We start from the raw sequence: 109725 nt of genomic DNA on the forward strand, positions 1-109725 counted from the left end.
CCCGCCACTCGGCGAGTGGCGGGCAGGTTTGCGCCACTCGCGGTGGGGTGGAGTGCGGGTCAGGCGGCGACGATGCTGGTGACGGGGAGGCTCGAGTCGACCGGCAGGTCGAGCGACGAGGGCGCGATCCCCCGACGCACGACCTCGGCACCGAGGGCCGCCACCATGGCGCCGTTGTCGGTGCACAGCGAGGGCGGCGGGATGCGGACCTCGACGCCGGCCTTCTCGGCACGCTCCAGCACGAAGTGACGCAGCCGGCCGTTCGCCGCCACGCCGCCGCCGAGGATCAGGCGGGGCACGTCGTGCTCGACGCAGGCCTTGATCGCCTTGCGGCTCAGCACGTCGCACACCGCGTCCTGGAAGGAGGCGGCAACATCGGCGACCGCGATCGCGCGGCCCATCCCCTGCTCGCGCTGGACGTGCCGCGCCACCGCGCTCTTGAGGCCCGAGAACGAGAAGTCCCAGCGGTAGCGGTCGAGGTCGCGACCGGTGGTGAGCCCACGCGGGAACGCGATCGCGGTCGGGTCGCCGTCGCGCGCCGCGCGGTCGATCTCGGGCCCACCGGGGTACGGCAGGCCGAGGAGCCGGGCCACCTTGTCGAAGGCCTCGCCGGCGGCGTCGTCGATCGTCCCCCCGAGCAGCGTGATGTCGGTGGCGATGTCGTTGACCAGCAGCAGCTCGGTGTGGCCGCCGCTGACCAGCAGCGCGACCGCCGGCTCGGTGTACCGGCCGCGCTCCAACTGGTCGACCGCGACGTGCGCGGCCAGGTGGTTGACGCCGTAGAGCGGCTTGTCGTGCGCGACGGCGAGCGCCTTGGCGGCGGCGACGCCGACCAGCAGGGCACCGGACAGGCCCGGACCGCTGGTGACGGCGATCGCGTCGACCTCGCGGACGTCGAAGCCGGCCTGTTCGTACGCCTGCTCGAGCGTCGGCACCATGGCCTCGAGGTGGGCCCGGCTGGCGACCTCGGGCACGACGCCGCCGAAGCGGACGTGCTCCTCGACGCTGGACGCGACCGCATGGGCCAGCAGCGTGGTGCCGCGGACGATGCCGACACCGGTCTCGTCGCACGAGGACTCGATGCCCAGGACCAGCGGTTCGCTCACCGGTCCATTGTGCCGTGGGCCCGGTCAGCGGACGTCGCGGCCCACGGGACAGGGCCGGACGTCAGCCCCGCTGCGCGCGCTTGGCGTCGCGGACGGCCTTCTCCTCGAGGTCGAGGCGGCGGGCCTCGTCGGGGGTGGGTGCGGTGCCGCCGTAGCGGGCGGGCGCCCACCACTGGCCCTCGGGCGGGACCGGGTACTCGCGGATGGCCTTGTCGAGCAGGCCGGTGAGCGCCTCGTGCAGCAGCGCGGTCTCGGCCACCGGGTCCTCGCCCGTGACCGGGATCGGCTCGCCGACGTGCAGCCCGATCGTCTTGCCGCGGCCGTAGAGGTCGGCCTCGTGGTCCTTGGTCTTCAGCAGCTGCGTGCCCCAGACGACCATCGGGATGAGCGGCACGCCCGCCTCGGCGGCCGCGCGGACGGCGCCGGTCTTGATCTCCTTGACCTCCATCGAGCGGCTGATCGTGGCTTCGGGGAAGATTCCGACGATCTCGCCCCGGCGCGCATAGTCGGCCGCGGCGTGCAGCGAGCCCTCGCCCTGGGCGCGATCGACCGGGATGTGGTGCATCGACCGCATGAGGGGGCCGGACACCTTGTGGTCGAACGCCTCCTTCTTCGCCATGAAGCGCACGAGGCGCCCGGCGGGCTGGGCCGCCAGGCCGTTGAAGATGAAGTCGACGTAGCTGACGTGGTTGGACGCGAGGATGGCGCCACCCTCACGCGGGATGTGCTCGGTACCGGAGGTCTGGAAGGAGATGCCCAGCACCCGGAACAGCGTCTTCGCCGTGCCGATGACCGCCGGGTACGTCAGGTCGCGCATGGCTGCACCCTAGTGCACGCGCGTTCACCGACGTGGGGTCTCGTCACTCCTCCTCGACGACGTGGACGGCAGCCTCCTCGGCGCTGGCGGCGGCACCGTCGATGCCCACGTCGTCGCCCACCAACTGGGACACGTGGTCCTCGCCGACGCCGCCGTCGGGGTCGACCAGCCGGCCGGACCGGCGCACGCCGACCTCGCCGTCGTCGAGGTCCTCCTCGCTCCACTCGGACTCGGGGTCGACGTCGGGCTCCTCCTGCTGGAGGCGCTGCTCGAACGACTCTCCCTGGACCTGCTCCTCGGCGGTCGTGCCGAAGCCCTCGCCGGCGGACCAGCGCTCGGGAGCGGTGAGGCCCTCGTCCAGCGGATCGTGGGTCTCACGACCGAGCAGGGTGTCCTGATCCTGTTCCTGGCTCAGGTACTGGGAAGGGGCCGGGGGCTGGTTGCGCGGATCGCTCATGCCTCCACCTTGCCACGCGCCGGGGGCACTCGCAGGGGGCCCGAAGTCAGTCCTGCTCGGGGTCCGGAGCGGGTCCCGGCTCGCGGATCGAGCGTCCCAGCAGCACCGCCACCACCACCACGACGGCGAGCAGGAAGAACCACGCGGCCCGCTCCGAGCCGCCGGAGAAGACCGCGAGGAAGGCGCTCATCCCGATCGTCGACCAGACCGTCGCCCAGATGACGGCGCCGGGCAGCAGGCCGGTCAGGTAGCGCGGGAACGTCATCCGTGCCAGACCAGCCGCGAGGTTCACCGCGGTCTGCGCGCCGACCGTGAAGAAGCTCACGGTGACGGCCGGCGGACCCCAGCGGGCGACCTGCGCCATCGCCGCGCGGACGCGGGCGCCGGGCTCGCGATCGCGCACCAGGCCGGCGGCGAGGGCGCGGCCGATCCCGTAGGTTCCACCGGCACGCAGCAGCACGACGACGAAGAACGTGAGCCACGCCCAGGCCCAGGGCCACGAGCGGACCGAGTCCAGCACGTCGCTCATCCGAGTGGGCGCTCCATGAGCACCGCGTCGGCACCCGAGCGGTAGTAGGAGCGCCGGCGGCCGGCCTCGCGGTACCCGGCGCGACGGTAGAGCGCGAGCGCGGCCGCGTTGTCGTCGGCGACCTCCAGCAGGAGCCGGTCGGCGCCCTTGCCGCGCGCCGCGTCCTCGGCCGCCTGCAACAGGCGCGAGCCCACCCCCTCGCGGCGCGACCCCAGCCCCACGGCGATCCGCATCAGCTCGGAGTCGGGGGCGAACAGCCGCACCGAGGCGTAGCCGCGCACACCGAACTCGTCGACGAGCACCAGCACGATCCGGTCGCCGACGAGCTCGTCCCGCACCTGCGCCGCGCTCCAGGCGTCCAGTCCGAAGCTGGCGTTCTCGATCGACTCCAGGGTGTCGAGGTCGCGCAGGCCCGCCGCGCGGATCATGCCGGCTTCGAGGCGACCTGGGGTGTCGCGTCCGGTCGGCGCAGGTAGAGGGGCTCGAGCGGCAGCTCGACCGCCCGGCCGCCGGCGACGAGCGCGGCGAGCGCGGCTGCCGACGGGTCGAGCGGCGTCGCCTCCACGCGGGCGAAGCGATCGGCGAAGAGGTGCCCGCCGCGACCGACGACCGGCAGACCGAGCGCCGCGACGGTCTCGGGGAAGTCGACGTCGGGACCGGCCACGCGGACGCCCGCGGCGGTGAAGCGGCCCCAGTAGACCTCCTTGCGCCGGGCGTCGGTGGCGACGACGAAGTCCTCGTCGAACTGCGCCGAGGCCTCGGCGGCGAGGATGTCGAGCGAGCACACGCCGTGGGTGGCGAGGCCGAGGGTCTGGCCCAGGGTCAGCGCCGTGACCACGCCGACCCGCAACCCGGTGAAGGGTCCGGGACCCACGCCGACGGCGACGTCGGTCAGGTCGGCGGGCGTGGCGCCGGCGTGCTGGAGCGCCTCGCGGATCGCCGGTGCCAGGAGCTCGCCATGGGCCATCGACCCCGCCCCCGTGGCCTCGCCGACGACGGAGGTGCCGTCGTGGACGGCCACGGAGATCGCCGGCGTGGCGGTGTCGAACGCGAGGAGGAGCACGGCCCCAGCCTAGTTCCGCCCCCTCCGCACTTTTGGAACCGGATCCACGCTCAACGGGCCGCGCGACGTGAATCCAGTTCCAAAAGTGGAGTGGGGCGCGTGGATGTGGCTGTCGGTCAGGCCAGCAGGGTGCTGCGCAGCGGGACCTCGAGCCACCGGGGGCCGTAGGGCCGGATGGTGACGACGCGCATGTCCTCGGACAGGACGCCCGAGGCCGTGCCGACCGGGTCGACCGGGCCGGCGGCGCGCGTCTCGATCGCGATCGAGAGCCAGCTGTCCGAGAGCTGCTCCGCCATGCCGGCGCCCCACTCAACGACGGTGACCGACTCGTCGGTGGTGGCGTCCAAGTCGATGTCGTCGATCTCGGCGGCGCTGCCGAGCCGGTACGCGTCGACGTGGACGAGCGACGGGCCGCCGACCAGGCTCGGGTGGGTGCGCGCGATGACGAACGTCGGCGACGTCACGGGCCCGCGGATCCCGAGGGCCTCCCCCAGCCCCTGGGTGAACGTGGTCTTGCCGGCCCCGAGGTCGCCGGTGAGCACGAGCAGGTCGCCGGCCCGGACGAGACCCGCGACGCGCGCGGCGAGGTCGCGCATCGCATCGGCGTCGGGCACTTCCCGGGCGAGCCACAGCGTCTTGCCCATCTCGATCGTGGTGCCTTCGCGACGAACGGGCCGGTACTTGCGGTGACTCCAGAAGCGCACGTTCTCGGGCAGCTCCTCGCGGACGTGGAGCCAGATGCCGTCCATGCCGGCCTCCTCCGCGACGTCCTCGGCGACGCCGACCATGGCCGAGGCGACGCCGCGGTCACGGCCGAGCGGGTCGACGCTGACGCGACGCAGGCCCATCAGCCCAGGACGCGAGCGGTCGAACAAGATGGCGCCGAGCGGCAGCCCGCGACGCATCGCGATCAGTCCCCCGTGATCCTCGAGCGCGGCGGCGACGGACTCGACGGTCTCGTCGCCGGCCGTGGCGGGCGGGTCGAGCGCCGGGCGCGCGGCGAAGGCACGATGGATGACGTCGACGACCTCCTGGGCCCGGTCGGGACCGGCCAGGTCGACGTCGAGCTCACGGCTCATGCGATGTCCTTGAGGACGCGCTCGATCGCCTCCGTCACCTGCTCGTGCTCCTCGAGCATGACCATGTGGCCCGCGTCGTTGACGGGCACGAGCTCGGCGCCGGTGATGTGACGGGCCAGCCAGCGGCTGTGGCCGAACGGGGTCATGACGTCCTTCGTGCCGCACACGACCGCGGTGCGGCACCGGGAGATGGCATCGAGCCCGGCGCCGAGGTCGAGCTCGACGAAGTTGTCGTAGAAGTTCAGGACGACGGTGGTGGGAGCACGCAGGATCATCTCGTCGGCCATGTCGACCCGCGAGGACTGCGCGTGCGGGCCGAAGGCCCAGCGGCGGATGACCGAGTAGCTGTTGAACTCGCGGCCCCAGTCGAGCAGGGGCGTCGCCGCCTTGACCAGCGGCACGATGAACCGCAGCGCCGGGCTGCGGCGCATGAGCTTGCCGGCACTCGTGCTGACCAGGACGACGCCCGCGATCCGGTCGTCGAACAGCTCGGGCGCCAGCTGGGCCAGCTGCATCGCGGCCATGCCGCCCATCGAGTGCCCCACGAGCACGACCGGCCCGTCGGGCGCGTGGGCGTCGATCACGCGGCGGACGTCGTCGGCCATGTCGTGCAGGGAGGAGTTGCGCGGACCGCTGCGCCCCGAGCGCCCGTGCGACCGGTGCTCCATGAAGACCAGCCGGGCGTGGTCGCGCAGCGCGAGCCGCTGGAAGTGCCAGGTGTCGAGGTCGCACATCCAGCCGTGCAGGAAGACGATCGTGGGGCCGGGACCCTCGTCGACCTCGACGTGAATCGGCACGTCGTCGGCGGCCGACACGTAGTACGAGTCGCCGCGGACCGACCCGAAGGGCACGTCCTCACCGCGCGAGAGGCGGCGCTGCTCGGCCTTGCGGTTCCGGAGGATCGTCGCGGCCGTGCCGGCGACACCGGCCGCCGCGAAGGCACCGGCGGTGGCCGCCACTCGTCCTGCCAACGACGTCATCGCTCTCCTCGGTAGGTGCGGGACCAGCGCCCTGCCAGACGCGTCACGATCTCGTAGGCGATCGTCCCGGCGGCATCGGCCCAGTCCTGGGCCGTCGGCTCGCCGTCGTCGCCGGGGCCGAACAGCGTGACCCGGTCGCCGATGCGGGCCGTCCGGTCGCCCAAGTCGACGACCAGCTGGTCCATGCAGATCGTCCCACGGACCGGGGCCCGGCTCCCCGCGAACCCCACCTCGGCCCGGTTCGAGGCCGTGCGGTGGATCCCCTCGCCGTACCCGACGGGAACGAGCCCCAGGGTCGTCTCGCGGTCGGCCGACCAGCGCCAGCCGTAGGAGACCGACGCGCCCGCCGGAACCCGCTTGACGTTCGCCAGCACGGTGCGCGCGGTCAGCACGGGGCGCACCTCGGGGACGGGCACGGCGGGGTCGGGATCGATGCCGTACGAGGCGATGCCGATCCGGACGAGGTCGAAGTGCGAGGACGGCCGGGTCACGGCAGCGGCGGAGTTGGCCAGGTGCCGCACGCCGGGATCGACCCCGGCCGACGCCAGCTGGTCGACCGCCGCACGGAACACGGACTCCTGGTGGTCGTTGGCCGGATGGTCCGGCTCGTCGGCGCTCGCGAAGTGCGACCAGACGCCGGTGACCTCGATGGTGCCGGCCTCCTGGAGCCGCGCGGCCGCGGCGACGAGCGCGTCCCACTGCGGTCCGAAGGCTCCGTTGCGCGACAGGCCGGTGTCGACCTTCAGCTGCACCCGGGGTCGCTCGCCGGCCGCGGCGATGGCGTGCAGCTGGTCGACGCCCGAGGCGGTGACGTCGACGTCGGCATCGACCAGCTCGGCGAAGGGCGCGCCGGGGATCGCGAGCCAGCACAGCAGCGGCCCCCGGTCGCCCGAGGCGCGCAGGTCGAGCGCCTCCTGCGGCGTGGCGACACCCAACCAGTCGACGCCAGCGCCGCGCGCCGCGCGTGCGATCGGCACCGTGCCGTGCCCGTAGGCGTTCGCCTTCACCACGGCCATCTGCAGGGCGTCGGGCGCGTACGCCCGCAGCGCGGCGAGGTTGGCTCGGTACTGGTCAAGGTCGACGACGAGCTCGGCGTTGCTCATGGGCGGCCCTCCTCTCGACGTCGGTGGATCTCGTCCTCCGCACCCCTCATGAGCCGGGACCCGTCGCAGAAATCGCGGAGGGTGCCCGGCAGGGCGCGGGCGATGTCGGAGGCGACGAAGGGTCCGCCGACCCGTTCGGCGGCGAGGCCGTGCAGCAGCGCCGCGACCGACCCGGCGTCGAACGCGTCGAGCCCGCGGGCGAGCAGCGACCCGGCGAACCCGGCCAGGACGTCTCCGGCGCCCGCGGTGCCGAGCCACGGGGTGCCCGACGTGTTGACCCGCACGCGGCCGTCGGTCGAGACCACGAGCGTGCGCGGCCCCTTGAGCAGCACGGTGGCGGACCAGCGCTCGGCGGCGCGACGGGCATGGGCCAGCGGGTCCGCCTCGACCTCGGCACGCTCGGTACCGAGCATCGCGGCGAGCTCGCCGGCGTGCGGTGTCAGCAGGGCGTCGACCTCGAACCGGTCGGGCAGGTGGCCCAACGCGGTGGCGTCGACCACCACGGGCACGCCGTCGGCGAGCGCGGCGTCGAGGGGCTCGGCGGAGTCCTCGCCGCCGGGCCCGACGACCCACGCCTGCACACGGCCGGCGCCGGCCACGACCTCGGGGGCCCGGTCGACGACGCGGTGCGACAGGTCGGGGGCGCCGACGAAGCGGACCATGCCGGCCGGGCCGGCCTGGGCCCCGGCGACGCAGAGGTGGGCGGCGCCGGCGTACTCCGGTGAGCCCGCGCGGACGCCGACGACGCCGCGGCTGTACTTGTGGTCGGCGGCCGACGGGACCATGCGGTCGCGGAACCGGTGGCCGTCGGCGAGCTCGAGCGACTCCACCGCCCGCTGCTCCGCGAGGTCCAGGCCGATGTCGACCACGGTGACGCGCCCGGCGAGCGGCGCGGCCGGCCCCAGCAGCAGCCCGGGCTTCATCGTGCCGAAGGTGATCGTGTGGTCGGCCCGGACGGCGGGTCCGTCGAGCCGGCCGTCGTCGACGCCGATCCCCGACGGCACGTCCACCGCCACGACGCACGGCCGCTCGCGCTCGATCCACGCGGCCCACTCCGCCGCCACTCCCGTCAGACCGGGGCGGGCGCCGATGCCGAAGAGCGCGTCGACCGCGACGCGGTGCCCTTCGGGACGATCGACGACCTGCGCGCCCGCGCCCGTGGCCGCCGCGAGGCCGGCGGGGTGGGCCTTCGACGCATCGAGCAGGCACAGGTTGACGCGGCGGCCGCGCTCCAGCAACCGGGCGGCCGCGAACAGCGCGTCACCGCCGTTGTTGCCCGGCCCGACCAGCACCACCACGGTCTCGTCGGCCGGGACCAGCTCGAGAAGGTGGCCGACCAAAGCCCCGGCCGCGCGCTGCATGAGCCCGTCCCAGCCCTGCTCGACCGCTGCGACCTCCTCCGCCGCACGGACCTGCGCGACGGTGTGGGCGGTCAGCATCGCGTCACTCGACCGTGACGGACTTCGCCAGGTTGCGCGGCTGGTCGACGTCGTGGCCGAGCAGCTCGGCCAGCTCGCAGGCGAAGATCTGCAGCGGCACCGTGGCCACCAGCGGCTGCAGCAGCGTGGGCACCTTCGGCAGCCGGATCACGACGTCGGCGAACGGCACCACGGAGTCGTCGCCGTCCTCGACCAGGACGATCGTGTAGGCGCCGCGGGCCCGCACCTCCTGGATGTTGCTGAGGATCTTCTCCTGCAACTGGTCGCGGGCGCGGGGCGGCACGACGACGAACATCGGCAGGCCCTTCTCGACCAGCGCGATGGGACCGTGCTTCAGCTCGCCGGCCGCGAAGCCCTCGGCGTGCACGTAGGCCAGCTCCTTGAGCTTCAGCGCGCCCTCGAGCGCCACCGGGAAGCCCACGTGGCGGCCCAGGAACAGGAACGAGCGGCGGTCGACGAGCTCGGCAGCGAGCTTGCGCACCTGGTCGCCCTCGTCGATCATCCGCTGGATGCCGGCGGGCACCTGGTGCAGCTCGTCGATGATCGAGCTGATCTCGTCGCCGTACTTCACGCCCTTGGCCTGCGCCAGGTAGAGGCCGAGCAGGTAGCAGGCCACGACCTGGGACAGGAAGCCCTTCGTGGACGCCACGGCGACCTCGGGGCCGGCGTGGGTGTAGATCACCGCGTCGGACTCGCGCGGGATGGTGGAGCCGTTGGTGTTGCAGATCGAGAGAACCCGGGCGCGCTGCTGGCGGGCGTACCGGATGGCCATGAGCGTGTCCATGGTCTCGCCGGACTGGCTGATCGCCACCACGAGCGTGGAGCGGTCGATGATCGGGTCGCGGTAGCGGAACTCCGAGGCCAGCTCGACCTCGCAAGGGATGCGGGTCCAGTGCTCGATGGCGTACTTGGCCACGAGTCCCGCGTAGGAGGCGGTGCCGCACGCGATGACGATGATCTTGTCGATCTCGCGCAGCTCGTCGTCGGTGAGCCGCATCTCGTCGAGCTGCAGGTGGCCGTCCTGGTCGAGGCGACCGAGGAGGGTGTCGGCGACCGCCTTGGGCTGCTCCTCGATCTCCTTGGTCATGAACCACTCGTAGCCGCCCTTCTCGGCGGCGGTGACGTCCCAGTCGACCGTGTAGGCGGTGGTCTCGGCCGGGTTGCCGTGGAAGTCGGTGACGTCGATCGCGTCGGCGGTGATCGTGACGACCTGGTCCTGGCCGAGCTCGATCGCCTCGGCCGTGTAGTCGATGAACGCCGCGACGTCGGAGCCGAGGAAGTTCTCGCCCTCGCCGCGGCCCACCACGAGGGGCGAGTTGCGCCGGGCGCCGACGACCACACCGGGGTTCAGCGCGTCGGCGAAGACGAGCGTGAACGCACCCTCCAGGCGGCGGCACACCGCGCGCACGGCCTCGGACAGGTCGTCCTGCTGCTGCAGCTCACGGTGCAGCAGGTGCACCACGACCTCGGTGTCGGTCTCGGAGAGGAACTCGTACCCCGCGGCCTCGAGCTCGGCGCGCAGGACCATGAAGTTCTCGATGATGCCGTTATGCACCACCGCGACCCGGTCGGCGGCGTCGAGGTGGGGGTGGGCGTTGGCGTCCGTGGGCGCGCCGTGGGTGGCCCAGCGGGTGTGCCCGATCCCGGTCGTGGACGCGGGCAGGGCATTGCCCTCGAGGACGGCGTCGAGGTTCGCGAGCTTGCCGGCCTTCTTGGCCCAGGCGATGCGGTCGCCGTCGACCAGACCGACGCCCGTGGAGTCGTATCCGCGGTATTCGAGTCGTCGCAGACCGCCCATCACGACATCCAGCGCCTGACGATGGCCCACGTATCCGACGATTCCACACATGGGTTCAGGGTACCGACTGCTCACTCGAGTGACGCGCTGGTGACAATGGTGCGTATGTCACGGGACCCCTCCCCCTACGTGGAGCTGGAACGCTCGGCGTGGGCCGAGCTGGCGCACGACGCCGTCCAGCCGATGTCTCCCGAGGAGGTCGAGCGCGTCCGCGGCTTGGGCGAGGAGCTCGACCTCGACGAGGTGCAGCAGGTCTACGTGCCGCTGACCCAGCTGATCAGCCTGCGGGTGCGGCTGGCCGAGGCGCTGTACCGGGCGACCGAGCGGTTCCTGGGCGACCCCCAGCCCGACCGCGTGCCCTTCATCATCGGTCTGGCCGGGTCGGTCGCGGTGGGCAAGTCCACGACGGCGCGCCTGCTGCGTGACCTGCTGGCCCAGCACGACGACCACCCGAACGTCGCCCTCATCACCACCGACGGCTTCCTGCTGCCCAACGCCGAGCTCGAGCGCCGCGGCATCATGCACCGCAAGGGCTTCCCCGAGTCGTACGACCGCAAGGCGCTGCTGCGGTTCATCATGCAGGCCAAGAGCGGGGCCGAGCACATCGAGGCGCCGGTCTACGACCACCTCACCTACGACCGCACCGACGAGTCCGTCTCACTCAAGCGGCCGGACATCCTCATCGTCGAGGGCCTCAACGTGCTGGCTCCCCCACGGACGCGCGGCGACGGCTCGCCGGGCCTGGCGATCAGCGACTTCTTCGACTTCTCGATCTACGTCGATGCCAACAGCCGCGACATCCGGCGCTGGTACATCAGCCGGTTCCTGCGCCTGCGCGAGACGGCCTTCGCCGATCCGGCCTCGTACTTCCACCGGTACAGCACCTACACGGACGCCGAGGCCCAGTCCCGCGCGGAGGAGCTGTGGGACACGATCAACTGGCCGAACCTGCGCGAGAACGTCGCCACCACGCGCGGCCGGGCCGACCTGGTGCTGCGCAAGTCGGCCGACCACAGCGTCCAGTGGGTGCGGCTGCGCAAGCTCTGATCCCCCGCTCGGGTCAGGTGAGGTGCTTGACCCACTGGTCGGCCCAGGCGGTGGCGCGGTAGCCGAGCGCCTCGTTGACGGCGATCATGTGCTCGTTCTGGGCGTCGTTCCACGTGATGACGCGGCGGCGGCCGTCCAGCAGGTCGGCGGCCTCGAGCATCGCCCGGCGCTTGAGCGCGAGACCCAGCCCGTGGCCTCGGTGCTCGGGCAGGACGAGCGTGTCCCACTGGTAGACCTCGGCCGACTCGTGCGGGAAGAGCAGCTGCGTGTGCCCCGCCAGCCGGCCGTCGGGCGCCACCGCCACGACGGTCTGGCCCGTTCGGCGCTGGCGGCGCCACTGGTCGACCTCGTGCAGCAGCCGGTCGGGATCCCAGTACTCGTTGTCCAGCTGGGTCTCGCCCGACGGGGCCTCCTGGTTGAGCAGGGCGCGCAGGCGGGCGTACTCCTCGCGCCACTGCGGCGGCGGCGCGGCACGCCACCCCACCAGCCGGTATCCGTCGGCCACGTCGGCCTCGGGGAGGTCGGCCGGGAGGTCGAGCTGCCGTTGGACCAAGGTCGTGTCGGGACCGTATCCGCAGGCCAGCATGAAGTCGCGTCCTGAGGCCGTCCGGTCGTCGATCGGGCGCAGCGTCTCGGTGAGCACCTGCGCGCGCCCGTCCTCCGCCACGCGCGACTCGAGACGCTCCAGCAGCGCGCGGCCGTAACCCCGGCGGCGCAGCTCGGGGGGCACCCAGACCTCCGCGTAGGCGGTCTGGACGTTGTCGCGCTCGGGGAGCTCGGCCAGGGCCACGCCGACCACGACGTCGCCGTCGCGAGCCACCAGCGAGTCGTTGCGCAGGTACTCGTCGCCCACGAGCAGCACCTGCAGACCGTCGGCCGACCACGGTTGGTCGATGTCGCGCTCGTTGGCCCGCCGGTAGACGTCGTGGAACTCGACGAAGCTGCCGTGGTCGGTGGGGTCGAGCGCCTCGATCGTCACTGCCATGGGGGCAGTCTCGCACCGATGCGGCCCCGGGCGGGAGGTCAGATCTCGCGGGTGAGGAACACGCTGTGCGGGTCGAGGACGTAGTCGGCGAACGGTTCGCACGGCACGAACCCGTGCCGCAGGTACAGGCGGCGGGCGGGCGCGAAGTACGACTCGGTGCCCGTCTCGAGGCTCAGCCGGCCGAAGCCGCGCGCGCGAGCGACGCCGAGCAGGTGCCCGAGCACCGCCGTGGCGACACCGCGCCCGCGAGCAGCGGACGTGGTGCGCATGGACTTGACCTCACCGTGACCGTCGCCGAGATCCTTCAGCGCACCGCACCCGAGCAGCCGGCCGTCCTCGCGAGCGCTCCAGAACTCGATGGCGGGATCGCGCAGCGCGTCGAGGTCGAGCGCATGGACGCTCTCGGCCGGGCTCGTCGCGAACATATCGGAGAGGTGCTCGGCCAGCAGCGCCCGGACGTCGTCGCGGTCGAGCCTGCCGGGCTCGAAGTCCACCACCGGTCAGAGGGCGAGCGACGTGCGGACGACGCCGGCCAGGTGATCGGCGATCTCCTGGGCCTGGTCGGCCGTCGGCGCCTCGACCATGACGCGGACGAGCGGCTCGGTGCCGGACGGGCGCAGCAGCACGCGACCGGTGTCGCCGAGCTTGGCCTCGGCGGCCGCCACCTCGGCCAGGACGGTCTCGTGGTGCTTCGCGCCGTCGCGGTCGACGCCGCCGACGTTGACGAGCACCTGCGGGAGGCGCTCCATGACGGCGGCGAGCTCGGCCATGGTGCGGCCCGAGGATGCCATCTCGGCCGCGAGGTGCAGCGCGGTCAGCGTGCCGTCGCCGGTGGTGGCGTGCCGGCTCATGATGACGTGTCCCGACTGCTCGCCACCGAGCATGTGGCCGCCGTTGCGCATGGCCTCCAGCACGTAGCGGTCGCCGACGGAGGTGTGCACGACGGTGATGCCGGCAGCCTCCATCGCGTGCGTGAAGCCGAGATTGCTCATGACGGTGGCTACCACGGTGTCGTTGTCCAGCAGTCCCTCGCGCTTGCCGCGCAGGGCCAGGATGGCGAGGATCTGGTCGCCGTCGACGACCTCGCCGAACTGGTCGACCGCGAGGCACCGGTCGGCGTCGCCGTCGAAGGCGAAGCCCACGTCGGCCCCGCGCTCGACGACGACGCGGCGGAGGTCGTCGAGGTGCGTGGACCCGCAGTTCTCGTTGATGTTGAGGCCGTCGGGATCGGCGTGGATCGTGATCACGTCGGCACCGGCGCGGATGAACGCGTCGGGGGCGGCCTCGTGCGTGGCGCCGTTGGCGCAGTCCAGGACCACGCGCAGGCCGTCGAGCCGGTTGGGCAGCGTGTCGAGGAGGTGCCGGACGTAGGCGCCGAGGCCGGCGTGGCTGTCGCCGACGCGACCGACGCCCGCACCGGTCGGGCGGTCCCACGGCTCCTGGAGGCGCTGCTCGATCGCAGCCTCGATCTCGTCGTCGAGCTTGACGCCGCCGCGCGCCAGGAACTTGATGCCGTTGTCGGGCATCGGGTTGTGGCTGGCGGAGATCATCACGCCCATGTCGGCCTCGAGGAAGGCCGTCAGGTACGCCGCGCCGGGCGTGGGCACCACGCCGAGGCGGTGCACGTCGACCCCCGCAGACGCCAGACCCGCGACCACCGCGGCTTCGAGGAACTCCCCCGAAGCGCGGGTGTCGCGGGCGACGACTGCCGTGGGTCGCTGGTCGGCGAAGGCACCGGCCTCGCCCAGCACGTGGGCGGCGGCCACGGAGAGGTCGACGGCGAGCTCCGCGGTCAGGTCCCGATTGGCCAGACCGCGAACGCCGTCGGTGCCGAAGATCCGACCCATGCGCGCCGGCAGATCAGCGCTTGCTGTACTGCGGCGCCTTGCGGGCCTTCTTCAGACCAGCCTTCTTGCGCTCCTTGATGCGCGAGTCGCGCGTCAACAGGCCGGCCTTCTTCAGGGTCGGACGGTTGACCTCGACGTCGATCGCGTTGAGGGAGCGGGCCACGCCGAGGCGCAGCGCGCCGGCCTGGCCGGTCATGCCGCCGCCGCTGACGCGAGCGATCACGTCGAAGGAGTCGAGCAGGCCCGTGGCCGCCAGCGCCTCCTTGGCGATCTGCTGGTGCAGCTTGTTCGGCAGGTGCTCCTCGAGCGGCTTGCCGTTGACGGTCCAGACGCCGGTGCCGGGGACGATGCGCACACGCGCAACAGCCTCCTTGCGGCGACCGGTGGCGGAACCGGGGGCGATGATCGACTTGATCTCGCCCTGCGCTGCGGCGCCGGAGGACTCCGACGTGTAGGCGACACCCTCCGCGTTGGGGGTGAACTCGGCCTCTTCGGTGGTGGTCTCAGCCACGATGAACCTACTCTTCGCTTACTGGGAGATCTGCGTGATCTCGAACGGCTGGGGCTTCTGGGCGGCGTGCGGGTGATCCGGGCCGGTGTAGACCTTCAGCTTGGTGATGAGCTGACGGCCGAGGCGGTTCTTGGGCAGCATGCCGCGGACCGACTTCTCGATGGCCTTGCGGGCATCCTTCTCGAGCAGGTCGCCGTAGGCGATCTGCTTGAGTCCACCGGGGTAACCGCTGTGGCGGTAGACCGGCTTGTCGGTGCGCTTGTTGCCGGACAGGGCGACCTTCTCCGCGTTGACGATGATGACGAAGTCGCCACCGTCCACATGGGGCGCGAACGTCGGCTTGTGCTTGCCGCGCAGCAGGGTCGCCGCGACGACGGAGAGGCGGCCGAGGACGACGTCCTGGGCATCGATGACGTGCCACTGACGGGTGATGTCAGCAGGCTTCGGGCTGTACGTACGCACGGCGTGACCTTCTCGTTGAAAATCGAAAACTGTGTGATCGGGAATCTCGCGTCGCAAAGGCGCGGATGACCGCGTCGCAACACAACGACTATTCAGATTACCCGGCCACCCCCGTGAAGGTCAAAACGGGTCTCGCGAACGTGACCCTCCTCTCGCGCCGCGGGCGAGGGGACACTAAGTTGGAGTGGGTCGCTCACCCCCGCGACCGTTACTTCTCTGACGTCACAGGAGACCCGATCGTGACCGACAAGCAGACGCTGACCATTCGTGACAACCGCTCCGGCGAGGAGTACGAGGTCGAGATCACCGACGGCAGCATCCGTGCCGCGGACCTGGGAAAGATCGGCAAGTCCGACGACGACCCGGGTCTGTCCGTCTACGATCCCGGGTTCACGAACACCGCCTCCACGCGCAGCGCCGTCACCTACATCGACGGCGAGAAGGGCATCCTCGAGTACCGCGGGTACCCCATCGAGCAGCTGGCGGAGTCCTCCACCTACCTCGAGGTCGCCTACCTGCTCATCCACGGCGAGCTGCCCACCAAGGAGCAGCACGACCAGTGGGTGCACGAGATCACGTTCCACACGTTCGTGCACGAGAACCTCAAGAGCCAGCTGCAGGGCTTCCGCTACGACGCGCACCCCATGGGCATGCTGCTGTCGAGCGTCGGCGCGCTGTCGACGTTCTACCCCGAGGCCAACAAGATCAAGGACCCGCAGGTCCGCCACGACCAGATCGTGCGCATGATCGCCAAGATGCCGACCCTCGGCGCCTGGGCCTTCCGCCACGCGCAGGGCAAGCCGTACGTCTACCCCGACAACGACCTGTCCTACACCGAGAACTTCCTCTCGATGCTGTTCCGCATGAGCGAGCCGAAGTACGACCCGGACCCGCGCCTGGCCAAGGCCCTCGAGGTGCTGTTCATCCTGCACGCCGACCACGAGCAGAACGCGTCGACGAACGCGGTGCGCTCGGTCGGCTCCAGCCAGGTCGACCCGTACTCGGCCGTCACGGCCGGCATCGCGGCGCTCTACGGCCCGCTGCACGGTGGCGCCAACGAGGCCGTCCTGAAGATGCTCAAGCGCATCAAGACGAAGGACAACGTCCCGGCGTTCATCGAGGGCGTCAAGAACGGCGAAGAGCGCCTCATGGGCTTCGGCCACCGGGTCTACAAGAACTACGACCCGCGCGCCACGATCATCAAGAAGGCCTGCGACGACGTCTTCGAGGTCACCGGCGTCAACCCGCTGCTCGAGGTCGCGCAGGAGCTGGAGAAGATCGCGCTCGAGGACGAGTACTTCGTCAAGCGCAAGCTCTACCCCAACGTCGACTTCTACAGCGGCCTGATCTACGAGGCGCTGCAGTTCCCGCCGGAGATGTTCACGGTCCTGTTCGCCATCCCGCGCACGTCGGGCTGGCTGGCCCAGTGGCTCGAGCTCGTCGACGACCCGGAGCAGAAGATCGCGCGTCCGAAGCAGATCTACACCGGCGCGCGCCAGCTCGACTTCGTGCCGTCCAGCGAGCGCTGGAAGTGAGCTGACGCAGCATCGGCGAAGGCCGCGAGCCCCTCGGGGTTCGCGGCCTTCGTGGTTCCTGCGGGCGGGTGCCGCCGGCCGGGCCGCGTCCGTCGCCCCCGGCGCAACTTTTGGAACTCGTTTCCCCTCGCGAGTGCGATTTCACGTGAAACGAGTTCCAAAAGTGGGGAGGGGGCCGGGACGGCGAAGCCCGCCACCCTCTCGCTGAGTGGCGGGCCTCTTCCCCAAGTGTGGGTCAGAGACCAACTGCGGAGAACGTCGAGTCCTCGTCTGCCACCGGCACGAGCCGGCGTCGGAGCACCGCCGGCGTCTCACCGAACGCCCCGGTCCGTCGCGGCACCTAGGATGCCCGAGTGAGCATCCGTGGCTACTCCCCCGCCGAGCCGTCCGGGCCCGGCGCGACGAACGCCCTCGCCCGCGGGTTCGGGGTGCTCGGGGACGAGTGGACCCTCTTCCTATTGCGGTTCGCGCTGCTGGGCTGCCGGCGGTACACCGAGTTCTCCACCCGCATGCCGATCTCGCACGCCGTCCTCAGCGGCCGCCTCGACGTCCTGGTCCGGGCCGGGTTGATGGCCCGTCACGAGTACCAGCAGCGCCCGCCGCGGGCCGAGTACGTGCTCACCGACTCCGGGCGCGCCACGTGGCCGATCCTCGCCGCGATCTGGGGATGGGAGCGCGCGTGGGTGGACGAGCACTCCTACGAGACGCCGCCCATGCGCCACATCACGTGCGGTGAGGAGATCACCCCGGTCCTGGCCTGCCGCGCGTGCCACCAGCCGGTGTCCGTGCAGGACCTCGACACCGAGTGGGGTCCGTCCGGCGGATGGCGCAGCTCGGTGCCCGAGACCACGACGCGCCGCCGCTCCTCCACCCGCGGCGCCGCCGTGGGCCACACCTTCTACCCCGACACGATGGCCATCTTCGGCAACCGCTGGTCGTGGGCGCTGATGGGCGCCGCCCTGCTGGGCGTGCGCCGCTTCAGCGAGTTCGAGGCGGCCCTCGGCCTGCCCCCGTCGCTGCTGTCGGGCCGGCTCAGCACCCTGCGCGAGCACGGCATCCTCGAGCAGGTCACGGGCGACTCCACCACCGAGCGCTCCGAGTACCGGCTCACGGAGAAGGGCCTGGCGTTCTTCCCCGTCATCGCGATGACGATCGGCTGGGCCGAGCGGTGGTTCGACACCGGCGAGGGGCCTGCGCTCATCCAGACCCACCGGGCCTGCGGCGAACGCTTCGTCGGCGAACTCACGTGCGACCGGTGCGGCGAGCCGCTGCGCGGCACCAGCATCGACCTGGCCGAGCTCGACCCGACCAGTTGACGCTCAGCGCGTCAGCGTGAAGGAGTCCAGGGTGGAGCCGACCCTCGCGGCCGGCGTCGCACCCCGCCCGCGGTGCCCGACCAACGCCCGCACGCTCAGCGTCGTCGGCGTCACGGTCACCACCTGGTAGGTCGACGTTCGGTACGCCGCCTTCATCCGGGTGGCTCCCACGCGACGTCGCCCACGCGCCCCCTCACGGCCCCAGTACCGTGGGAGGCGTGCGCATGCGGATCGATCTGGCCTACGACGGGACCGAGTTCAGGGGCTGGGCGACCCAGCCGGGGCTCCGCACCGTGCAGGGAGAGCTGGAGACCGCCCTCGGCACGATCCTGCGGCTGCCCGAGCCGCCCCGGCTGACCGTCGCCGGCCGCACCGACGCCGGCGTCCACGCCCGCGCCCAGGTGGCCCACGTCGACGTCGACAGCCACCCGGGCGTCCTCGAGCGCCGGCTGCGACGCATCGTCCCGGGCGACATCCGGATCCTGCGGGTCACCGAGGCCCCCGAGCACTTCGACGCGCGGTTCGGCGCGATCGAGCGCCGCTACGTCTACCGGATGACGGACCACCCCGCCGGTCCCGACCCGATGCAGCGCCGCATGGTGGCCGCGATCTCGCGTCCGCTCGACGTCGACCTGATGAACGAGGCGGCCCAGCACCTGCTCGGCGAGCACGACTTCGCCGCCTTCTGCAAGCAGCGCGAGGGTGCCACGACGATCCGCCACCTGATCGCCCTGCGCACGGTCCGCGGTGGCGAGACGATCGCCACCACCGTGCGCGCCGACGCGTTCTGCCACTCGATGGTCCGGTCGTTGATGGGCTGCCTCGTCGCCGTCGGCGAGCGTCGGTACGAGCCGCAGTTCGCGGCGGAGATCCTCGCCGGCGAGGTCCGCGACCCCCGGGTGAAGGTCATGCCGGCCCACGGACTGGTGCTCGAGGAGGTCGTCTACCCCGCGGACGACCAGCTGGCCGCCCGGGTCGAGCAGGCCCGCCGTCGCCGGGACGAGTGATGGCACGCCTGCTCAGCGCGGGCGTGCTGCTGCACCGGGTGCGCGACGGCCGGCGCGAGGTGCTCCTGGGGCACCTCGGCGGTCCGTTCTGGAGCAAGCGCCGTGAGCACGCGTGGTCGATCCCGAAGGGCGTGCTCGAGGAGGGCGAGGAGCCGCGTGACGCCGCTCGGCGCGAGTTCGTCGAGGAGCTCGGGGTGCCGGTGCCGGAGGGTCCGTGGGTCGACCTCGGCTCGGTGCGTCAGTCGAAGAAGGACGTGCAGGTCTGGGCCGTCGAGGCCGACCTCGACCCGGAGTCCGTCGTGCCGGGCACGTTCGACCTCGAGTGGCCTCCCGGCTCGGGCACGATGCAGGCCTTCCCCGAGCTCGATCGCGTCGCCTGGTTCACGCTCGAGGACGCGGTCGAGGCGATCGTCAAGGCGCAGGCGGACTTCCTGCGCCGCCTTCCCGCCGTGCCAGACTGAGGCCATGGGCACGGCCATGACCTGGGACGACGTCGAGGCGTTCCTGCTGCGGTTCCCCGACACCGAGAAGAGCACCTCGTGGGGCATGCCCGGCGTCAAGACCGGCGGCACGCTCGTCGCCTGGTGGCGCGACCGCGACGACTCCCCCGGCTGCCTGGCGTTCAAGGTGGATCGCGCCGAGCTCGAGGCTCTCGTCGAGGACCCGGACACCCCGTACTTCACGATCGAGCACTTCCGGAAGTTCGACTCGAACGCCGTGCTCGTGCGTCCCGAGGACGTCGATCCCGCCGAGCTGCGCGAGCAACTGACCGAGGCCTGGATCGTCACCGCCAAGGTGAAGGTGCGCAAGGCCTGGCTCGCCGAGAACGGCCGGGACGCGTGAGTCACTACTTCGATCCGACCCCGCAGACTGAGGACGAGCGGCGCACCGTCACGGTCGAGATCTGGGGGCGCCGGCGCGAGTACACGACCTCGACCGGCGTCTTCTCCGGCGGTGGGCTCGACAAGGCCACCGCGATCCTGCTGGCCGAGAGCACTCCTCCCCCGCCCGGCACGGTGGTGCTCGACCTCGGCTGCGGCTGGGGCCCGATCGCCTGCTCGCTCGCCGCGGAGGGTGCCACCGTGTGGGCCGTCGACGTCAACGAGCGGGCGCTCGAGCTGACCGCCCAGAACGCGCAGGGGCTCGACGTGCACACCGCCCTGCCCGACCAGGTGCCGCCGGACGTCCGCTTCGATGCGATCTGGTCGAATCCGCCGATCCGGATCGGCAAGGAGGCGCTGCACGAGCTGCTGCTCACGTGGCTGCCTCGGTTGCGTCCCGGGGGCGAGGCACGCCTCGTCGTCGGCAGGAACCTCGGCGCCGACTCGCTCCAGCGCTGGTTCATCGACCGGGGGCATCCCACCGAGCGCGTCGCCAGCAGCAAGGGCTTCCGCATCCTGTCCGTCCGCGCGACGTGACGGTAGCGTGACTCCCGTCAATCCTGAATTCAGATTCAGAGGAGTCCCCGTGAAGGTCCTGATCGCCAACCGCGGCGAGATCGCCGCCCGGATCGCCCGAGCCGTCGAGGCACTGGACTGGACGGTGCAGCGCGTCCACACCGCGCGCGAGGCGCCGACCGACGAGGACAGCTGGCTGCTCCCCCGCGACGGCTTGGCCGGCTACCTCGACGTCGAGGGCATCGTGGCCGCCGCCGTGCTGAGCGGCTCGGACCTCGTCCACCCCGGGTACGGATTCCTCAGCGAGAGCGCCGAGCTCGCCACCGCCTGCGCCGAGGCCGGGCTGACCTTCGTCGGCCCCGACCCCACGACCCTCGAGCTCTTCGGAGACAAGGGCAGCGCCCGCGAGCACGCGCTCGCCCACGGGGTTCCGGTGCTGGACGCGACGGGCCGCGACGCCTCGCTCGCCGAGGTGGCGGCCCTCCTGGAGCGGCACCCCGCCGGGATCATGATCAAGGCCGTCTCCGGTGGCGGCGGGCGCGGCATGCGCCCCGTCACCGACGCCGCCGACGTCGCCGAGGCCTACGACCGCTGCCGGTCCGAGGCCGAGCGCGCCTTCGGCAACGCCTCCGTCTACGCCGAGCGACTGCTCGCCAGCGCCAAGCACATCGAGGTGCAGGTGCTCGGTGACGGCACGGGCGTCGTCACGCTCGGCGAGCGCGAGTGCTCGGTGCAGCGTCGCCACCAGAAGGTCATCGAGGTCGCGCCGAGCCCGTCCCTGACGGATGCCCACCGCGAGCGCCTCACGACGTGGGCCAAGGACCTCACCGCTCCCCTCGGCTACCGCGGCCTCGCCACGGTCGAGTTCCTCGTCAACGCCGACCTGCTGCGCCGGGGTGGTCCGCTCGACGCCGTGTTCATCGAGGTCAACCCACGGCTGCAGGTCGAGCACACCGTGACCGAGGAGGTCACCGGCACCGACCTCGTGCGCGCCCAGCTGCTCGTGGCGGCCGGGCAGAGCCTCGCCGAGGCCGGCGTGCCGACCGACGCCGGTCCGCGCCCCGGCGTCGTGGCGATCCAGTCGCGCGTCAACGCCGAGGAGGTGGTCGGCAGCGCGGTCGTCTCCACCACCGGCACCGTGACCGACTTCGCGACGCCCGAGGGCGTCCGCGTCGACAGCGGCATCACCGTGGGCACCGTCGTCGACGGCACGTTCGACTCCCTGCTCGCGAAGGTCGTCACCGTCACCGAGGGCGATCACGCGGCCGCCTGCGCGGACGCCGACGCCGCCGTCACCGCGCTGCGGATCGAGGGCGTGCGGACCAACGTCCCACTGCTGCGCGAACTCCTGGCGCACGAGGTCGTCCGCAGCGGCGAGGTCACCACCGCGTGGCTCGACCGACTGCTGGCCGACCGCGCCGACGCCGAGCGCACCACCGACGAGTCCGGCACGATCGCCTCGGTCATGAACGGCACCGTGCTGGCCGTGTCGGTCAAGCCCGGCGACACCGTCGGCCCGCGGACTCCGCTGGCCACGCTCGAGTCGATGAAGATGGAGCACCCCGTCACCGCCGGCTTCGCCGGAACCGTCACCGAGGTCCTGGTCGCCGCCGGCGACCAGGTCGCGGTGGGCCAGACCGTCGCTGTGGTCTCCCCCGACGACACCGTCCACCACCAGCACGCCGAGGACGCCGACGTCGACCTCGACCACGTCCGCCCCGACCTGGCCGAGCTGCAGGACCGGATCGCTCGCACCCGCGACGCCGCGCGGACCGAGGCCGTCGCCAAGCGGCACGCCCGCGGGCACCTCACCGCGCGCGAGTGGGTCGACCTGCTCGTCGACGAGGGCACCTTCACCGAGTACGGCTCGCTGACCGTGGCGGCCCAGCGGCAGCGCCGCAGCCTCGAGGACCTCATGGCCAACACGCCCGCCGACGGGATCATCACGGGCCTGGGCACGATCAACGGCGACGACTCGGGCGACGCCCGCCGCTGCGCCGTCCTGGCCTACGACTACACGGTGCTGGCCGGCACGCAGGGCTACTTCAACCACAAGAAGACCGACCGGCTGCTGGAGCTCGCACGCGACCGGAAGCTGCCGGTCGTCCTGTTCGCCGAGGGCGGCGGCGGCCGCCCGGGCGACACCGACACCGCCGACCTCCTGGCCGCGGGCTTGAACGTGCGCACCTTCGCCACGATGGGCTCGCTGAGCGGCGTGGTGCCGACGGTCGGCATCCTCACCGGTCGCTGCTTCGCCGGCAACGCGGCCCTGCTCGGCTGCTGCGACGTCATCATCGGCACCGAGGACGCGAACCTCGGCATGGCCGGGCCCGCCATGATCGAGGGCGGCGGCCTGGGGATCTTCACGCCCGAGCAGATCGGCCCGATGTCGGTGCAGGGCCCGAACGGCGTGGTGGACATCGTCGTCGGCGACGACGCCGAGGCGATCTCGGTCGCACAGCGCTACCTCTCCTACTTCCAGGGCGGACGCACCGCGTGGGACGCCGTCGACCAGCGCCGCCTGCGCCACGCCATCGGCGAGAACCGCAAGCAGGTCTACGACATCCGCACGGTGATCGACGCCCTCGCCGACACCGACAGCGTGCTTGAGCTGCGCCGCGAGTTCGGCACCGGCGCGATCACCGCGCTGGTCCGGATCGAGGGCCGCCCGTACGGCCTGGTCGCGAACAACCCAGCGCATCTGGGCGGCGCGATCGACGCCGACGCCGCCGACAAGATGGCCCGGTTCCTGCAGCTGTGCGACGCGCACGGCCTGCCGGTGGTGTCCCTGTGCGACACCCCCGGCTTCATGGTCGGGCCCGAGAGCGAGCAGACCGCCACCGTGCGCCACTTCAGCCGGCTGTTCGTGATCGCCTCGCACCTGACGGTGCCGATGACCACGATCGTCCTGCGCAAGGCCTACGGGCTGGGCGCCCAGGCGATGGCGGCCGGCGGCTTCACCCAGACCACCGCCACCGTCTCGTGGCCGACCGGCGAGATCGGCGGCATGGGCCTCGAGGGCGCCGTCCGGCTCGGCTTCTCCAAGGAGCTGGCCGCGATCGAGGACGAGCAGGCCCGCGCCGAGCGCTACGAGGAGCTCGTCGCCCAGCACTACGAGGCCGGCAAGGCGATCAACGGCGCGATGAAGCTGGAGCTCGACGAGGTCATCGACCCCGCCGACACCCGCCGCTGGATCGTCGCCACCCTCGGCGACTGGGCCGGCGAGGGCTCGCACCGGTATGTCGACACCTGGTGAGCGGCGCGACGTGACCTCGCTGCACGCCTCGTCCGGCTACCCGTCCTTCAGTCTTCGTCCGTGAGGATCTCCAGCGCCGTCTGGGCGTCGATACGGCGCTGACCCGTCACCACGGTCCAGGCGACGTCCTCGGGAGCGAGTCGGCCGCGCAGCATCAGGAGTCGGGAACGGTCGGAGCCGGTGAAGCTCTCGCGCTCAGCGAACGGATCGTCGAGGCAGGCAAGCAGCGCCACCGCGTCGCGCAGGTGGCGCTCGGGGTCGCGGGAGTCGGTCGTGTAGGCGGCGGCCTTCAGGACGAGAGCCCCGAACACGCTCGGCACCGAGACCGTGGTGATGGTTCCGGGGTTGACCTCCAGGCGGGCGTTGATGGTGCGTCGAAGCGCCTGTGTCCCGCCCTCGATGCGGACCATGTCGCGTCCGGCGAGCCGTTCGGTGACCCTCGGAGCGTGGTGGTCAGAGATCAGGACGTCGACGATCTCTTCGGCGTCGTCGTCGAGCCGAGCGCCGACCAGATCGATCCTGCTGGCACCTCTCACGAAGCGGTGAGCCGTGCTGTTGCGGGGATCGACGGCAGGGCGAAGCTCGTAGCCGAGGGAGCGCAGGGCGGCGGAAGTCTGGGAGGCAACCCCGCGGGAGGTCTCGACGTGAAGCACGATGTCGACGTCGTTCGTCGGGCGCACGACCCCCAGACCGTGGTGGATGGCGTGCAACTGGGTCATGAGCCCACCGACCAGCGTCCACCTGTCGGTCGGCAGCACGTCTGCGATCTCCGCGACGTTCGGCCAGGGGTCCGGCCAGCCCCCGGCGCCGGCGGTGACGTCGATGGTGGGGCGCTCGCCCGGATGATTCTCAACGTCGGGCATTTTCGCGGAACAACTCCAGTCTCCGAACCAAGGCCCGCTCTCCCACGCCTCGTTCGCGCGGGTCGAGGGAGGTCGCGGCGTCGATGGCGGCGAGCGTGCTGTTGAGCGTCGCCAAGCGGTGGACGAAGTCGAGGTCCATCGACGTGTGGCGCAGCGTGATGGATCCCGTCATGTCCTCGCGCAACCGGTGACGGCGCACGAGGTCCGCGATCCGACTGGTATGGAGGTAGCCGTCGACGATGGCGGCGTCCTCGACGAGCCCGAGCCGCCGGCGTCCGGGGATGACGAGTTCCTCTCGGACGCGGTCGCCGGCCGAGCGGTGACCGGACCAGGTCGTGACGGTCGCGCGATCACGCAACCGGATGGCCAGCTCGCTCGGGTCGGTGATGTCGAGCAAGCTGGCGCGCAATCGGTACTGCTGGGTGTCGCCTAGGTCCAACGGTGCCGCGCCCGCCAGTAGCGCGACAGCTCCCCACGCAGTGTGCTCTGCCCACGTCCGAGTCCGGCCGGTGCCGCGCTCAGCGCGGTGGCGCTCCACCGATGTGCGGTCGAAGACGCCGCGCGCGACACGGACGATGTCCCCGGCCTCGGCGAGAACGCGCACCTGGCGCGCTTTGACGCCCAGGAGGTCAGATGCCTCTTGGGTGGTCAGGAAGTCGCCACGGAAGATCATCACAGAATATTGCCACTTCCGGTGGTTATCTGTAAAGGACCAAGCATCTAGGCGACGGCATCAGAGCGACCGCTCGATCGTCGTCACCACGCTCGTCACCGAGGGCCTCGCGGGCGTGCTCGAGAAGCCGAAGCGGCACGGCGGATCGACGGGGCGAAGGTCCCCGAGGTCGGTCCCTCTCCACGCCCCGGTGATCTCGTCGACGGAGACGACCGAGGTCGCGCCGTACCACTCGCGACGGTCGTTGCCGGCCGTCCCTCGCGTCCGCACGCCCCGCATCACGACCCGCGCGACGGGGTCGATCGCCGAGCACCAGGCAGGCGCGGTCGCCACCGATTTCGGGACGATTCCGAGCAGCGCGCCCAGCGGCGTGCGCCCGCCCACGACCAACCGCAGTGACAGCGACGGCGTCTCGACCTGCCACCCGTCGGCAGTGTCCGTCACGGAGACGGGCTCGATGACGTGCTCGTCGAACGAGTACGTCGCGGTGACGAACTCCCGCACCTGCTCGGTCGGCGCCAGCAGCACGCGGTGGCCGCCGGCGTCCTCTATCATCACGTCTGCGAACGCGCCCCATGGCGAGGCGTCCCAACGGCCGACGACCACGCGCACCCCGCTCGCACTGCCGACACCGGCGATCCGGCCGGCGAAGCGCTCCCTGACCCGATCTGCCTTCACATGCCCATCCTGCCCGTCGGGCCCAGCGGCTGTCGGTGACGAGCGGCAGGATGGACGCATGCTGCTCGCCGAGCTCGTCGCCACCTCCGTCGAGGTCGCCGCCACGCGCTCGCGCAAGGCGAAGGTCGCACTACTGGCCCAACTGCTCGGCCGCGCCGAGCCGGACGAGCTCGAGATCGTCGTGTCCTACCTCGGCGGTGCACTGCGCCAGCGACGCACGGGACTGGGCTGGAAGGGCGTCAGCGATCCGGTGGCACCGGCCGATGAGCCGACGCTGGGCGTCCTCGAGGTCGACGAGGCGTTCGAGGTGATCTCGCGGTTGTCCGGGCCCGGCTCGCAGGCCACGCGCAAGCAGGCCGTCGCCGAGGTGTTCGGCCGCGCCACCGCCGCCGAGCAGGACTGGCTGCGCGCGATCGTCACCGGCAACCTCCGCCAAGGTGCGCTCGACGCCGTCACGCAGGAAGCCGTCGCGCTGGTCGCCGAGGTGCCGCCGGCGGCGGTCCGCAGAGCGGCGATGCTTGCCGGCAGCACGGTCGCCGCGGCCCACGCCGCCTTCGAGGGCGAGGAGGCCTTGGCCGCGATCGGGCTCCAGGTCGGCCGGCCCGTCCTGCCGATGCTGGCCTCGAGCGCGCCCGACGTGGCCGGCGCCATGGCCGGCCTCTCCCCCGACGGCACCACCGAGGTCGCCGTCGATGCCAAGCTCGACGGGATCCGCATCCAGGTGCACCGTGACGGCGACGCCGTGCTCGTCGTCACCCGCAGTCTCGACGACATCACCGCGCGACTGCCCGAGGTGGTCGAGATCGCCCGGTCGCTGCCCGCCACCCGCTTCGTGCTCGACGGCGAGGCGCTCGCACTGGCCGACGACGGCCGCCCACTGGCCTTCCAGGACACCGCCAGCCGCACCGCGCAAGCCGCAGGAGTCGCGATCACCCCGCACTTCTTCGACGTCCTGCACGTCGACGGGCGCGACCTGCTCGATGCGCCGGGTCACGAGCGCCTCGCCGCCCTCGACGCCCTCGTGCCCGAGGCTCATCGCGTCCGCCGCCTCGTCACCTCCGACCCCGCCGCAGCGGATGCGTTCGCCGCCGAGACCGTCGCCGCCGGCCACGAGGGCGTCGTCCTCAAGGACCTCTCCGCCCCCTATGCGGCCGGCCGTCGCGGCGCGGCCTGGGTCAAGGTCAAGCCGGTCCACACCCTCGACCTCGTCGTCCTCGCCGTCGAGTGGGGCTCCGGCCGCCGCCGCGGCTGGTTGTCGAACATCCACCTCGGCGCCCGAGACGAGTCGTCGCCCACCGGGTTCGTGATGCTCGGCAAGACCTTCAAGGGGATGACCGACGAGATCCTCGCCTGGCAGACCGAGCGCTTTCTCGCGCTCGAGACGCACCGCGAGGGGCACGTCGTCCACGTCCGCCCCGAGCAGGTCGTCGAGATCGCCTTCGACGGACTCCAGCGCTCGACGCGCTACGCCGGTGGCCTCGCCCTGCGCTTCGCCCGCGTCATCCGCTACCGCGACGACAAGGGCCCGGCCGACGCCGACACGATCGAGACCATCCGCTCACTCGTCCCCTGACACGACAGCAGCCCCGCCGGGGAGGAATTCCGGCGGGGCTGCTGGCTCGTGGGGCGCCTCAGCCGGCGTTGCGGATGCTGCGCAGGTTCACCACCCGGTAGCCGGCGTCGAAGGTCAACCCCTTCGTGAAGTAGTTCGCCACCGGAACCATGAGCGGAACGAAGTCGACCCGCTCGAGCAGCGCGGCCTCGGCCTCGCCCCAGCGCGCGCAGCGCTCCTCACCCTCGAGGCTCGAGACCCGGTTCTCGATCAGGTCCTCGAACTTCGAGTTGTAGACGCGGCCCCAGTTCAGGGCGCCGCCCTCACCGAACACCGAGCTCATCTTCGTGGCCATCGGGTACGGCGTGCGGACCGCGGTCTGGTACGGGTACACGAAGATGTCCCAGTCCGATCCGTCGCCGTAGATGATGCCCGCGCCCTGTGCGAGCGTGCCATTGGTGACGTTCACCTTGATGCCGAGCTGACGCAGGGCATCGGCGATGTAGTCGGGCCCGGAGTTCTGCACGTCGTAGCCGAGCAGCTCGATCGTCAGGTCCCTGCCGCCGGGTCCGTAGCCGGCGGCCTTGAGCTCGGCCTTCGCCTTGTCGACGTCGAACTCCGGCACGAACTTCTCGTTCTCCGGCGTGTAGCAGTTCATGTTCTCGGTGATGACCGTGCGCGCAGGCTCGGCGACGCCGAACGAGGCGGCCTTCGCGTACCCGGCCGGATCGATGGCGTGAGCGACCACGCGACGCAGGCGCTCGTCGTTCAGCGGGCGACCCTTGCGCTCGTTGAACGACATCGAGTCCGCGCCGTAGGCCTTGCCCTGGATCGGCTTGTTGTCGCGCTCGAGGCGCTCGGAGTCGCGGCCCAGCACAGCGGCGATGTCGGTCGTGCCGGTCTCGAAGAGGTTCGCCCGCGTGGAGTCCGACGTGACGACCCGCATCGTGATCTTGTCCGGGATCTCCTCGTCGTCAGCCAGTCCCGGGGAGTCCCACGCCTCGAGGACGTATTCCTCGCCGCGCTTCAGCGTGGTGATCTTGTACGGTCCCGATCCCTGCGGAGCGGTCGCGAGTCCCTCGACGTCCTTGAGCCCCTTCGGGCAGACGACGAACGCGTTGGTCATCGTCTCGAGCATGTCCGTGTGCGGCTCGTTGACCTCGATCGTGAGGGTGTCGGCCGCATCGTCGCCGACGATCGACTTGGCGCCGCCGGAGCCGAAGAGGCGGCCGGTGAACGGCGAGCCCGACTTCGGATCGGCGAGGCGCTTCATGTTGTCCGCCACGTCCGACGGCAGCAGGGCGGTGCCGTCGCTGCACTTGAGGTCGGGGCGCAGCGTGAACACGACCTTGGTGGGCGTGACTTCCCACTTCGTGGCCATGGCCGGGGCGACGCCGCCCGTCTTGCGGTCCTGGCGCACCGGGGTGTCGTAGATCGCCTCGTACAGCTGCATGGCGCCCTGGTCGGAGGCCGAGACCGCCGGGTCGAAGGTGTCGATGTCGTTGCGCAGGTCCATCACGATGCTCTTCGGCACCTCACCGGCTTTGCCCTGCGCGCCGCCGTCGTCGCCGCCGCAGGCACTCAGGCCCATCGCCGCGACGACGCCGAGCGCCACCACTGCACTGATTCTCGCCATGTCCGGATCTCCTCAGGGGACGGTGTGATCGTGCTCACACGTTCGTCCCATCGTGGAGGATGAACCAGACATAGTCAATATTGAATTCAACTTTAGAAACGGCAATCTCGGCCGCCAGGGACGGGGGTCGAGGGGGCCGAGGCAACGCGAGGGTCAGCAGGCGTGGGTGACCATCAAGCCCTTGACCTGCCCGGTAAGAACAGGTTCGCTTCCACCACCGCGGACAGGTCAGCCGAGGAGCCTACGTGAGCGCCAGCACTGAAGTCCCAGGCTGAGGTGACGTCCTGGTGCGACGGTTGGCGCTTCCACTGCGACTTACCCTGATCTCGGCGATCGTCGCGGCTGCCGCGGGATGCGGACAGACGTTTCGGGACGAGGAGGGTGCGCTGTCCCCGGAGGAGTTCGTCGCGTGCTCTGACCACGTGTTTGTCGGCCACGTCACCGATGTCGTCGCTCGGGGTCAGTCAGGCGATGTGGACGTCTCTCTTGAAGCCGAAACCTGGCTCAAGCCGACAACCGGACCGAGCACGGTCGTGTTGCGCGGAGTCGTTGACCCGGACGATCCCACGACCACGTGGCGGGTAGGACCACAGCGGCGGCTGCTGGTCTTCGTCTCGCTCGACGAGACGGGACGCTCACAGATCGGGGATCGAGGCGTCGACCAGCTGTCCGGAGGCGACTTCGACGAAACGGTCCAGGAGACCATGGCGGACGTGCGTGATGCCACGCAGAACAAGACGACGTGCCCGACCCCCATGCCGTGAGAAAAGGCTGACCCGTGAGAGAACGAAGGATGATGCATTCGGCTACCCCAGCGGGGCGGAATGCATCATCCTTCGTGCCTCTGGCACGCGAGGCCTGCGCACCACTCAGCGGGCGTGGGTGACGCCTCCGTCCACCGTGATCGTCGAGCCGACGACGTAGTCGCCCGAGCGCGCGGCGAGGTAGATCGCCGCGGCCGCCATGTCCTCGGGGTCGCCGATGCGGCGGGCCGGGATCGAGTCCTTGATCTCGTCGCCGTGGTCGCGCGCGTCCTTGTTCATGTTCGAGGCGAAGGCCCCGGGAGCGATGCCGCTCACGGCGATCCGGTCCTCGATGAGGCGGATGGCCATGCGCCGCGTCAGCTGGATGACCCCGGCCTTGCTCGCGTGGTACGAGTAGGTCTCCTGCGGGTTCAGCGAGATCCCGTCGATCGAGGCGATGTTGATGACCTTGGCCAGGTGGTCGCCCGCGGCGGCCACGAGGTCGCCCTTGAGCGCCTGCGTCAGGAAGAACAGGGACTTCACGTTCAGGTCCATGACCTTGTCCCAGCCCGACTCGGGGAACTCGTCGAACGGGGCGCCCCAGGCGGCACCGGCGTTGTTGACGAGGATGTCGAGGCTCGACTCGTGCTCGCGGTAGCGGGCGACGAGGTCGTTGATGCCCTCCATCGTCGAGACGTCGGCGGGCAGGGAGACGCAGGTGCCGAACTGCGACAGCTCCTCGGCGGTGGCGTCGCACGCCTCGGCCTTGCGCGCCGAGATGTAGACGCGGGCGCCCTGCTTCAGGAAGCCCTCGGCGATCATCTTGCCGATGCCGCGCGAGCCGCCGGTGATGAGCGCCGAGCGCCCTTCGAGGCTGAACAGTGCTGTGGTGTCCATGGTGGTTCCGTTCTGTCGTGGTGGAGTCGGTCAGGGGTCAGTGCTGCGGGAGGTCCACGAGGCCGGCCAGGTCGGCACGGTGCGCCGCCGGGGTGCCCAGCGCGAGCTGGTCGGACTTGGCCCGCTTGAGGTACAGGTGGATCGCGTGCTCCCACGTCATGCCGATGCCGCCGTGCAGCTGCAGGGCCTCCTCGGCCGCGTGCACCGCGACGTCGGAGCAGTAGGACTGCGCCACCGCCTGCGCCACGGGGGCGTCGGCGTCGCCGGTCGCGAGAGTGTCGGCGGCGTACCGGGCCGCAGCCTGGGCCTGGGCGACCTCGAGGTAGAGGTCGGCCAGGCGGTGCTTGATGGCCTGGAACGAGCCGATGGGACGCGCGAACTGCACGCGCGTCTTGGCGTACTCGACCGTCGTCTCGAGGCACCACTGCGCCAGCCCCACCTGCTCGGACGCGAGCAGAGCCGCCCCCGCCGCCAGTGCGGCGTCGACGGCTGCCACGGCTGCGTCGCCCTTGGCGAGCACCCGTCCCTCACCGGTCGGCGTGACCGCGGCGAGGGGCCGGCTCATGTCGAGCGAGGTGATCGGGTCGACGGTCGCGGACTCGTGCAGCACCAGCTGCACGGTGCCGCCGACGAGCGTCGGCACGAGGAAGAGGTCGGCGCCGAGCGCGCCGGCCACCGGAGTCACCGCACCGCCCTCGGTCGCGGTCCACGCTCCGGCGCGGGCCGACCACGGCAGGACGAGCACGCCCCGCTGGCCTCCGTCGGCCAGCGACGCGACCACGTCGGACTCGAGTTCGAGCAGTGCGGTGGTCGCGATGACCGCGCTCTCCAGGAACGGCACGGGTGCGACGGTGCGGCCGAGCTCCTCGAGCACCACCGCCACCTCGCGGGCACCGGCGCCGACGCCGCCCCACTCCCCCGGCACCAGCAGTCCCGCCAGGCCGAGGTCGCCGGCGACGGCCGACCACACGGCCGACGTGTCGGCGTCGGGGTCGTCGTAGAGAGCCGCGACGCGGGCGGAATCCGTGACGCGTCCCAGAGCGCCGCGCACGCTCGAGCGCAGCGACTCCTCCACGTCGGAGTACAGAAGATCGGTCATCGGGGCACCTCGTTGAAGGGGACGCCCTTGTCGGGGCGGTGGTCGGCGGGCAGGCCCAGGACGCGCTCGGAGACGACGTTGCGCATGATCTCGGACGTGCCGCCCTCGATCGAGTTGCCCTTGGCACGCAGGTAGCGGAAGCCCGGGCCGCGGCCGAGGAAGCTGGCCGAGACGGTGCGGACCATGGTCCAGTCGTCGTACTGCAGGCCCGCGTCGGGATCGAGCTCGAGCGCGAACCCGGAGATCTGCTGCGCCTGCTGGGCGAACGCCAGCTTCATCGCCGAGCTCTCGGGCCCGGGCTGGCCCACGGCCAGCTGCTGGCGCAGCCGCTCGCCGGCAAGGCGGGTCACCTCGGTCTCGACCCACCACGACATGAGGCGGTCGTGCTCGGCCGAGGAGCGCACCGACGGATCGTTGCGCCACCGCTCGGTGACGATCCCGATCTGCCCGGCCTCACGCTCGGCACCGCTGCCGATCGCGACCCGCTCGTTGTTCAGGGTCGTGGTCGCCACGCGCCACCCGGCACCGACCGCTCCCACCCGGTCGGCATCGGGGACGCGGACGTCATTGAGGAAGACCTCGTTGAACTCGGCCTCGCCGGTGATCTGGCGCAGCGGGCGCACGTCGACGCCCGGGTCGGCCATGTCGACCACGAAGTACGACAGCCCGGCGTGCTTGACCACCGTCGGATCGGTGCGCGCCACGAGGATCGCCCGCTGCGCGTTCTGGGCGCCGGACGTCCAGACCTTCTGCCCGTTGACGATCCACGTGTCACCGTCGAGGACGGCCTTGGTCGCCACGCCTGCCAGGTCGGAGCCGGCGCCGGGCTCGCTGAACAGCTGGCACCAGATCTCCTCGCACGTGAAGAGCGGCCGCAGGTAGCGGTCCTGCTGCTCGGGTGTGCCGAAGGCGATGAGGGTCGGCGCGGCCATGCCGATGCCGATGCTGTTGCGGCCCAGGTCGGGCGCCGGGGCGCCGGCCTCGGCGAGCAGCTGCTCCACCACCTGCTGCTCGTCGCGCGGCCGGTCGAGGCCGCCGCGCCCGACGGGGAAGTGCACCCACGCAAGGCCGGCGTCGAACCGGGCGCCGAGGAACTCGACGGGGTCGACGGTCTCGAGGTCGAAGCGGGCCAGCAGCGCCGCCACCTCCGCACGCACGTCAGTCACGCGAGGCCACCTTCCGCAGCTCGTGGCGCGCGAGGGCGTTCTTGTGCACCTCGTCGGGGCCGTCGGCGAAGCGCAGCGTGCGCACCTGGGCGAACCACTCCGCGATCGGGAAGTCCTGGCTCAGGCCGCCACCACCGTGGACCTGGATGGCCTTGTCGACGATCCACTCGACCGTGCGGGGAGCCGCGATCTTGATGGCCTGGATCTCGGTGTGCGCACCCTTGTTGCCGACGGTGTCCATCAGCCACGCGGCCTTGAGGGTCAGCAGGCGGATCTGCTCGATCTTGACGCGCGACTCGGCGATCCAGTCGCGGATGACGCCCTGCTCGCTCAGCGGCTTGCCGAAGGCGACCCGGTCGTTGGCGCGCGCGACCATCAGCTCCAGGCTGCGCTCGGCGATGCCGATCAGGCGCATGCAGTGGTGGATGCGGCCGGGCCCGAGGCGGGCCTGGGCGATGGCGAAGCCCTCGCCCTCCCCCGCGATGAGGTTCGAGACCGGGACGCGCACGTCGCGGAAGATGACCTCGGCGTGACCGCCGTGGTCGCGGTCGTCGTAGCCGAAGACGCGCATGCCGCGCTTGATCTCGACGCCCGGGGTGTCCCGGGGAACGAGGACCTGCGACTGCTGGCGGTGACGGTCCGCGGTGGGGTCCGTCTTGCCCATGACGATCATGATCTTGGCGTTCGGGTTCATCGCGCCGGAGATGAACCACTTGCGGCCGTTGATGACGTACTCGTCGCCATCGCGCACGATCGAGGTCTCGATGTTGGTGGCGTCGGAGCTGGCCACGGCCGGCTCGGTCATCGCGAAGGCCGAGCGGATCTCACCGGCGAGCAGCGGCTCGAGCCACTGCTTCTTCTGCTCGTCGGTGCCGAAGTGGCTGAGCACCTCCATGTTGCCGGTGTCCGGGGCCGCGCAGTTCGTGGCGGTCGGCGCGATGTGGAGGCTGCGGCCCATGATCTCGCACAGCGGGGCGTACTGGAGGTTCGTCAGGCCCGCGCCCTCGGCGCCGGGGTGGAACAGGTTCCACAGGCCGCGCTCGCGGGCGGCGGTCTTCAGGCCCTCGATCACCGGCGGCGGCGACCACACGTCGGGGGCCGCTTCGAGCTGCTCCCAGAAGGTGGCCTCGGCCGGGTAGACGAACTCCTCCATGAAGGACGTCAGCCGCTCGATCAGGTCGGTCGTGGTGCGGTCGTAGGCAAATTCCACTGGAGACTCCCAAAGATGAATTCAGATTCAACTCAGGCTAGCGCGTGGACCGCCCCGTGGCAATGAGCGCTCCGGCGGGCGAGATCAGGCCGACTCGGGCGACGACGCGGGCAGCGTCATGCCGAGCGCGTTGAACCAGAGCCTCGTCGCGGTGTCGACCATCGAGTCGACGTCCCAGTCCTCCCCCAGCGCGAAGGAGTAGTACGCCAGCCGGCTGACCATGCTGGCCAGGGCGCGCGACGTCATGAGGGGATCGAGACTGCGATCGGCCAGGCCGGCCTCCTGCATCGACCCGATCCACCGCGCGACGCGATCGGTGAAGAGCCTCGATCGCTCGACGCGCAGGCGACGGAAGTCGGGGTTGATCGTGGCCACCTGCTCGAGCAGGACCATCAGCTGGGCGTTGCGCCGGTACGCCTCGAAGTAGGCGCGATTGGACGCCTCGAGCACGCCGGCGATGTTCTCGGGCGCCTCCTCCACGCGGGGCAGGCCCGGGTGGAGCATGTCGTCCTGGGCGACCTGCAGGACGGCGGTGAAGACCTCGTCCTTGCTGTCGAAGTAGGTGTAGAACGTGCCGATCGACGTGTGCGCCTCGGTGGCGATGTCGGTCAGGCGCGAGTTGATGAAGCCGTCGCGCTCGAAGACCCGCCGGGCCGCCGCGACGAGCGACTCGCGGGTCCGCTGGCCGCGAGCGGTCACGGGCAGCGCCCGGACCTGCCGCTCGTCGACCAGCGAACCCGTGTCGTGGCCCTCGGGCCGCCCGCTACCGGGACTGCTCACCGACCGGCTTCAGCACGGAGAGGACCGGCGGCGCCGCGATGAGGTCCTTCAGGACGTCACCGAACGCGGCGAACTCCGGGGACGAGCCGTGGCGGCGCAGGGCGTCACCGTCGGCGTACTCCTCGAGCAGCACGTAGTCGACCTCGGACCGGCTCACGCGCTGCAGGTCCCAGCGCGTGCAGCCGGGGTCGGCGAGCATGCCCGGGCGGGCGGCCGCGACGGCCGCCTCGAAGTCGGCCGTGCGGTCCTCGCGGACGGTCACGGCCGCGGTCACGTTGATCATGCGGTTCCTCTCGGTTCGGGTGGTCAGCGCTGGCCGAAGGTCGGCGTGCGCTTCTCGACGAAGGCGCGGACCGCGCCGATGTGATCCTCGGTGAGCCCGGTCCGCTTGTGGAGGGGGACCTCCGCGTCCATGCTCTCGGACAGCGTCTGGTGACTGGCCCGCCGCAGGTTGTCGGCGATGTACTCCAGCGCCAGCGCCGGACCGCTCGCCAGCTGCTGGGCGATCTCGGTCGTGCGCTCCTGCAGCTCGTCCTCGGCGACCACCCAGTTGAGCAGGCCGAGCTCCTTGGCCTCCTCGGCGCGGACGCGCGGGTTGAACATCATCAGCTCACGCGCCTTGACGGGGCCGACGATCGAGTTCAGCAGCCACGCGACGCCGAAGTCGCCCGACAGGCCGACCGCGGCGAACGCCGTGGCGAAGACCGCCCGCTCGCTGCCGATCCGGAAGTCGGCCGCGAGCGCCAGGCCCAGCCCGGCGCCGGCGGCGGCGCCGGGAATGGCGGCGATGACCGGCTTGCGGCTGGCGTGGATCGCGCCGACGGTCTGGTGCTGGGCCCGGCGCTGCGCCTCGACGGCGGCCTCGTCGATCTCGTCGGCGCCGCCGCCCTCACCGCCCTTGGCGTCGAAGTCCTGGACGTCGCCGCCGGAGCAGAACGCCTTGCCGGCGCCCGTGATCACGATCACGCGGACGTCGTCGGACTCCTGCATCTGCTCGAGCAGCGAGGACAGGCCTGCCACCATCGCGTCGGACAGGGCGTTGCGACGGTCCGGCCGGTTCAGCGTGATGGTGCCGACGCCGTCCGCGACCTCGCCGAAGACGTCGTCCTCGGTGCTCGTGCCGCCAAAGGGCTGGCCGGGCATCAGGCGACCTCGAACAGGCCGGCGGCACCCATGCCGCCACCGATGCACATCGAGATCACGACGTACTGCACGCCGCGACGCCTGCCCTCGATGAGCGAGTGGCCCACCAGGCGGGCGCCGGTCATGCCGTACGGGTGGCCGACCGAGATCGCGCCGCCGTCGACGTTGTAGCGCTCCGGGTCGATCCCCAGGGCGTCACGGCAGTAGAGCGCCTGCGACGCGAAGGCCTCGTTGAGCTCCCACAGGCCGATGTCGTCGACGGTTAGGCCGTGGTGCTTCAGCAGCTTCGGGATGGCGAAGACCGGGCCGATGCCCATCTCGTCCGGGTCGCAGCCGGCGACGGCCATGCCGCGGTAGACGCCGAGCACGTCCGCGCCGCGCTGCTCGGCGACCTTGCGCTCCATGAGCACCGAGGCGGAGGCGCCGTCGGAGAGCTGCGAGGCGTTGCCGGCAGTCACGCTGGACACCTTCGTGACCTGGCCGTCGGGCAGCACCGCGCTCAGGCCCGCGAGGGACTCGCGGGTCGTCGAGGGGCGGTTGCCCTCGTCCTTGGCCAGGGTCACGCGCTGCTCGCTGACCTGCTTGGTCTCGCGGTCCTGCACGAGCTGGACGGACTCGAACGGCACGATCTCGGCGTCGAACCGGCCGGCCTCCTGGGCCGCGGCGGTGCGCTGCTGCGAGAGCAGGGCGAACTCGTCCTGCGCGTCACGGCTGACGCCGTAACGCTCGGCCACGATCTCGGCGGTCTGCAGCATCGGCATGTAGAGGTCGGGACGGTGCTGCTCGAGCCACGGGTCGTTGGCGCGGTGGCCGTTCATGTGCTCGTTCTGCACCAGCGAGATCGACTCGACGCCGCCGCCGATCGTGATGTCCATGCCGTCGGCGACGATCTGCTTCGCGGCCGTCGCGATGGCCATCAGGCCCGACGCGCACTGACGGTCGACCGACATGCCGGCGACCGAGGTCGGCAGTCCGGCCCGCAGCGCGCCCTGGCGCGCGACGTTGAAGCCGGAGCTGCCCTGCTGCATGGCCGCCCCCAGGACGACGTCGTCGACCTCGGAGCCGTCGATGCCGGCGCGCTTCACCGCCTCGGCGATGGCGTGGCCGGCGAGCTCCTGGGCCTGCGTGTTGTTGAACGCACCCCGGTAGGCCTTGCCGATGGGGGTACGGGCGGTCGAGACGACAACGGCCTCTCTCATGGGGCGTTCCTCTGGTTCGAAGGGAAAAGGAAGATGATGCTCGCGCTCGCGGCGCAAAGGGTCTAATATGAATCTTACTTCAGTTTCAACTTTGGCTCGGGCCCGCCCGATTGTCAACCGTGCGCCCCGCGGCGCAGGAAGCGAGCTTCCACGTCCATGGCAGGCCACCGCGCGCGTCGCCGCACCCCGGCGGCGAAGCCGAGGTCGGGCGCCGCCCTGGTCTGCGTCCTCGCGCTGCTGTCCACCGTCACCGCACTCCTGCAGACGATGGCCGTCCCCGTCCTGGGCAAGATGAGCCGCGACCTCGAGGTGTCCACGGCCGCGATCGGCTGGGTCGTCACGATCAACCTGTTGGCCGCCGCCGTCCTGACCCCGATCCTCAGCAAGTCCGGCGACCTGCACGGCCGGCGTCGGCTCGTGCTCGTCGTCACGGTGGCCGTCGCGGCGGGCTCCCTGCTCGCCGCGGTGACGTCGTCGTACTGGATGCTGCTCGTCGCCCGAGCGGTCCAGGGCGCCTCCTTCTGCCTCTTCCCGCTGTCGGTCGGCATCCTGCGCGACCAGCTCCACCCGCGCCGACTGCCCCTGGGGCTGTCGTTCCTCACCGGCGCGATCAGCGTGGGCGCCGGAGCCGGTCTGGTCCTGACCGGCATCCTCACCCACGGCGACCGCGACTACCGCAACATCTTCTGGTTCACCCTCGCCGTGGCACTGCTGCTGTCGGTGGCGGCCGTCGTCGTGATCCCGAAGGACCGGCCCCACAGCTCGGGACGGGTCGACTGGCTCGGCGGGCTGCTGCTCGGCGTCGCGCTCGTCCTGCTGCTGCTGGCGATGACGCAGGGCAACGACTGGGGCTGGACGAGCATCGCCACGACCGGCTCCTTGGCGGGGTCGCTCGTGACCTTCGCGGTCTGGCTCGCGGTGGAGCGGCGCGTCTCCGAGCCCTTGGTGCCGATCGCGATGCTGCGCGACCGCACCCTGGCCGCCGCCAACGCCATCGGCTTCTTCATCGGCTTCGGGATGTTCCTGATCTTCCTCAGCATCACGGCCCTGGTGCAGGTGCCCGCGAGCCACGGCCACGGCTTCTCGGCGTCGGTGCTCGAGACGAGCCTCGTCTACCTCCTCCCCGCCGCGAGCATCGGCATCGTGGCCTCTCCCCTCGGCGGCATGTGCGTCGGCCGCTTCGGCGGCCGGGCGACGCTGCTGATCGCCTCGGTCGTGGGCCTGCTGGGCTACCTGCAGCTGCTCGCGTTCCACGAGCGGGCGTGGGAGGTCATCCTCGGTGGCGTCATCACGAACGCCGCGTTCAGCATGGGCTTCGCCGCCGTTCCCGCCGTCGTCACGGCGGTGGTGCTCCCCCGCGAGACGGCGCTGGCGAACGCCATGGCCTCGATCACCCGCTCGTCCGGCAGCGCTCTCGGCAGTGCCCTCGTGGTCGCCCTCATCGCCAGCCACCTGATGGCCGACGACCACCCGCGCGAGTCGGTGTTCACCATCGTCTTCGTCATCGGCGCCGTCACGATGGCCCTCAGCGTCATCATCACCCTCGTGGGCATCCCCCGCCGCCAGGCCATGGCGGCCGCGGCGCCGGCCCGCGAGGACCAGCGCACCCACTGAGCGACTCCCTTCACGCGACAGGGCCCCCGACGACCGTGTCGTCGGGGGCCCTGTTCGCAGGTGTCAGCTCGCCGGTGTCTCGATCTTGAGCGCGTTGGCCCACAGCTCGGTGAGCGAGTCGACCATCTCGTCGATCGTCCAGCTCTCGCCGAGCACGAAGCGCGAGTAGGCCGCACGGGCGACCATGCCCGACAGGAACGAGGCCGCCATCATCGGATCGATGTCCGCTCCGGCGACGCCGTCCTGCTGCATCTGCCGGATGCTCTTGGCGTTGCGCTGGACGAACGACTCGCCGCGCTTGCGCCGCAGCTCACGGAAGTCCTCGTCGATGCTGGCCACCTGCTCCAGCAGGCGCATGAACTTCGAGAACCGCTGGTACGACTCCAGGTAGGCGCGGTTGGCCTTGCGGATCATCGAGACCGGGTCGTCGCCGTTGGTCACCTGTCGCACGTCGGGGTGGAGCATCTCCTCCTCGACCTCGGCCAGCACGGCGGAGAAGATCTCCTCCTTGCTGTCGAAGTAGGTGTAGAAGGATCCGGCCGAGATGCCCGCCTCGGTGGTGATGTCCACCAGGCGCGCATCGAGGAAGCCGTCCCGCTCGAAGACGACGCGTGCGGCCTCGACCAGCTTGGTCCGGGTGCGCAGCCCGCGCGGGGTGGTGGGCAGGTCGCGAGGCGTCGACGTACCGGAGAAACCGGCCGAGCGACGGTGACGCGCCGCACTCTCTGGCGTGCTACTCATGAGTCACATGCTAGAGGAATTTGACGTCAACTTCGGATCATGACGCATCTTCGACGAGCCTTCCGAGGGATTCGGCGACCGCGACGGGCTTGTCCGAGCCCTCGCGCTCGAACACCTGGCGGGCCCGAACCTGCACGCCGCCGGGCACGTGGACGACGGCGACGACCTCGGTCGTCATCCGCACGCGCGAGCCGATCGGCAGCGGCGCGGGGAAGCGCACCTTCTCGTAGCCGTAGTTGAGGCTGTGCGTGAACGCCTCGAACGAGATCAGCGAGTACGAGAACGCCGGGCCGAGCGACAGGCTGTAGAGGCCGTGGGCGATCGTCGTGCCGAGCGGGCTCTGCGCGGCCCGTTCGGGATCGACGTGGATCCACTGGTGGTCGCCGGTGACGTCGGCGAACGCGTTCACGCTCTCCTGCGTCACGTCGTGCCATTCCGTCGGGCCGATCGTCTGGCCGATGAGGGCCTCGAGCTCGGCCACGTTCTGCGGCCGGACGGGGAGCTGGGTCGTGTCGGTCATGCGGTGTCCTTCGTTCGGTGAGGGTGGATGGTGGGGGGTGTGGGGTCAGCGCCCGCGCCAGACGGGGGCGCGGCGCTCGGCGAAGGCCGTGGCGCCCTCGCGGGCGTCCTCGGAGGTGCTGACCTTGATCGTGATGGGCTCCTGCTGCTTCCAGCCCTCGGCCATGCCCCAGTCGGCGGCGTTCTCCAGGACGTACTTGGAGCCCTCGAGCGCCAGCGGGGCGTTGTCGACCAGCTGGGCCGCGAGCGCGAGCGCCTCGTCGAGCGCGTGACCGGGCTCGGCGACGCGGTTCACCAGGCCGACCTGGTACAGCCGCTCGACCGAGAGGTGGTCTCCGGTCAGGGCGATCTCGGCGGCCACGTGGTACGGGATGCGCTGGGCCAGGCGCAGCAGACCGCCGCCGGCGGCGATGAGCGATCGCTTGACCTCGGGCAGGCCGAGCTTGGCGTCCGACGCCGCGACGATCAGGTCGCAGGCCAGCGCCATCTCGAGGCCGCCGGCGACGGCGAAGCCCTCGATCGCGGCGATCAGCGGGGTCTTCGGCCCGCGCTGGGCGAAGCCGCCGAAGCCCCGGTCCTCGAAGGCCGGGAAGTCGCCCTCGAGGAACGCCTTCAGGTCCATGCCGGCGCTGAAGCCTCGCCCCTCGCCGCGGATGATGCCCACGACGAGCGACGGGTCGGCGTCGAGCTCGTCCAGGATCGCGGCCATCTCGCGGGCCACCTGACCGTTGACGGCGTTGCGGGCCTCGGGCCGGTTCAGGGTGATGAGCAGGGCCCGGTCATCCAGGACCTTCTCGGCGAGTACGACTGACATGGTGCTCCTTGCGCTCGTTCTTCTGTCGGGGAATGGGGAGGTGGGCGCCCCGTGCTGCACGGGGCGCCCACCGGTCTCACTCGACCGCGCGGATGGTCCGCAGGTCGACGGTGCGGTACGTCGCCTCGAAGGTGAGTCCGTCGCTGAAGTAGTTCGCGATGGGCCACAGCAACGGGACGAGGTTGGTCTGCTCCAGCAGTGCGGCCTCGGCCTTCGCCCAGTTCTCGCAGCGCTCGTCGCCGAGCTTGCTGGTGGCCAGCGCCGCGTACTTGTCGAAGTCGTCGTTGCGCGTGCGGCCGAAGTTGTACGAGCCGCCCTCGCCGAGGTTCGAGCTCATCTTCGTGACCAGCGGGTACGGATGCGGTGCCGCACTGATGTACGGGAAGACGATGATGTCCCACTCGCCTTCGTCGCCGTAGACGATGCCGGCGGCCTGGGCCTGCGTGCCGTTCGTGACCTTGACCTCGATCCCGATCTTGCGCAGCGCGTCCGCGACGTAGTCCGGGCCGGAGTTCTGGACGTCGTACCCGAGCAGGCGCAGCGTGAGCTTCTTGCCACCGGGACCGTAGCCCGCCGCCTCGAGGTCGGCCTTGGCCTGGTCCTCGTCGAACTTCAGGCCCACCTTGCCGTTGGCCTCGGTGTAGCAGTCCATGTTCGGGGTGACGACGGTGTTCACGGCCTCGCCGACACCGAAGGACGCGGCCTTGGTGTACGCGGCGGCGTCGATCGCCTGGGCGACGACGCGGCGCAGCTTCTCGTCGGACATCGGCGCCTCGGGCCGCTGGTTGAACGTCAGCGAGTCCGCCTCGAACGCCTTGCCCTGGATGAACTCGTGACTGCCCTCGAGCCGCTTGGAGTCGCGGCCGAGGATGCCCGCGATGTCGGTTTCGCCGGTCTCGAACAGGTTGGCCCGGGTCGCGTCGGCGGTGATGACGCGGAAGGTGAGCTTGGCGGGAACGCTGTCGGCGTCCTCGAGGGCCGGCGAGTCCCATGCCTCCAGCTCGTAGGTGTCACCGCGCTTGAGCGAGGTGACCTTGTACGGCCCCGAGCCCTGCGGCGTCGTGGCGAGCGCCTCGAGGTCCTTCAGGCCCTTGGGGCAGATCACGAAGGCGGTCGACATGCTGTCGAGGAGATCCGAGTGCGGGTCCTTGACCTCGATCGAGACGGTGTTGGCCTCGTCGTCGGCCACGATCTGCTTGACGCCGCCGGCACCGAAGAGACGGCCGGTGTAGACCGAGCCCGTCTTCGGGTCGGCCAGGCGCTTCATCGAGTTCGCGATGTCGGTCGCGGTGAGGTCGGTGCCGTCGCTGCACGTCAGGCCCTCACGGAAGGTCATGTCGATCTTGGTCGTCGTGACCTCCCAGTCCGTGGCCATGGCGGCGACGTACTCACCCGTCTTCATGTCGCGTCGGACCGGGGTGTCGTAGAGCGCTTCGTACATCTGCACCGCGCCCTGGTCGGCGGCGGTGAGGAAGGGGTCGAAGGTGTCGACGTCGTTGCGCAGGTCCATCACGACGGCGTCGGGGGCCTTGCCCGCGACGCGGTCGCCGCCGTCGGAGGAGTCCCCGCAGGCGCTGAGCAGGGAGGCCGACAGCAGCAGCGCTCCGGCGGCGCCGAGAGCTCGTAGCGGAGTGCGTGTTCGGGAGGGGATCATGGTCAACCTTTCGGACGTGAGCCTGAAGACGAGTTCAGCTCTTGACCTGAGTGTGACCCAAGTCACCGCGCATATCAATACTGAATTCAGTTTCACTTCGGAACCCCGAGAAGGGCCGGTCCGCTCGGGCGGGGGAACCCGAACGAACCGGCCCGGTCTCGTCGCCGACTCAGCCCTTCACGCGGATGGTGCGCAGGTCGGTCGTGCGGTAGCCCGTCTCGAAGGTGAGGTCCTTCGAGAAGTAGTTCGCGATCGGCCACATCATGGGCACCACGTCGGTGCGCTCGAGCAGGGCCGCCTCGGCCTTGCTCCAGTTCTCGCACCGCTCATCACCCGTCGAGGCGGGAGCGAGCTTCGCGTACCGGTCGAACTCGTCGTTCTTCACACGGCCGAAGTTGTACGAGCCGCCCTCGCCGAGGTTCGAGCTCATCTTCGTCACGGCCGGGTACAGGTGCGGCGCGGGCGCGTTCATCGGGAACACCATGACGTCCCACTCCCCCGCGTCGCCGTAGACGACGCCGGCGGCCTGGGCCAGCGTGCCGTTGGTGACCTCGACCTTGATCCCCAGCTCGCGCAGGGCGTCGGCCAGGTACTCCGGGCCGGAGTTCTGCAGGTCGTAGCCCAGCAGCCGCACCGACAGCTCCTTGCCGCCGGGGCCGTAGCCCGCAGCCGCGAGGTCGGCCTTCGCGCGGTCCTTGTCGAGCTTCAGGCCGAGCTTGCCGTTGCCCTCGACGTAGCAGTCCATGTTCGGGGTGACGAGCGTGTCGACGGCATCGCCGACGCCGAAGGACGCGGCCTTCGTGTAGCTCTCGGCGTCGAGGGCCTGCGCGACGACGCGACGCAGCTTCTCGTCGGCGAACGGGGCGCCCTCGCGCTGGTTGAAGACCACCGAGTCGGCCTGGAAGGCCTTGCCCTGGATCGGCTCGACGGTCGACTCGAGGCGCTTGGAGTCACGCCCCACCACGCTGACGATGTCGGCCTCGCCGGTGTCGACGAGGTTCGCGCGGGTGGAGTCGGACGTGACCACCCGGTACGTGAGCTTGGCCGGGACGCTCTCGGGATCCTCGAGCGCCGGGGAACCCCAGGCCTCGAGCTCGTACGTGTCGCCACGCTTCATCGAGGTGAGCTTGTACGGACCGGAGCCCTGCGGCGTCGTGGCGAGGGCCTTGGTGTCGGCGAGCCCCTTCGGGCAGACGATGAACGCCGTGGCCATGCTGTCGATCAGGTCCGTGTGCGGCTCGTTGACCTCGACCGAGACGGTGTTGGCCTCGTCGTCGGCCACGATCTGCTTGACGCCGCCCGCGCCGAAGAACCGGCCGGTGTAGATCGAGCCCGTCTTCGGGTCGGCCAGGCGCTCGAGCGACTTCTGGATGTCGCTGGGCAGCAGGTCGGTGCCGTCGCTGCAGGTCAGGCCGTCCTTGAGCTCGAAGTCGATCTTCGTCGGCGTGGCCTTCCACGACGTGGCCATCGCGGGCTCGTACTCGCCGGTCTTCCAGTTGCGGCGCACGAGCGTGTCGTACAGCGCCTCGTACATCTGGACCGCACCCTGCTCGGCCGCCGTCAGCATCGGGTCGAACGTGTCGACGTCGTTGCGCAGCACCAAGGTGGCCTGCTCCGGCGCCTCGCCGGTGGTGCCGGCGGACGAGTCCGATCCCCCACCGCAGGCGGCCAGGAGGGACGCGCCCAGGGCGACGGCGGCGGCGGAGCCGAGGCCCCGGCTCCACGGTGAGCGGCGCTCCGCGCCCACTCGCTTGCTCAACTTCATTCTCGACCTCTCACGTGCTCGGGACCGTCACGTCATCACGCGCGTGACCGTGTCCCGAGTCACGTTACCCGAATCTGGGTTCAACTTCAGAATCGGGGTCCTCAGGGGTCAGAGGCCGGCTGCGCGCGCCTCCAGATCGGCCCGCGCCAGCAGGGAGTCGATCAGATCGCTGGAGATCTGGCCGGTGACCGCGGTGTTGCGGGGGTCGTCGATCGAGCGACGCAGCACCCCCTCGGCGATGATCGCGATCTTCCAGAGCCCGAGGACGTACCAGAAGCCGATGGCGGAGACGTCGCGTCCGGTCGTGGCGGCGTACTGCGCCACGAGCTCGTCGCGGGACGGGAAGCCCGGCATCGTCGGACCGCGGAAGCCGGTGACGATCTCGTCGTCGGCCTGCGGCCAGTACGCGAGCAGCCCGCCGAGGTCCGCCAGGGGGTCGCCCAGTGTCGACAGCTCCCAGTCCAGGACCGCCGTGACCCGGCCCGCGTCGGCGTCGGTGATGACGTTCAGCAGGTGGAAGTCGCCGTGCACGAGCGACACCTCGCGCTGCTCGGGGACGTGCGCCGTGAGCCGGGCGGCGAGGTCGTCGACGATGGGCAGGTCACGCGTGCGCGACTGCTCCCACTGCCGGTGCCACCGACGCAGCTGGCGCTCGGCGTACGGCGCGTGGCTGGCGAGATCGTCGAGGCCGGCCGCGACGAGGTCGACCTCGTGCACCGACCCGAGCGTCGAGGCCAGCGACAGGCCGATCGCACGGCGAGTCTCCTCGGGAACGGCCTCGACGGCCTCGATGCTGTCCAGCACCCGTCCGTCGACGAAGTCCATCAGCATGATCGGCGCGTCGGTGATGTCCGGGTCCTTCGTGAACCCGTGGATGGTCGGCACCGGCACGCCGGTGCCCTGCAGTCCGGACATGATCCGGTGCTCGCGCTCGACGTCGTGCGCCGAGGCCAGCAGCTTGCCCAAGGGCGGACGCCGCATGATCCACCGGTGCCCGACCGCGTCGGTGACCAGGAAGGTCAGGTTCGACTGGCCGGCGCCGACGCGCTCGAACTCGACCAGGCCCTCGGCGCCGATGCCGAGCGACGCGATCCAGCGGGCGATCGGCTCCGTCGCGATCAGCTGACTCATCGTCGCCTCACCCCTCGCTCGAGGCCAGCAGCTGGCCACCGTCGATGACGATCGTCTCGCCGGTGATCCACGCGGCGCCGTCGCCGGCCAGGAACGCGATGACCGATCCGATGTCCCGGGGCTCGCCGATCCGGCCGAGCGGGGTGCGTTGCGCCACCGCCTCCTCGTGCTCCTTCCACAGCGCCTCGGCCAGCCGCGTCCGGACGACACCCGGGGCCACGGCGTTGACGCGGACCTTCGGGCCGAGCTCGAGGGCGAGCTGCTTCGTCACGTGGATGAGCGCCGCCTTCGAGACGTGGTAGATCCCCAGGTCCGGTCCGACCGCCATGCCGCCGATCGACGCCGTGTTGATGATCGTGCCGCCGTGCTCCTGCATCCAGGCGTCCCACACCAGGCCCGACCACAGGATCGGTGCCCACAGGTTGACGTCCATCGTCTTGGCGAAGCGGCCGTGGTCCTGCGACACGACCGGCCCGAACGCCGGGTTGGTGCCGGCGTTGTTGACCAGGATGTCGATGCTGCCGAACCGGTCGAGGGTGAAGTCGACGCACGCGCGCGCGGCGTCCTCCTCGACCGCGTGGGCGGCGAACCCGACGGCGTTCTCACCGATCGAGCGCGCGGCCTCATCGGCCGCCTCCTGGTGGCGCGACGTCACGACGACGCGAGCGCCTTCGGCGACGAGCTCCTCCGCCGCCGCGAGGCCGATGCCCCGCGAGGCTCCGGTGACGATGGCGGTACGACCCTCGAGGCGCTTCACGACATGCTCCTGTCCCGGCTGACGCGGGTGCCGGTGGCCAGGACTGAGCTGCGATCGAGCTGGCGCTTGAGGATCTTGCCGGTCGAGCCCTTGGGCAGCTCGGCGACCTCCTGGTAGACGCGCGGCACCTTGTAGGGCGCCAGGCGCTCCTCGAGCCACGACCGCAGGACGCCGGCGTCGACCTCACGCCCGGGGTGGGGTGCGAAGACGACGGCGATCTCCTCGCCGAGCCGGTCGTCGGGGACGCCGATGACGGCGACCTCGCGCAGGTCGGGATGGGTGTAGAGCACCTCCTCGATCTCGCGGGGGTAGACGTTGTAGCCGCCCCGGATCACGAGGTCCTTCTTGCGGTCGACGATCCAGATGTCGCCGTCCTCGTCCTGCCGGCCGATGTCGCCGGTGAGGAACCACTCGCCGCGCATGACCTCGGCCGTGGCCTCGGGGCGCCGCCAGTAGCCCTTCATGATGACCGGCCCGGCGACGGCGACCTCGCCGTCGACGCCGGGACCGACCTGGTTGCCCTCGGAGTCCATGATGCAGGCCTTGAGCCGCGGCAGGGCCGGGCCGACCGAGCCCTCCTTGCGGCGGACGCTGAGCTTGGCCGAGGTGGCCGCGCCGGTGGTCTCGCTGAGGCCGTAGCCGTCGAGGACGCGGCAGCCGAAGCGCTCGCGGAACGCGTCGGCGACGGCCAGCGGCAGCGCGGCTCCGCCGGAGAGCGCGTGGGTCAGGCCGGCCAGGTCCTCGGGCGACACGTCGACGTCGGCGTGCAGCATCGCGTTCCACATGGTGGGGACGCCGGCCAGGATCGTCAGCCGGTGCGCCGCCGCCATCTTCAGCAGGCCGGGCCCGCTGAAGGGACGCAGCAGCGAGAGGCTGGCGCCGATGGTGAACGTGCTGGCCATGACGCACACCTGGCCGAAGACGTGGAAGAGCGGCAGCGCGGTCCCGACGCGGTCGTCCCCCTCGCTGTCCAGCGTGCCCGCGATGATCTCGGCGCACGCCACGATGTTGCCGTGCGTCAGCTCGGCACCCTTGGGCTTGCCCGTGGTGCCGGACGTGTAGAGCAGCACCGCCGTGTCGTCGGCGTCCATCGACCGTGGCAGCTCCAGGTCCGCGGGCACGTCGACCTCGACGTCACCGGCCTCGAGCACCCACAGGTCGATGCCGGTGGCCTCGGCCGCCTTCCGCGCGACGTCCTGCGTCTCGTGCCAGGCGATGGCGAGGGAGCACTCGGCGTCGGTCAGGAAGTACTCCAGCTCGGCCGCGGTCGACGTCGAGTTGACCGTCACCCCGATCGCACCGATCGCGGCGATCGCGTGGTGCACCACCACGAACTCCTGCGAGGTGGGGGCCACGAGCAGCACCCGGTCCCCCGCCGTGATCCCGGCGCGATCGAGCCGTCCGGCCCACGTCGCGATGAGGTCGCGCAGCCGGCCGTACGTCCACGAGTCGTCGCCGACCCGCACGGCGATCGCGTCGGGCGTGGTGTCGGCGTGACTCCACAGGCGGTCAACGGTGTTCATGCAAGCTCCTTGTCGCTCCGTCTCGGAGCGGTCGATGGGGATCGGTCAGCCGGCGACGAGGTCGTGGCGCGAGCGCCAGCGACTTCCGCCGAGCGTGGGGACGGCGGACAGCAGGGCCTGGGTGTACTCCTGCTGCGGGGCGTCGAAGACCTGGTCGGCCGTCCCGGCCTCGACCATCTCGCCGTGACGCATGACGTAGACGTGGTCGGCGAGGTAGCGGATCACGGACAGGTCGTGCGAGATGTAGAGCATCGAGACGTCCAGCTCGCGCTGCAGCTGGCGCAGCAGGTTGAGGATGCGCGCCTGCACCGACACGTCGAGCGACGCCGTCACCTCGTCGAGGATCATCAGCGACGGCTCGAGGGCCAGCGCCCGCGCGATGGAGACGCGCTGCAGCTGACCGCCCGAGAGCTGGTGAGGGTAACGACGCATCGCGGCCTTCGGGACGCCCACCTTGTCGAGCAGATCGAGCGCGGCGTCGGCGCACTCGCGCGAGTTGAGCCGCTTGCCGGTGGCGACGCTGACGGCCTCCTGCACCGCCATCGCGATCTCCATGCGCGGGTTGAGCGAGGCGTGCGGGTCCTGGAACACCAGCTGGGCCCGGCCGCGCAGGTACCGCAGGGACTTGCCCTTGGGGTTCGTGACGTCCTGGCCGTCCAGCGTGATGCGGCCCTTCGTCACGGGCGTCAGGCCGATGGCGGCGCGGGCGATCGAGGACTTGCCCGAGCCGGACTCGCCCACGAGGCCCACGGTGGAGCCGGTCGGCACGCTGAGGTTGATGCCCTTGACCGCCGTGAACGGGGGCGGGCCGGGGTAGGTGACTTCGACGTTCTCCAGCTCAAGCATGGTTCATCTCCCGTTCGACGTCGAACTGCCCGTCCTCGATGGTCACGAGGTCCACGCCGCGGTCGGTGTTGAGGTCCGGGACCGCGCGGATGAGTCCCTGCGTGTACGGATGGTCGGGGCCCGCCAGCAGCTTCGCCGTCGTGAGGTCCTCGACGATCTCGCCGCGGAACATCACGATGATCCGGTCGCACACCTCCGACAGCAGCGAGATGTTGTGCGAGATCAGCAGGACGGCGCTGCCCTTGCGGTCGTTGAGGTCGCACAGCAGCTGCATGACCTGCGCCTGGACCGTGACGTCCAGGGCCGTGGTGGGCTCGTCGGCCAGGATCAGGCTCGGCTCGCCCATGAGGCCCATCGCGATCATGGTGCGCTGGCGCATGCCGCCGGACAGCTCGTGCGGGTACTGCTTCAGGCGCTTGGCCGGCTCGGTGATGTGCACGTCCTCGAGGCTGCGGATCGCCAGCGCCCGCGCCTCCTTCTTGGACAGGCCCCGGTGCTCCCGCACCGTCTCGATCATCTGGGCGCCGATCTTGCGCGCCGGGTTGAGCGACTGCATCGGGTCCTGGAACACCATCGCCAGGTTCGTGCCCAGCACCGTCCGCAACTCGCGGTCCGAGCCGCCGACCAGGTCGTGGCCGTCGAAGTCGATCCGGTCCGCGCTCATGCTCAGGCCCTGGGGCAGCAGCCGCGACACCGCGAGCGACGTCAGCGTCTTGCCGCTGCCGGACTCCCCCACGATGCCGACGATCTCGCCGCGGTTCAGGTGGAACGAGACGTTCCGGACCAGCGGCGGGATCTCGTCGCGGTTCTCGACGCTGATCGAGAGGTTGCGCACGTCGAGCAAGATGTCGTTGCTCACGGGATCGGCGTTCATGGGCGTCCCTTCCTGAGTTCGGTCTCCATGGCGGGGTCGATCGTGATCTCCGGCGTCATGGCCAGGGCCTTGGCGCGGTTGCGGCGCAGCTTCGAGCGGAACAGGCTGGGCCGCTCGCTCCACAGCACCGGGTTGACCGCCCGGGCGAGCGCGTCGCCGAAGAGGTTGACCGCCAGGCCGGTGATCAGGATCAACGTGGCCGGCACGAGCGCGGCGTACGGGTTGAGGTAGAAGTTCTTGACGCCGTCGGTCAGCATCTGGCCCCAGTCGAACTGCGGCGACTGGATGCCCAGGCCCAGGAAGCTCAGCGAGGACATCGCCATGATCCCCTCGGCGACGGTCGTGAACGTCACGATGACGAGGCTGTCGGCCACGTTGCGGCCGACGTAGCGCCGGCCGATGCCCGACTTGCTGACGCCGACGACGCGGGCGGCGGACATGTAGTCGCGCACCATGACCGAGTCGACGAGGCTGTAGGTGAAGCGGGCGAAGTGGGGCGTGAAGGCCACGCCGATCGCCAGCACCGCTCCCTTGGCGCCGACGCCGACGATCGCGACGACGACGACGGCCAGCAGGATGTCGCCGAAGCCCATCATCGTGTCGATGACGGCGCCGCCGACCTTGCGGACACGGGGGCCGCCGGCGGCGATGAGGCCGCCGACCAGACCGCCGACGATCATCGCGAAGAACACCGCCGCGGAGGCGTAGAGGATGGACAGCCGCGTCGCGGCCAGCGTGCGCGTGAAGATGTCGCGCCCGAGAGCGTCCGTGCCCCAGCGGTGGTCCGCGGACGGACCCTCGCTCGAGCGGGCCATGTCGCTGACCGTCGCCTGGTCGCCGAAGCCGTTCGGGCCCATGATGACCAGCACGGTCAGGCCGAGCAGGATCAGTCCCGAGATGATGCCGGTCGGACTGGACAGGAACGCCTTGGACATCTGCCGCGTGGTGCCGTGGCGCTTGCTGCTCATCGGCCCGCCTCCATGGTCCGGGGATCGACGATCCCGAGGATGACGTCGACCAGGGCGTTGACCAGCACCACGGCGAAGCCGAGCAGCAGGACGATGCCTTGGACGACCGGGTAGTCGCCGACCAGGACGCTGTGGACCAGCGTCGTGCCCAGCCCGAGACGGGCGAAGACCTGTTCGACGATGACCGCGCCGCCGATGAGGCTGGCGAAGGTGACGCCGCCCATGGCCAGCATGGTCGTGATCGAGTTGGGGAAGACGTGCGCGAGGTAGAGCTTGCGCGTCGGCAGTCGCTTGCTGCGGGCCGTGCGGACGTACGGCGACTCCAGCACCTCGAGGGTGCGGACGCGCACGAGGCGCGCGATCGACGCCGCCGGCCGGACCGCGATGGCGACCGCCGGCAGGATCGCGGCCTCGATCGACCCCGACCCCGCGACCGGCAGCAGCTGCCAGGTCACGGCGAACAGGAACGCCAGGAAGGTCGCGATGAGGTACTGGGGAATCGAGGCCATCGCGCCGGTCGAGCCGCTGAAGGCGATCTCGAACCACCGGTGGCCGTTGCGGGTCAGGACCGCGCCGATGATGCCCATGGGCAGGCCCACGAGCAGGATGAGCGCCATGCCGAGCACCGCGAGCTGCGCGGTGGGCCCGATCTTCTGGGCGATCTCCTCGGTCACGGGCTGGTTCGTCGCGAAGGACGTGCCCAGGTCGCCGCGGAACAGGCCGCCGACGTAGTCGAGGAACTGCTGGTACATGGGCTGGTCGAGGCCGAGCCGCTCGCGAGCGATCTGCACCGCCTGCTCGTCCGCGTCCATGCCGGCCACGAGCCGCGCGGGGTCACCCGGGGCCAGGTGCATCATGAGGAACGTGAGGGTGGTGATCGCCACCAGCACGAAGGCGAGCCGGACGAACCGGGACACCAGGAACCGACGCCATTTCATGTCACATCGTCTCCATCAGCATTTCGTCGATCTTTCCTGGGATTCAGCGTGGGGGGAACGTCCGCGGGCGGCGGGGCACTGCCCGCGACCGCCCGCGGATCCGGGGTCATCAGACCCGTGCGGCCGTCTGGGACTCCATGCGCCGCAGCTCGACCCGCGCGAGGGTGCGCTTGTGCACCTCGTCCGGTCCGTCGGCGATGCGCAGGGTGCGCTGGTGGGCGTAGAAGCTGGCCAGCGGGAAGTCGTCGGTCACGCCGCCGCCGCCGTGCACCTGGATGGCGCGGTCGATGATCTTGAGCGCCATCTCGGGCGCCTTGATCTTGATCGCCGCGATCTCGATGCGCGCCTTCTGGTTGCCGACGGTGTCCATCAGGTACGCCGTCTTGAACACGAGCAGGCGGGTCGCCTCGATCTCGATGCGCGCCTCGGCGATCCAGTCCTGGATGTTCGAGCGCATCGCGACCGGCTGACCGAAGGTCGTGCGGCTCTGGGCGCGGCTGATCATCAGGTCCAGCGCACGCTCGGCCATGCCGATCGAGCGCATCGCGTGGTGGATGCGACCGGGTCCGAGACGGGCCTGGCTGATCATGAAGCCGTCGCCCTCGCCGGCCAGCAGGGCCGTCTTCGGCACGCGCACGTCCTCGAAGAGGATCTCGGCGTGGCCCTCACGGTCCATGTACCCGAACACCGGGAGACCGCGGACGATCGTGACGCCGGGAGCGTCGATCGGCACGACCATCATCGACTGCTGACGGTGCGTCTCGGCCTCGAAGTTCGTCTTGCCCATGACGATGAGGACCTTGCAGTTCGCGTGCAGGGCGTTGGAGGCGAACCACTTGCGGCCGTTGAGGACGTACTCGTCGCCGTCGGCGTCCATGCGCAGCTCGACGTTCGTCGCGTCCGAGCTGGCGACGGCGGGCTCGGTCATGCAGAACGCCGAGGCGATCTCGCCGTTCAGCAGCGGCTTGAGGTACTTCTCCTTGTGCTCCTCGGTGCCGAACAGCTGCAGCACCTCCATGTTGCCGGTGTCGGGAGCGTTGCAGTTCATGGCCTCGGGGGCGAGGTACGGGCTGCGGCCCATGATCTCGGCCAGCGGCGCGTAGTCGAGGTTGCTCAGGCCGGGCGATCCCCAGGCCTCGTCCTTGTGCGGGTGGAACAGGTTCCACAGGCCACGCTTCTTCGCCTCGGTCTTCAGCTCCTCGAGGATCGCCGGGTGGTGGTTCGCGTTGCCGGACTCGGCCATCTGGGCGTGGTAGACGGACTCCGCGGGGTAGACGTGCTCGTCCATGAAGGCGAGCACCTTCTCCTGGTACTCCTTGGCGGTGTCCGAGAGTTCGAAATGCATGGTCAGCTCCTTAGCTGGTTCGTGAGGTAGGGGGGTCTGGGAACGGCTCAGGCCAGCGAGGCCTGGTAGCGGCGCATGCCGGCGAGCCACCGGTCGATGTCGCCGGTCTTGCGCGACAGGAAGGTCTTCACCTCGGGGTGCGGCAGGATGAGGAACTCCTCGGTGTCCATCGCCGCCAGCACCATCGCCGCGACCTCGGCGGGCTCGAGCACTCCGCCCGCGTCCGTCACGGCCTGGGCCGCGCGGCGCTGGGTCTCGTTGGTGATGGGGGCGCCGCCGGTGAGCATGTCGGTGTTGACGCCCATCGGGCACAGGCAGCTGACCTTGACGCCTTGGTCGCCGTACGTCACCGAGAGCCACTCGGCGAAGGCCACCGCGCCGTGCTTGGAGACCGAGTAGGTGGCCGAGCCGATCTGGGTCAGCAGCCCGGCGGCGGACGCCGTGGAGACGAAGTAGCCGGAGCCCCGCTCGACCCATCCGGGCACGAGCAGCTGCGCCGCGCGGACGTGGGCCATGACGTTGACCTGGTGGGCCAGGTCCCAGTCCTCCTCCGACGCGTCGAGGTTCACTCCCCCGCCGACGCCGGCGTTGGCGAAGTAGAGGTCGACCGGCCCGAAGGACTCCTCGGCGGTCTGGATCAGCCGTTGGATCTGCTCGGTGCGGGACACGTCGCCGGCGACGGCGACGGCCGAGTCCGGGGTGTCGGCGTTGAGGCTCTTCGCGACGGACTCGACGCCATCGGCCTTGAGGTCCGCGACGACGACGCGGGCGCCGGCTGCGACGAGGGCCTCGGCCAGGGCGGCGCCGATGCCGCCACCGGCTCCGGTGACGACGGCGACCTTGCCGTTGATGTCCATGGTTCTCCTCGGGTCTGAATGTGGTCCTGCGTGACCTGGTTCACACCCTAACCTGAATTCGGGCTCAAGTTCAAGAACGGGTTTCGAGCAGGGCGCCGGGCTCGAGCGAGAGCAGCGTCGCCAGCTGCTCGGCCGTCCGGTCGGCACGCCGGTGGACGACGCCGCCCAGGCCCATCGCGTGGGCCGCGCGCACGTTGATCGCGAGGTCGTCGATCATCAGCGCCTCGGTGGGTGCGACGCCCAGTCGCTCGCACGCGATCCGGTACAGCTCGCGCGAGGGCTTGCGGACCCCCTCGGTCCCGGAGATCACCCGGACGTCGAACAGCGCCTCGAGGTCGTGCCCCGCGTAGCAGTCGCGGCCGAGGGAGTTCGAGACCAGAGCCACCGCGATCCCCCGCTCGCGCAGCTGCGAGACGACGGACCGCATCGCCTCGTCGGGCAGCAGGTCGCGCTGCATCCGCGCGATCAGCCCGGCCGGCTCGACCTCGACGCCCCGGGCGGCGAGCCCGCGGGCGACGGCCGCCTCGAACTCCTCGTCCTCGATGCGGCCGCACTCGTGCTCGACGAGCGCGGCGCTCGCACCCTCGTCCTGCGCCACCACCTGGAGCAGCAGGTCCGGGTCGCCGCTGATCTCGCGGCTGCAGCGGGCGAAGGACGCGAAGACGCTCGTGGTCAGCACGCCGCCGAAGTCGAACAGGACCGCGCGCGGCGGATCCACCGACGCGAAGACGTCCTGCGGGGCCGCGTCGGCCGTCACGGTCATCGGGCGCGGGCCGCGGTGCGTGCGATCTCCAGCAGGCGGTCCTTGTCGATCGCCCGCTTCTGGATCTTGCCCGTGGCGCCCTTGGGCAGCGCGTCGACGAACGAGTAGATGCGCGGCACCTTGTAGGCCGAGAGCCGCTCCTTGGCCCAGGCGCGCAGCTCCTCGCCGTTCAGCTCGTGGCCGGGCGCCGCCGCGATCACCGCCGCGATCTCCTCGCCGTAGTGCTCGTCCGGGATGCCCACCACGGCGACCTCGACGATGCCGGGGTGCTCGTAGAGCACCTCCTCGACCTCGCGCGGGTACACGTTGTACCCGCCGCGGATCACGAGGTCCTTCACGCGATCGACGATCGTCAGGTAGCCGTCGTCGTCGAGCGATCCGAGGTCGCCGGTCTTGAGCCAGCCGTCGACGAGCTCGCTCGCGGTGGCCTCGGGCCGGTTCCAGTACCCCTTCATGACCGTGGGGCCCTTGATGAAGACCTCGCCCACCTCGCCGGGCGCCAGTACGGCGCCCGTGGCGTCGCGCACCTCGACGACCGTGCCCGGCAGCGCCGGACCGGTGGTGCCGATGCGCTGCTCGCGGTTCAGGTCGTTGAAGGTCGCGGCGCCGGTGGTCTCGGTCAGGCCGTAGCCCTCCAGGACCGAGCAGCCGAACCGCTCGGTGAACGCCCGGATGACCTCGACCGGCAGTGAGGCGCCGCCGGAGGTGGCCATCCGCAGCGAGGCGAAGTCCTCCGGCGAGTAGTCGCCCTCCGCGTGCAGCATGGCGTTCCACATGGTCGGGACGCCGGACAGCGACGTGAGCCGGTCCGTCTTGACCATGTCGAGCATCTTCACCGGGTCGAACGGGCTCAGCAGCGAGAACGAGGAGCCGACCGCGAGGGCGGTGTTCATGCACACCGCCTGGCCGAAGACGTGGAACAGCGGCAGCGCGGTGCCGAACCGGTCGTCGCCGCTGAGCTCGAGGACGGGCTGGAAGGAGTCCACCGTGGCGACGAGGTTGTTCGCCGTGAGCTCGGCGCCCTTCGGCCGTCCGGTCGTGCCGGACGTGTAGAGGATGATCGCGGTGTCGTCGGGGTCGTGCTCGTGGGCCTGCTCCAGCGGCTCGGCGTCGAAGGGGGCACCGGGCTCGACCTCCCAGAAGGGCAGCCCGCGCTGCTCGGCGGCGGTGCGCGCGGCGTCGGCGCACTCGTGCCAGGCGATCACCAGCGTGGCCCCCGAGTCGTCGAGGACGTACTCGATCTCGGGGACGGTCGACATGACGTTCATCGTCGTGACGGTCACGCCGGCGGCGTGCAGGCCGTAGTAGACCTCGGGGAACTCGGGGATGGTCGGCGCGATGAAGAGCACCCGGTCGAGGGGCTGCAGGCCGGCCGCGCGGACGGCTCCGGCGACGCGCCGGTTGGTCTCGCGCAGCTGGCCGAAGGTGATGGTGCGGGGCGACCGGAGGGCCACCCGGTCGGGCTCGGCGTCGGCATGCGCCCAGACGCGGGAAACGATGTTGACCATGTCGTCGTCCTTCAATCGCTGCGAGGCGTGACGCATGACGCGCGTCACAAAGTGAACTTGGTTTCAGTTTTAGCAGCCTAGCGCGAGGAGGGCCGCCACGGAACCCCGCCTACGTGCCGGGGTGATCTGAAACGCGATTCAACTCTGGCTAGAGTGGCCGCCATGACCACCGCCACCTGGCCCACCATCGACGACGTCTCCGGCCTGGGGACCGCGCTCTCCCTCGTCGCGCCGCCCGAGTTCGAGGACGGCAACGGACACGTCAACGTCGGGCACTACTACCGGCTGCACATGGAGGCGGCCGACGCGGCGTTCACCGCGCTCGGCTTCGACGAGGCCTATCGCGACCGCACCGGCCACAGCGTCTTCAGCGTCGAGCACCACATCCGCTTCCACGACGAGTCCCTCGTCGGCGACGAGCTCTCGGTCCACCTGCGCATCCTCGGCGTCGCCCCGAAGGCGATCCACGGGCTGACGGTCGTGGTCAACCGCTCGCGCGGGACGATCGCCAACACCCTCGAGTTCCTCGAGCTGCATGTCGACCTCACCTCCCGACGCACGACGCCGATGCCCGACGACCTCACCGCGCTCCTGCACGACCGGGTCCGCGAGCACGAGGCCCTGCCGTGGTCGCTGCCGCTGGCGGGTCCGATGGGCGTGCGCTGAGGATCGTCCGCACTGCACCGTCGCCGCGCCGCCGGTAGCGTCGTGGCGGTCAGGAGGTGGTGAGATGGCGGACGCACCGGGCCCGGAGCGGACCCCCGACGGCCACTTCGTCGTGATCGACGGCCGCCGCTGGCGCGCCACCGACCCCCACATCCCCGACCCCCTGCGTCAGGAGCTCGTCGACGAGCTGATGAGCGCCCGCCGGGCGGTCCGCGCGGGCGAGCCGGACGCTCGGGGCCGGGTCGGCGACGCCAAGGTCGCCCTCGGCGAGCGCGGCCACCCGTGGTGGGACGACCACACCGACGACACGCTGCGCGCCCGGGCCGAGGCGACCATCCGGGCACTCCTGCGCAAGCGCGACGGCAAGACCATCTGCCCCAGCGACGTGGCCCGCGTCGTCGGCGGCTCCGACTGGCGGCAGTGGATGTCCGACGTGCGCGCCGTCGCCGACGCGCTCGCCGACGACGGCCGCGTCGTGATCACCCAGCGCGGCGAGCCGGTCGAGGCCGGCGCCGCGAAGGGACCGGTCCGGATCGGCCGCGGCGAGCGCTTCGACGCGTGAGACCGCTCAGCGCGAGCGGACGACCTTGCTGCGCTGGGCCGAGGTGACCTTGCCGCTGCCGGAGTAGATCACGCGGATGCGGTGCTTGCCCTTCTTGAGCTTGCGCAGGGTGATCTTGACCTTGCCCTTGTTCTTCGACGTCAGCTTCTTCGACGCGATGCGCTTCTTGCCGTCGTAGACGCGGATCGTGCCGGTCGCGCGAACGTACGGCGCCTTGACCTTGACGGTGATCCTGGTCTTCTTCGACTTCTTGACCTTGGACGGCATCGAGAAGGACAGCCGCGACTTCGTCTTCACGAAAACCGAGCTCTGGTGGTAGATCCCGGCCGACCCGTTCGTCGCCGTCGCGCGGACGGTGACCCGCTGGCCGATGTCGGCCTTCGTGAGCCGGTAGGACGTCCCCGTGCGCACGGCGCGCGAGCCCCGGTACCAGGTCAGCTTGACCTGGGCGCCGTTGCGCCACGAGCCGGTCGTCGCTCGCAGGGTGCGGCCCGGACGAGGCGGCCCGGTCAGGCGCGGCGCACTCGTGGGCGCCTTGGCCGTCAGCACGCGGTGGGCGCTGACGACGCCCGAGCCGCACGCCGTGGTGGGGCAGTTCGCCGCGCGGCGTGCCGTCGACTTCAGCACGCGCTCGACGACGTCGGGGTGCGTGATGCCCACCGAGTAGGCGAGCGCCGCGACGCCGGACACCGCCGGCGCCGCCATGCTCGTGCCCGCCCGTTCCGCGTAGTTGTTCGTGCCCGGCTTGGTCGCGCCGGCGTTGAAGGTCGAGATGATGTTGTTGCCCGGGAGGTCGCCGTCCTCACCCGAGCCGCCGGGCGCTGCAAGGTCGATCCCACGGCCGAAATTCGAGTAGGACGCCCTCGTGCCGTCTTTCTTGGTCGCGGCAACCCCAATGAACCCGGGGCAGACCGACGGCACGTTGTAGGCGTGGTTGCTGCCGTTGTTGCCGGCGGCGGCGACGATCGTCGATCCGCGCTTGCGCGCGATGGCAGCAACGTCGCCGTAGAACTTGCATGCACTCCGGGTCCACTGCGCTGCATGCTCTCGGTCCGTGCCGTTCCAGCTGCCCAGAGAGAGGTTGATGACCTTCGAGGGCGTGCGGTTGACCGGGATGGTGCCGTGCTGACCGCCGTCGTAGCCCGTGACGTTCGCGCCCGACGCCCAAAGGATTCCCATGGCGATGTCCCAGTCGGTGCCGCCGCAGCGCCCCAGTACCCGGACGGGCTGAACCTTCACGCCCGGCGCGACGCCCGCGACGCCGATGCGGTTGTTTCGCTTCGCTGCGATCGTGCCTGCAACGTGCGTGCCATGCCATGTGCTTCTCGGTGACCCCGCGCAGCGACTGGCACCGTCCCAATCGCCCGGGTCCGCCGGGTTCGAATCCCAACCGTTGCCGTCGTTCGCGAAGTAGAAGGTGTTGCGGAACCGGATGCGAGTACAAAATTCGTTGGCGCATTCGTAGTCGCGGTCGACGAAGTCGCGACCGGCGACGTACTGGCCGGCGAGGTCGGGGTGGTTGGTGAGCAGGCCCGTGTCCACGACGGCGACGCGCACGCCGGCGCTGCCGGTCGTGAGGTCCCAGGCCTTGTTGGCCTCGACGCCCCACGTGCCGGTGAGGTTCCACAGGCGACCGTTGGTGAAGTACGGGTCGTTCGCGGTGGCGGACGGCATGCGCACGCCGTTGGGCACGGCCCACGCGACGTCCGGGTTGTCCTGCAACTGCTCGATCGCGTCGTCCAGGTCGGCCGCGTCGACCTGCTCCGACAGCTCGAGCAGGCCCATCTCGCCCGGACCGGACGCCGTCTCGGCCACGCCCACGTCGTCGGGCAGCTCGGCCGCGACGTCGTCGACCAGGTCCGAGACCGACGAGTCGGCCTCGTCGGTGAGCTTGACGATGAGGCCGCGCGCCGGCTGGGCGATCTCCTCGGTGTTCAGCGGCCCGTCGGCGGGCGCCTCCGCCGCGACGGCGGACAGGGCACCGGCCGCGAGGGCGAACGTCGTCACCAGCGGGACGACGAGCGTGAGTGGACGGCGCAGACGCTGCGTCATGGTGGGCCTTCCCCGAGTCATCGGCCACCTCGCCTCTGAGGGGCCACGTGAGCATATCCCGAAACGAGCGGCGATTCCGCCTCGACCGCCCAGTCGGTCGATCCTCGCCCGGACACGACGAAGCGCCCACCCCCGACGGGATGGGCGCCGCGTGCGAAGCGTGTTACTTGGTCTCGTCCTCGGCGGCCGCGGGGGCCTCCTCGACGGGAGCCTCGGTGACCTCGGCGGTCTCCTGGGCGGGAGCCTCGGTGGTCTCCTCCGGCGCGGTCTCGTCGGTCACGGTCTCCTCGACCGGGGCCTCCTCGACCGGGGCGGCCTCGGCGCGCGGAGCCTTCGGCGCCGAAGCGTCGAACTCCTTGGCCTCGACGATCTCGATGACGGCCATGGGGGCGTTGTCGCCCTTGCGCGGACCGATCTTCGTGATGCGCGTGTAGCCGCCGGGACGGCTGGCCATGGCCGGGCCGATCTCGGTGAACAGCGTGTGCAGGACACCCTTGTCACGGATGACCTTGACGACGTGGCGGCGGTTGGCCACCGTGTCGGTCTTGGCCTTCGTGATGAGGTGCTCGGCGTACGGGCGCAGGCGCTTGGCCTTCGCCTCGGTCGTCGTGATGCGACCGTGCTCGAACAGGCTCTGGGCCAGGTTCGCCAGGATCAGCCGCTGGTGCGAGGGGCTGCCGCCGAGGCGAGGACCCTTGGTGGGGGTAGGCATGTCGTTACTCCTGAATCAGTGGTGTCAGAGCAGTTCAGTACTGCTCGTCCTCGGCGAATCCGGCGTCCTCGTCGAACGTGTCGATGACGGCGGACGGATCGAAGCCGGACGGGCTGTCCTTGAGCGACAGACCCAGCTCGGCGAGCTTGGCCTTGACCTCGTCGATCGACTTCGACCCGAAGTTGCGGATGTCCAGCAGGTCCTGCTCGCTGCGCGTGATGAGCTCACCCACGGTGTGGATGCCCTCGCGCTTGAGGCAGTTGTAGGAACGGACCGTGAAGTCCAGGTCCTCGATCGCCAGCGCCAGGTCGGCCGCCAGCTGCTCGTCGACGGGCGACGGGCCGATGTCGATGCCCTCGGCCTCGACGTTGAGCTCGCGCGCCAGGCCGAACAGCTCGACCAGGGTCGAACCGGCCGACGCGATCGCGTCGCGCGGCAGGATCGAGGACTTGGTCTCGACATCGATGATCAGCTTGTCGAAGTCGGTGCGCTGCTCGACACGGGTGGCCTCGACCTTGTAGGTGACCTTCAGCACGGGGCTGTAGATCGAGTCGACCGGCATGCGGCCAATCTCCTCGTCGCCGGTCTTGTTCTGGACGGCGGAGACGTAGCCGCGGCCACGCTCGACGACCAGCTCGATCTCGAGGCGAGCCTTGTCGTTCAGGGTCGCGACGTGCAGGTCCGGGTTGTGGACCTCCACACCGGCCGGCGGGGTGATGGCGGCGGCGGTGACGTCACCGGCCGAGTCGGCCCGCAGGTACATGACGACGGGCTCGTCGATCGTGGAGGACACGACGAGGTTCTTCAGGTTGAGGATGATCTCGGTGACGTCCTCGGTGACGCCCTCGATGGTCGAGAACTCGTGGAGGACGCCGTCGATCTTGATCGACGTGACGGCCGCACCCGGGATCGACGACAGCAGCGTGCGACGCAGCGAGTTGCCGAGGGTGTAGCCGAATCCGGGCTCGAGGGGCTCGATGACGAACCGCGAACGGAACTCGTCGACGACCTCTTCGGACAGGACGGGGCGCTGGGCGATCAGCATGGTGTTCTTTCCTTTCCGGACCCACCGCTATTTGAGGGCCGGTTGGTGGAGCGAGTGAGAAGGATCAGATCTTCGAGTAGAACTCGACGATGAGCTGTTCCTGGATCGGGACGACGATCTGCTCACGCACGGGCTTGCTGTGCACGAGGATGCGACCACGATCGGGCGAGACGTCGAGCCAACCGGGAACGGTGTCGGCGTCGTGGGTCTCGCGGGCGACGATGAACGGCGTCGTCTCCAGGCTCTTGGGCTTGACATCGATGATGTCGTGCTTGCTGACCTGGAAGGACGGGATGTTCGTCTTCACGCCGTTGACCAGGAAGTGACCGTGGGTCACCAGCTGGCGGGCGTGACGGCGCGTGCGGGCCAGGCCGGAGCGGTAGACGACGTTGTCGAGCCGGCTCTCCAGCAGGGTCAACAGGTTGTCACCGGTCTTGCCGGGGCGGCGCGACGCGAGCTCGTAGTACTTGCGGAACTGCTTCTCGAGGACGCCGTAGGTGTAACGCGCCTTCTGCTTCTCCTGCAGCTGGGTGCGGTACTCCGACTCCTTGACGCGGGTGCGGCCGTGCTGGCCGGGCGCGTACGGACGGCGCTCGAAGGCCTTGTCCCCACCGACGAGGTCGACGCCGTAACGGCGCGACTTCTTGGTGAGAGGTCCGGTGTAACGGGCCATGGTTGATTACTCCTTGAAGAAAAAGTCGACGACGCGTCAGAGACGACGGTGCTTGGGCGGACGGCAGCCGTTGTGGGGGCTGGGGGTCACATCAGAGATGGTGCCGACCTCGAGGCCGACGCCGCTGAGCGACCGGATCGCCGTCTCGCGTCCGGAGCCGGGGCCCTTGACGAAGACGTCGACCTTCTTCATGCCGTGGTCCATCGCAGCCTTGCCGGCGGCCTCGGCGGCCATGCCGGCGGCGTACGGCGTCGACTTGCGCGAGCCCTTGAAGCCGACGGTTCCGCCGGAGGCCCACGCGATCACCGCACCGCTGGGGTCGGTGATCGTCACGTGCGTGTTGTTGAACGTGCTCTTGATGTGGGCCTCGCCCTGAACGACGTTCTTCTTTTCCTTGCGGCGCACCTTCTTGGCGCCGGAGTTCTTCGGGGGCATCGGCTACCTCACTTCTTCTTTCCGGCGACGGTGCGCTTGGGGCCCTTGCGGGTGCGCGCGTTGGTCTTGGTGCGCTGGCCGCGAACGGGCAGGTGCGCACGGTGACGGCGGCCCTGGTACGAGCCGATCTCCATCTTGCGGCGAATGTCCGCGGTGACCTCGCGGCGCAGGTCACCCTCGACCTGGTAGTTCGCCTCGATGTGGTCACGGAGTGCGACGAGCTGGTCGTCGTTCAACTCGTGAACGCGGGTGTTGGGGTCGATGCCGGTGGCGGCGAGGGTCTCGATCGCACGAGTGCGACCGACACCGAAGATGTACGTGAGTCCGATCACCACGCGCTTTTCGCGCGGCAGATCCACTCCGACGAGGCGTGCCATGTGCTGGCAGTTCCTTTCGGTTCGGCAGAGGTGTCGTCACCTGGGGCATCCCGATCGCCTCGATCGGGCTCCGGCCTCTGCGCCGGAGGTGGCACCCGTGGCTCCGTCGTGGACGGGGCCCGGATGAGCCGTCAGATGTTCAGGGTGCTGCGTTGAAGAAGAGGTGTTCTGGTCAGCCCTGGCGCTGCTTGTGGCGCGGGTTCTCGCAGATCACCATGACGCGGCCGTGGCGACGGATCACCTTGCACTTGTCACAGATCTTCTTCACGCTCGGGTTGACCTTCATCGAGAAGCTCTCTCTTCGGTACGAACTGAACGTGGGGGATGTGGAATTGTCACTTGTAGCGGTAGACGATGCGACCTCGGCTGAGGTCGTACGGCGAGAGTTCCACCACGACCCGGTCCTCGGGGAGGATCCGGATGTAGTGCTGGCGCATCTTGCCGCTGATGTGGGCCAGGACCTTGTGGCCGTTGGCCAGCTCGACCCGGAACATCGCGTTGGGCAGGGCCTCGACGACCGCACCCTCCATCTCGATGACGCCTTCTTTTTTCGCCATACACCTCAACTTCTTCGTATCGACTGTTCGACCCGGCACGCGCACGTGTCCCCGCCCGTTCCCGGGCTGCCTGGGGGCATGGGGATACGGCCCGACAAGGCCGACACACAAGTCTACGTCGAAGGGGGCCTTCGACTCAAATCGAGTCCTGCGCGGGGTCTCAGACGCCCCAGGGGATGCCGGCCTGCAGCACGGCCTCGTCGAGCGCGGCGGTGCGCAGTCCGGTGATCTGCTGGTAGTCCGGGTCGGCCACCATCTGGCTGAACGCCTCGCGCGAGGGGTACCGCACGAGCAGCACGGCGTCCCACGCCCAGCCGTCGGGCGCGACCAGCGCGGTGGACAGGTTGCCCGCGTACACGACCTCGCCGCCGACCTTCGCCAGGAACGGGACGATCCGCTCGCTGTACTCGCGGTAGGACGCGACACCGTCGGGCCGGAACTGCAACAGGTTCAGCATGACGACCCCTCCCCCGGGGTCCTCGGACAGGAATCGCTTGAGGTCCGCACCGGTGGGATCGACTGCCATGCCCCGACCCTAGCCGCGGTCAGCCGAGCGCGGTGATCAACGCGCGGTGGAACGCGCCGCCGCGCTCGAGCGTCTCGACCGCCACCTTCTCGTTCGGCGCGTGGATCGAGTCGCGCTGCGCCCGCGTCATGTGCAGCGGCGCGAAGCGGTAGACCGAGTCGCTGATCCGGGTGAAGTGGCGCGCGTCGGTGCCGCCCGTCTGCACGTAGGGAACGACGTGCACGTCGGGCCCGAGCACGCCGATGGCGTCGCACAGAGCGCGCCACGCGTCGTTGTCGGTGCGCGACACCGGCGGCGGGTCCTCGCCGTCCATCCGCTCGATTTCGACCTCGAGCCCGCGGAACAGCCGCTCCAGCCTGAGCCGCAGCCGCTCCTTGGTGTCCCCCACCGCGAGTCGGACGTTGACGTTGGCGCGCGCCTCGGTCGCCAGCACGTTGCGCGCCGGGCTGCCGCTGAGCTGGGTGACCGCCATCGTCGTGCGCACGATCGCGCCGGTCTCCTTGCCGAGCCGGGCCAGCAGCTCGGCCACCGGCCGCTTCGCCCGGCGGGCCTGGCGCAGCGCCACGCCGACCGGCCGGGGCACGAGGTCGGCCAGCGCGTCGAGCATCTGCAGCACCGGGTCGGACAGGTGCGGGGTCGCGGGGTGGCGCTCGATCCGCAGCACCGCACGGGCCAGCCGAGCCGTGGCGCCGTTCGGCGACGGCGTCGAGGCGTGCCCTCCCCCGCCGCGGGCCACGAGGCCGACGTCGACCGTGCCCTTCTCGACGATCGCGACCATCGCCGTCGTCGCGGACACGCCGGGCAGGGCGTCGTCGACGATCGCGCCGCCCTCGTCGGAGACGAGCCATGGGCGCACGCCCGCAGCGGCCAGGTGGTCGACGACGTCCGCGGCGCCGCGGCCGAAGACCTCCTCGTCGGCGCCGAAGGACAGGTAGACGTCGCGCGCCGGCTCGAACCCCTCGGTGAGCAGCGACTCCACCGCCTCGGCGATGCAGACCAGCGGGCCCTTGTCGTCCAGCGCGCCGCGGCCGTGCACGAACCCCTCCTCGATCGCGCCCGAGAACGGGTCGCGGTCCCACTGCTCGGCCGGGGCGGGGACCACGTCGTAGTGCGCCATCAGCACCAACGGCCGGTCCGCCGTGCGCCCCGCCCAGCGGAAGAGCAGGGTCCCACCGGGGAACTCCGTGAGCTCGAGCGCGCCGTGCAGGCGGGGGTAGAGCCGTGCGAAGGTCTCCCGGAAGGCGGCGAACTCGGCCTCGTCGCGCTCCTCCGGTGCCGAGACGGTGCGGCAGGCGATCAGCTCGGCGAGACGGTCGGCGGGGGTCATCGTTCCAGCTCCTCTTCCAGCGCGGCCGGATCGGCGAACGCCAGCCGCGGCACGAAGGCCAGGCCGACCGCCGCGACGAACGCGGTGGCCGAGCACACGATCCAGACGGTGTAGTACCCGCTCAGCGACGCGGCGGTGGCGTGGGACGCGCCGGCGGCGAGGGCGACGCCGAAGACGCACGAGGCGAAGGCCCCGCCGATCGTCTTCGTGGTGTTCGTCAGGCCGGTGGCCACGGCGGTCCGGCCCTCCGGGGCCGCGGCGGCGGCCGCGGCCGGCAGCGCCGCGACCAGCGCCCCGGAGCCCAGCCCGGCGACCACCATGCACGCGGCCATCTGCAGCACGGACGCGTGCAGGGGCACCAGCGACGCGTACCCGACTCCCACCAGGGTCGCGGCCGCGATCAGGCAGGCACGCGGGCTGAACCGCTGGCTGATCCGGGCGAACAGCAGCGCGCCCACGAGCATCGAGAGCACGTAGCCGCCGATGATCGGCGCCACGGAGGTCGAGTCCAGGCCGAGCCCGTAGCCGTGCACGTCCGGATCGGTCTGGGCGAAGGTCGACAGCGGGATCTGCGCGCCGAGCACGCTGACGCCGAAGAGCAGCGCGGTGAACTGGACCGGCCACATCGACGGCTGCCGCATGACGCGCAGGTCGATGATCGGGTCGGTGATCCGCAGCTCGTGGCGGCAGAACGGGACCAGCACCAGCGCACCGGCCGCGATGGCGAGCCACGGCCAGGGCGAGTCCGCACCCCAGAGCCGGACGAGCGAGAGCCCGCCGGTGACCAGCAGCAGGCTCGAGCTCAGCCACAGCAGGCCGCGACCGTCCAGGCCCCCGGGCTGCACGACGTGCGTGTCGGGGACGAAGCCGACGATGACCAGCACCACGGCGACGGTGAGCACGGCCGGCACGGCCAGCACCAACCAGATCGGCCCGAACGCGGCCGAGGTCGCGCCCGCCGACAGGGCACCGGCGATGGCACCGGCCTGCAGGGCGGCGACGATCACCCCGGTGGCCCGGCGCGTCGCGGCCGCGCGCAGCGGCAGGCCCACGCTGCGGCGGTAGATCAGGGCCACCTCGAGCGGGAGCCAGACGGTGAAGACGCCCTGCAGGGCCCAGAACACCAGGTACGACTCGAAGCTGCTCGACAGCGCGATCCCCCACGTCGCCACGGCCGTGACGACGGCGGACCAGACCAGCACCCGCTGGTGCCCGACGAGGTCGCCGAGCTTCGACAGCGGCGGCACGCACAGCGCCGAGAGCAGCAGCTGCGCCGCCTCGAACCAGTTGACGTCGGCGTCGTTGATGTCGAGGTGCCGCGCGATGTCCGTGGCCAGCGGCGTGTAGTAGCCCTGCAGGAACCCGCTGACGAACTCGACGAAGACCAGCGCGCCGACGAGTCCGGCTCCGACGGAGGCCGCTCGGTGTCGTCCCATGCGCGACAGGCCAGCCCTCCGGCCGCGACCGGCCGGCACGATCGGCGAGGTCACGAGCCGGCGACGCTGTGCCGGTCGTGCACCAGCCGCGAGAGGACGATCGAGGTCTCGGTCTGGGTGACGTTGGCGGCACCGGCCCGCACCCGTTCGAGTGCCTGCTCGAGGTCGCGCACGTCCTCGGCCACGAGGTGCAGGATCGCGTCGGCCGCCCCGGAGACGGTGGCGGCGGCGTGCACCTGCGGCACCTGGAGGAAGGCCTCGCGCAGCACGTCGGGCGAGATCGTGCCCTGGCAGTGCACCTCGACGTACGCCTCGGTGGTCCAGCCGCGGTGGTGCGGGTCGACGACCACCGTGAAGCCGCTGATCACGCCCGTCTCGACGAGTCGGTCGACCCGCCGCTTCACCGCCGGCGCGGACAGCCCGACGCGCGACCCCAGGGTCGCGAAGCTGGCACGCCCGTCCTCGGTCAGTGCCTCCAGCAGGGAACGGTCGATCTCGTCGAGGGCCATGCACGCAACATACCAATGCTTCATCCCTGAAGTAAGCAACGAACCAGTGCTCGGAGGCAGGAAAAACGGCTGGTTCGCCCGTCCTGCGGTCCCTAGGCTCGAGGGATCCGCACCGAGGGAGTCCCATGTCGCAGATCCTGACCACGCCGGCGGCCGTCACGGCACGTGCCGCGCGTCCGCGGCACTACGTGATGTGCCCGCCGACCGAGTTCGACGTCGTCTACGCGATCAACCCGTGGATGGATCCCACGGTCGCCGTCGACGCCGCGACGGCGCACCGCCAGTGGCAGCACCTGCACGACACCTACCTGGGCCTGGGCCACCGCGTCGACCTGCTGGACCCGGTTCCGGGTCTGCCCGACATGGTGTTCGCGGCCAACGGCGCCGTCTCCGTCGGGCCCCGCACCTACGGCGCCGCGTTCGCGTTCCCGCAGCGCCAGGCCGAGGCGCACGCGCACGTCGACTTCCTGCGCGGCGCCGGTCGCGAGGTCGAGCGCCCGGCTCACGTCAACGAGGGCGAGGGCGACTTCCTGGTGCTGGCCGAGCTCGTGCTGGCCGGGCACGGCTTCCGCACCGCGCGCGACGCGCACGAGGAGGCTGCGCGCGTGCTCGATCGCCGGGTCGTCTCGCTCGAGCTGGTCGACCCGCGGTTCTACCACCTCGATGTGGCGCTCGGCGTGCTCGACGACGGGGGCGGGGCGACTCCGGCGGACGTCGCCTGGTTCCCGGGGGCCTTCAGCCCTTCCAGCCGTCGGGTCCTCCGCCGCCTGTTCCCCGGCTCACTGGAATGCTCGGAGGCCGACGCGCTCGCCTTCGGGCTCAATCTCGTCAGCGACGGCGTCAACGTCGTGCTCCCGAGCGAGGCGGCGGGCCTGGCCGACGCGGTGGCGCAGCGCGGGTACCGCCCGGCGCCGGTCGGGCTGACCGAGTTCGTCAAGGGCGGGGGCAGCGTCAAGTGCTGCACCGCCGAGCTGCACCGCTGAACGGCTCGCACGTCGGGTGGGGCGGGTTCAGACGCCGTCGCTGACGTCGACGTTGAGCACGCGCCACCCCGCGCCGCCGTCCTGCAGCGCCCACTCGTTCTCCTCGCCCGAGGGCCAGGTGACGGTCGCGGTCGCGCTGTCCTCGGTGATCTCGACCGCCACCGGCACGGTCTCCAGGTCGGCGCCGTCGGCGCTCCATTGACCCTGCTGCTCACGCACGTCGGCACACTCGACCAGCACCGGCAGCTGCACGGTCTCCTTCACCGCGGCGCAGTCGCCGGCGTCCGAGGCCACGAGGTGACGGCGCAGCACCTGCTCGACGACCTGCTCGGCACTGGCGCTGGGCGTGGCCGTCGACGGCGATGCTTCCGGCTCGTCCGTCGCCCCGCCGCAGCCGGCGATCAGCACGACGGACGACAGGAGCAGGACGATCGATCGCAGGCGCATGCCCTCAGTCTGCCGCGGCCGCGCGCCGACCCCGACCGCAGGAGGGTTCAGCAGGATCAGGCGGGTTCGGCGCACGGGACACCGAGCTCGGCCAGCCGCGCCGCCCCGCCGTCGAGCGCCGTCAGGACCCACACTCCCTCGGTGGTCACGGTGATCGAGTGCTCGTGATGGGCGGCCCAGGTGCCGTCGCTGGTGACGGCGGTCCAGTCGTCCTCGAGGATCTCGGCGCGCGAGGTGCCCAGCGTGATCATCGGCTCGATCGCGAGCGCCATGCCGAGCGTGATCTTCGGGCCCTTGCCCCGGCGCCCGCTGTTCGGCACATCCGGCGCCTGGTGCATCTCCGAGCCGATGCCGTGGCCCGTGAACCCCTCGGTGATCCCGTACCGGCCCTGGCTGCGCACGTGCGCCTCGATCGCGTGCGAGATGTCGCCCACCCGGCCGCCGATGCGGGCGGCGGCGATCCCGCGCCACAGCGACTCCTCGGTGACCCGGTTGAGCTCGGCGACCTCGGGGGCCACCTCACCGACCGGCACGCTGATGGCCGCATCGCCGTGCCAGCCGTCGACCACGGCGCCGAAGTCGATCGACACCAGGTCACCCTCGGCCAGCACCCGGTCGCCCGGGATGCCGTGGACGATCTCGTCGTTGACCGACGCGCAGATCACCCCGGTGAAGCCGTGGTAGCCCAGGAAGTTCGACGTGGCGCCCTCGGCCGCGAGCCGCTCGCGCGCGAGCGCGTCGAGGTCGCGCGTGGAGACCCCCGGGGCCACGGCGTCGCGCAGCACCTCGAGGGTGCGGCCGACGACCAGGCCCGCGCGCCGCATCGTGGCCAGCTGCTCGGGGGTCTTCAGCTCGATGGACTCACCGAACATGCGGGCGCTCCTGCGGGCTCAGGCCGGCAGCGCGTCGGCGATGCGCTTGCCGACCTCGTCCGGGGTGCCCATGCCGTCGACCTCGATCAGCAGGCCACGGTCGCGGTACACCGCGAGCAGCGGCTCGGTCTCGGTCCGGTACACGTCCTGGCGGTGCCGGATGACGTCCTCGGTGTCGTCCGAGCGACCGCTGACCTTGGCCCGCTCCAGCAGGCGCCCGATCAGCTCGTCCTCGACGACGGTCAGCGCGACGACGCCGTCGAGGGTGGAGCCGAGGTCGGTCAGGATCTCGTCGAGCTTGGCGACCTGGTCGAGCGTGCGCGGGTAGCCGTCGAGCAGGAAGGAGTCGCGGGCGTCGTCCTGCGCGAGCCGGTCGGCGACCATCGCGTTGGTGACCTCGTCCGGCACGTACTCGCCGGCGTCCATGTAGCGCTGCGCCGTCTGGCCGAGCTCGGTCTGCCGCGCGACGTTCTCGCGGAAGATGTCGCCGGTCGAGATGTGCGCGCCGTTGATGCGTGCGGCCAGTGCCACGGCCTGCGTGCCCTTGCCCGCCCCCGGCGGGCCCATGATGAGGAGTCGCGTCACTTCAGGAACCCTTCGTAGTTGCGCTGCTGCAACTGGCTTTCGATCTGCTTCACCGTGTCGAGGCCGACGCCGACGATGATCAGGATCGTCGTGCCGCCGAACGGGAAGTTCTGGTTGGCGCCGACGAGCGCGATGGCCAACATCGGGATCAGGGCGATCAGGCCCAGGTACAGCGCGCCCGGGGCCGTGATGCGCGACAGGACGTAGCCCAGGTAGTCCTGGGTCGGCTTGCCGGCGCGGATGCCCGGGATGAAGCCGCCGTACTTCTTCATGTTGTCGGCGACCTCCTCCGGGTTGAAGGTGATCGACACGTAGAAGTACGTGAAGAACACGATCAGCAGGAAGAAGGTGGCCATGTAGTACGGGTGGTCGCCCGTGACGAAGTGGTCCTGGATCCAGCTGGAGAACCGCGACTCGGCGTTGAAGTTGACCCACAGGACCGGCAGGTACATCAGGCTCGAGGCGAAGATGACCGGGATGATGCCGGCCTGGTTCACCTTGAGGGGGATGTAGGTGGACGAGCCGCCGAACATGCGGCGGCCGACCATGCGCTTGGCGTACTGGACCGGGATCCGGCGCTGGGCCTGCTCGATGAAGATGACCAGCGCGACGACCGCCAGGCCGACGGCGATCACGATCGCGAAGGTGCTCCAGCCCTGCGTCTCGCGGATGTTCCACATCGAGCCGGGGAAGGTCGCGACGACCTGCGTGAAGATCAGGATCGACATGCCGTTGCCGACGCCGCGGTCGGTGATGAGCTCGCCGAACCACATGATGACGGTGGTGCCCGCGACCATCGTGAGGACGATCAGCAGGTACGAGGCCAGGCTGTCGGGGCGGTAGAGCAGCGGCAGGTTGCAGGCGCCCTGGAACAGGTCGCCGCTGCGCGCGAGTGCCACGATGCCGGCAGCCTGCAGGATCGCCAGGCCGACGGTGAGGTACCGGGTGTACTGGGTGATCTTCGCCTGACCGGACTGGCCCTCCTTCTTGAGGGCCTCCAGCCGCGGGATCACGACGACGAGCAGCTGCAGGATGATGCTCGCGGTGATGTAGGGCATGATGCCCAGCGCGAACACGGTCAGCTGCAGCAGCGCACCGCCGGAGAAGACGTTGATGAGCGCGAACAGGCCGGCGTTCTCGCCGCCGGCGGCCAGGTCGACGCACTCGCGCACGTTGGACACGTTGACGCCCGGAGCGGGCAGCATCGAGCCGAGCCGGAAGAGCACGATGATCCCCAGCACGAAGAGGATCTTGCGACGCAGTTCAGGTGTCCTGAACGCGTTCACGAAGACTTTGAGCACGGACTTCCTCCCGCTTCACGGCATGACGCCGTCTGACTGTAACAGTGCGCGAAACGGGCGGGCTCTCCTGTAGGGAGAACCCGCCCGATGATCGCTGAGGCTTGGTGCAACCGCGTCAGGACGCGGTGACCGAGCCGCCCGCGGCCTCGATCTTGGTCTTGGCCGAGGCGGACACCTTGTCGACGGTCACCTGGACCGCGACGTCGATGTCGCCACCGCCGAGCACCTTGACGGGACGGCCCTTGCGGACCGCGCCCTTCTCGATGAGCGACGCCACGTCGACGGCGCCACCCTCGGCGAAGAGCTCGCCGATCCGGCCCACGTTGACGACCTGGTACTCGACCCGGAACGGGTTCGTGAAGCCCTTGAGCTTCGGCAGGCGCATGTGGAGCGGGACCTGGCCGCCTTCGAAGCTGGCCGACACCTGGTAACGGGCCTTGGTGCCCTTGGTGCCACGACCAGCGGTCTTGCCCTTGGAGCCCTCACCACGACCCACACGGGTCTTGGCCTTCTTGGCGCCGGGGGCCGGACGCAGGTGATGCAACTTGATCGCCATGATCAGTCCACCTCCTTCACGGAGAGCAGGTGCGGGATGGTGTTGACCATGCCGCGGATTTCGGGACGGTCCTCGACGACCTTGACGTCGCCGATGCGCTTGAGCCCGAGCGAACGCAGCGTGTTGCGCTGGTTCGACTCACGGCCGATCGCGGACCGGATCTGGGTCACTTCGATCTTGCCCATCAGACGGTCACCTCCGCCTCTCCGTACTTGACCTTGCCGGCCTTGATGAGAGCCGCCGGGGCGACTTCCTCGACGGTCAGGCCGCGGCGCTGGGCCACGTCCTCGGGCGACTCCAGCATGCGGAGCGCCTCCACCGTCGCGTGGACGATGTTGATCGCGTTCGAGGAGCCGAGCGACTTGCTCAGGACGTCGTGGATGCCAGCGGCCTCCAGCACGGCGCGGACCGGGCCGCCGGCGATGACGCCGGTACCGGGGGACGCGGGGCGCAGGAAGACGACGCCGGCGGCCTTCTCACCCTGCACGGGGTGCGGGATGGTGCCCTGGATGCGGGGGACGCGGAAGAAGCTCTTCTTCGCCTCCTCGACACCCTTGGCGATGGCCGTGGGGACTTCCTTGGCCTTGCCGTAGCCGATACCGACCTGGCCGTCGCCGTCACCGACGATGACCAGCGCGGTGAAGCTGAAGCGCCGGCCGCCCTTGACGACCTTGGCCACACGATTGATCGTGACGACCTTCTCGATGTAGTTGGACTTGTCGGCGTTGCGGTCGCCGCGGCCTCCGCGACGCTCGCCACCACCCTGTCGGCGCGTGCTCATGCGGCACTCCCCTTGTTCGTCGTGATGGTCATCAGAACTCCAGTCCGTTCTCGCGGGCACCGTCGGCCAGGGCCGCGACGCGACCGGCGTACTTGTTGCCGGCGCGGTCGAAGACCACGGCGTCGATGCCGGCGGCCTTGGCGCGGTCGGCCAGCAGCTCGCCGACCTTCTTCGCCTTGGCCGTCTTGTCGCCGTCGAACGAGCGCAGGTCCGACTCCATGGTGGAAGCCGAGGCCAGCGTGTGTCCCTCGAGGTCGTTGACGACCTGCGCGACGATGTGCTTGCTGGAGCGGGTGACGACCAGGCGAGGACGCTCGGCCGAACCCTGGATCTTCTTGCGACCGCGGATCTGGCGGCGCTGACGCGACGCGATGCGGCCCGCGGTGTGCTTGGCGTGCTTGATCGAGATTGCCATGGCTTACTTACCAGCCTTTCCGGCCTTGCGCAGGATGCGCTCTCCCGCGTAACGCACGCCCTTGCCCTTGTACGGCTCCGGCTTGCGGATCTTGCGGATGTTGGCGGCGACCTCGCCCACGGCCTGCTTGTCGATGCCCGAGACGGTCAGCTTGGTCGGACCCTCGACGGTGAACGTGATGCCCTCGGGCGCCGTGAAGGGCACCGGGTGGCTGAAGCCGAGGTTCAGCTCGATCTCCGATGGGCCCTTGGGGAGCACGCGGTAACCGACGCCGACGATCTCGAGCTTCTTCTCGTAGCCCTCGGTGACACCGATGACCATGTTGTTGACCAGCGTGCGCGACAGGCCGTGGAGGGCCTTGCTGCGACGCTCGTCGTTCGGACGCTCGACCGCGAGCGCGCCGTCATCGTCCTTGCGGACGGTGATCGGCTCGGCGACGGTGTGCGCGAGCTGGCCCTTGGGGCCCTTGACGGTGACGGTCTGGCCGTCGATGTTGACCTCGACGCCGGAAGGAATGGCGACGGGGAGCTTGCCGATGCGCGACATGTTCAGTCTCCTCTCGTCACCAGACGTAGGCGAGGACTTCCCCACCCACTCCGTTGTTGTTGGCCTGACGGTCCGTCTGCAGACCCTGGCTCGTGGAGATGATCGCCACGCCCAGGCCGCCGAGGACCTTCGGAAGGTTGTTCGACTTCGCGTAGACGCGCAGGCCGGGCTTGCTGATGCGGCGGATGCCGGCGATCGAGCGCTCGCGGTGCGGGCCGTACTTGAGGGTGATGGTCAGCGACTTGCCGACCTCGCCCTCGGCCGGGTCGGCCACGGAGTAGTCGGTGATGTAGCCCTCCTGCTTCAGGATGGCGGCGACGCCCTCCTTGAGCTTGGAGTGCGGCATCGTCACGGCGTCGTGGTACGCCTGGTTGCCGTTGCGGACACGCGTCAGCATGTCTGCGATCGGATCGGTCATCGTCATATCAGTGGTGTTCCGTTTCTCACTGCGGTTTCCGTCTCGTGCTCGCCGGCGGGCCGGCGGGTGGGAGGGGACCTACTGCGGTTGGGTGGTGGTTCTTACCAGGAGCTCTTGGTGACGCCGGGCAGCTCGCCCCGGTGCGCCATCTCCCGCAGGCAGATGCGGCACAGGCCGAACTTGCGGTAGACGGAGCGGGGACGACCACAGCGCTGGCAGCGCGTGTAGCCGCGGACGCCGAACTTCGGCGTACGGGACTGCTTGACCTTCAGACCGGTCTTCGCCATGTCAGTTCTCCTTGTACGGGAAGCCGAGCAGCTTGAGCAGCGCGCGGCCTTCGTCGTCGTTGGTGGCCGTGGTGACGACCGTGATGTCCATGCCCCGGCTGCGATCGATCTTGTCCTGATCGATCTCGTGGAACATGACCTGCTCGGTCAGGCCGAACGTGTAGTTGCCACGGCCGTCGAACTGCTTGGGCGAGAGGCCGCGGAAGTCGCGGATGCGCGGCAGCGCGAGCGTCAGCAGGCGGTCGAGGAACTCCCACATGCGGTCGCCACGCAGCGTGACGTGCGTGCCGATCGGCATGCCCTCACGCAGCTTGAACTGGGCGATCGACTTGCGGGCCTTGGTGACCTGGGGCTTCTGGCCGGTGATGGCCGTCAGATCCTTGATGGCACCCTCGATGAGCTTGCCGTCGCGGGCCGCCTCACCGACGCCCATGTTGACGACGATCTTGGTCAGGCCGGGGACCTGCATGACGTTGTCGTACTCGAACTGCTCGCGCAGCGCGGCCACGATCTCCTCGCGGTACTTCGCCTTGAGGCGGGGCGCGGTGGTGGTAGCCATCTCAGATCTCCTTTCCGGTCTTGCGGCTGATGCGGGTCTTCTTGCCGTCGATGACGCCAGAGCCCACCTTGGTCGTGGTCTTGCCGCCATCGGCGTCGACGACGAGCATGATGTTCGAGACGTGGATCGCGGCCTCGGCGGTGATGATGCCGCCCTCGGCCCCGGTCTGTCCGGCGCGCGTGTGCTTCTGCACGCGGTTCACGCCCTCGACGATGACGCGGTCGTTCTCGAGGACGTTGATGACCTTGCCCTCGACGCCCTTGTCCTTGCCGGCGATGACCTTGACCTGGTCACCCTTGCGAATTCGAGCCATCTCAGAGCACCTCCGGAGCGAGCGAGATGATGCGCATGAACTTCTTGTCGCGCAGCTCGCGGCCCACGGGGCCGAAGATGCGGGTTCCACGGGGGTCGCCGTCAGCCTTGAGGATGACAGCGGCGTTCTCGTCGAACTTGATGTACGAACCGTCGGGACGGCGGCGCTCCTTGACGGTGCGCACGATGACCGCCTTGACGACATCGCCCTTCTTGACGTTGCCACCGGGGATCGCATCCTTGACGGTGGCGACGATCGTGTCGCCGATACCGGCGTAGCGACGACCGGAGCCACCGAGAACGCGGATGCAGAGGATCTCCTTGGCACCCGTGTTGTCGGCGACCTTGAGTCGCGACTCCTGCTGAATCATCTGTCTCTCACTTCGCCTTCTCGAGGACCTCGACCAGGCGCCAGCGCTTGGTCGCCGACAGCGGACGCGTCTCCGACAGGAGGACGCGGTCGCCGACGCCGGCCGCGTTGGCCTCGTCGTGAGCCTTCAGCTTGATGTTGCGGCGCAGCACCTTGCCGTACAGCGGGTGCTTGAAGCGCTCCTCGATGCTGACGACGATGGTCTTCTCCATCTTGTCGCTGACGACCAGACCCTCGCGGGTCTTGCGGGCGGAGCGTTCGTTGTTCACAGCGGTGTCCTTGGTGCTCATGCCTGAACCTCCTCGATGATGCCGAGCTCGCGCTCACGGATGACCGTGTAGATGCGCGCGATGTCCTTGCGCACCGTGCGCAGACGCGCGGTGTTGTCGAGCTGACCGGTGGCGTTCTGGAAGCGCAGGTTGAACAGCTCCTCCTTGGCCTCCTTCAGCTTCGCGGCCAGGTCATCGGCAGTGAGGTCGCGGAGCTCTGCGGCGTTGCTAGCCATCACAGGTCTCCTGTCTCGCGGGAAATGAAGCGTGCCTTCATGGGCAGCTTGTGGATTGCACGGCGCATCGCCTCACGGGCCACCTCTTCGGTGACGCCCGAGAGCTCGAACATCACACGACCGGGCTTGACGTTGGCGACCCACCACTCGGGCGAGCCCTTACCGGAACCCATGCGGGTCTCGGCGGGCTTCTTGGTCAGCGGGCGGTCCGGGTAGATGTTGATCCAGACCTTGCCGCCACGCTTGATGTGACGGGTCATGGCGATACGCGCGGACTCGATCTGACGGTTGGTCACGTAGTGACCCTCGACCGCCTGGATGCCGAAGTCGCCGAAGGCGAGCTCCGTGCCGCCCTTGGCCATACCGCGACGCTTCGGGTGGTGCTGCTTGCGGTACTTGACGCGACGGGGCATCAACATCAGGCTTCAACTCCTTCGGTGGCCGCAGGAGCGGCTGCGGGAGCCGCATCAGCGGCAGCCGGCGCAGCGGCGGGAGCGGCGTCACGAGCGGGACGACGGGCGCCGCCACGCTCACCACGGCCGGGACGACGGCTGCCGGGAGCGGCCGCACGACGGGCCGCCTCGGCCTCGCGCTCGGCGCGGGTACCGGCGACCTCACCCTTGTAGATCCAGACCTTCACGCCGATGCGGCCGAAGGTCGTCTTGGCCTCGTAGAAGCCGTAGTCGACGTCGGCGCGCAGCGTGTGCAGCGGGACGCGACCCTCGCGGTAGAACTCCGAGCGGCTCATCTCGGCGCCGCCGAGACGACCCGAGCACTGGATCCGGATGCCCTTGGCACCGGAGCGCATCGTCGTCTGCATCGCCTTGCGCATGGCGCGGCGGAACTGCACACGACCGGACAGCTGCTCGGCCACGCCCTGCGCGACGAGCTGCGCGTCCATCTCGGGCTGCTTGACCTCGAGGATGTTCAGCTGGACCTGCTTGCCGGTCAGCTTCTCCAGGTCGCCGCGGATGCGGTCGGCCTCGGCGCCACGGCGACCGATCACGATGCCCGGACGTGCCGTGTGGATGTCCACGCGGACACGGTCGCGGGTGCGCTCGATCTCGACGCGGCTGATGCCGGCGCGGTCCATGCCCTTGGTGAGCAGGCGACGGATCTTGACATCCTCACCGACGTAGCTGGAGTACAGCTTGTCGGCGTACCAACGGCTCTTGTGATCCGTGGAGATGCCCAGGCGGAAACCGTGCGGGTTGATCTTCTGACCCATGTCAGTTGCCACCCTTCTTCGTCTCGGTTGCGGGTTCGACGACCACCGTCAGGTGGCTCGTGCGCTTCAGGATGCGGTTGGCCGCACCCTTGGCGCGGGGGCGCCAGCGCTTCATCGTCGGACCCTCGTCGACCATCACCGTGGTGATGACCAGGGTCGAACGATCCAGACCCTCGGTGGTCTCGGCGTTCGAGGCTGCGGAGTCGACCAGCTTGTAGAAGTTCTCGGCCACGGCCTGCGGCTGGAACTTCAGCATGGTCAGCGCGTCCTCGACCCGCGAGCCGCGGATCAGGTCGGCGACACGGCGGGACTTCTGCGCGGTGACTCGCACGTAGCGCGCCACGGCGAACGCGCCGGGGCGGTCGCCGAGCAGGCGCGCGCGGCGCTCGCTCACATTGTCGCGGGTGGTGGCACTCATCGGCGCTTCGCCTTCCGGTCGTCCTTCTCGTGGCCCTTGAACGTGCGGGTGGGAGCGAACTCCCCCAGCTTGTGGCCGACCATCGAGTCGGTGATGAACACGGGAACGTGCTTGCGGCCGTCGTGCACGGCGATCGTGTGTCCGATGAAGGACGGCAGGATCATCGAGCGGCGCGACCACGTCTTGATCACGTTGTGGGTCTCGGCTGCGTTCTGGGCGTCCACCTTCTTCTCAAGGTGGCCGTCAACGAAGGGACCCTTCTTCAAACTACGAGGCATCTTTTTCTCCAGGTCCTCTCTCAGCGGCCGCTCTTGCGACGGCGGACGATCATCTGGTCGCTGGCCTTGCGCTTGCGCGTACGACCCTCGGGCTTGCCCCACGGGCTGACCGGGTGGCGACCACCGGAGGTCTTGCCCTCACCGCCACCGTGCGGGTGGTCGATCGGGTTCATGGCGACACCACGGACGGTCGGGCGCTTGCCCTTCCAGCGGTTGCGGCCGGCCTTGCCCCAGTTGATGTTGGACTGCTCGGCGTTGCCGACCTCACCGATGGAGGCGCGGCAGCGCACGTCGACGTAGCGCATCTCGCCGGAGGGCAGACGCAGCTGCGCCTTCGAGCCCTCCTTGGCGACCAGCTGCACCTTGGCGCCTGCGGAACGGCCCATCTTGGCGCCACCGCCCGGACGCAGCTCGATCGCGTGGATCGTGGTGCCGACCGGGATGTTGCGCAGCGGCAAGTTGTTGCCGGGCTTGATGTCGGCGCCGACTCCGGCCTCGACGGCCATGCCCTGCTTCAGGCCCTCGGGCGCGATGATGTAGCGCTTCTCGCCGTCGGCGTAGTGCAGCAGTGCGATGCGGGCGGTGCGGTTGGGGTCGTACTCGATGTGAGCGACCTTGGCCGGCACGCCGTCCTTGTCGTAGCGCTTGAAGTCGATGATGCGGTAGGCGCGCTTGTGGCCACCACCCTGGTGACGGGTGGTGATGCGGCCCTGGTTGTTGCGGCCGCCCTTCTTGGGCAGCGGCTCGACCAGCGACTTCTCGGGCGTCGTGCGGGTGATCTCGGCGAAGTCCGCCACGCTCGAGCCGCGACGGCCCGGGGTGGTGGGCTTGTACTTGCGAATAGCCATGTGTCAGTCAGTCCTTCAGCTCGGGCTCGAGAAGATGTCGATGCTCTGGCCGGCAACCACGCTGACGACGGCGCGCTTGGTGTCCTTGCGCTTGCCGACGCCGTTCTTGGTACGACGGGCCTTGCCCTTGCGGTTGATCGTGTTCACACCGGTGACCTTGACCCCGAAGATCTCCTCGACGGCGATCTTGATCTGGGTCTTGTTGGCGTCCGGGTGGACCAGGAACGTGTACTTGTTGTCGTCGAGCAGGCCGTAGCTCTTCTCGCTGACCACGGGGGCGATCAGGACGTCCCGTGCGAAGGTTCCGTGGTTCGTCATCAGTTCTCCTCCTGGGCCTCGTCGCCACCGGCCGGGGCGAACCCTGCTGCCTCGGCGGACTCGACCGTGTCGAACCAGACCTCGGCGACCGTCTGGTCGTACCACTGGCCGTCCGGCGTGTGGTACTTCTTCGAGTTCTCGTTGCCCTTGATCTCGTGACCCTTGGGCGCGTTGCCGCTGGCGAGCGGCGCCTTCGAACCCGGGCCGTACGGCTGGGTCTTGGTGGCGCCGGCCTTGGCGTCGTCGTCCGACGCGACCGTCTCGGTGGTCTCGGCCTGGGCCTGGACCTTCTTGGCGGTCTTCTTGGCCGGCTTGGCCGCGGGGGCGTCGGACTCGACGACCGCCTGGCTCAGCTTGACCGTCTCGGTGCCCTCGGCCGAGCGCGCCGCCACGAAGGCGTCGAACGCGGCCTGGGTGAACACCACGTCGTCGGCCAGCAGCACGTCGTACGTGTTGAGCTGGTCGAACGTGATCGTGGCGATCAGCTCGGCGTTGCGCAGGCTCTTGGCCGTCACGGTGTCGTCGCGGTCGAGGACCACGAGCACGCGGGGACGGATCGTGAGCTCACGCACCACGGCGAGCGCGGCCTTGGTGGACGGCGCGTCTCCCACGAGGGAGTCGACGACGTGCAGGCGACCGCTGCGGGCCCGGTCGGTGAGGGCGCCACGGAGAGCGGCAGCCTTCATCTTCTTGGGCGTGCGCTGATCGTACGAGCGCGGCGTGGGGCCGTGCACGATGCCACCACCGGCGTACTGGGGAGCGCGGATCGAGCCCTGGCGAGCGCGGCCGGTGCCCTTCTGGCGGTACGGCTTCTTGCCGCCACCGCGGACCTCGGCGCGCGTCTTGACACTATGCGTGCCCTGACGAGCCGCGGCCAGCTGGGCGGTGACGACCTGGTGCATCAGCGGAATGCTGACGCGGGCGTCGAAGATGTCGACCGGCAGGTCGGCGTCAATGGTCTTGGCCATGTCGGTCAGGCTCCCTTCGCAGCGGAGCGGATGACGACGAGAGCGCCCTTGGCCCCGGGCACGGCGCCCTTGACCAGGATGAGGCCCCGCTCGACGTCGACCGCGTGGACGGTGAGGTTCTGGGTGGTCACGGTGTCCGTGCCCATGTGACCCGCCATGCGCAGGCCCTTGAAGACGCGGCCCGGGGTGGCGCAGCCACCGATCGAGCCGGGCTTGCGGTGGTTGCGGTGCGCGCCGTGCGAGGCGCCGACACCGGCGAAGCCGTGACGCTTCATGACGCCGGCGAAGCCCTTGCCCTTGCTGGTGGCGGTGACGTCGACCTTGTCACCGGTGGCGAAGATCTCCGGGGAGATCTCCTGGCCCAGGGTGTAGTCGGCGACGGCCTCGGTGCGGATCTCGACGACGTGACGGCGCGGCGTGACGCCGGCCTTCGCGAAGTGACCCGCCTGGGGCTTGTTCAGCTTGCGTCCGTCGACCTCGCCGTAGCCGAGCTGCACGGCGCTGTAGCCGTCGAGCTCGCGGGTACGGATCTGGGTGACGATGTTCGTGGAGGCCTCGAGGACGGTCACCGGGACGACCCGGTTGTTCTCGTCCCAGACCTGCGTCATCCCGAGCTTGCGCCCGAGGAGGCCGCGCGTGGTGAGTGTGCTGCTGATCATGGTGTGCGTCCCTCCCTCAGAGCTTGATCTCGATGTCGACGCCCGCCGGAAGGTCGAGTCGCATCAGCGAGTCGACGGTCTTGGGCGTGGGGTCGATGATGTCGATGAGCCGCTTGTGGGTGCGCATCTCGAAGTGCTCGCGGCTGTCCTTGTACTTGTGCGGCGAACGGATGACGCAGTACACGTTCTTCTCCGTCGGCAGCGGCACGGGACCGGCGACCTTGGCGCCAGTGCGGGTCACGGTGTCGACGATCTTCTTCGCCGAGGAGTCAATGACCTCGTGGTCGTAGGCCTTGAGCCGGATACGGATCTTCTGTCCCGCCATGCTCTCGTCGTCCTTTACGTTCGTCTTCGCCAGCCCCCGGGTTCGGGGTAGGCATGCCCCCGCTCCGTTCCCCGAGGTCGGGCGTGTCGCGGCGCGCCTGGCGCGCAAAGGAACACACACTTCTCGAGTTAGGTGGTTGGACCGGCTCCGCCCCGCAGAAGCGGTGCGACTGGCCGGACAACATGGTCTCGGGCTCGGCGCCTACGTTGAGCTGGGCGTGAGTTCCCAACCGCAGGAGCCACCGCGAACATGCCGGGGCAACCTGACCATTCTGACAGACATGCGGCGGCGAACACAAATCGGGTTCCTGCCCCGCCGCTGTGGGCTCGGCCACGCTTCCCTACCGGTGACCGTGGCGCTCGCTGTCCAGGTGCCCGGTCGGCTCCAGCTGGAAGGTCGAGTGGGCCACGTCGAAGTGCTGGCTCAGGCAGGTGACGAGGTGGTCGAGCACGTCGTGCGCGTCGGCCATCGCCACCACCGTGTCGTCCACGACGACGTGGGCGCTCATCACCGGCATCCCGCTCGTGATCGTCCAGACGTGGAGGTCGTGGACGTCGACCACACCGGGCACCCCGAGGATGTGGTCGCGCACCTGGTCGAGGTCGACGTCGCGCGGGCTCGTCTCGAGCAGCACCTCGGCGACGTCGCGCAGCAGGGACACCGCGCGCGGCAGCACGAGCGCCGCGATCACCAGCGACGCGACCGGATCGGCCGCGTCCCAGCCCAGCGTGAGGATCAGCAGCGCGGACCCGATGACCGCGACCGAGCCGAGCGCGTCGCCGAGCACCTCGAGGTAGGCGCCGCGGACGTTCAGGCTCTCCTTCGCCCCGGCCCGCAGGATCACCAGGCCGAGGACGTTCACGGCCAGCCCGATCGCACCGGCGACCAGCGCCCACCCGCCCTCAATGCTCGGCGGGTCCTCCAGGCGGCGAACGGCGTTGACCGCGATGACCACGCAGATGCCCAGCAGGACCAGGGCGTTGGCGCCGGCCGCCAGCACCTCGGTGCGGTGTCGGCCGTACGTGCTCCGCGGACCGCCGGGACGCTGCGCCACCGCGATCGCCGCCAGCGCGAGCACCAATCCGAGGGAGTCGCTCAGCAGGTGCCCGGCGTCGGCCAGCAGTGCCAGCGACCCGGTCAGCGTGCCGACGACGACCTGCAGGACGAGGACGGCGAGCGTCAGGCCCAGGACGAGCGCGAGTCGACCCCGGTGCTCCACCCCGGCGCCGTGCGCGTGATCGTGTCCCACCCTCGCAGGCTACCCATGGCGCCGACGTCCGGGGAAAGAGAGAACCCCCGGGACCGAAGTCCCGGGGGTTCCTCACGCAGTGCGTGTCAGATCAGATCACTTGTGGATCTTGGTGACACGGCCGGCGCCGACGGTGCGGCCGCCCTCGCGGATGGCGAAGCGCAGGCCCTCCTCCATGGCGATCGGCTGGATCAGCACGACCGACATCTCGGTGTTGTCGCCGGGCATGACCATCTCGGTGCCCTCGGGCAGCGTGACGACGCCGGTGACGTCCGTGGTGCGGAAGTAGAACTGCGGACGGTAGTTGTTGAAGAACGGCGTGTGACGGCCACCCTCCTCCTTCGACAGGATGTAGACCTGACCGTCGAACTCCGTGTGCGGGGTGGTCGAACCGGGAGCGATCACGACCATGCCGCGCTCGACGTCCTCACGCTTCGTGCCACGCAGCAGGAGGCCGACGTTCTCGCCCGCCTGGCCCTCGTCGAGGAGCTTGCGGAACATCTCGATGCCGGTGACCGTCGTGGTCTGCTTGTCCTCGCGGATGCCCACGATGTCGACCGTGTCGTTCACCTTGACGATGCCGCGCTCGATACGACCCGTGATGACGGTGCCACGACCGGTGATCGTGAAGACGTCCTCGACCGGCATGAGGAACGGCTTGTCCGTCTCACGCGGGGGCAGCGGGATGTAGTCGTCGACAGCCTTCATCAGCTCGAGGATCGACTCGCCCCACTTGGCGTCGCCGGTCAGGGCCGGGTGGGCCGCGACCTTGACGACGGGGACGTTGTCACCGTCGAAGTCCTGCTCGTTGAGCAGCTCACGGACCTCGAGCTCGACGAGCTCCAGGATCTCCTCGTCATCGACCATGTCGCACTTGTTGAGCGCGACGACCATCGCCGGCACGCCGACCTGGCGGGCGAGCAGCACGTGCTCACGCGTCTGGGGCATGGGGCCGTCGGTGGCGGCGACCACGAGGATCGCACCGTCCATCTGAGCCGCGCCGGTGATCATGTTCTTGACGTAGTCGGCGTGACCCGGGCAGTCGACGTGCGCGTAGTGACGGTTCTCGGTCTGGTACTCGACGTGCGAGATGGAGATCGTGATACCGCGCTGGCGCTCCTCGGGAGCCTTGTCGATCTGGTCGAAGGCCGAGGCCTCGTTCAGATCGGGGTATGCGTCGTGCAGCACCTTGGTGATCGCCGCGGTCAGCGTCGTCTTGCCATGGTCGATGTGACCGATGGTGCCGATGTTCATGTGCGGCTTGGTCCGCTCGAACTTCGCCTTAGCCACTGGGGCCCTCCTGGTTTGGTTTCTCTAGATCTTGTTGACAAAAACGCCGTGTGGCACGCGTCGGTTGCGAACCTCAGACCACCTTATGCGATGGTCCGTGAATCACTCGCCGCGGGCCTTCTTGATGATCTCTTCGGCCACGGCCTTGGGGACCTCGGCGTAGGAGTCGAACTGCATCGAGTACGACGCGCGGCCTGAGGTCTTCGACCGCAGATCGCCCACGTAACCGAACATCTCGGACAACGGCACGAGCGCCTTGATCATCTTGGCACCGCCGTAGCCCTCCTCCATGGACTGAACCTGTCCACGTCGGGAGTTGAGGTCGCCGATCACGTCGCCCATGTAGTCCTCGGGCGTCGTGACCTCGACGGCGAACATCGGCTCGAGGAGAACCGGGTTCGCCTTGCGAGCGGCCTCCTTGAAGGCCTGGTTGCCGGCCAGCTTGAACGCGAGCTCGCTGGAGTCGACGTCGTGGTAGGCGCCGTCCTCGAGGGTGAACTTGACGTCGACCATCGGGTAGCCGGCGAGCACGCCGAACTCCATGGCGGCCTGGCCACCGGCGTCGACCGAGGGGATGTACTCGCGCGGGACGCGACCACCCGTGACCTCGTTGACGAACTCGTAGCCGCCCTCGCCACCGGCGTCGGGGCCGTTGGGCGCCAGGCCGATGACGACCTTGGCGAACTGGCCGGAGCCACCGGTCTGCTTCTTGTGCGTGTAGCTGTGGCCCGTGACCGTGCCGCGGATGGTCTCGCGGTAGGCGACCTGCGGCTTGCCGACGTTGGCCTCGACCTTGAACTCGCGCTTCATGCGGTCGACCAGGATGTCGAGGTGGAGCTCGCCCATGCCGGCGATGATCGTCTGGCCCGTCTCCTCGTCCGTGTGGACCTGGAACGTCGGGTCTTCCTCGGCGAGCTTCTGGATGGCGACGCCCAGCTTCTCCTGGTCGCTCTTGGTCTTCGGCTCGATGGCGACCTGGATCACCGGGTCGGGGAAGGTCATCGACTCGAGCACGATCGGGTTGGCCGAGTCGGCCAGCGTCTCGCCCGTGGTGGTGTCCTTGAGGCCCATCACGGCCACGATCTGGCCGGCGCCGACCGACGCGATCTCCTCACGCTTGTTGGCGTGCATCTGGTAGACCTTGCCGATCCGCTCCTTGCGGCCCTTCGTGACGTTGAGCACCTGCGTGCCGGCCTCGAGGCGACCCGAGTAGACGCGGACGAAGGTCAGCTTGCCCAGGTGCGGGTCCGTGGCGATCTTGAAGGCCAGACCGGAGAACGGCGCCTCGTCGGACGGGGCACGCGTGTCGTTCTTCGTCTCGTCCTTGGGATCGAGGCCGACGATGTCGCCGACGTCGATCGGGCTGGGCAGGAAGTCGACGACCGCGTCGAGCAGGGGCTGGATGCCCTTGTTCTTGAACGCGGTGCCGCAGAGAACGGGGTTGAGCTTGGCAGCCAGGGTCGCGCGGCGGATGGCGGCCTTGAGCACGTCGACGGGGATGTCGGCACCGTCGAGGAACAGCTCGGCGATCTCGTCGTCGACGTCAGACAGCGTCTCGAGCATGGCCTCACGGGCCTCCTCGGCGGCGTCGGCGAGGTCGGCCGGGATCTCCTCGACCGTGTAGTCCTCGCCGATCGTCGTCTCGCCGCGCCAGGTCAGGGCCCGCATGCCGACGAGGTCGACGACACCCAGGAAGTCGGACTCGGCGCCGATCGGCAGCTGCATCACCAGGGCCGTGGCACCGAGGCGCTCACGGATGGTCTTGACACAGAAGTCGAACGAGGCGCCCGTGCGGTCGAGCTTGTTGACGAAGCACATGCGCGGGACGCCGTACTTGTCGGCCTGACGCCAGACGGTCTCGGACTGGGGCTCGACACCGGCCACGCCGTCGAACACGGCGACCGCACCGTCGAGGACGCGCAGCGAGCGCTCGACCTCGACGGTGAAGTCGACGTGACCGGGGGTGTCGATGATGTTGATCTGGTGCTTGTTCCACCAGCAGGTCGTCGCGGCGGACGTGATGGTGATGCCGCGCTCCTGCTCCTGCTCCATCCAGTCCATCGTGGCGCCACCCTCGTGGACCTCACCGATCTTGTACGTGATGCCGGTGTAGAACAGGATGCGCTCGGTGGTGGTGGTCTTACCGGCATCGATGTGCGCCATGATGCCGATGTTGCGGACCTTGGTCAGGTCGGTGGTGATGTCGGTTGCCACGTGAGGATCAGCCTTCGCAGAGATGGGGGTGGGTGTGGGAGCGCGAGGTCGTCGCGCTCACGGTCACCAGCGGTAGTGGGCGAACGCCTTGTTGGCTTCGGCCATCTTGTGGGTGTCCTCGCGCTTCTTCACGCTGGCACCCAGGCCGTTGCTGGCGTCGAGCAGCTCGTTCATGAGGCGCTCGGCCATCGTCTTCTCGCGACGCTCCGAGCTGTACTTGACGAGCCAGCGCAGCGCGAGGGTGGTCTGGCGGTTCGGACGGACGTCGACCGGGACCTGGTAGGTGGCGCCACCGACGCGGCGGCTCTTGACCTCGAGGGCGGGCTTGACGTTGTCGAGCGCGCGCTTGAGCGTGATGACCGGATCGGTGCCGGACTTCTCACGCGTGCCCTCGAGCGCGGTGTAGACGATGCGCTGCGCGACCTGCTTCTTGCCGTCGAACAGAACCTTGTTGATCAGCTGGGTGACCAGCTGGCTGCCGTAGACCGGATCAGTCTCGATCGGACGCTTCGGAGCGGGACCCTTACGAGGCATCAGCTCTTCTCCTTCTTCGCGCCGTAACGGCTGCGAGCCTGCTTGCGGCCCTTGACACCCTGGGTGTCGAGGGAGCCGCGGATGATCTTGTAGCGGACACCGGGGAGGTCCTTCACACGACCACCGCGGACGAGCACGATCGAGTGCTCCTGCAGGTTGTGGCCCTCGCCGGGGATGTAGGCGGTCACCTCGGTGCCACTGGAGAGCCGGACACGGGCGACCTTACGGAGCGCGGAGTTCGGCTTCTTCGGGGTCGTGGTGTACACGCGGGTGCACACGCCGCGCCGCTGGGGCGAACCCTTGAGGGCCGGCGTGTTGGTCTTGACGACCTTGCTCTGGCGGCCCTTGCGGACAAGCTGGTTGATGGTGGGCACTATGCCTCTTCCTGGGAATCTTCCCGTTCCGATCGCGGGCGCGCATGCGGCCTCGCGGGTCCTTCTCGATCTCCACCACGGGGGCATCCGGCCACCGTGGTCACGGATCATCGGGCCAGGGGCCCTTGTCCGTTCGAACGTCGCACCGACTCACGTCGGGCACGGCTCCCCACCTTACCCGAGCGCGCCTCCCCGGGACAAATCGCCTCCCTCCCGGGGGCGACGGTCCGGGTCAGGGAACGCGCGGGCCGTCGAGCCAGGCGATCGCCGCGCCGGTGGGCGCGACGGCCGCGGCCGGCAGGCGGCCCCACAGCGCGAGGTACAGATCGGTGGCCGTGCCCACCAGCTCGCCCTCGACGTCGACCTCCCGCTGCACCAGCCGGGGTGCGGCGGCCGGGTCGTCCTCGTCGGGCGCGACGATCCAGCTGCGGTCCAGGTCGGTGGCCACGAGGCGGATCGGCGCGTCGACCCGCGGACGCTGGCCCCGGGCGGTCATGCGGCGCCCGAACACGCGGATGACCTCGGCGATGCCGTCCCCGGCGACCTCCGGATCGACGCCCCAAGTCGGCTCGGCGCGCCCGAGCGCCTGCAGCAGGTCGACCCGGTGCACGCAGGTCTCGTGCAGCTGCCGGCGCGGCCAGAACCCGGCGACCTCGTCGATCTTGGCGAAGTTCGGGGTCCCCTCGTCGGGGTCGACGGCCTGCAGCGCCGCGATGAGCGCCGTGGCGGTGCCGGCGTACCACTCGTCGAGCGGCTCGACGGCCCGCACGACGGGCTCCTCCGCGATGCGCTGGCCCGACAGGACGATGGCGGCGGCCCACCGATGGACCGCGCCCAGGTGGGTGACCAGGTCGGCGGACGTCCAGCCCGGGCAGGCCGGCACGGGCTCGTCGCCCTCGATGTCGCCGACGAGCGCGGCCACGCCCGCCAGCTCGCGGCCGAGCAGGATCAGCGGATCTTCCATGGGCCCATCCTCCACGGTCCCGCAGGGGCGGTGCGCTGGGTCCCACGGTCCGTCGAGGGCGGTGAGCCTGGTCCCACGCTCGGCGCGCTGGTGGGACCGGACTCACCGCCACCCGCGGAACGGTGGGACGAGGCTCACCGCCACCGCGGGGTCAGTCGCCCAGGAGCAGCTCGGCGAGGTGGACGGCGCGGACGCCGGCCAGGTCGTCGAGCTGCGTGCGGCAACTGAAGCCGTCGGCGACCACGATCGCGTCGGGTCCGGCGTCGCGCACGGCAGGCAGCAGCTGCTGCTCGGCGACCGCCACCGACACCTCGTAGTGCCCCTTCTCCACGCCGAAGTTGCCGGCCAGGCCGCAGCAGCCGCCCACCCGGACGACGGTCGCCCCGGTGCGCGACAGCAGTCGCAGGTCGGCGTCGAAGCCGATGACGGACGCCTGGTGGCAGTGCGGCTGGACCACGAGCGTGCGCCCCGAGAGGTCGGGCACGTCGAGGTCCTCGCGGTCGGCCAGCAGCTCGGCGAGCGTGAAGACCCCCTGCGCCACGACGGCGGCGCGCGGGTCGTCGACCAGCTCGACGGCGTCGGTGCGCAGCACCGCCAGGCACGACGGCTCGAGTCCCACCACGGGGATGCCGGCCTCGACGTAGGGGTGCAGCTGCTCGACGGCCGCGCCGGCGAGCTGCGCGGCCTGGTCGAGCTGGCCGGTCGAGATCCAGGTCAGGCCGCAGCACTGCTGACGCTCGAGCAGACGGATCTCGTAGCCGGCGGACTCCAGCAGCCGCACGGCCGCGCGACCGGCGTCGGTGGAGAAGTACTCGGTGAAGGAGTCCGCCCACAGCAGCACGGGGTCGCCCCCGGTCGCGCGCTCCTCGGCGGCGAGGACCTTCGAGAGGGTGCGCGGCGCGAAGGCGGGGATGCTGCGCCGCTGGTCGATGCCGGCGACCCAGCGCGCCAGGTGCGCGATGCCCGGCAGACGCAGGGCGACGTTCGACAGGCGCGCGAGCGGGGCGCCGAGCCGGGCCCACATCGGCAGCCGGCCCAGGATGTAGTGGCTCCGCGGTCGCAGCCTGCCCCGGTAGGTCTGGTGCAGCACCTCGGCCTTGTAGCTGGCCATGTCGACGCCCGTGGGGCAGTCGCCGAGGCAGCCCTTGCACGACAGGCACAGGTCGAGCGCCTCGTGGACCTCGGGACTGGACCAGCCGCCGTCGACGAGCCGGCCGTCGACCATCTCCTGCAGCACGCGCGAGCGGCCGCGGGTGGAGTCCTTCTCGTTGCGCGTCGCCTGGAAGGACGGGCACATCACCCCCGCGCCCGGCGCCGCGAGGCACTTGCCGACGCCGGTGCAGCGATGGACGGCCGCACCGAAGTCGCCGCTGTCGTGCAGCAGCTTGAGGCCCTGGCGGCCCTCCGGCAGTCCGGGCAGCCAGCCGGCCCCCATGCCGCGGAGGTCGGAGTCGAGCGGGCGGGGTCGCACGAGCACGCCGGGGTTGAGCAGGTCGTCCGGGTCGAAGACCCCCTTCACCTGCTCGAACAGCCCGATCGCCTCGGGCGAGTACATCAGCGGCAGCAGCTCGGACCGGGCCCGTCCGTCGCCGTGCTCGCCGGAGAACGATCCCCCGTGCGAGGCCGCCAGCGTCGCCGCGTCGGTGAGGAAGGACCGGAATCCCTGCTTGCCGTCCGGCGCGTCCAGCGGGAAGTCGATGCGCACGTGGACGCAACCGTCGCCGAAGTGGCCGAACAGCGTGCCGTGCAGGCCGTGCTGGTCGAGCAGCGCCTCGAAGCCGCGCAGGTACTCCCCCAGTCGCTCGGGCGGCACGGCCGCGTCCTCCCAGCCGGCGAGCGCGGGCCGGTCCCAGGCGCGCGACGCGAGTCCCGCACCCTCCTCGCGGATGCGCCAGAGCACCGACTGCTCCATCGGCGAGGTGACGTGGCGGTGACCGATCGCGCCCGACGCCCGCACGACGCGGTCGGCCCGGGCGCGCAGCTCGGCGGCGTCGTCGCCGGCCAGCTCGACGTAGAGGAAGCCGTCGCCCGCCGGCAGCTCCGGCACCGACGACACCCCGTTGGCGGCGCGGTAGACCTCGACGATGCGGCCGCCGAGGCCCTCGCACGCGATCGGGTCGAAGGGCAGGATCGCCGGGACGTGGTCGGCGGCCTCGGCCATCGACGGGAAGGACAGCACCACGAGGTGGCGGACGGGCGCGTCCTGCACCAGGTCGACCGTGGCGCCGAGCATGACCGCGAGGGTGCCCTCGGTGCCGGCCATGAACGACGCGACGTCGAAGCCCCGCTCGGGCAGCAGGTGCTCGAGGCTGTAGCCCGACACCTGGCGGCCGAAGCGGCCGAACTCGGTGCGGACGGTGGCGAGGTGGTCACCGATGAGCGATCGCAGTCCCCCGAGCCGTTCGGAGGCGACGACGACGTCGTGACCCACCTGGAACCGCTCCCCCGCCATCGTCAGCAGGTCGAGGGCGGCCACGTTGTCGGCGCTGCGGCCGTAGCCCAGCGCCCGGTTGCCGCAGGCGTTGTTGCCGATCATGCCGCCGACGGTGCAGCGGGTGTGGGTGGACGGGTCGGGCCCGTAGCGCAGGCCCAGCGGCGCGGCCACGCGCTGCAGCGCGGCGTGGACGACGCCCGGCTGCACCTCGGCCGTGCGGGTGGCCTCGTCGATCGCGAGGATCCGGTTCATGTGCCGCGAGAAGTCCAGGACGACGCCCGTGCCGACAGCGTTGCCGGCGATGGAGGTGCCGGCGCCGCGCGAGGTCAGCGGGATGCCCGTGGTGCGGCACGCCTCGACGACCGCGTGCACCTCGTCGAGGTCGTACGGGCGCACGACGACGGTGGGCTCGACGCGGTACAGCGAGGCGTCCGAGCTGTAGAGCGCACGGGCCAGCGACGAGTCGTCGACGTCACGCAGTCCCGAACGGCGCAGCGCGGACACCACGTCGCCCGCGGTGCTGAGGCGGTCGTCCAGGCGTGAGGCGGTCATCGCGATCCTTCAGGAGAGTCGGGCGTCAGTAGCATGCTACTGCCCGCCGCCGAGACCGCGGCGCACACGTCGTCGGCCCAGCGGGGGTCGACGGTCTCGTCCGCGATCGCCACCTGACCCATGAGCAGCGTTCCCGTGTGCCGCAGGTGGTCGGCCATCCGGGCGGCAGCGGCCTCGGGCTCGGCTGCCGCGATCGCCTCGGCGACCGGCGCGTGCTCGGCCACGACCTCCGCCAGCGGTCGCGACCGCCCGAACGTGGAGACTCCCCGCGCCTGGATCGAGTCGCGCAGGCGGGCCACCTCGGCGTCGAGTCGTGGGTTGCGCGAGGCCGAGGCGACCAGCGCGTGGAAGTCGCGGTCGACCCGGCTGAAGTCGGCCTCGCTCCCCGCGTCGGCGTGGCGCCGGGTGGCCGCGACGTTCGCGGCCAGCGCCCGGCGGAGGCCGGGGTCCGCCCGGCGCGCCGCGGCGGCGGCGGCCGGCACCTCCAACAGCAGCCGCAGCTCGAAGACCTCGCGCACGTCGGCCACGGTCACGCCCCGGATCCGCACGCCGCGGTTGCGCTCGATCTCGACCAGGCCGAGGTCGGCGAGCCGCAGCACCGCCTCACGCACCGGCGTGCGCGACACGTCCAGCTGCTCGGAGAGCCGGTAGATCGAGTGCTGCGATCCCGCCGCGAGGTCGCCCCCGACGATCCGCTCGCGCAGCAGCGCGAACACCCGGTCGGTGGCGGTGGGCCGCGTCGTCACGGGCGTGCCGTCACCACAGCTCGACCGAGCCGGACAGGATCGTGACGACGTCGTCCTCGGTGACCTCGCGTGGAGCCGTGGCCAGCAGCCGCTGCTGCTTCATCGTGCCCTCGGCCAGCGCCGGGAGGTCGGACTCGCCGAAGCCGAGCTCGGCCAGCCCCGACGGCACGCCGACGTCACGCATCACCGAGGACAGCACCGTCGGCAGGAGGTCGGCCGGGTCGTCCGTCATCGTGGCGTCGGGGTCGAGCAGGCGCGCCGCCCGCACGTGCCGGTCGGGGGCGGCCTCGAAGGTGAACCGGAAGGCTGCCGGCGCGGTCATCGACACCGCCATGCCGTGCGGCACCAGTCCGTGCCCGGTCGTGCCGTCGGGCTCGGGGTAGTCGGCCGGGTGGAAGTCGCCGACCTGGCCCGCGATCGGGTAGGCGTTGGCGTGCGGGATGTGCACGCCCGCGTTGCCGAAGCCGAGGCCGGCGAACGTCGCGGCCATCGCCATCTGCTCGCGCGCGGCCACGTCGTCGCCGTGCCGCACCGCCGTGCGGAACGCGGTGCTCATCAGGGTGAGCGCCTTCTCGGACCACAGGTCGGCGATGGGGTTGGAGCCGCAGTAGGGCACGCGCTCCTCGGGCCGCTTGGCCTCGTAGGACGTGAACGGCCGTGCCGTGTAGCTCTCGAGGGCGTGGCACAGGATGTCGAGCCCGGAGGCGGCGGTGACGCCTGCCGGCTGGGTGATCGTCAGCTCCGGATCGACGACCGCGTAGGTCGGGCGCAGCGCCGCGTGCGAGATGCCCGTCTTGACGTGCTGGTCGACGACGTCGAGCACGCAGATCGTGGTGCTCTCGCTGCCGGTGCCGGTCGTGGTGGGCACGGCGATGAGCGGGAGCAGGGGGTTCGCGGGCGCCTGGCCGCGGCCGACGGGGACGTTGACGTAGTCCATCAGCTCGCCCTCGTTCGTCAGCAGCAGGTTGACGGCCTTGGCTGTGTCGATGCTGCTGCCGCCGCCGATCGCGATGACGACCTCGAACGGACCGTTCGCCCGGGCGAAGTCGATCGCCGCGGTGAGGCTGGCATCGGTGGGCTCGACACGGGAGCCGTCGAACACGACCGCCTCGACGCCCGTGGCGCCGATCCGGTCGGCCAGCTCCTGGGGCGACCCGGTGGCCGCCACGCCGGCGTCGGTGACGATGAGCACCCGCCGGGCGTTGAAGCGGCCGAGGTCGTACGCGATCTCGTGTCGGGCCCCCGGCCCGAACTTCAGGGCGGGCGCGCCGTAGGTGAAGATCGACTCGGGCTGGCTCGGGGCGAACATGGACAGAACCATACGACGCCACCGGCTACCCTTGGGTAGTCCACATCTACCGAGGGAATCGATGCGCCGTCTGACCGCCGCCATCGCCGCGACGGCGGCGCTCCTGACCCTGACGGGTTGCACCACCACCGGGACCATCCCCGACTCGGACCGCGAGACGACTCCGCCCGAGATCAACTCGCACGAGTCCGGTCCCGCCAGCCCGATCGGGTTCGGCGTCAGCGTCCCGGCCGGCGCCGCCCAGCTCGGTCCGCTCGTGCGCTACCGGAGCGAGCGCCTGATCGCGGCCTACAAGCCCGAGCTCGACGCCCTGCGTGCCGAGGAGGCCCTGGAGCAGGCGCAGGAGGAGGGCACGGACGGCACGCCCACCCCCACGCCGACGCCGACGATCGACACCCGGCCCGAGGGCGACCTGTTCGAGGACCTCGACGACGCCCCCCGGCCCGACACCTTCGTCTCGCTGATGCGGATCGACGGCAATCCCACCCTCGTCGTCCGGCGCCTGCTCGCCCAGCTCTCGGTCCTGCTGCCCGAGTCCGACATCGTCACCGACGACCTGTCGGCCCACTGTCGAGCCACCGACCGCCGTGTCACCGGCTGCACGCTCGACGTCACCGGGACGACGCCCGGCGGTCGCGACCTGCACGTCCGCATGACCGTCGACCCGGGTCACGTGCCCACGCGCACCGGCAACTACGCCTCCCTCGGACGGCCCGTCATGCGCCTCGACCTGGCCTACGTCGGCGACGCGCGCACCGGCCAGGAGAACCGCACCCCCGAGCAGCTCGAGGACCCGCCGGAGGTCGAGGAGACCGCGGAGAAGACCGACTGGATCTGGCCCAGGATGGACGAGGACGCCCCGGCGACCGAACCGGTGATCGACGGCTACCTGCCCCCGTCGAGCGCGATGGTCCTGCTCTCGGGCCGACGTCCCCCGTTCGCCACCATGACCACCCTGCGCGCCTCGATCGCCACCGAGGTGGCCGACACGTTCACCAGCGAGCGCGTCGAGGACGGCGGCGTGCGCCGCGACGTCATCGCCGACCTCAACGAGGTCATCATCACCACGTGGGGCACTGCGCGCGACGGCCGCCAGGTCCGCACGGTGCACACGCTGTCGGCGCGCGGCAACTACCTCTCGCTGTTCCTCGACCCGGTCTCCTGAGCCCGGCGGCCGCCGCCTCGCTCGAACGGTCCCTCGCGGCCACAGCAACTAGAGTCGGTGCCGATGAGCCGACTCGACCCGCTGCCCGTCAGCACCTCCACGCCCAAGGAACGCGTCGCCTACCTCGACAACGCGCGCTACTGGGTGATGCTCCTGGTCGTGATCGGGCACTCCCTGACCGAGCTCGTCGTCATGGACTCCGCCCGCGGCGTGTACACGTGGATCTACGCGTTCCACATGCCGTTCTTCGTCCTGATCTCGGGCTACACGGCGCGGCACTACGTCGGCGACTTCCGCCAGATCCGGCGCATCGTGTCGACGCTGATCGTGCCGTACCTCATCGTCGAGACCGGCCTGCAGCTCATCACCCGGCACTACGACGGCGAGCCCGAGCACTGGATGATCCTCTCGCCGCAGTGGCTGGGGTGGTTCCTCGCCGCGCTGTTCATCTGGCGCCTGACGACGCCGATCTGGCGCGCGCTGAAGTACCCGATCACCACGGCCGTGCTGATCTCCCTGCTCGCCGGGCTGATCGAGATCCCCAACGTGCTGGCGCTGCCGAAGGTGCTCGGCCTGCTGCCGTTCTACGTCATCGGCCTGCACTTCGACCGTGACATGTTCCTGCGCCTGGGTCGCCTGCCGGTGCGGGTCGCCTCGGTCGTGCTGTTGGTCGGCACCTTCGTGGTGTGCCAGCTGTACGCCGGCGACTGGGCCCAGGAGCGGCCCACCACGACGTGGCTGCTGTGGAAGGCCCGGTACGACGAGCTGGACTCCGGCCCCGTCGAGGGCGTGCTGATCCGGGCGATGCTCATGGTGATCGCCCTGGCGCTGACCCTGGCTGCGCTGTCGCTCGTGCCGCGAGCCCGGTCGTGGACGACCACGCTGGGCGGACGCACCTTCTACTGCTACCTGCTGCACGGCTTCGTCATCCTGGGCCTCGACCGGCACTTCGGCCTCTGGGAGCAGATCGAGCCCTACGGCGCCCGGGCGGTGCTGGGCTGCATCGTGGTCGCGCTCATCGTCGCCAACCTGCTGATGACCCAGCCGGTGGCCACCGTCTTCCGTCCGGTCTTCGAGCCCCGGCTGACGTGGATGTTCCGTGATCCGCAGGAGGACACCTACCACTCGCAGGGCGAGCACCCCGACGTCTGGGACCGCGGCGTGGAGCGACGGCTGCCGCCGCCGTCGAACCACCGCCACATCGGCCGCCTGCTCTGACCGAGCGGCGGCGCCAGGCACGACGAAGGGGCCCTGCCGATCGGCAGGGCCCCTTCGCGTGACTCAGTGACTCAGTTGTTGTCGAAGCTGAAGTCGTAGTCGTCCAACGCCACCGGCGCCGCGTCCGACGCTCCGAACTGGTAGTCGAAGCTGTCGTAGCCCGTGACCGCGTAGGCGTTCTGACGCGCCTCCTCGGTGGGCTCGACCCGGATGTTCCGGTACCGCTCCAGGCCGGTGCCGGCCGGGATCAGCTTGCCGATGATGATGTTCTCCTTCAGACCGCGCAGCGAGTCCGACTTGCCCTGGATCGCGGCCTCGGTGAGGACGCGGGTCGTTTCCTGGAAGGAGGCGGCCGACAGCCAGGACTCGACGGCCAGCGAGGCCTTCGTGATGCCCATCAGGACCGGACGGCCGGAGGCGGGGGTGCCGCCCTCGGCCACGACGCGGCGGTTCTCCTCCTCGAAGACCGCGCGGTCCGCGAGGTCGCCGGGGATCAAGCGGGCGTCACCCTGCTCGATGACCGTCACGCGACGGAGCATCTGGCGCACGATGATCTCGATGTGCTTGTCGTGGATCGCCACGCCCTGGCTGCGGTAGACCTCCTGGACCTCGTCCACGAGGTGCTCCTGCGCCTTGCGGACACCCAGGATGCGCAGGACCTCCTGCGGATCGGGCGTACCGTGCGTCAGCTGCTGGCCGACCTCGACCGCGTCGTTGTCCTGGATCAGCAGGCGCGCACGCTTGGTGACCGGGTACTCGACCGGCTCGCCACCGTTGTCCGGCGTGACGACCAGCTTGCGGCCCTTCTCGCTGTCGTCGATCGTGACACGACCGGCGGCCTCGGTGATGGGCGCCTTGCCCTTGGGCTGACGGGCCTCGAAGAGCTCGACGACGCGCGGCAGACCGTGCGTGATGTCGTCACCGGCCACACCACCGGTGTGGAAGGTACGCATCGTCAGCTGGGTGCCGGGCTCGCCGATCGACTGGGCCGCGATGGTGCCGACGGCCTCGCCGATGTCGACGAGCTTGCCGGTGGCCAGCGAACGGCCGTAGCACTTGGCGCAGGTGCCGGTCTTGGCGTCACACGTCAGGACCGTGCGGACCTTGATCGACTCGACGCCGGACGCGATGAGGTGGTGGATCTCGACGTCGCCGAGGTCCTCACCCGCACCGACCAGCACCTCGCCCGTCTCCGGGTGGACGATGTCCACCGCGGCGTTGCGGGCGTAGGCCGAGGTCTCGACGTTCTCGGCGGCCACGAGCGTGCCGTCGTCCAGGCGCGTGCCGATCTGCTTGGGCAGACCGCGCTCGGTGCCGCAGTCCTCCTCGCGGATGATGACGTCCTGGCTGACGTCGACCAGACGACGGGTCAGGTAACCCGAGTCGGCCGTACGCAGCGCGGTGTCGGCCAGGCCCTTACGAGCACCGTGGGTCGCGATGAAGTACTCGACGACCGACAGGCCCTCGCGGTAGTTCGCCTTGATCGGGCGCGGGATGATCTCGCCCTTCGGGTTCGCGACCAGGCCTCGCATGGCGGCGATCTGACGCAGCTGCATCATGTTGCCGCGGGCGCCGGAGTTGACCATCATCCAGATCGGGTTGTCGCCGCTGGCCTTGAACAGGACCTCCATCGAGGCCGAGACCTCGGCGGTGGCCTGGGTCCAGATCTCGATGAGCTCCTGGCGGCGCTCGTCCTCGGTGATGAGACCGCGGTCGAACTGCTGCTGGACCTTGGCGGCCTGACCCTCGTACTTCTCGAGGATCTTGCCCTTCTCCTGCGGGCTGACGACGTCGTCCATCGAGATCGTCACGCCGGAGCGCGTCGCCCAGTGGAAGCCGGCATCCTTCAGGTTGTCCAGGGCGACGGCCACGTCGACCTTGCTGTAGCGCTCGGCGAGGTCGTTGACGATGACCCCGAGCTCCTTCTTGCCGACCTGGAAGTTCACGAACGGGTAGTCCGCGGGCAGCGTCTCGTTGAAGATGGCCCGGCCCAGCGTCGTCTCGCGGATCTCGCCGTCGATACGGATCTTGACCTTGCTCTGCAACGTGATCTCGCCACGCTCGAAGGCCATCGTGGCCTCCGACGGCGACGTGAACGCGCGACCCTCGCCGACGTGTCCCTCACGCTCGAGCGTGAGGAAGTACAGACCGATGATCATGTCCTGGGTGGGCATGGTGACCGGTCGGCCGTCGGACGGCTTCAGGATGTTGTTCGTCGACAGCATCAGCACGCGGGCCTCGGCCTGAGCCTCGGCCGACAGCGGCAGGTGCACGGCCATCTGGTCACCGTCGAAGTCGGCGTTGAACGCCGAGCACACGAGCGGGTGGATCTGGATGGCCTTGCCCTCGATCAGCTGGGGCTCGAACGCCTGGATGCCCAGACGGTGCAGCGTGGGCGCGCGGTTCAGCAGCACGGGGTGCTCGGTGATGACCTCTTCGAGGACGTCCCAGACGACCGGGCGGGCCCGCTCGACCATGCGCTTGGCGCTCTTGATGTTCTGCGCGTGGTTCAGGTCGACCAGGCGCTTCATCACGAACGGCTTGAACAGCTCGAGCGCCATCTGCTTGGGCAGACCGCACTGGTGCAGCTTGAGCTGCGGGCCGACGACGATGACCGAACGGCCCGAGTAGTCGACGCGCTTGCCGAGCAGGTTCTGACGGAAGCGACCCTGCTTGCCCTTGAGCATGTCGGAGATCGACTTCAGCGGGCGGTTGCCCGGACCCGTGACGGGACGGCCACGACGGCCGTTGTCGAACAGCGAGTCGACGGCCTCCTGCAGCATCCGCTTCTCGTTGTTGACGATGATCTCGGGCGCGCCGAGGTCGAGCAGTCGCTTGAGGCGGTTGTTGCGGTTGATGACGCGGCGGTACAGGTCGTTGAGGTCGGAGGTCGCGAAGCGGCCACCGTCGAGCTGGACCATCGGGCGCAGCTCCGGCGGGATGACCGGAACGGCGTCCAGCACCATGCCCGCGGGGTTGTTCTCCGAGCCCATGAACGCCGAGACGACCTTGAGCCGCTTCAGGGCACGCGTCTTGCGCTGGCCCTTGCCGGTCGCGATGATCTCGCGCAGCAGATCGGCCTCGGCGTCGAGGTCGAAGTCCTGCAGGCGCTTCTGGATCGCCGCAGCGCCCATGTAGCCGTCGAAGTACTTGCCGAAGCGGTACTGCATCTCGCGGAACAGCAGCTCGTCACCCTCGAGGTCCTGGACCTTGAGGTTCTTGAACCGGTCCCAGACCTCCTGGATGCGCGCGATCTCACGGTCGTGACGGTCGCGCAGCTGGCCCATCTCGCGCTCGGCCGCATCGCGGACCTTGCGCAGCTCGGCCGCCTTGGCGTCCTCGGCCTCGAGCGCCGCGGTGTCCTCCTCGAGCTTGACGGCCCGGGTGTTGATCGCGTCGTTCTTGCGGTTCTCGATCTGGTCGATCTCCTGGCGGATCTTGCTCTCCAGGCTGTCGAGGTCGCGGTGACGAGCGTCCTCGTCGACCGACGTGATCATGTAGGCCGCGAAGTAGATGACCTTCTCGAGGTCCTTCGGCGCCAGGTCCAGCAGGTAGCCAAGCCGGCTCGGCACACCCTTGAAGTACCAGATGTGCGTGACCGGGGCGGCGAGCTCGATGTGGCCCATCCGCTCGCGGCGCACCTTGGAGCGCGTCACCTCGACGCCGCAGCGCTCGCAGATGATGCCCTTGAAGCGCACGCGCTTGTACTTGCCGCAGTAGCACTCCCAGTCCCGGGTGGGACCGAAGATCTTCTCGCAGAAGAGGCCGTCACGCTCGGGCTTGAGCGTGCGGTAGTTGATCGTCTCAGGCTTCTTGACCTCACCGAACGACCAGTTGCGGATGTCGTCGGCGGTCGCGAGACCGATCTTGAGCTGATCGAAGAAGTTCACGTCGAGCACGGTGTCTTCTATCCCTTTCGAAGTTCTGTCTGGGGTCCGGCTCAGAGCTCGTCGACGGACGACGGCTCGCGGCGGGACAGGTCGATACCGAGCTCTTCAGCGGCGCGGAAGAACTCCTCCTCGGAGTCCTTCATCTCGACGGCGGTGCCGTCGGCCGAGAGCACTTCGACGTTGAGACACAGCGACTGCATCTCCTTGACGAGAACCTTGAACGACTCGGGGATACCCGGTTCGGGGACGTTCTCGCCCTTCACGATGGCTTCGTACACCTTGACGCGGCCGACGATGTCGTCGGACTTGATCGTCAGCAGCTCCTGCAGTGCGTAGGCGGCACCGTAGGCCTCGAGCGCCCAGACCTCCATCTCACCGAAGCGCTGGCCACCGAACTGGGCCTTACCGCCGAGCGGCTGCTGGGTGATCATCGAGTACGGACCGGTCGAGCGCGCGTGGATCTTGTCGTCGACCAGGTGGTGCAGCTTCAGCATGTACATGTAGCCGACGCTGATCGGATCGGGGAACTTCTCGCCGGTACGACCGTCGAGGAGCACCGCCTTGCCGTCCGGGCCGACCATGCGGTCGCCGTCGCGGTTCGGACGCGTGTTGCTCAGCAGACCGGAGATCTCGTCCTCGCGCGCACCGTCGAACACCGGGGTGGCGATGTTCGTGTTCGGCGCGGCCTGGTCGGCCCCGATCTTGCGCAGGCGCTCGGCCCACTCGTCCTTCGTCGCGTCGGGGACTTCCCAGCCCGCCTTCGCGATCCAGCCCAGGTGGGTCTCGAGGACCTGACCGACGTTCATTCGACCGGGCACACCCAGCGGGTTCAGCACGATGTCGACGGCGGTGCCGTCCTCGAGGAACGGCATGTCCTCGATGGGCAGGATCTTGGCGATGACGCCCTTGTTGCCGTGACGACCGGCGAGCTTGTCACCGTGGCTGATCTTGCGCTTCTGGGCCACGTAGACGCGCACCAGCTGGTTCACGCCGGGGCTGAGCTCGTCACCCTCGGACGCGTCGAAGACGCGGACGCCGATGACGGTGCCGGACTCGCCGTGCGGGACCTTGAGCGACGTGTCGCGCACCTCGCGCGCCTTCTCGCCGAAGATCGCGCGCAGCAGGCGCTCCTCGGGGGTCAGCTCGGTCTCGCCCTTAGGCGTGACCTTGCCGACGAGGATGTCGCCGTTGCCGACCTCGGCGCCGATGCGGATGATGCCGCGCTCGTCGAGGTTTGCGAGGGTCTCCTCGCTGACGTTCGGGACGTCGCGCGTGATCTCCTCCGGGCCCAGCTTGGTGTCGCGGGCGTCGACCTCGTGCTCCTCGATGTGGATCGAGGTCAGCAGGTCGTCCTGGACGACGCGCTGGGACAGGATGATCGCGTCCTCGTAGTTGTGGCCCTGCCACGGCATGAAGGCGACGAGCAGGTTGGTGCCCAGCGCCATCTCGCCGTGATCGGTGCAGGGGCCGTCGGCCAGCGGCGTGCCGACCTCGACCCGCTGCCCCTCACGGACCAGCGGGCGCTGGTTCGTGCAGGTGCCCTGGTTCGAGCGACGGAACTTCGCCAGGCGGTACGTGGTGTACGTGCCCTCGTCCTCCATGATCTCGACGGAGTCCGCCGAGACCTCCTTGACGACGCCGGCCTTCTTGGCGACGGTGACGTCACCGGCGTCGACGGCGGCGCGGTACTCCATGCCGGTGCCGACGAGCGGGGCGTCGTTGCGGATCAGCGGGACGGCCTGACGCTGCATGTTGGCGCCCATGAGCGCGCGGTTGGCATCGTCGTGCTCGAGGAACGGGATCAGCGCGGTCGCGACCGACACCATCTGGCGCGGCGAGACGTCCATGTAGTCGACCTCGGCGGCCGGGCGGAGCTCGGCCTCACCGCCGCGCTGGCGCACCAGCACGCGGTCCTCGGCGAACGAACCGTCGTCGTTGAGGATCGAGTTGGCCTGGGCGACGATGAAGCGGTCCTCGTCGGTGGCGGTCAGGTAGTCGATCTGGTCGCTGACCTTGCCGTCGATGACGCGGCGGTACGGCGTCTCGACGAAGCCGAACGGGTTGATCCGTCCGAACGACGCGAGCGAGCCGATCAGGCCGATGTTCGGGCCTTCCGGGGTCTCGATCGGGCACATGCGGCCGTAGTGCGACGGGTGAACGTCGCGGACCTCGTAGCCGGCGCGCTCACGCGACAGACCACCCGGGCCGAGGGCCGACAGACGACGCTTGTGCGTCAGGCCCGCGAGCGGGTTGTTCTGGTCCATGAACTGCGACAGCTGGCTGGTGCCGAAGAACTCCTTCAGCGCCGCCGTGATCGGACGGATGTTGATCAGGGTCTGGGGCGTGATCGCCTCGACGTCCTGGGTCGTCATCCGCTCGCGCACGACACGCTCCATGCGGGCCAGGCCCGTACGCAGCTGGTTCTGGATGAGCTCGCCCACGGTGCGCATGCGGCGGTTGCCGAAGTGGTCGATGTCGTCGGCCTCGACCGGGACGGTGCCGGCCGGGGTCTCGAGCTCGTTCGCACCGTCGTGCAGCGCGACGACGTAGCGGATCGTGGCGACGACGTCGTCGAGCGTCAGCGTCTGCTGGTCGAAGGCGGAGTCGGTGCCGAGCTTCTTGTTGATCTTGTGGCGACCGACCTTGGCCGTGTCGTAGCGCTTCGGGTTGAAGTAGTAGTTCTCCAACAGCGTCTGCGCGGCCTCGACCGACGGCGGCTCGCCCGGACGCAGCTTGCGGTAGATGTCGATGAGCGAGCGACGCGTGACCTCGGCGTCGACCGTCTCGTTGGTGACGGCGGCGTCGCGGGCCTTCTTCTCGAGCTCCTCGCGGACGACCTCGCTGCGGACCGAGTCCTTCTCCATCGTCAGACGGACGGACTCGTACTGGCCGAACTCCTCGAGGATGCGCTCCTCGGTGAAGCCCAGGGCCTTGAGCAGCATCGTGACGGACTGCTTGCGCTTGCGGTCGAGACGGACGCCGACGATGTCGCGCTTGTCGATCTCGAACTCCAGCCACGCACCGCGCGACGGGATGACGCGCGCGGTGAAGATGTCCTTGTCGGACGTCTTGTCGGCGGTGCGCTCGAAGTACACACCCGGCGAGCGGACGAGCTGGGAGACGACGACACGCTCGGTGCCGTTGATGATGAAGGTGCCCTTGTCGGTCATGAGCGGGAACTCGCCCATGAAGACCGTCTGGCTCTTGATCTCGCCGGTCTCGTTGTTCATGAACTCGGCGGTGACGAACAGGGGGGCGGCGTACGTGACGTCGCGGTCCTTGCAATCCTCGACCGAGTACTTGGCCGGCTCGAACCGGTGGTCGCGGAACGAGAGGCTCATCGTTTCGGAGAAGTCCTCGATGGGGCTGATCTCCTCGAAGATCTCCTCCAGGCCCGACTTGGCTGAGACGTCGTTGCGTCCGGCAGCCAGATCGGCCTCGACGCGCTCGCGCCAGGCGTCGCTGCCGATCAGCCAGTCGAAGCTGTCGGTCTGCAGGGAGAGAAGTTCGGGAACCTCGAGCGGTTCGGCGATCTTCGCGAACGAGATGCGCGAGGTGTTGTGATGCGTGGCGGTACGCGAGGCGGCCAAGAGAAGTCCTTCCGAAGGAACTCGCATGCGATGAACGTGGCGGTTCTGTACTCTTCAGTTGTCGACGCGCGGCTCACGCCGCGCGAAGCCCCACGACTGGTGCCGTGGGCGCGCATGCTTCGGGAACCCCGTCAAGTCCTGCCAACAGCGGGCAGGACGGGTCAAGGGCATGGCAAAGTGGGCGCGAACCTCCATGCTAACCCGCCGACACACCGAGATCAAGTAGGGCTCTTGACATCGTGTCCGGAATCGGGGACGATCAAACGTTTCCCCCACTCTCCCGCCTGACAATTCAGGCCGTTTCGCCACGTCTCATGTGGCGGACATGACAAAGGCGCTCGCCCCCTGAGGGGGACGAGCGCCTTCGATCAGGCGGTCAGCCGAAGATCACTTGAGGGTGATCGTGGCGCCGGCGGCCTCGAGGGCCTCCTTCGCCTTCTCGGCAGCGTCCTTGTTGACGCCCTCGAGGACGGCCTTCGGCGCACCCTCGACGAGGTCCTTGGCCTCCTTCAGGCCCAGGCTCGTGAGGCCGCGGACCTCCTTGATGACCTGGATCTTCTTGTCGCCGGCGGCCTCGAGGACGACGTCGAACTCGTCCTTCTCCTCAGCGGCCTCGCCAGCGGCAGCGGCGGGCGCACCCGCAGCGGCAACGGCGACCGGGGCGGCGGCGGTGACCTCGAAGGTCTCCTCGAACTGCTTCACGAACTCGGAGAGCTCGATCAGCGTCATTTCCTTGAAAGCATCCAGCAGTTCATCGGTGCTCAGCTTCGCCATGGTTGGCGTTCCTTTCGACAATGAGACCCCGAGGGGGTCCCGATGGAAATCGGGCGGTTCAGCCCTCGGTGACGTCGGTCTCGACGTTCTCGGTGGCCGACTCGGCCGCGGGGGCCTCGTCGGCAGGTGCCTGCTCGGCGGTCTCGGCGGCGGGAGCTCCCGCAGCCAGGACCGACGGATCGGCTTCGGCCTTCGCCTGCAGCGCCGCGATGGTGCGGGCCGCCTGCGACAGCGGGGCGTTGAACAGCCCCGCGGCCTTGGCCAGGTTGGCCTTGAGGCCGCCGGCGAGCATCGCGAGGAGAACCTCGCGCGACTCGAGGTCGGCCAGCTTGTTGATCTCGTCCGCGCTGAGCGTCTTCCCCTCGAGGAAGCCACCCTTCAGGACGAGAGCGGGGTTAGCCTTCGCGAAGTCGCGCAGACCCTTCGCCGCGTCGACCGGATCGCCCGTGATGAAGGCGATCGCGGTGGGACCGGTGAGCAACGACTCGTCGAGCTCGAGTCCGGCATCCCTGGCGGCGATCTTGGTCAGCGTGTTCTTGGCGACGGCATAGCTCGCGGCATCGCCAAGCGCGCGCCGCAAATCCTGCAGCTGCTTGACGGATAGACCGCGGTACTCGGTGAGCACCGCGCCGTTGGACTCGCGGAAGTTGTCCGCGAGTGCGGCGACGGCGGCTGCCTTGTCCGGGCGTGCCATGGGTCTCCTTCACTGTCATGCGAAGACCACCTGCACGAGAAAGCGTCCCGTGCCACAGGCACAGGACGCTCGATGTGAACGCAGGGACGAACCCTGATCTGAACCTGCGCGGGTCACCCTGTCGGGCGCTTCGGGTGACTCGTGGGAGACACCACCGGCGGTCTTCGGCTCGCCCAGTCTAGGCAGAGGCCGGGCGATCCTCCAAATCGACCCGTTCTCAGGCGCGCGGGTTGAGTGCGCCGAGCCCGGCGAGGACACCGCTGTCGGTGACGTCGGCGGCCGGCGGTGCCGAGACCTCGACCGGCTCGCCCCACTTCGACCAGGTCAGTGTCGTGGACTTGCCGTCCGGGTCCAGGGTCATCTTCCGCAGCAGGTCGTCCGACCCGACGTACAGCACGGACTCGAGCCGCTTCGGCACCGAGGAGCCGGTCCGGCCCTTCCCGCCGTGCTTCCTCATGACCTTGGACGTGTCCAGCACGAGCCTGATCCTCGTGGTCTCGACGCCGTCGATCCGGCCGCCGGACCCTTGGTCCTCGAACTCGACGAGGGCGGACTGGAACGTCTCCAGCTGGGCCCGCGGGTCGACCTGGTCGGTCATCGCCCCGAACCGCTGCGCGATCGGGTCCTTCGGATCGGTCAGGTCGACCTTGACGTACTTGCCGCCGGTCATCTGACCGAGCTTGAGGTAGGCCACGCCCTCGACGAGCCGCAGCTCCACCGGCATCGCGCCGAGGTCCATCGTGAGGCGCGTGCGCGCGTCCGTGAGGGTGTCGCCGAGCTGGACGTCGCCCTGCATGGCGCCCTGCTCGCCGGCCGACTCCATCTCCAGATGAGCGCTGCCGGCGGCGGTCAGCGCCGCGCCGAGGCGGTCGACGAAGTTCTCACGAGTCAGCCCGCTGGAGGCCGACGCGGCAGCGGCTGGCTGGGCCGCCGCCGAGGCCGTGGCAGCGGCGGGCGTCGCGTCGTCGCCGCCGCTCGGTCCGCCGCAGGCGGACGACAGGGCCAGCAACGTGGCGGTGGCCAGGGCGGCGAGCGACTTCCTCATGGGGCGAAGACTACTCCGGGGAGCCACGCCCACACCGGCTTCGGAACAAGCGACGACGCCGCCTCCCCGAGGGGAGACGGCGTCGTCGTGGAACTGGGTGACTCAGGCCTCGTCGTCGGACGCGAAGTTGCGCGTGCGCGACGGGTCGACCGGGACGCCGGGGCCGTTCGTCGTGGAGATCGTGGCCCGCTTGATGTAGCGGCCCTTGGAGCTGGCCGGCTTCAGACGCAGGATCTCCTCGATCGCCGTGCCGTAGTTCTCGGCGAGCTGCTCGGCGCTGAACGACGCCTTGCCCACCACGAAGTGCACGTTGGCGTGACGATCGACGCGGAACTCGATCTTGCCGCCCTTGATGTCGCCGACGGCCTTGGCGACATCGACGGTGACGGTGCCCGTCTTCGGGTTCGGCATCAGGTTGCGCGGACCGAGGACGCGGCCGAGGCGACCGACCTTGCCCATCATGTCCGGCGTGGCGACGACGGCGTCGAAGTCGAGCCAGCCCTCGTTGATCTTCTCGACGAGGTCGTCGGAGCCGACGAAGTCGGCGCCGGCCTCGCGAGCGGCATCGGCGTTGGCGCCGGTGGCGAAGACCAGGACCCGGGCGGTCTTGCCGGTCCCGTGCGGCAGGTTGACGGTGCCGCGCACCATCTGGTCGGCCTTGCGGGGATCGACGCCGAGACGCACGACGGCGTCGACGGTGGAGTCGTACTTCTTGGAGCCGGACTCCTTGGCCAGAGTCGTGGCCTGCAGGGGCGTGTAGAGCGCGTCGCGGTCGATCTTCTCGGCGACGGCGCGGTACGCCTTGCTGTGCTGTGTCATGACTGGTTTCTCTTCCTTTTGCTACCAGGTGTGGTGCGGGCCCAGCTGGCCCTCCCACGGGGACCGACGGTCGGGAGACCGCCGGGGTGAATCAGTTGTCGATGGTGACGCCCATGGAGCGGGCGGTTCCCTCGACGATCTTCATGGCGCCGTCGATGTCGTTGGCGTTGATGTCGGGCATCTTCGTCTGGGCGATCTCGCGCACCTGGTCGCGGGTCAGCTTGCCGACCTTGTCGGTGTTCGGCACGGACGAGCCCTTGGCGAGGCCGGCGGCCTTCTTGATCAGCTCGGCGGCCGGGGGCGTCTTGGTGACGAAGGTGAACGAGCGATCTTCGTAGATCGTGATCTCGACGGGGATGACGTTGCCGGCCATGGACTCGGTCTGGGCGTTGTACGCCTTGCAGAAGTCCATGATGTTGACGCCGTGCGGGCCGAGCGCGGTACCGACGGGCGGTGCCGGGTTGGCCTTGCCGGCCTGCAGCTGCACCTTGACGACAGCTGCGACCTTCTTCTTGGGAGGCATTTCGGGTCCTTCTTACTGTGTTGTTCGCTCTGAGTCCGACGCCGCTCGTTCACGCGACGCCGGGACCTTCGATCGCGGGGCGATCAAACTTTCTGGATGTAGTCGAACGGCAGCTCGACCGAGGTCTCGCGACCGAAGATCTCGACGAGGCCCTTGACCTTCTGGCCGTCGATGTTGATCTCGGTGACCGTCGCGTGCAGCGTGGCGAACGGGCCGTCGATGACGAGCACCGAGTCGCCGGGCGCGAAGTCGCTGAACTCGACCTTCGCCTGCGGGGTCTGGGTCGGCTCGGCCGTGGCGGTGGCCTCGGCGGCGGCCTCGGCCTCGACGGCCGGGGCGAGCATCTTCTCGACCTCGGAGAGGCTCAGCGGGACCGGCTGGTGCGAGTTGCCGACGAAGCCCGTGACCGACGGGGTGTGGCGCACGACGCCCCAGGAGTCGTCGGTCAGGTCCATGCGGACGAGCACGTAGCCGGGGAGCACCGTGCGACGGACCAGCTTGCGCTGGCCGTTCTTGATCTCGGCGACCTCTTCGGTCGGCACGACGATCTCGTGGATGTAGTCCTCGGCGTTGAGCGCGACCTTGCGGTTCTCGAGGTTCTGCTGGACGCGCTTCTCCATGCCGGCGTACGTGTGGATGACGTACCAGTCGCCGGGCTGGCTCCAGAGCCGGTCGCGGAACTCCTGCAGCGGGTCCACGGCCTCCTCGTCGGCAGCGGAGTCGGCGTCGACGGCGTCGGTCTCGGAGGTCTCCGAGTCGGTCGCGTCGGCGGCCTCGTCCACGCCGTCGGCGTCGGGAGTCTCGTCGGCCGACACCTCGTCGGTGGACGTCTCGTCCACGGGTGCGTCGGTCTCGTCGAATGCGGAGGTCACGAAGTCAGTCCTTGGGGTTAGGCGAAGATCTTGAACATGGCCTTGCCGAACCCGAAGTCCAGCGCGGCGACGAACGCCATCATGATCAACACGAAGACGAGCACGACGAAGAAGTAGTTGACGACCTGCGGGCGGGTCGGCCAGACCACCTTGCGCAGCTCGGCGACCACCTGGCGGTAGAACGTGAGCGGGGACGTGCGCTTGGCACGCGTCCCGGCCAGTTCGTGATTCTCGCTCACGGTGCTCCTTCGTCGAACGTCGTCGGCTCGGGGCCGACCTTGCAGGGCACGAGGGACTTGAACCCCCAACCTTCGGTTTTGGAGACCGATGCGCTACCAGTTGCGCCAGTGCCCTCCGCCCGATTCCGGGCATGACGAATCATCATGGATTCGCCGGTTTCGTCAAGTGTACGCGGCCGGACCGCGAAAGCGAAACCCGGGCGTCGGCACCGCACCCGCGGCCGGCTCGCCGGGGCATGACAGCATGGCGGCGTGCGGCCGCTGACGACATTGCCCAAGGCTCATCTGCACCTGCACTTCACGGGGTCGATGCGCCACGGAACGCTGATGGAGCTGGCCGAGCGCGACGGGCTCCACCTCCCGGCCGCCCTCGTCGAGGAGTGGCCCCCGCAGCTGTCGGCGGCCGACGAGAAGGGCTGGTTCCGCTTCCAGCGGCTGTACGACGTGGCCCGGTCGGTCCTGCGCACCGAGGACGACGTGCGCCGCCTCGTGCGCGAGGCCGCCGAGGACGACCGCGCGGACGGCTCGGTCTGGACCGAGATCCAGGTGGACCCCTCCGGCTACGCCGCCCGCTTCGGCGGGATCACCGCCTTCACCGACCTCGTGATCGACGCCGTCCGCGACGCCTCGGCCTCGACCGGTCTGGGCATGAGCGTCATCGTCGCGGCGAACCGCACGCGGCACCCGCTCGACGCGCGCACCCTCGCGCGGCTGGCCGCGCAGTACGCCGGACGCGGCGTGCACGGCTTCGGCCTGTCCAACGACGAGCGCCGCGGCGACACGTCGGCGTTCGCACCCGCGTTCGCGATCGCCGAGCGGGCCGGGCTGGTGCTCGCGCCCCACGCGGGCGAGCTGCGGGGGCCCGCCCACATCCGGGAGTGCCTGACCCATCTCGGGCCCCACCGGCTCGGGCACGGGGTCCGCGCCGTCGAGGACCCCCGCCTGCTCGACTCGCTGGCCGAGGCCGGGATCGCGCTCGAGGTCTGCCCGGCGTCGAACGTCTCACTGGGCGTCTACGGCACCATCGACGAGGTCCCGGTGCGCGACCTGATGGCCTCGGGCGTGCTGATCGCGCTCGGTGCCGACGACCCGCTGCTCTTCGGCACCCGCCTGGCCGGGCAGTACGCGCTGCTGCGGGCCGCCCAGGACTTCAGCGACGACGAGCTCGCGGACCTCGCGCGGCGCTCGCTGCGAGCCTCCGAGGCGCCGGACGCGCTGCGGGAGCAGGCGCTGCAGGGTGTCGACACCTGGCTGGCCGATCCGCGTGGAACGATGACGCCATGAGCGAGAACCAGCCGCCGTCGTACCCCGGCGACCCGTCGGGCCAGCAGCCCAACGACCCCCAGCCCGGACCCGAGCAGCCGACGTATCCCGGCCAGCAGCAGCCCTACCCCGGCCAGCAGCAGCCGTACGGCCAGCAGCCCTACCCCGGCCAGCAGTACCCCGCCGGCCAGGGGCAGCCGTGGGGCGCTCCCCTGCCCAAGCACCCGAAGGCGACGCTCGTGCTCGTCCTGGGCATCATCGGCCTGGTCTTCTGCCAGGTCCTCGGCCCGTTCGCGTGGGTCATCGGCGGCCGCGCGGTCAAGGAGATCGACGCGAACCCCGGCGTCTGGGACGGACGCGGCGAGGCGCAGGCGGGCCGCATCCTGGGCATCATCGCCACGGTCTTCCTGATCCTGAGCATCCTGGCGCTGGCGTTCTTCATCACGCTCATCGCCATCGGCGTCGCCAACTCCAGCGACACGTCCGACTACTCCGAGCTCTCGCTCGTCTCGCTGTTCTGAGTCGCCGTCGGCGGCGTCCTACCGCAGGGCGTCGCCGACGAGCACCGGCTCGTTGACGAGCCGGATCCCGAAGGCGCGCTCGACGCCGTCGCGCACCTCGCGCGCCAGGTCCAGCAGCTCCGTCGCCGTGCCGCCGCCGCGATTGGTGAGCGCCAGCACGTGCTTGCCCGAGAGACCGACCTCGCCGCGGGTGTGGCCCTTCGCGAAGCCGGCGTGGTCGATGAGCCACGCGGCGCTGGTCTTGACCGTGCCGTCGGCCTGCTCGAACCGAGGCGCCTCGGGCGGGAGGGCGGCCGCCGCCTCCGGCGTGAGGATCGGGTTCGTGAAGAACGACCCGGCGCTCCAGGTGTCATGGTCGGCCGCGTCGAGCACCATCCCCTTGCCGCGGCGCAGGGCCAGGACGGTCTCGCGGACGGCAGCCAGCGGCGCCCGCTCCCCCACCTCGACCTCCAGTCGGCGCGCCAGCTCGGCGTAGCGCACGGGGGCACTCAGCCCTCCGGCGAACCGCAGCTGGAACGCGACCGTGAGGACGACGAAGCGATCGGGCTCCGCCTTGAAGCGGCTGTGCCGGTAGGAGAAGCCCAGGTCGGTGAACATCAG

General features: G+C 70.0%; 118 protein-coding genes and 1 tRNA gene (1 of these 119 only partly in view). 18 read left to right on the plus strand and 101 right to left on the minus strand.

Annotation, left to right across the window (positions count from 1 at the left end; all coding sequences use genetic code 11):
* Window positions 1-59: 59 nt before the first annotated feature.
* The 11 genes from tsaD to glmS all read right to left on the minus strand — a co-directional run bounded on the left by tsaD (window position 60) and on the right by glmS (window position 10422).
* Window positions 60-1106, minus strand: a complete 1047-nt coding sequence (gene tsaD, locus AFL01nite_RS02960) for a tRNA (adenosine(37)-N6)-threonylcarbamoyltransferase complex transferase subunit TsaD (RefSeq protein ID WP_146825697.1) — start codon at window positions 1104-1106, stop codon at window positions 60-62.
* A gap of 61 nt (window positions 1107-1167) precedes the next feature.
* Window positions 1168-1923 (minus strand): lysophospholipid acyltransferase family protein, encoded by a 756-nt coding sequence (locus AFL01nite_RS02965; RefSeq protein ID WP_146825699.1) that lies wholly within the window; start codon window positions 1921-1923, stop codon window positions 1168-1170.
* 43 nt (window positions 1924-1966) lie between these two features.
* Window positions 1967-2380 (minus strand): DUF5709 domain-containing protein, encoded by a 414-nt coding sequence (locus AFL01nite_RS02970; protein ID WP_146825701.1) that lies wholly within the window; start codon window positions 2378-2380, stop codon window positions 1967-1969.
* Between the two features lie 46 nt (window positions 2381-2426).
* A complete protein-coding gene (locus tag AFL01nite_RS02975; protein WP_146825702.1) occupies window positions 2427-2909 on the minus strand; it encodes a DedA family protein in 483 nt (160 codons plus the stop codon).
* Window positions 2906-3337: a ribosomal protein S18-alanine N-acetyltransferase gene (rimI, locus tag AFL01nite_RS02980; RefSeq protein WP_146825703.1), complete on the minus strand. Its 432-nt coding sequence runs from the start codon at window positions 3335-3337 to the stop codon at window positions 2906-2908. The genes AFL01nite_RS02975 and rimI overlap by 4 nt, the downstream gene beginning before the upstream one ends.
* Window positions 3334-3972, minus strand: a complete 639-nt coding sequence (gene tsaB, locus AFL01nite_RS02985) for a tRNA (adenosine(37)-N6)-threonylcarbamoyltransferase complex dimerization subunit type 1 TsaB (RefSeq protein ID WP_146825704.1) — start codon at window positions 3970-3972, stop codon at window positions 3334-3336. The genes rimI and tsaB overlap by 4 nt, the downstream gene beginning before the upstream one ends.
* Window positions 3973-4088: 116 nt before the next feature.
* Window positions 4089-5051, minus strand: a complete 963-nt coding sequence (gene tsaE, locus AFL01nite_RS02990; RefSeq protein WP_146825705.1) for a tRNA (adenosine(37)-N6)-threonylcarbamoyltransferase complex ATPase subunit type 1 TsaE — start codon at window positions 5049-5051, stop codon at window positions 4089-4091.
* Window positions 5048-6031, minus strand: a complete 984-nt coding sequence (locus AFL01nite_RS02995) for an alpha/beta fold hydrolase (RefSeq protein ID WP_146825706.1) — start codon at window positions 6029-6031, stop codon at window positions 5048-5050. Before AFL01nite_RS02995 ends, tsaE begins: the two co-directional genes overlap by 4 nt.
* Window positions 6028-7134, minus strand: coding sequence for an alanine racemase (gene alr, locus AFL01nite_RS03000; protein WP_146825707.1), 1107 nt, complete (start codon window positions 7132-7134; stop codon window positions 6028-6030). Before alr ends, AFL01nite_RS02995 begins: the two co-directional genes overlap by 4 nt.
* Window positions 7131-8573, minus strand: coding sequence for an NAD(P)H-hydrate epimerase (locus AFL01nite_RS03005; RefSeq protein ID WP_146825708.1), 1443 nt, complete (start codon window positions 8571-8573; stop codon window positions 7131-7133). The genes alr and AFL01nite_RS03005 overlap by 4 nt, the downstream gene beginning before the upstream one ends.
* A 4-nt stretch (window positions 8574-8577) precedes the next feature.
* The gene (gene glmS, locus AFL01nite_RS03010; RefSeq protein WP_146825709.1) at window positions 8578-10422 is read right to left on the minus strand and encodes a glutamine--fructose-6-phosphate transaminase (isomerizing); all 1845 of its coding nucleotides are present in this window, start codon (window positions 10420-10422) and stop codon (window positions 8578-8580) included.
* Between the two features lie 45 nt (window positions 10423-10467).
* Here glmS and coaA point away from each other — a divergent pair, with 45 nt between their 5' ends.
* Window positions 10468-11418, plus strand: coding sequence for a type I pantothenate kinase (gene coaA, locus AFL01nite_RS03015; protein ID WP_146825962.1), 951 nt, complete (start codon window positions 10468-10470; stop codon window positions 11416-11418).
* A gap of 13 nt (window positions 11419-11431) precedes the next feature.
* Here coaA and AFL01nite_RS03020 read toward each other — a convergent pair whose 3' ends face one another.
* The 5 genes from AFL01nite_RS03020 to rplM are packed head-to-tail and all read right to left on the minus strand — an operon-like array spanning window position 11432 to window position 15223.
* Entirely contained in the window at window positions 11432-12403 is a 972-nt protein-coding gene (locus tag AFL01nite_RS03020; protein WP_146825710.1) for a GNAT family N-acetyltransferase, read from the minus strand.
* A gap of 38 nt (window positions 12404-12441) precedes the next feature.
* Window positions 12442-12900 (minus strand): GNAT family N-acetyltransferase, encoded by a 459-nt coding sequence (locus tag AFL01nite_RS03025; RefSeq protein ID WP_246119569.1) that lies wholly within the window; start codon window positions 12898-12900, stop codon window positions 12442-12444.
* A 3-nt stretch (window positions 12901-12903) separates the two neighbouring features.
* Complete coding sequence (glmM, locus tag AFL01nite_RS03030) at window positions 12904-14250, minus strand: phosphoglucosamine mutase (RefSeq protein ID WP_146825711.1); 1347 nt, start codon at window positions 14248-14250, stop codon at window positions 12904-12906.
* Window positions 14251-14263: 13 nt separating this feature from the next.
* Window positions 14264-14761, minus strand: coding sequence for a 30S ribosomal protein S9 (gene rpsI, locus AFL01nite_RS03035; protein ID WP_146825712.1), 498 nt, complete (start codon window positions 14759-14761; stop codon window positions 14264-14266).
* Between the two features lie 18 nt (window positions 14762-14779).
* Window positions 14780-15223 (minus strand): 50S ribosomal protein L13, encoded by a 444-nt coding sequence (gene rplM / locus AFL01nite_RS03040; protein WP_146825713.1) that lies wholly within the window; start codon window positions 15221-15223, stop codon window positions 14780-14782.
* Between the two features lie 239 nt (window positions 15224-15462).
* Between rplM and AFL01nite_RS03045 the strand changes: the two genes are divergently transcribed.
* The 7 genes from AFL01nite_RS03045 (at window position 15463) to AFL01nite_RS03075 (ending at window position 23734) form a co-directional block, all read left to right on the plus strand.
* Window positions 15463-16758, plus strand: a complete 1296-nt coding sequence (locus AFL01nite_RS03045; RefSeq protein WP_146825714.1) for a citrate synthase — start codon at window positions 15463-15465, stop codon at window positions 16756-16758.
* Window positions 16759-17111: 353 nt separating this feature from the next.
* Window positions 17112-18074, plus strand: coding sequence for a winged helix-turn-helix transcriptional regulator (locus AFL01nite_RS03050; RefSeq protein ID WP_222593378.1), 963 nt, complete (start codon window positions 17112-17114; stop codon window positions 18072-18074).
* Window positions 18075-18298: 224 nt separating this feature from the next.
* Window positions 18299-19081, plus strand: a complete 783-nt coding sequence (gene truA, locus AFL01nite_RS03055) for a tRNA pseudouridine(38-40) synthase TruA (protein WP_146825965.1) — start codon at window positions 18299-18301, stop codon at window positions 19079-19081.
* Window positions 19081-19542, plus strand: coding sequence for an NUDIX hydrolase (locus tag AFL01nite_RS03060; RefSeq protein WP_146825715.1), 462 nt, complete (start codon window positions 19081-19083; stop codon window positions 19540-19542). Before truA ends, AFL01nite_RS03060 begins: the two co-directional genes overlap by 1 nt.
* Window positions 19543-19546: 4 nt before the next feature.
* A complete protein-coding gene (locus AFL01nite_RS03065; RefSeq protein ID WP_146825716.1) occupies window positions 19547-19924 on the plus strand; it encodes an MmcQ/YjbR family DNA-binding protein in 378 nt (125 codons plus the stop codon).
* Window positions 19921-20499: a class I SAM-dependent methyltransferase gene (locus tag AFL01nite_RS03070; protein WP_186813791.1), complete on the plus strand. Its 579-nt coding sequence runs from the start codon at window positions 19921-19923 to the stop codon at window positions 20497-20499. The genes AFL01nite_RS03065 and AFL01nite_RS03070 overlap by 4 nt, the downstream gene beginning before the upstream one ends.
* A 49-nt stretch (window positions 20500-20548) precedes the next feature.
* Window positions 20549-23734, plus strand: a complete 3186-nt coding sequence (locus tag AFL01nite_RS03075; RefSeq protein ID WP_222593380.1) for an acetyl-CoA carboxylase family protein — start codon at window positions 20549-20551, stop codon at window positions 23732-23734.
* A gap of 47 nt (window positions 23735-23781) precedes the next feature.
* Here the strand turns inward: AFL01nite_RS03075 and AFL01nite_RS03080 are convergent, their stop codons facing one another.
* Genes AFL01nite_RS03080 through AFL01nite_RS03090 form a run of 3 tightly spaced genes read right to left on the minus strand, consistent with a single transcriptional unit; the run spans window position 23782 to window position 25948 of the window.
* The gene (locus AFL01nite_RS03080) at window positions 23782-24597 is read right to left on the minus strand and encodes a hypothetical protein (protein ID WP_146825718.1); all 816 of its coding nucleotides are present in this window, start codon (window positions 24595-24597) and stop codon (window positions 23782-23784) included.
* Entirely contained in the window at window positions 24584-25270 is a 687-nt protein-coding gene (locus AFL01nite_RS03085) for a type IV toxin-antitoxin system AbiEi family antitoxin domain-containing protein (RefSeq protein WP_146825719.1), read from the minus strand. The genes AFL01nite_RS03080 and AFL01nite_RS03085 overlap by 14 nt, the downstream gene beginning before the upstream one ends.
* Window positions 25271-25330: 60 nt before the next feature.
* The gene (locus tag AFL01nite_RS03090) at window positions 25331-25948 is read right to left on the minus strand and encodes a hypothetical protein (protein ID WP_146825720.1); all 618 of its coding nucleotides are present in this window, start codon (window positions 25946-25948) and stop codon (window positions 25331-25333) included.
* A 58-nt stretch (window positions 25949-26006) separates the two neighbouring features.
* On the opposite strand from AFL01nite_RS03090, the gene AFL01nite_RS03095 reads away from it, so the two are divergent.
* On the plus strand, window positions 26007-27521 hold the full coding sequence (locus AFL01nite_RS03095) for an ATP-dependent DNA ligase (RefSeq protein WP_146825721.1): 1515 nt from the start codon (window positions 26007-26009) through the stop codon (window positions 27519-27521).
* A gap of 58 nt (window positions 27522-27579) precedes the next feature.
* Here AFL01nite_RS03095 and AFL01nite_RS03100 read toward each other — a convergent pair whose 3' ends face one another.
* Window positions 27580-29136, minus strand: coding sequence for an ABC transporter substrate-binding protein (locus tag AFL01nite_RS03100; protein WP_146825722.1), 1557 nt, complete (start codon window positions 29134-29136; stop codon window positions 27580-27582).
* Window positions 29137-29423: 287 nt separating this feature from the next.
* On the opposite strand from AFL01nite_RS03100, the gene AFL01nite_RS03105 reads away from it, so the two are divergent.
* The gene (locus AFL01nite_RS03105) at window positions 29424-29900 is read left to right on the plus strand and encodes a hypothetical protein (RefSeq protein WP_146825723.1); all 477 of its coding nucleotides are present in this window, start codon (window positions 29424-29426) and stop codon (window positions 29898-29900) included.
* A gap of 105 nt (window positions 29901-30005) precedes the next feature.
* Here the strand turns inward: AFL01nite_RS03105 and AFL01nite_RS03110 are convergent, their stop codons facing one another.
* From AFL01nite_RS03110 to AFL01nite_RS03145, 8 genes are all read right to left on the minus strand, one after another.
* Window positions 30006-30776, minus strand: a complete 771-nt coding sequence (locus tag AFL01nite_RS03110; RefSeq protein WP_146825724.1) for an SDR family oxidoreductase — start codon at window positions 30774-30776, stop codon at window positions 30006-30008.
* A 37-nt stretch (window positions 30777-30813) separates the two neighbouring features.
* The gene (locus tag AFL01nite_RS03115; RefSeq protein WP_146825725.1) at window positions 30814-31875 is read right to left on the minus strand and encodes an acyl-CoA dehydrogenase family protein; all 1062 of its coding nucleotides are present in this window, start codon (window positions 31873-31875) and stop codon (window positions 30814-30816) included.
* Complete coding sequence (locus tag AFL01nite_RS03120; protein WP_146825726.1) at window positions 31872-33041, minus strand: acyl-CoA dehydrogenase family protein; 1170 nt, start codon at window positions 33039-33041, stop codon at window positions 31872-31874. The genes AFL01nite_RS03115 and AFL01nite_RS03120 overlap by 4 nt, the downstream gene beginning before the upstream one ends.
* Entirely contained in the window at window positions 33034-34251 is a 1218-nt protein-coding gene (locus AFL01nite_RS03125; protein WP_146825727.1) for an acyl-CoA dehydrogenase family protein, read from the minus strand. The genes AFL01nite_RS03120 and AFL01nite_RS03125 overlap by 8 nt, the downstream gene beginning before the upstream one ends.
* 84 nt (window positions 34252-34335) lie before the next feature.
* The gene (locus AFL01nite_RS03130) at window positions 34336-35031 is read right to left on the minus strand and encodes a TetR/AcrR family transcriptional regulator (RefSeq protein WP_222593381.1); all 696 of its coding nucleotides are present in this window, start codon (window positions 35029-35031) and stop codon (window positions 34336-34338) included.
* Complete coding sequence (locus tag AFL01nite_RS03135) at window positions 35015-35314, minus strand: putative quinol monooxygenase (protein ID WP_146825728.1); 300 nt, start codon at window positions 35312-35314, stop codon at window positions 35015-35017. The genes AFL01nite_RS03130 and AFL01nite_RS03135 overlap by 17 nt, the downstream gene beginning before the upstream one ends.
* A 23-nt stretch (window positions 35315-35337) precedes the next feature.
* Window positions 35338-36174 (minus strand): enoyl-CoA hydratase-related protein, encoded by an 837-nt coding sequence (locus tag AFL01nite_RS03140; protein ID WP_146825729.1) that lies wholly within the window; start codon window positions 36172-36174, stop codon window positions 35338-35340.
* Entirely contained in the window at window positions 36174-37373 is a 1200-nt protein-coding gene (locus AFL01nite_RS03145) for an acetyl-CoA C-acyltransferase (protein WP_146825730.1), read from the minus strand. The genes AFL01nite_RS03140 and AFL01nite_RS03145 overlap by 1 nt, the downstream gene beginning before the upstream one ends.
* 156 nt (window positions 37374-37529) lie before the next feature.
* Here AFL01nite_RS03145 and AFL01nite_RS03150 point away from each other — a divergent pair, with 156 nt between their 5' ends.
* Window positions 37530-38987, plus strand: coding sequence for an MFS transporter (locus tag AFL01nite_RS03150; RefSeq protein ID WP_146825731.1), 1458 nt, complete (start codon window positions 37530-37532; stop codon window positions 38985-38987).
* Window positions 38988-39050: 63 nt separating this feature from the next.
* On the opposite strand, the gene AFL01nite_RS03155 is transcribed toward AFL01nite_RS03150, so the two are convergent.
* The 16 genes from AFL01nite_RS03155 to AFL01nite_RS03230 form a co-directional block, all read right to left on the minus strand.
* Window positions 39051-39728, minus strand: coding sequence for a TetR/AcrR family transcriptional regulator (locus AFL01nite_RS03155; RefSeq protein ID WP_146825732.1), 678 nt, complete (start codon window positions 39726-39728; stop codon window positions 39051-39053).
* Window positions 39729-39765: 37 nt separating this feature from the next.
* Window positions 39766-40248 carry a MaoC family dehydratase gene (locus AFL01nite_RS03160; RefSeq protein ID WP_146825733.1) on the minus strand — a complete coding sequence of 161 codons (483 nt, stop codon included), beginning with the start codon at window positions 40246-40248 and terminating at the stop codon, window positions 39766-39768.
* 45 nt (window positions 40249-40293) lie between these two features.
* Window positions 40294-41061, minus strand: coding sequence for a crotonase/enoyl-CoA hydratase family protein (locus AFL01nite_RS03165; RefSeq protein ID WP_146825734.1), 768 nt, complete (start codon window positions 41059-41061; stop codon window positions 40294-40296).
* Between the two features lie 76 nt (window positions 41062-41137).
* Window positions 41138-42715 (minus strand): ABC transporter substrate-binding protein, encoded by a 1578-nt coding sequence (locus AFL01nite_RS03170; RefSeq protein WP_146825735.1) that lies wholly within the window; start codon window positions 42713-42715, stop codon window positions 41138-41140.
* A gap of 169 nt (window positions 42716-42884) precedes the next feature.
* Entirely contained in the window at window positions 42885-44474 is a 1590-nt protein-coding gene (locus tag AFL01nite_RS03175) for an ABC transporter substrate-binding protein (RefSeq protein WP_186813792.1), read from the minus strand.
* Between the two features lie 114 nt (window positions 44475-44588).
* Window positions 44589-45611: a phosphotransferase family protein gene (locus AFL01nite_RS03180; protein WP_146825737.1), complete on the minus strand. Its 1023-nt coding sequence runs from the start codon at window positions 45609-45611 to the stop codon at window positions 44589-44591.
* A gap of 7 nt (window positions 45612-45618) precedes the next feature.
* Window positions 45619-46368, minus strand: coding sequence for an SDR family oxidoreductase (locus AFL01nite_RS03185; protein WP_146825738.1), 750 nt, complete (start codon window positions 46366-46368; stop codon window positions 45619-45621).
* A complete protein-coding gene (locus AFL01nite_RS03190; protein WP_146825739.1) occupies window positions 46365-47891 on the minus strand; it encodes an AMP-binding protein in 1527 nt (508 codons plus the stop codon). Before AFL01nite_RS03190 ends, AFL01nite_RS03185 begins: the two co-directional genes overlap by 4 nt.
* Before the next feature lie 45 nt (window positions 47892-47936).
* Window positions 47937-48737, minus strand: a complete 801-nt coding sequence (locus AFL01nite_RS03195) for an ABC transporter ATP-binding protein (RefSeq protein WP_146825740.1) — start codon at window positions 48735-48737, stop codon at window positions 47937-47939.
* Complete coding sequence (locus AFL01nite_RS03200; protein WP_146825741.1) at window positions 48730-49611, minus strand: ABC transporter ATP-binding protein; 882 nt, start codon at window positions 49609-49611, stop codon at window positions 48730-48732. The genes AFL01nite_RS03195 and AFL01nite_RS03200 overlap by 8 nt, the downstream gene beginning before the upstream one ends.
* Window positions 49608-50579, minus strand: coding sequence for an ABC transporter permease (locus tag AFL01nite_RS03205; protein ID WP_146825742.1), 972 nt, complete (start codon window positions 50577-50579; stop codon window positions 49608-49610). Before AFL01nite_RS03205 ends, AFL01nite_RS03200 begins: the two co-directional genes overlap by 4 nt.
* Window positions 50576-51517, minus strand: a complete 942-nt coding sequence (locus AFL01nite_RS03210) for an ABC transporter permease (protein ID WP_146825743.1) — start codon at window positions 51515-51517, stop codon at window positions 50576-50578. The genes AFL01nite_RS03205 and AFL01nite_RS03210 overlap by 4 nt, the downstream gene beginning before the upstream one ends.
* 109 nt (window positions 51518-51626) lie before the next feature.
* Complete coding sequence (locus tag AFL01nite_RS03215) at window positions 51627-52862, minus strand: acyl-CoA dehydrogenase family protein (RefSeq protein WP_146825744.1); 1236 nt, start codon at window positions 52860-52862, stop codon at window positions 51627-51629.
* A gap of 47 nt (window positions 52863-52909) precedes the next feature.
* On the minus strand, window positions 52910-53719 hold the full coding sequence (locus AFL01nite_RS03220) for an SDR family oxidoreductase (protein WP_146825745.1): 810 nt from the start codon (window positions 53717-53719) through the stop codon (window positions 52910-52912).
* Between the two features lie 70 nt (window positions 53720-53789).
* Entirely contained in the window at window positions 53790-54482 is a 693-nt protein-coding gene (locus AFL01nite_RS03225; protein ID WP_146825746.1) for an HAD family hydrolase, read from the minus strand.
* Window positions 54479-55990, minus strand: coding sequence for an AMP-binding protein (locus tag AFL01nite_RS03230; RefSeq protein WP_146825747.1), 1512 nt, complete (start codon window positions 55988-55990; stop codon window positions 54479-54481). The genes AFL01nite_RS03225 and AFL01nite_RS03230 overlap by 4 nt, the downstream gene beginning before the upstream one ends.
* Before the next feature lie 162 nt (window positions 55991-56152).
* Here AFL01nite_RS03230 and AFL01nite_RS03235 point away from each other — a divergent pair, with 162 nt between their 5' ends.
* Both AFL01nite_RS03235 and AFL01nite_RS03240 read left to right on the plus strand, forming a co-directional pair.
* On the plus strand, window positions 56153-56656 hold the full coding sequence (locus AFL01nite_RS03235) for a thioesterase family protein (RefSeq protein ID WP_146825748.1): 504 nt from the start codon (window positions 56153-56155) through the stop codon (window positions 56654-56656).
* Window positions 56657-56720: 64 nt separating this feature from the next.
* Window positions 56721-57218 carry a DUF3253 domain-containing protein gene (locus AFL01nite_RS03240; protein WP_146825749.1) on the plus strand — a complete coding sequence of 166 codons (498 nt, stop codon included), beginning with the start codon at window positions 56721-56723 and terminating at the stop codon, window positions 57216-57218.
* Window positions 57219-57224: 6 nt separating this feature from the next.
* On the opposite strand, the gene AFL01nite_RS03245 is transcribed toward AFL01nite_RS03240, so the two are convergent.
* From AFL01nite_RS03245 to AFL01nite_RS03300, 12 genes are all read right to left on the minus strand, one after another.
* Entirely contained in the window at window positions 57225-59270 is a 2046-nt protein-coding gene (locus tag AFL01nite_RS03245) for a S8 family serine peptidase (protein ID WP_146825750.1), read from the minus strand.
* 163 nt (window positions 59271-59433) lie between these two features.
* Window positions 59434-59982, minus strand: a complete 549-nt coding sequence (gene rplQ / locus AFL01nite_RS03250; RefSeq protein WP_146825751.1) for a 50S ribosomal protein L17 — start codon at window positions 59980-59982, stop codon at window positions 59434-59436.
* Window positions 59983-60016: 34 nt separating this feature from the next.
* Window positions 60017-61027, minus strand: a complete 1011-nt coding sequence (locus AFL01nite_RS03255; RefSeq protein WP_146825752.1) for a DNA-directed RNA polymerase subunit alpha — start codon at window positions 61025-61027, stop codon at window positions 60017-60019.
* Window positions 61028-61091: 64 nt separating this feature from the next.
* Entirely contained in the window at window positions 61092-61700 is a 609-nt protein-coding gene (rpsD, locus tag AFL01nite_RS03260; RefSeq protein ID WP_146825753.1) for a 30S ribosomal protein S4, read from the minus strand.
* A 36-nt stretch (window positions 61701-61736) separates the two neighbouring features.
* Complete coding sequence (rpsK, locus tag AFL01nite_RS03265) at window positions 61737-62135, minus strand: 30S ribosomal protein S11 (RefSeq protein ID WP_146825754.1); 399 nt, start codon at window positions 62133-62135, stop codon at window positions 61737-61739.
* 8 nt (window positions 62136-62143) lie between these two features.
* A complete protein-coding gene (gene rpsM / locus AFL01nite_RS03270; protein ID WP_078699100.1) occupies window positions 62144-62512 on the minus strand; it encodes a 30S ribosomal protein S13 in 369 nt (122 codons plus the stop codon).
* Between the two features lie 172 nt (window positions 62513-62684).
* Window positions 62685-62798 carry a 50S ribosomal protein L36 gene (gene rpmJ / locus AFL01nite_RS03275; RefSeq protein ID WP_008361054.1) on the minus strand — a complete coding sequence of 38 codons (114 nt, stop codon included), beginning with the start codon at window positions 62796-62798 and terminating at the stop codon, window positions 62685-62687.
* 49 nt (window positions 62799-62847) lie between these two features.
* Window positions 62848-63069, minus strand: coding sequence for a translation initiation factor IF-1 (gene infA / locus AFL01nite_RS03280; protein ID WP_007078610.1), 222 nt, complete (start codon window positions 63067-63069; stop codon window positions 62848-62850).
* A gap of 160 nt (window positions 63070-63229) precedes the next feature.
* On the minus strand, window positions 63230-63595 hold the full coding sequence (locus AFL01nite_RS03285) for a DUF1330 domain-containing protein (RefSeq protein WP_146825755.1): 366 nt from the start codon (window positions 63593-63595) through the stop codon (window positions 63230-63232).
* Between the two features lie 19 nt (window positions 63596-63614).
* Window positions 63615-64922 carry a M20/M25/M40 family metallo-hydrolase gene (locus AFL01nite_RS03290; RefSeq protein WP_146825756.1) on the minus strand — a complete coding sequence of 436 codons (1308 nt, stop codon included), beginning with the start codon at window positions 64920-64922 and terminating at the stop codon, window positions 63615-63617.
* On the minus strand, window positions 64919-66358 hold the full coding sequence (locus AFL01nite_RS03295; RefSeq protein ID WP_146825757.1) for an MFS transporter: 1440 nt from the start codon (window positions 66356-66358) through the stop codon (window positions 64919-64921). Before AFL01nite_RS03295 ends, AFL01nite_RS03290 begins: the two co-directional genes overlap by 4 nt.
* A 50-nt stretch (window positions 66359-66408) precedes the next feature.
* Complete coding sequence (locus AFL01nite_RS03300; protein WP_146825758.1) at window positions 66409-66867, minus strand: Lrp/AsnC family transcriptional regulator; 459 nt, start codon at window positions 66865-66867, stop codon at window positions 66409-66411.
* 125 nt (window positions 66868-66992) lie between these two features.
* On the opposite strand from AFL01nite_RS03300, the gene ddaH reads away from it, so the two are divergent.
* Window positions 66993-67850, plus strand: a complete 858-nt coding sequence (gene ddaH, locus AFL01nite_RS03305; protein ID WP_146825759.1) for a dimethylargininase — start codon at window positions 66993-66995, stop codon at window positions 67848-67850.
* 27 nt (window positions 67851-67877) lie between these two features.
* On the opposite strand, the gene AFL01nite_RS03310 is transcribed toward ddaH, so the two are convergent.
* The 34 genes from AFL01nite_RS03310 to AFL01nite_RS03475 form a co-directional block, all read right to left on the minus strand.
* Window positions 67878-68297 carry a hypothetical protein gene (locus AFL01nite_RS03310; RefSeq protein WP_146825760.1) on the minus strand — a complete coding sequence of 140 codons (420 nt, stop codon included), beginning with the start codon at window positions 68295-68297 and terminating at the stop codon, window positions 67878-67880.
* A 56-nt stretch (window positions 68298-68353) separates the two neighbouring features.
* Window positions 68354-69169, minus strand: coding sequence for a type I methionyl aminopeptidase (gene map / locus AFL01nite_RS03315; RefSeq protein WP_146825761.1), 816 nt, complete (start codon window positions 69167-69169; stop codon window positions 68354-68356).
* An 18-nt stretch (window positions 69170-69187) separates the two neighbouring features.
* Window positions 69188-69754 carry an adenylate kinase gene (locus tag AFL01nite_RS03320; protein WP_281285725.1) on the minus strand — a complete coding sequence of 189 codons (567 nt, stop codon included), beginning with the start codon at window positions 69752-69754 and terminating at the stop codon, window positions 69188-69190.
* The gene (secY, locus tag AFL01nite_RS03325) at window positions 69751-71055 is read right to left on the minus strand and encodes a preprotein translocase subunit SecY (protein ID WP_146825762.1); all 1305 of its coding nucleotides are present in this window, start codon (window positions 71053-71055) and stop codon (window positions 69751-69753) included. The genes AFL01nite_RS03320 and secY overlap by 4 nt, the downstream gene beginning before the upstream one ends.
* Window positions 71056-71170: 115 nt before the next feature.
* Window positions 71171-71611 carry a 50S ribosomal protein L15 gene (gene rplO, locus AFL01nite_RS03330; protein ID WP_146825763.1) on the minus strand — a complete coding sequence of 147 codons (441 nt, stop codon included), beginning with the start codon at window positions 71609-71611 and terminating at the stop codon, window positions 71171-71173.
* Window positions 71612-71613: 2 nt separating this feature from the next.
* Window positions 71614-71796: a 50S ribosomal protein L30 gene (rpmD, locus tag AFL01nite_RS03335; protein ID WP_146825764.1), complete on the minus strand. Its 183-nt coding sequence runs from the start codon at window positions 71794-71796 to the stop codon at window positions 71614-71616.
* Window positions 71796-72392, minus strand: coding sequence for a 30S ribosomal protein S5 (rpsE, locus tag AFL01nite_RS03340; RefSeq protein ID WP_146825765.1), 597 nt, complete (start codon window positions 72390-72392; stop codon window positions 71796-71798). The genes rpmD and rpsE overlap by 1 nt, the downstream gene beginning before the upstream one ends.
* Window positions 72393-72423: 31 nt before the next feature.
* Complete coding sequence (gene rplR / locus AFL01nite_RS03345; RefSeq protein ID WP_146825766.1) at window positions 72424-72807, minus strand: 50S ribosomal protein L18; 384 nt, start codon at window positions 72805-72807, stop codon at window positions 72424-72426.
* A 3-nt stretch (window positions 72808-72810) separates the two neighbouring features.
* On the minus strand, window positions 72811-73353 hold the full coding sequence (gene rplF / locus AFL01nite_RS03350; RefSeq protein WP_146825767.1) for a 50S ribosomal protein L6: 543 nt from the start codon (window positions 73351-73353) through the stop codon (window positions 72811-72813).
* Between the two features lie 16 nt (window positions 73354-73369).
* Complete coding sequence (gene rpsH / locus AFL01nite_RS03355; RefSeq protein WP_146825768.1) at window positions 73370-73777, minus strand: 30S ribosomal protein S8; 408 nt, start codon at window positions 73775-73777, stop codon at window positions 73370-73372.
* Window positions 73778-73872: 95 nt separating this feature from the next.
* A complete protein-coding gene (locus tag AFL01nite_RS03360; RefSeq protein WP_078699117.1) occupies window positions 73873-74058 on the minus strand; it encodes a type Z 30S ribosomal protein S14 in 186 nt (61 codons plus the stop codon).
* Between the two features lies 1 nt (window position 74059).
* Complete coding sequence (gene rplE, locus AFL01nite_RS03365) at window positions 74060-74617, minus strand: 50S ribosomal protein L5 (protein ID WP_146825769.1); 558 nt, start codon at window positions 74615-74617, stop codon at window positions 74060-74062.
* A gap of 1 nt (window position 74618) precedes the next feature.
* Window positions 74619-74930, minus strand: coding sequence for a 50S ribosomal protein L24 (gene rplX, locus AFL01nite_RS03370; RefSeq protein ID WP_146825770.1), 312 nt, complete (start codon window positions 74928-74930; stop codon window positions 74619-74621).
* Between the two features lies 1 nt (window position 74931).
* Window positions 74932-75300 carry a 50S ribosomal protein L14 gene (gene rplN, locus AFL01nite_RS03375; protein WP_019143636.1) on the minus strand — a complete coding sequence of 123 codons (369 nt, stop codon included), beginning with the start codon at window positions 75298-75300 and terminating at the stop codon, window positions 74932-74934.
* A 7-nt stretch (window positions 75301-75307) separates the two neighbouring features.
* Entirely contained in the window at window positions 75308-75589 is a 282-nt protein-coding gene (gene rpsQ, locus AFL01nite_RS03380; protein ID WP_146825771.1) for a 30S ribosomal protein S17, read from the minus strand.
* Window positions 75586-75804, minus strand: a complete 219-nt coding sequence (gene rpmC, locus AFL01nite_RS03385) for a 50S ribosomal protein L29 (protein WP_146825772.1) — start codon at window positions 75802-75804, stop codon at window positions 75586-75588. The genes rpsQ and rpmC overlap by 4 nt, the downstream gene beginning before the upstream one ends.
* Window positions 75804-76223, minus strand: a complete 420-nt coding sequence (gene rplP, locus AFL01nite_RS03390; RefSeq protein WP_146825773.1) for a 50S ribosomal protein L16 — start codon at window positions 76221-76223, stop codon at window positions 75804-75806. The genes rpmC and rplP overlap by 1 nt, the downstream gene beginning before the upstream one ends.
* The gene (rpsC, locus tag AFL01nite_RS03395) at window positions 76223-77032 is read right to left on the minus strand and encodes a 30S ribosomal protein S3 (RefSeq protein WP_146825774.1); all 810 of its coding nucleotides are present in this window, start codon (window positions 77030-77032) and stop codon (window positions 76223-76225) included. Before rpsC ends, rplP begins: the two co-directional genes overlap by 1 nt.
* A 1-nt stretch (window position 77033) precedes the next feature.
* On the minus strand, window positions 77034-77450 hold the full coding sequence (rplV, locus tag AFL01nite_RS03400) for a 50S ribosomal protein L22 (protein WP_146825775.1): 417 nt from the start codon (window positions 77448-77450) through the stop codon (window positions 77034-77036).
* Complete coding sequence (rpsS, locus tag AFL01nite_RS03405) at window positions 77447-77728, minus strand: 30S ribosomal protein S19 (protein ID WP_078699126.1); 282 nt, start codon at window positions 77726-77728, stop codon at window positions 77447-77449. The genes rplV and rpsS overlap by 4 nt, the downstream gene beginning before the upstream one ends.
* 20 nt (window positions 77729-77748) lie before the next feature.
* Window positions 77749-78576 carry a 50S ribosomal protein L2 gene (rplB, locus tag AFL01nite_RS03410; protein WP_146825776.1) on the minus strand — a complete coding sequence of 276 codons (828 nt, stop codon included), beginning with the start codon at window positions 78574-78576 and terminating at the stop codon, window positions 77749-77751.
* A 15-nt stretch (window positions 78577-78591) separates the two neighbouring features.
* A complete protein-coding gene (gene rplW / locus AFL01nite_RS03415) occupies window positions 78592-78894 on the minus strand; it encodes a 50S ribosomal protein L23 (RefSeq protein WP_146825777.1) in 303 nt (100 codons plus the stop codon).
* A complete protein-coding gene (gene rplD, locus AFL01nite_RS03420) occupies window positions 78894-79862 on the minus strand; it encodes a 50S ribosomal protein L4, sunset domain variant (protein ID WP_146825778.1) in 969 nt (322 codons plus the stop codon). The genes rplW and rplD overlap by 1 nt, the downstream gene beginning before the upstream one ends.
* A 5-nt stretch (window positions 79863-79867) precedes the next feature.
* The gene (rplC, locus tag AFL01nite_RS03425) at window positions 79868-80521 is read right to left on the minus strand and encodes a 50S ribosomal protein L3 (RefSeq protein WP_146825779.1); all 654 of its coding nucleotides are present in this window, start codon (window positions 80519-80521) and stop codon (window positions 79868-79870) included.
* A gap of 16 nt (window positions 80522-80537) precedes the next feature.
* Window positions 80538-80846: a 30S ribosomal protein S10 gene (rpsJ, locus tag AFL01nite_RS03430; RefSeq protein ID WP_078699131.1), complete on the minus strand. Its 309-nt coding sequence runs from the start codon at window positions 80844-80846 to the stop codon at window positions 80538-80540.
* Window positions 80847-81186: 340 nt separating this feature from the next.
* Entirely contained in the window at window positions 81187-82095 is a 909-nt protein-coding gene (locus AFL01nite_RS03435) for a cation diffusion facilitator family transporter (RefSeq protein WP_146825780.1), read from the minus strand.
* Window positions 82096-82191: 96 nt separating this feature from the next.
* On the minus strand, window positions 82192-83385 hold the full coding sequence (gene tuf / locus AFL01nite_RS03440) for an elongation factor Tu (protein WP_146825781.1): 1194 nt from the start codon (window positions 83383-83385) through the stop codon (window positions 82192-82194).
* A gap of 102 nt (window positions 83386-83487) precedes the next feature.
* Entirely contained in the window at window positions 83488-85599 is a 2112-nt protein-coding gene (gene fusA, locus AFL01nite_RS03445; protein WP_146825782.1) for an elongation factor G, read from the minus strand.
* 63 nt (window positions 85600-85662) lie between these two features.
* Window positions 85663-86133 carry a 30S ribosomal protein S7 gene (rpsG, locus tag AFL01nite_RS03450; RefSeq protein WP_146825783.1) on the minus strand — a complete coding sequence of 157 codons (471 nt, stop codon included), beginning with the start codon at window positions 86131-86133 and terminating at the stop codon, window positions 85663-85665.
* Window positions 86133-86507 carry a 30S ribosomal protein S12 gene (gene rpsL / locus AFL01nite_RS03455; protein WP_019143662.1) on the minus strand — a complete coding sequence of 125 codons (375 nt, stop codon included), beginning with the start codon at window positions 86505-86507 and terminating at the stop codon, window positions 86133-86135. The genes rpsG and rpsL overlap by 1 nt, the downstream gene beginning before the upstream one ends.
* Window positions 86508-86739: 232 nt before the next feature.
* Window positions 86740-87471 (minus strand): maleylpyruvate isomerase family mycothiol-dependent enzyme, encoded by a 732-nt coding sequence (locus tag AFL01nite_RS03460; protein WP_146825784.1) that lies wholly within the window; start codon window positions 87469-87471, stop codon window positions 86740-86742.
* A 151-nt stretch (window positions 87472-87622) separates the two neighbouring features.
* Complete coding sequence (locus AFL01nite_RS03465; RefSeq protein ID WP_146825785.1) at window positions 87623-90457, minus strand: FAD-binding and (Fe-S)-binding domain-containing protein; 2835 nt, start codon at window positions 90455-90457, stop codon at window positions 87623-87625.
* On the minus strand, window positions 90454-91203 hold the full coding sequence (locus tag AFL01nite_RS03470) for a GntR family transcriptional regulator (protein ID WP_146825786.1): 750 nt from the start codon (window positions 91201-91203) through the stop codon (window positions 90454-90456). The genes AFL01nite_RS03465 and AFL01nite_RS03470 overlap by 4 nt, the downstream gene beginning before the upstream one ends.
* 10 nt (window positions 91204-91213) lie before the next feature.
* Window positions 91214-92512: a hydroxyacid-oxoacid transhydrogenase gene (locus tag AFL01nite_RS03475; protein ID WP_146825787.1), complete on the minus strand. Its 1299-nt coding sequence runs from the start codon at window positions 92510-92512 to the stop codon at window positions 91214-91216.
* A 61-nt stretch (window positions 92513-92573) separates the two neighbouring features.
* On the opposite strand from AFL01nite_RS03475, the gene AFL01nite_RS03480 reads away from it, so the two are divergent.
* Both AFL01nite_RS03480 and AFL01nite_RS03485 read left to right on the plus strand, forming a co-directional pair.
* Window positions 92574-93677 carry a hypothetical protein gene (locus AFL01nite_RS03480; protein ID WP_146825788.1) on the plus strand — a complete coding sequence of 368 codons (1104 nt, stop codon included), beginning with the start codon at window positions 92574-92576 and terminating at the stop codon, window positions 93675-93677.
* A gap of 63 nt (window positions 93678-93740) precedes the next feature.
* On the plus strand, window positions 93741-94895 hold the full coding sequence (locus AFL01nite_RS03485) for an acyltransferase family protein (protein WP_146825789.1): 1155 nt from the start codon (window positions 93741-93743) through the stop codon (window positions 94893-94895).
* Between the two features lie 71 nt (window positions 94896-94966).
* Here the strand turns inward: AFL01nite_RS03485 and AFL01nite_RS03490 are convergent, their stop codons facing one another.
* The 10 genes from AFL01nite_RS03490 to AFL01nite_RS03535 all read right to left on the minus strand — a co-directional run bounded on the left by AFL01nite_RS03490 (window position 94967) and on the right by AFL01nite_RS03535 (window position 107456).
* On the minus strand, window positions 94967-98794 hold the full coding sequence (locus AFL01nite_RS03490) for a DNA-directed RNA polymerase subunit beta' (RefSeq protein ID WP_146825790.1): 3828 nt from the start codon (window positions 98792-98794) through the stop codon (window positions 94967-94969).
* A 41-nt stretch (window positions 98795-98835) separates the two neighbouring features.
* Window positions 98836-102375 (minus strand): DNA-directed RNA polymerase subunit beta, encoded by a 3540-nt coding sequence (rpoB, locus tag AFL01nite_RS03495; RefSeq protein WP_186813793.1) that lies wholly within the window; start codon window positions 102373-102375, stop codon window positions 98836-98838.
* Window positions 102376-102762: 387 nt separating this feature from the next.
* A complete protein-coding gene (rplL, locus tag AFL01nite_RS03500) occupies window positions 102763-103149 on the minus strand; it encodes a 50S ribosomal protein L7/L12 (RefSeq protein WP_146825792.1) in 387 nt (128 codons plus the stop codon).
* Window positions 103150-103207: 58 nt separating this feature from the next.
* Window positions 103208-103843 carry a 50S ribosomal protein L10 gene (rplJ, locus tag AFL01nite_RS03505; protein WP_146825793.1) on the minus strand — a complete coding sequence of 212 codons (636 nt, stop codon included), beginning with the start codon at window positions 103841-103843 and terminating at the stop codon, window positions 103208-103210.
* A 217-nt stretch (window positions 103844-104060) separates the two neighbouring features.
* Complete coding sequence (locus AFL01nite_RS03510; protein ID WP_146825794.1) at window positions 104061-104888, minus strand: SCO4651 family lipoprotein; 828 nt, start codon at window positions 104886-104888, stop codon at window positions 104061-104063.
* Window positions 104889-104990: 102 nt separating this feature from the next.
* Window positions 104991-105707: a 50S ribosomal protein L1 gene (rplA, locus tag AFL01nite_RS03515; protein ID WP_146825795.1), complete on the minus strand. Its 717-nt coding sequence runs from the start codon at window positions 105705-105707 to the stop codon at window positions 104991-104993.
* A gap of 91 nt (window positions 105708-105798) precedes the next feature.
* Window positions 105799-106230: a 50S ribosomal protein L11 gene (gene rplK / locus AFL01nite_RS03520; protein ID WP_146825796.1), complete on the minus strand. Its 432-nt coding sequence runs from the start codon at window positions 106228-106230 to the stop codon at window positions 105799-105801.
* Window positions 106231-106313: 83 nt separating this feature from the next.
* The gene (nusG, locus tag AFL01nite_RS03525) at window positions 106314-107102 is read right to left on the minus strand and encodes a transcription termination/antitermination protein NusG (protein WP_146825797.1); all 789 of its coding nucleotides are present in this window, start codon (window positions 107100-107102) and stop codon (window positions 106314-106316) included.
* Window positions 107103-107119: 17 nt separating this feature from the next.
* Entirely contained in the window at window positions 107120-107341 is a 222-nt protein-coding gene (gene secE, locus AFL01nite_RS03530) for a preprotein translocase subunit SecE (protein ID WP_146825798.1), read from the minus strand.
* A gap of 42 nt (window positions 107342-107383) precedes the next feature.
* Window positions 107384-107456: transfer RNA gene (locus tag AFL01nite_RS03535), tRNA-Trp, on the minus strand.
* A gap of 137 nt (window positions 107457-107593) precedes the next feature.
* Here AFL01nite_RS03535 and AFL01nite_RS03540 point away from each other — a divergent pair.
* Window positions 107594-108625: an adenosine deaminase gene (locus tag AFL01nite_RS03540; RefSeq protein WP_146825799.1), complete on the plus strand. Its 1032-nt coding sequence runs from the start codon at window positions 107594-107596 to the stop codon at window positions 108623-108625.
* Window positions 108622-109125 (plus strand): DUF4190 domain-containing protein, encoded by a 504-nt coding sequence (locus tag AFL01nite_RS15445; RefSeq protein WP_222593382.1) that lies wholly within the window; start codon window positions 108622-108624, stop codon window positions 109123-109125. Before AFL01nite_RS03540 ends, AFL01nite_RS15445 begins: the two co-directional genes overlap by 4 nt.
* A gap of 18 nt (window positions 109126-109143) precedes the next feature.
* Here AFL01nite_RS15445 and AFL01nite_RS03550 read toward each other — a convergent pair whose 3' ends face one another.
* Window positions 109144-109725, minus strand: the 3' portion of a protein-coding gene (locus AFL01nite_RS03550; RefSeq protein WP_146825800.1) for a UDP-N-acetylmuramate dehydrogenase. Its footprint extends 444 nt past the window's final position; the window shows 582 of its 1026 coding nt (coding positions 445-1026); the start codon falls outside the window, past its right edge; its stop codon occupies window positions 109144-109146.

Source organism: Aeromicrobium flavum (genome assembly GCF_007992115.1).
Classification (GTDB): Bacteria; Actinomycetota; Actinomycetes; order Propionibacteriales; family Nocardioidaceae; genus Aeromicrobium; species Aeromicrobium flavum.

Excerpts from the sequence above, each read along its gene's own strand:
- rplJ (WP_146825793.1), bottom strand. The coding sequence starts at position 103,843 with ATGGCACGCCCGGACAAGGCAGCCGCCGTCGCCGCACTCGCGGACAAC.
- rpsJ (WP_078699131.1), bottom strand. The coding sequence starts at position 80,846 with ATGGCGGGACAGAAGATCCGTATCCGGCTCAAGGCCTACGACCACGAG.
- AFL01nite_RS03235 (WP_146825748.1), top strand. The coding sequence starts at position 56,153 with ATGACCACCGCCACCTGGCCCACCATCGACGACGTCTCCGGCCTGGGG.
- AFL01nite_RS03295 (WP_146825757.1), bottom strand. The coding sequence starts at position 66,358 with ATGGGACGACACCGAGCGGCCTCCGTCGGAGCCGGACTCGTCGGCGCG.
- rplB (WP_146825776.1), bottom strand. The coding sequence starts at position 78,576 with ATGGCTATTCGCAAGTACAAGCCCACCACCCCGGGCCGTCGCGGCTCG.
- AFL01nite_RS03465 (WP_146825785.1), bottom strand. The coding sequence starts at position 90,457 with ATGACCGCCTCACGCCTGGACGACCGCCTCAGCACCGCGGGCGACGTG.
- AFL01nite_RS03100 (WP_146825722.1), bottom strand. The coding sequence starts at position 29,136 with ATGGCGAGAATCAGTGCAGTGGTGGCGCTCGGCGTCGTCGCGGCGATG.
- AFL01nite_RS03510 (WP_146825794.1), bottom strand. The coding sequence starts at position 104,888 with ATGAGGAAGTCGCTCGCCGCCCTGGCCACCGCCACGTTGCTGGCCCTG.
- rplK (WP_146825796.1), bottom strand. The coding sequence starts at position 106,230 with ATGCCTCCCAAGAAGAAGGTCGCAGCTGTCGTCAAGGTGCAGCTGCAG.
- rpsC (WP_146825774.1), bottom strand. The coding sequence starts at position 77,032 with ATGGGTCAGAAGATCAACCCGCACGGTTTCCGCCTGGGCATCTCCACG.
- rpsK (WP_146825754.1), bottom strand. The coding sequence starts at position 62,135 with ATGCCCCCGAAGAACTCCGGCGCCAAGAAGGTGCGCCGCAAGGAAAAG.
- AFL01nite_RS03225 (WP_146825746.1), bottom strand. The coding sequence starts at position 54,482 with ATGACCGTGACGGCCGACGCGGCCCCGCAGGACGTCTTCGCGTCGGTG.
- rplA (WP_146825795.1), bottom strand. The coding sequence starts at position 105,707 with ATGACACAGCACAGCAAGGCGTACCGCGCCGTCGCCGAGAAGATCGAC.
- glmM (WP_146825711.1), bottom strand. The coding sequence starts at position 14,250 with ATGGGTCGGATCTTCGGCACCGACGGCGTTCGCGGTCTGGCCAATCGG.
- AFL01nite_RS02970 (WP_146825701.1), bottom strand. The coding sequence starts at position 2,380 with ATGAGCGATCCGCGCAACCAGCCCCCGGCCCCTTCCCAGTACCTGAGC.
- AFL01nite_RS03020 (WP_146825710.1), bottom strand. The coding sequence starts at position 12,403 with ATGGCAGTGACGATCGAGGCGCTCGACCCCACCGACCACGGCAGCTTC.
- AFL01nite_RS03080 (WP_146825718.1), bottom strand. The coding sequence starts at position 24,597 with ATGCCCGACGTTGAGAATCATCCGGGCGAGCGCCCCACCATCGACGTC.
- truA (WP_146825965.1), top strand. The coding sequence starts at position 18,299 with ATGCGGATCGATCTGGCCTACGACGGGACCGAGTTCAGGGGCTGGGCG.
- AFL01nite_RS03475 (WP_146825787.1), bottom strand. The coding sequence starts at position 92,512 with ATGTTCGCCCCGAGCCAGCCCGAGTCGATCTTCACCTACGGCGCGCCC.
- rplQ (WP_146825751.1), bottom strand. The coding sequence starts at position 59,982 with ATGCCTACCCCCACCAAGGGTCCTCGCCTCGGCGGCAGCCCCTCGCAC.
- AFL01nite_RS03110 (WP_146825724.1), bottom strand. The coding sequence starts at position 30,776 with ATGGACACCACAGCACTGTTCAGCCTCGAAGGGCGCTCGGCGCTCATC.
- AFL01nite_RS03115 (WP_146825725.1), bottom strand. The coding sequence starts at position 31,875 with ATGACCGATCTTCTGTACTCCGACGTGGAGGAGTCGCTGCGCTCGAGC.
- AFL01nite_RS03145 (WP_146825730.1), bottom strand. The coding sequence starts at position 37,373 with ATGAGAGAGGCCGTTGTCGTCTCGACCGCCCGTACCCCCATCGGCAAG.
- AFL01nite_RS03285 (WP_146825755.1), bottom strand. The coding sequence starts at position 63,595 with ATGGCAGTCGATCCCACCGGTGCGGACCTCAAGCGATTCCTGTCCGAG.
- AFL01nite_RS03160 (WP_146825733.1), bottom strand. The coding sequence starts at position 40,248 with ATGACCGACACGACCCAGCTCCCCGTCCGGCCGCAGAACGTGGCCGAG.
- AFL01nite_RS03310 (WP_146825760.1), bottom strand. The coding sequence starts at position 68,297 with ATGCGCCTGCGATCGATCGTCCTGCTCCTGTCGTCCGTCGTGCTGATC.
- AFL01nite_RS03085 (WP_146825719.1), bottom strand. The coding sequence starts at position 25,270 with ATGATCTTCCGTGGCGACTTCCTGACCACCCAAGAGGCATCTGACCTC.
- AFL01nite_RS03060 (WP_146825715.1), top strand. The coding sequence starts at position 19,081 with ATGGCACGCCTGCTCAGCGCGGGCGTGCTGCTGCACCGGGTGCGCGAC.
- rplV (WP_146825775.1), bottom strand. The coding sequence starts at position 77,450 with ATGAGTGCCACCACCCGCGACAATGTGAGCGAGCGCCGCGCGCGCCTG.
- rpsM (WP_078699100.1), bottom strand. The coding sequence starts at position 62,512 with ATGGCACGCCTCGTCGGAGTGGATCTGCCGCGCGAAAAGCGCGTGGTG.
- AFL01nite_RS03195 (WP_146825740.1), bottom strand. The coding sequence starts at position 48,737 with ATGCTTGAGCTGGAGAACGTCGAAGTCACCTACCCCGGCCCGCCCCCG.
- AFL01nite_RS03360 (WP_078699117.1), bottom strand. The coding sequence starts at position 74,058 with ATGGCGAAGACCGGTCTGAAGGTCAAGCAGTCCCGTACGCCGAAGTTC.
- AFL01nite_RS03065 (WP_146825716.1), top strand. The coding sequence starts at position 19,547 with ATGGGCACGGCCATGACCTGGGACGACGTCGAGGCGTTCCTGCTGCGG.
- AFL01nite_RS03220 (WP_146825745.1), bottom strand. The coding sequence starts at position 53,719 with ATGGACATCAACGGCAAGGTCGCCGTCGTCACCGGAGCCGGTGGCGGC.
- AFL01nite_RS02965 (WP_146825699.1), bottom strand. The coding sequence starts at position 1,923 with ATGCGCGACCTGACGTACCCGGCGGTCATCGGCACGGCGAAGACGCTG.
- AFL01nite_RS03140 (WP_146825729.1), bottom strand. The coding sequence starts at position 36,174 with ATGCCCGGCCAGCCCTTTGGCGGCACGAGCACCGAGGACGACGTCTTC.
- rplO (WP_146825763.1), bottom strand. The coding sequence starts at position 71,611 with ATGGCGATCAAGTTGCATCACCTGCGTCCGGCCCCCGGCGCCAAGAAG.
- AFL01nite_RS03300 (WP_146825758.1), bottom strand. The coding sequence starts at position 66,867 with ATGGCCCTCGACGAGATCGACCGTTCCCTGCTGGAGGCACTGACCGAG.
- rpmD (WP_146825764.1), bottom strand. The coding sequence starts at position 71,796 with ATGGGCAAGATCGAAGTGACCCAGATCCGGTCCGCGATCGGCCGTGAG.
- coaA (WP_146825962.1), top strand. The coding sequence starts at position 10,468 with ATGGTGCGTATGTCACGGGACCCCTCCCCCTACGTGGAGCTGGAACGC.
- glmS (WP_146825709.1), bottom strand. The coding sequence starts at position 10,422 with ATGTGTGGAATCGTCGGATACGTGGGCCATCGTCAGGCGCTGGATGTC.
- AFL01nite_RS03170 (WP_146825735.1), bottom strand. The coding sequence starts at position 42,715 with ATGATCCCCTCCCGAACACGCACTCCGCTACGAGCTCTCGGCGCCGCC.
- rplF (WP_146825767.1), bottom strand. The coding sequence starts at position 73,353 with ATGTCGCGCATCGGCAAGCTCCCCGTCGCCATTCCTTCCGGCGTCGAG.
- AFL01nite_RS03180 (WP_146825737.1), bottom strand. The coding sequence starts at position 45,611 with ATGAGTCAGCTGATCGCGACGGAGCCGATCGCCCGCTGGATCGCGTCG.
- ddaH (WP_146825759.1), top strand. The coding sequence starts at position 66,993 with ATGTCGCAGATCCTGACCACGCCGGCGGCCGTCACGGCACGTGCCGCG.
- rplE (WP_146825769.1), bottom strand. The coding sequence starts at position 74,617 with ATGGCTACCACCACCGCGCCCCGCCTCAAGGCGAAGTACCGCGAGGAG.
- rplP (WP_146825773.1), bottom strand. The coding sequence starts at position 76,223 with ATGTTGATGCCCCGTCGCGTCAAGTACCGCAAGCAGCACCACCCGAAG.
- AFL01nite_RS15445 (WP_222593382.1), top strand. The coding sequence starts at position 108,622 with ATGAGCGAGAACCAGCCGCCGTCGTACCCCGGCGACCCGTCGGGCCAG.
- rpmJ (WP_008361054.1), bottom strand. The coding sequence starts at position 62,798 with ATGAAGGTCAACCCGAGCGTGAAGAAGATCTGTGACAAGTGCAAGGTG.
- AFL01nite_RS03230 (WP_146825747.1), bottom strand. The coding sequence starts at position 55,990 with ATGGTCAACATCGTTTCCCGCGTCTGGGCGCATGCCGACGCCGAGCCC.
- rplX (WP_146825770.1), bottom strand. The coding sequence starts at position 74,930 with ATGGCTCGAATTCGCAAGGGTGACCAGGTCAAGGTCATCGCCGGCAAG.
- AFL01nite_RS03155 (WP_146825732.1), bottom strand. The coding sequence starts at position 39,728 with ATGAGTAGCACGCCAGAGAGTGCGGCGCGTCACCGTCGCTCGGCCGGT.
- AFL01nite_RS03205 (WP_146825742.1), bottom strand. The coding sequence starts at position 50,579 with ATGAGCAGCAAGCGCCACGGCACCACGCGGCAGATGTCCAAGGCGTTC.
- AFL01nite_RS03095 (WP_146825721.1), top strand. The coding sequence starts at position 26,007 with ATGCTGCTCGCCGAGCTCGTCGCCACCTCCGTCGAGGTCGCCGCCACG.
- rplW (WP_146825777.1), bottom strand. The coding sequence starts at position 78,894 with ATGACGAACCACGGAACCTTCGCACGGGACGTCCTGATCGCCCCCGTG.
- rpmC (WP_146825772.1), bottom strand. The coding sequence starts at position 75,804 with ATGGCTAGCAACGCCGCAGAGCTCCGCGACCTCACTGCCGATGACCTG.
- AFL01nite_RS03200 (WP_146825741.1), bottom strand. The coding sequence starts at position 49,611 with ATGAACGCCGATCCCGTGAGCAACGACATCTTGCTCGACGTGCGCAAC.
- rplN (WP_019143636.1), bottom strand. The coding sequence starts at position 75,300 with ATGATTCAGCAGGAGTCGCGACTCAAGGTCGCCGACAACACGGGTGCC.
- alr (WP_146825707.1), bottom strand. The coding sequence starts at position 7,134 with ATGAGCAACGCCGAGCTCGTCGTCGACCTTGACCAGTACCGAGCCAAC.
- map (WP_146825761.1), bottom strand. The coding sequence starts at position 69,169 with ATGTTCGGTGAGTCCATCGAGCTGAAGACCCCCGAGCAGCTGGCCACG.
- tsaE (WP_146825705.1), bottom strand. The coding sequence starts at position 5,051 with ATGAGCCGTGAGCTCGACGTCGACCTGGCCGGTCCCGACCGGGCCCAG.
- rplL (WP_146825792.1), bottom strand. The coding sequence starts at position 103,149 with ATGGCGAAGCTGAGCACCGATGAACTGCTGGATGCTTTCAAGGAAATG.
- AFL01nite_RS02995 (WP_146825706.1), bottom strand. The coding sequence starts at position 6,031 with ATGACGTCGTTGGCAGGACGAGTGGCGGCCACCGCCGGTGCCTTCGCG.
- AFL01nite_RS03005 (WP_146825708.1), bottom strand. The coding sequence starts at position 8,573 with ATGCTGACCGCCCACACCGTCGCGCAGGTCCGTGCGGCGGAGGAGGTC.
- AFL01nite_RS03210 (WP_146825743.1), bottom strand. The coding sequence starts at position 51,517 with ATGAAATGGCGTCGGTTCCTGGTGTCCCGGTTCGTCCGGCTCGCCTTC.
- rpsE (WP_146825765.1), bottom strand. The coding sequence starts at position 72,392 with ATGAGCACGCGCCGACAGGGTGGTGGCGAGCGTCGCGGAGGCCGCGGC.
- AFL01nite_RS03215 (WP_146825744.1), bottom strand. The coding sequence starts at position 52,862 with ATGCATTTCGAACTCTCGGACACCGCCAAGGAGTACCAGGAGAAGGTG.
- AFL01nite_RS03460 (WP_146825784.1), bottom strand. The coding sequence starts at position 87,471 with ATGGAAGATCCGCTGATCCTGCTCGGCCGCGAGCTGGCGGGCGTGGCC.
- rplC (WP_146825779.1), bottom strand. The coding sequence starts at position 80,521 with ATGATCAGCAGCACACTCACCACGCGCGGCCTCCTCGGGCGCAAGCTC.
- AFL01nite_RS03255 (WP_146825752.1), bottom strand. The coding sequence starts at position 61,027 with ATGCTGATCGCCCAGCGCCCCGTCCTGTCCGAAGAGGTCGTCGACGAG.
- AFL01nite_RS03480 (WP_146825788.1), top strand. The coding sequence starts at position 92,574 with ATGCGCCGTCTGACCGCCGCCATCGCCGCGACGGCGGCGCTCCTGACC.
- rpsQ (WP_146825771.1), bottom strand. The coding sequence starts at position 75,589 with ATGAGCACCAAGGACACCGCTGTGAACAACGAACGCTCCGCCCGCAAG.
- rpsG (WP_146825783.1), bottom strand. The coding sequence starts at position 86,133 with ATGCCTCGTAAGGGTCCCGCTCCGAAGCGTCCGATCGAGACTGATCCG.
- rplR (WP_146825766.1), bottom strand. The coding sequence starts at position 72,807 with ATGGCAATCTCGATCAAGCACGCCAAGCACACCGCGGGCCGCATCGCG.
- AFL01nite_RS03245 (WP_146825750.1), bottom strand. The coding sequence starts at position 59,270 with ATGACGCAGCGTCTGCGCCGTCCACTCACGCTCGTCGTCCCGCTGGTG.
- rimI (WP_146825703.1), bottom strand. The coding sequence starts at position 3,337 with ATGATCCGCGCGGCGGGCCTGCGCGACCTCGACACCCTGGAGTCGATC.
- AFL01nite_RS03135 (WP_146825728.1), bottom strand. The coding sequence starts at position 35,314 with ATGATCAACGTGACCGCGGCCGTGACCGTCCGCGAGGACCGCACGGCC.
- rpsH (WP_146825768.1), bottom strand. The coding sequence starts at position 73,777 with ATGACGATGACCGATCCGATCGCAGACATGCTGACGCGTGTCCGCAAC.
- rpsD (WP_146825753.1), bottom strand. The coding sequence starts at position 61,700 with ATGGCCCGTTACACCGGACCTCTCACCAAGAAGTCGCGCCGTTACGGC.
- rpsS (WP_078699126.1), bottom strand. The coding sequence starts at position 77,728 with ATGCCTCGTAGTTTGAAGAAGGGTCCCTTCGTTGACGGCCACCTTGAG.
- AFL01nite_RS03485 (WP_146825789.1), top strand. The coding sequence starts at position 93,741 with ATGAGCCGACTCGACCCGCTGCCCGTCAGCACCTCCACGCCCAAGGAA.
- AFL01nite_RS03240 (WP_146825749.1), top strand. The coding sequence starts at position 56,721 with ATGGCGGACGCACCGGGCCCGGAGCGGACCCCCGACGGCCACTTCGTC.
- AFL01nite_RS03165 (WP_146825734.1), bottom strand. The coding sequence starts at position 41,061 with ATGTCAGTCGTACTCGCCGAGAAGGTCCTGGATGACCGGGCCCTGCTC.
- rplD (WP_146825778.1), bottom strand. The coding sequence starts at position 79,862 with ATGGCCAAGACCATTGACGCCGACCTGCCGGTCGACATCTTCGACGCC.
- AFL01nite_RS03290 (WP_146825756.1), bottom strand. The coding sequence starts at position 64,922 with ATGACCCCCGCCGACCGTCTCGCCGAGCTGATCGCCTGCCGCACCGTC.
- AFL01nite_RS03150 (WP_146825731.1), top strand. The coding sequence starts at position 37,530 with ATGGCAGGCCACCGCGCGCGTCGCCGCACCCCGGCGGCGAAGCCGAGG.
- infA (WP_007078610.1), bottom strand. The coding sequence starts at position 63,069 with ATGGCGAAAAAAGAAGGCGTCATCGAGATGGAGGGTGCGGTCGTCGAG.
- AFL01nite_RS03190 (WP_146825739.1), bottom strand. The coding sequence starts at position 47,891 with ATGAACACCGTTGACCGCCTGTGGAGTCACGCCGACACCACGCCCGAC.
- AFL01nite_RS02975 (WP_146825702.1), bottom strand. The coding sequence starts at position 2,909 with ATGAGCGACGTGCTGGACTCGGTCCGCTCGTGGCCCTGGGCCTGGGCG.